This is a genomic window from Halobacillus aidingensis (assembly GCF_900104185.1).
Classification (GTDB): domain Bacteria; phylum Bacillota; class Bacilli; order Bacillales; family Halobacillaceae; genus Halobacillus; species Halobacillus aidingensis.
In genome coordinates this window covers 173014-288356 of record NZ_FNIZ01000003.1, presented here as the reverse complement: position 1 = coordinate 288356, position 115343 = coordinate 173014, and the positions used below count along the sequence as shown (strand labels likewise).

Annotated in this window: 107 protein-coding genes, 1 tRNA gene, 1 other RNA gene and 1 pseudogene; 17 read left to right on the top strand and 93 right to left on the bottom strand. The window is 44.3% G+C overall.

All coding sequences use genetic code 11. From position 1 onward, the window contains the following. Positions 1 to 184 precede the first annotated feature (184 nt). Positions 185 to 547: a transfer-messenger RNA gene (gene ssrA, locus BLS23_RS04740) on the bottom strand. A 98-nt stretch (positions 548 to 645) separates the two neighbouring features. Then, complete coding sequence (gene smpB / locus BLS23_RS04735) at positions 646 to 1110, bottom strand: SsrA-binding protein SmpB (RefSeq protein WP_089651385.1); 465 nt, start codon at positions 1108 to 1110, stop codon at positions 646 to 648. Positions 1111 to 1267: 157 nt separating this feature from the next. Here smpB and BLS23_RS04730 point away from each other — a divergent pair, with 157 nt between their 5' ends. Further along, positions 1268 to 2140 (top strand): GNAT family N-acetyltransferase, encoded by an 873-nt coding sequence (locus BLS23_RS04730; RefSeq protein WP_089651384.1) that lies wholly within the window; start codon positions 1268 to 1270, stop codon positions 2138 to 2140. Positions 2141 to 2227: 87 nt separating this feature from the next. After that, positions 2228 to 2647: a Thoeris anti-defense Tad2 family protein gene (locus BLS23_RS04725; RefSeq protein ID WP_089651383.1), complete on the top strand. Its 420-nt coding sequence runs from the start codon at positions 2228 to 2230 to the stop codon at positions 2645 to 2647. A gap of 41 nt (positions 2648 to 2688) precedes the next feature. Here the strand turns inward: BLS23_RS04725 and rnr are convergent, their stop codons facing one another. The 3 genes from rnr to secG form a co-directional block, all read right to left on the bottom strand. Continuing rightward, positions 2689 to 4974 carry a ribonuclease R gene (gene rnr / locus BLS23_RS04720; RefSeq protein ID WP_089651382.1) on the bottom strand — a complete coding sequence of 762 codons (2286 nt, stop codon included), beginning with the start codon at positions 4972 to 4974 and terminating at the stop codon, positions 2689 to 2691. Between the two features lie 40 nt (positions 4975 to 5014). Beyond that, on the bottom strand, positions 5015 to 5758 hold the full coding sequence (locus BLS23_RS04715; protein WP_089651381.1) for an alpha/beta hydrolase: 744 nt from the start codon (positions 5756 to 5758) through the stop codon (positions 5015 to 5017). A gap of 825 nt (positions 5759 to 6583) precedes the next feature. Beyond that, positions 6584 to 6817, bottom strand: coding sequence for a preprotein translocase subunit SecG (secG, locus tag BLS23_RS04710; protein WP_089651380.1), 234 nt, complete (start codon positions 6815 to 6817; stop codon positions 6584 to 6586). 366 nt (positions 6818 to 7183) lie between these two features. Between secG and BLS23_RS04705 the strand changes: the two genes are divergently transcribed. The 6 genes and pseudogenes from BLS23_RS04705 to ytzI all read left to right on the top strand — a co-directional run bounded on the left by BLS23_RS04705 (position 7184) and on the right by ytzI (position 13020). Further along, a complete protein-coding gene (locus BLS23_RS04705; protein WP_089651379.1) occupies positions 7184 to 7933 on the top strand; it encodes a DeoR/GlpR family DNA-binding transcription regulator in 750 nt (249 codons plus the stop codon). Next, positions 7930 to 8844 carry a 1-phosphofructokinase gene (pfkB, locus tag BLS23_RS04700; RefSeq protein ID WP_089651378.1) on the top strand — a complete coding sequence of 305 codons (915 nt, stop codon included), beginning with the start codon at positions 7930 to 7932 and terminating at the stop codon, positions 8842 to 8844. The genes BLS23_RS04705 and pfkB overlap by 4 nt, the downstream gene beginning before the upstream one ends. Before the next feature lie 15 nt (positions 8845 to 8859). Further along, positions 8860 to 10734: a PTS fructose transporter subunit IIABC gene (locus BLS23_RS04695; RefSeq protein WP_089651377.1), complete on the top strand. Its 1875-nt coding sequence runs from the start codon at positions 8860 to 8862 to the stop codon at positions 10732 to 10734. A 56-nt stretch (positions 10735 to 10790) separates the two neighbouring features. Continuing rightward, a complete protein-coding gene (locus tag BLS23_RS04690; protein WP_089651376.1) occupies positions 10791 to 11057 on the top strand; it encodes a phosphocarrier protein HPr in 267 nt (88 codons plus the stop codon). 4 nt (positions 11058 to 11061) lie between these two features. Then, a pseudogene (gene ptsP / locus BLS23_RS04685) lies at positions 11062 to 12780 on the top strand (phosphoenolpyruvate--protein phosphotransferase). Positions 12781 to 12858: 78 nt separating this feature from the next. Then, positions 12859 to 13020: a YtzI protein gene (ytzI, locus tag BLS23_RS04680; protein WP_089651375.1), complete on the top strand. Its 162-nt coding sequence runs from the start codon at positions 12859 to 12861 to the stop codon at positions 13018 to 13020. Between the two features lie 8 nt (positions 13021 to 13028). Here the strand turns inward: ytzI and BLS23_RS04675 are convergent, their stop codons facing one another. The 11 genes from BLS23_RS04675 to BLS23_RS04625 all read right to left on the bottom strand — a co-directional run bounded on the left by BLS23_RS04675 (position 13029) and on the right by BLS23_RS04625 (position 22530). Further along, positions 13029 to 13619: a nitroreductase family protein gene (locus BLS23_RS04675; RefSeq protein WP_089651374.1), complete on the bottom strand. Its 591-nt coding sequence runs from the start codon at positions 13617 to 13619 to the stop codon at positions 13029 to 13031. A gap of 10 nt (positions 13620 to 13629) precedes the next feature. Next, positions 13630 to 14214 carry a YdcF family protein gene (locus tag BLS23_RS04670; RefSeq protein WP_089651373.1) on the bottom strand — a complete coding sequence of 195 codons (585 nt, stop codon included), beginning with the start codon at positions 14212 to 14214 and terminating at the stop codon, positions 13630 to 13632. A gap of 90 nt (positions 14215 to 14304) precedes the next feature. After that, positions 14305 to 15591, bottom strand: coding sequence for a phosphopyruvate hydratase (gene eno / locus BLS23_RS04665; protein WP_089651372.1), 1287 nt, complete (start codon positions 15589 to 15591; stop codon positions 14305 to 14307). A 13-nt stretch (positions 15592 to 15604) separates the two neighbouring features. Next, positions 15605 to 17143, bottom strand: a complete 1539-nt coding sequence (gene gpmI, locus BLS23_RS04660; RefSeq protein WP_089651371.1) for a 2,3-bisphosphoglycerate-independent phosphoglycerate mutase — start codon at positions 17141 to 17143, stop codon at positions 15605 to 15607. Next, entirely contained in the window at positions 17136 to 17897 is a 762-nt protein-coding gene (gene tpiA / locus BLS23_RS04655; RefSeq protein WP_089651370.1) for a triose-phosphate isomerase, read from the bottom strand. Before tpiA ends, gpmI begins: the two co-directional genes overlap by 8 nt. 19 nt (positions 17898 to 17916) lie before the next feature. After that, positions 17917 to 19098 carry a phosphoglycerate kinase gene (locus BLS23_RS04650; RefSeq protein ID WP_089651369.1) on the bottom strand — a complete coding sequence of 394 codons (1182 nt, stop codon included), beginning with the start codon at positions 19096 to 19098 and terminating at the stop codon, positions 17917 to 17919. Between the two features lie 179 nt (positions 19099 to 19277). Continuing rightward, complete coding sequence (gene gap / locus BLS23_RS04645; RefSeq protein WP_089651368.1) at positions 19278 to 20285, bottom strand: type I glyceraldehyde-3-phosphate dehydrogenase; 1008 nt, start codon at positions 20283 to 20285, stop codon at positions 19278 to 19280. A gap of 38 nt (positions 20286 to 20323) precedes the next feature. After that, positions 20324 to 21352, bottom strand: coding sequence for a sugar-binding transcriptional regulator (locus tag BLS23_RS04640; RefSeq protein ID WP_089651367.1), 1029 nt, complete (start codon positions 21350 to 21352; stop codon positions 20324 to 20326). 150 nt (positions 21353 to 21502) lie between these two features. After that, complete coding sequence (locus BLS23_RS04635; protein WP_167356004.1) at positions 21503 to 21724, bottom strand: glutaredoxin family protein; 222 nt, start codon at positions 21722 to 21724, stop codon at positions 21503 to 21505. A gap of 243 nt (positions 21725 to 21967) precedes the next feature. Further along, positions 21968 to 22192, bottom strand: coding sequence for a hypothetical protein (locus BLS23_RS04630; protein WP_089651365.1), 225 nt, complete (start codon positions 22190 to 22192; stop codon positions 21968 to 21970). A gap of 262 nt (positions 22193 to 22454) precedes the next feature. After that, a tRNA-Arg gene (locus BLS23_RS04625) sits at positions 22455 to 22530 on the bottom strand. A gap of 876 nt (positions 22531 to 23406) precedes the next feature. Here BLS23_RS04625 and clpP point away from each other — a divergent pair. Further along, the gene (gene clpP / locus BLS23_RS04620; RefSeq protein WP_089651364.1) at positions 23407 to 23994 is read left to right on the top strand and encodes an ATP-dependent Clp endopeptidase proteolytic subunit ClpP; all 588 of its coding nucleotides are present in this window, start codon (positions 23407 to 23409) and stop codon (positions 23992 to 23994) included. 100 nt (positions 23995 to 24094) lie between these two features. On the opposite strand, the gene BLS23_RS04615 is transcribed toward clpP, so the two are convergent. From BLS23_RS04615 to BLS23_RS04445, 35 genes are all read right to left on the bottom strand, one after another. After that, entirely contained in the window at positions 24095 to 24349 is a 255-nt protein-coding gene (locus BLS23_RS04615; protein WP_089651363.1) for an HPr family phosphocarrier protein, read from the bottom strand. A 130-nt stretch (positions 24350 to 24479) separates the two neighbouring features. Continuing rightward, the gene (gene whiA / locus BLS23_RS04610) at positions 24480 to 25436 is read right to left on the bottom strand and encodes a DNA-binding protein WhiA (protein WP_089651362.1); all 957 of its coding nucleotides are present in this window, start codon (positions 25434 to 25436) and stop codon (positions 24480 to 24482) included. 33 nt (positions 25437 to 25469) lie between these two features. Next, positions 25470 to 26423 (bottom strand): gluconeogenesis factor YvcK family protein, encoded by a 954-nt coding sequence (locus BLS23_RS04605; protein ID WP_089651361.1) that lies wholly within the window; start codon positions 26421 to 26423, stop codon positions 25470 to 25472. Between the two features lie 3 nt (positions 26424 to 26426). Beyond that, entirely contained in the window at positions 26427 to 27311 is an 885-nt protein-coding gene (gene rapZ / locus BLS23_RS04600; protein ID WP_089651360.1) for an RNase adapter RapZ, read from the bottom strand. A 16-nt stretch (positions 27312 to 27327) separates the two neighbouring features. Then, positions 27328 to 27795, bottom strand: coding sequence for an 8-oxo-dGTP diphosphatase (locus tag BLS23_RS04595; RefSeq protein ID WP_089651359.1), 468 nt, complete (start codon positions 27793 to 27795; stop codon positions 27328 to 27330). Between the two features lie 368 nt (positions 27796 to 28163). Further along, the gene (gene trxB, locus BLS23_RS04590) at positions 28164 to 29114 is read right to left on the bottom strand and encodes a thioredoxin-disulfide reductase (protein WP_089651358.1); all 951 of its coding nucleotides are present in this window, start codon (positions 29112 to 29114) and stop codon (positions 28164 to 28166) included. 117 nt (positions 29115 to 29231) lie between these two features. Further along, complete coding sequence (locus tag BLS23_RS04585) at positions 29232 to 30248, bottom strand: tetratricopeptide repeat protein (protein ID WP_089651357.1); 1017 nt, start codon at positions 30246 to 30248, stop codon at positions 29232 to 29234. 88 nt (positions 30249 to 30336) lie between these two features. After that, positions 30337 to 30960, bottom strand: a complete 624-nt coding sequence (gene hisIE, locus BLS23_RS04580) for a bifunctional phosphoribosyl-AMP cyclohydrolase/phosphoribosyl-ATP diphosphatase HisIE (RefSeq protein ID WP_089651356.1) — start codon at positions 30958 to 30960, stop codon at positions 30337 to 30339. Further along, the gene (gene hisF, locus BLS23_RS04575) at positions 30957 to 31715 is read right to left on the bottom strand and encodes an imidazole glycerol phosphate synthase subunit HisF (RefSeq protein WP_089651355.1); all 759 of its coding nucleotides are present in this window, start codon (positions 31713 to 31715) and stop codon (positions 30957 to 30959) included. Before hisF ends, hisIE begins: the two co-directional genes overlap by 4 nt. Beyond that, positions 31716 to 32447 carry a 1-(5-phosphoribosyl)-5-[(5-phosphoribosylamino)methylideneamino]imidazole-4-carboxamide isomerase gene (gene hisA, locus BLS23_RS04570; protein ID WP_089651354.1) on the bottom strand — a complete coding sequence of 244 codons (732 nt, stop codon included), beginning with the start codon at positions 32445 to 32447 and terminating at the stop codon, positions 31716 to 31718. Positions 32448 to 32459: 12 nt separating this feature from the next. Beyond that, complete coding sequence (gene hisH, locus BLS23_RS04565; protein ID WP_089651353.1) at positions 32460 to 33089, bottom strand: imidazole glycerol phosphate synthase subunit HisH; 630 nt, start codon at positions 33087 to 33089, stop codon at positions 32460 to 32462. After that, the gene (hisB, locus tag BLS23_RS04560) at positions 33089 to 33682 is read right to left on the bottom strand and encodes an imidazoleglycerol-phosphate dehydratase HisB (protein ID WP_089651352.1); all 594 of its coding nucleotides are present in this window, start codon (positions 33680 to 33682) and stop codon (positions 33089 to 33091) included. Before hisB ends, hisH begins: the two co-directional genes overlap by 1 nt. Next, positions 33679 to 34953 carry a histidinol dehydrogenase gene (gene hisD, locus BLS23_RS04555; RefSeq protein WP_089651351.1) on the bottom strand — a complete coding sequence of 425 codons (1275 nt, stop codon included), beginning with the start codon at positions 34951 to 34953 and terminating at the stop codon, positions 33679 to 33681. Before hisD ends, hisB begins: the two co-directional genes overlap by 4 nt. Beyond that, the gene (gene hisG, locus BLS23_RS04550) at positions 34953 to 35588 is read right to left on the bottom strand and encodes an ATP phosphoribosyltransferase (RefSeq protein WP_089651350.1); all 636 of its coding nucleotides are present in this window, start codon (positions 35586 to 35588) and stop codon (positions 34953 to 34955) included. The genes hisD and hisG overlap by 1 nt, the downstream gene beginning before the upstream one ends. Continuing rightward, entirely contained in the window at positions 35581 to 36765 is a 1185-nt protein-coding gene (locus tag BLS23_RS04545) for an ATP phosphoribosyltransferase regulatory subunit (RefSeq protein ID WP_089651349.1), read from the bottom strand. The genes hisG and BLS23_RS04545 overlap by 8 nt, the downstream gene beginning before the upstream one ends. A gap of 325 nt (positions 36766 to 37090) precedes the next feature. Further along, positions 37091 to 38752 carry an acyl-CoA dehydrogenase family protein gene (locus BLS23_RS04540; RefSeq protein ID WP_089651348.1) on the bottom strand — a complete coding sequence of 554 codons (1662 nt, stop codon included), beginning with the start codon at positions 38750 to 38752 and terminating at the stop codon, positions 37091 to 37093. A 12-nt stretch (positions 38753 to 38764) separates the two neighbouring features. Beyond that, a complete protein-coding gene (locus BLS23_RS04535) occupies positions 38765 to 40282 on the bottom strand; it encodes a class I adenylate-forming enzyme family protein (RefSeq protein ID WP_089651347.1) in 1518 nt (505 codons plus the stop codon). Continuing rightward, positions 40279 to 40671 (bottom strand): MerR family transcriptional regulator, encoded by a 393-nt coding sequence (locus BLS23_RS04530; protein WP_089651346.1) that lies wholly within the window; start codon positions 40669 to 40671, stop codon positions 40279 to 40281. The genes BLS23_RS04535 and BLS23_RS04530 overlap by 4 nt, the downstream gene beginning before the upstream one ends. 704 nt (positions 40672 to 41375) lie before the next feature. Next, positions 41376 to 42194: a hypothetical protein gene (locus BLS23_RS04525; RefSeq protein ID WP_089651345.1), complete on the bottom strand. Its 819-nt coding sequence runs from the start codon at positions 42192 to 42194 to the stop codon at positions 41376 to 41378. Positions 42195 to 42305: 111 nt separating this feature from the next. Next, positions 42306 to 43973 (bottom strand): glycerol-3-phosphate dehydrogenase/oxidase, encoded by a 1668-nt coding sequence (locus BLS23_RS04520; protein WP_089651344.1) that lies wholly within the window; start codon positions 43971 to 43973, stop codon positions 42306 to 42308. 232 nt (positions 43974 to 44205) lie between these two features. Then, positions 44206 to 45705, bottom strand: a complete 1500-nt coding sequence (gene glpK / locus BLS23_RS04515; protein WP_374189718.1) for a glycerol kinase GlpK — start codon at positions 45703 to 45705, stop codon at positions 44206 to 44208. Continuing rightward, positions 45702 to 46520, bottom strand: coding sequence for an MIP/aquaporin family protein (locus BLS23_RS04510; protein ID WP_089651342.1), 819 nt, complete (start codon positions 46518 to 46520; stop codon positions 45702 to 45704). The genes glpK and BLS23_RS04510 overlap by 4 nt, the downstream gene beginning before the upstream one ends. A gap of 109 nt (positions 46521 to 46629) precedes the next feature. Beyond that, positions 46630 to 47190, bottom strand: a complete 561-nt coding sequence (locus BLS23_RS04505) for a glycerol-3-phosphate responsive antiterminator (protein WP_089651341.1) — start codon at positions 47188 to 47190, stop codon at positions 46630 to 46632. Then, positions 47187 to 47708: an acyltransferase gene (locus tag BLS23_RS04500; RefSeq protein WP_089651340.1), complete on the bottom strand. Its 522-nt coding sequence runs from the start codon at positions 47706 to 47708 to the stop codon at positions 47187 to 47189. The genes BLS23_RS04505 and BLS23_RS04500 overlap by 4 nt, the downstream gene beginning before the upstream one ends. Before the next feature lie 4 nt (positions 47709 to 47712). Continuing rightward, positions 47713 to 48351, bottom strand: coding sequence for a pyrophosphatase PpaX (gene ppaX / locus BLS23_RS04495; protein WP_089651339.1), 639 nt, complete (start codon positions 48349 to 48351; stop codon positions 47713 to 47715). Further along, positions 48326 to 49282, bottom strand: a complete 957-nt coding sequence (locus BLS23_RS04490) for a nucleoside recognition domain-containing protein (protein ID WP_089651338.1) — start codon at positions 49280 to 49282, stop codon at positions 48326 to 48328. Before BLS23_RS04490 ends, ppaX begins: the two co-directional genes overlap by 26 nt. Before the next feature lie 13 nt (positions 49283 to 49295). After that, a complete protein-coding gene (gene lgt, locus BLS23_RS04485; protein ID WP_089651337.1) occupies positions 49296 to 50129 on the bottom strand; it encodes a prolipoprotein diacylglyceryl transferase in 834 nt (277 codons plus the stop codon). 15 nt (positions 50130 to 50144) lie between these two features. Then, complete coding sequence (gene hprK / locus BLS23_RS04480; RefSeq protein ID WP_089651425.1) at positions 50145 to 51077, bottom strand: HPr(Ser) kinase/phosphatase; 933 nt, start codon at positions 51075 to 51077, stop codon at positions 50145 to 50147. Between the two features lie 671 nt (positions 51078 to 51748). Next, complete coding sequence (locus BLS23_RS04475; protein ID WP_181898657.1) at positions 51749 to 52102, bottom strand: phage holin family protein; 354 nt, start codon at positions 52100 to 52102, stop codon at positions 51749 to 51751. 34 nt (positions 52103 to 52136) lie between these two features. Beyond that, positions 52137 to 53168 (bottom strand): DUF4097 family beta strand repeat-containing protein, encoded by a 1032-nt coding sequence (locus BLS23_RS04470; protein WP_089651335.1) that lies wholly within the window; start codon positions 53166 to 53168, stop codon positions 52137 to 52139. Positions 53169 to 53269: 101 nt separating this feature from the next. After that, positions 53270 to 53926 carry a bacillithiol biosynthesis deacetylase BshB2 gene (gene bshB2, locus BLS23_RS04465; RefSeq protein WP_089651334.1) on the bottom strand — a complete coding sequence of 219 codons (657 nt, stop codon included), beginning with the start codon at positions 53924 to 53926 and terminating at the stop codon, positions 53270 to 53272. After that, positions 53919 to 54290 carry a YojF family protein gene (locus BLS23_RS04460; protein ID WP_089651333.1) on the bottom strand — a complete coding sequence of 124 codons (372 nt, stop codon included), beginning with the start codon at positions 54288 to 54290 and terminating at the stop codon, positions 53919 to 53921. Before BLS23_RS04460 ends, bshB2 begins: the two co-directional genes overlap by 8 nt. Positions 54291 to 54356: 66 nt before the next feature. Next, complete coding sequence (gene uvrA / locus BLS23_RS04455) at positions 54357 to 57233, bottom strand: excinuclease ABC subunit UvrA (RefSeq protein ID WP_089651332.1); 2877 nt, start codon at positions 57231 to 57233, stop codon at positions 54357 to 54359. A gap of 7 nt (positions 57234 to 57240) precedes the next feature. Beyond that, positions 57241 to 59220, bottom strand: coding sequence for an excinuclease ABC subunit UvrB (gene uvrB, locus BLS23_RS04450; protein WP_089651331.1), 1980 nt, complete (start codon positions 59218 to 59220; stop codon positions 57241 to 57243). A 215-nt stretch (positions 59221 to 59435) separates the two neighbouring features. Next, complete coding sequence (locus BLS23_RS04445) at positions 59436 to 61025, bottom strand: peptide chain release factor 3 (RefSeq protein WP_089651330.1); 1590 nt, start codon at positions 61023 to 61025, stop codon at positions 59436 to 59438. Between the two features lie 317 nt (positions 61026 to 61342). On the opposite strand from BLS23_RS04445, the gene BLS23_RS04440 reads away from it, so the two are divergent. After that, positions 61343 to 64546, top strand: a complete 3204-nt coding sequence (locus BLS23_RS04440; protein WP_089651329.1) for a DEAD/DEAH box helicase — start codon at positions 61343 to 61345, stop codon at positions 64544 to 64546. A 149-nt stretch (positions 64547 to 64695) separates the two neighbouring features. Here BLS23_RS04440 and BLS23_RS04435 read toward each other — a convergent pair whose 3' ends face one another. Together BLS23_RS04435 and BLS23_RS04430 are read right to left on the bottom strand one after the other, a co-directional pair. Beyond that, positions 64696 to 65583: a COX15/CtaA family protein gene (locus tag BLS23_RS04435; protein ID WP_089651328.1), complete on the bottom strand. Its 888-nt coding sequence runs from the start codon at positions 65581 to 65583 to the stop codon at positions 64696 to 64698. Between the two features lie 103 nt (positions 65584 to 65686). Continuing rightward, positions 65687 to 66247, bottom strand: a complete 561-nt coding sequence (locus BLS23_RS04430) for a metal-dependent hydrolase (protein WP_089651327.1) — start codon at positions 66245 to 66247, stop codon at positions 65687 to 65689. Positions 66248 to 66322: 75 nt separating this feature from the next. Between BLS23_RS04430 and BLS23_RS04425 the strand changes: the two genes are divergently transcribed. Further along, positions 66323 to 66973 (top strand): haloacid dehalogenase type II, encoded by a 651-nt coding sequence (locus BLS23_RS04425; protein ID WP_089651326.1) that lies wholly within the window; start codon positions 66323 to 66325, stop codon positions 66971 to 66973. A 33-nt stretch (positions 66974 to 67006) separates the two neighbouring features. On the opposite strand, the gene BLS23_RS04420 is transcribed toward BLS23_RS04425, so the two are convergent. The 33 genes from BLS23_RS04420 to BLS23_RS04260 all read right to left on the bottom strand — a co-directional run bounded on the left by BLS23_RS04420 (position 67007) and on the right by BLS23_RS04260 (position 98024). Then, complete coding sequence (locus BLS23_RS04420; RefSeq protein ID WP_089651325.1) at positions 67007 to 69079, bottom strand: sensor domain-containing diguanylate cyclase; 2073 nt, start codon at positions 69077 to 69079, stop codon at positions 67007 to 67009. Between the two features lie 153 nt (positions 69080 to 69232). After that, positions 69233 to 70072, bottom strand: coding sequence for an ABC transporter ATP-binding protein (locus BLS23_RS04415; protein ID WP_089651324.1), 840 nt, complete (start codon positions 70070 to 70072; stop codon positions 69233 to 69235). 257 nt (positions 70073 to 70329) lie between these two features. Then, entirely contained in the window at positions 70330 to 70986 is a 657-nt protein-coding gene (locus BLS23_RS04410; protein ID WP_089651323.1) for a hypothetical protein, read from the bottom strand. Between the two features lie 80 nt (positions 70987 to 71066). Continuing rightward, on the bottom strand, positions 71067 to 72254 hold the full coding sequence (locus BLS23_RS04405) for a PDZ domain-containing protein (RefSeq protein WP_089651322.1): 1188 nt from the start codon (positions 72252 to 72254) through the stop codon (positions 71067 to 71069). A gap of 110 nt (positions 72255 to 72364) precedes the next feature. Then, positions 72365 to 73864 (bottom strand): S41 family peptidase, encoded by a 1500-nt coding sequence (locus BLS23_RS04400; protein ID WP_089651321.1) that lies wholly within the window; start codon positions 73862 to 73864, stop codon positions 72365 to 72367. Positions 73865 to 74333: 469 nt separating this feature from the next. Next, entirely contained in the window at positions 74334 to 75020 is a 687-nt protein-coding gene (ftsE, locus tag BLS23_RS04395; protein ID WP_089651320.1) for a cell division ATP-binding protein FtsE, read from the bottom strand. 249 nt (positions 75021 to 75269) lie between these two features. Beyond that, positions 75270 to 75680: a c-type cytochrome gene (locus BLS23_RS04390; RefSeq protein WP_089651319.1), complete on the bottom strand. Its 411-nt coding sequence runs from the start codon at positions 75678 to 75680 to the stop codon at positions 75270 to 75272. A 51-nt stretch (positions 75681 to 75731) separates the two neighbouring features. Further along, complete coding sequence (locus BLS23_RS04385; RefSeq protein WP_374189721.1) at positions 75732 to 76571, bottom strand: YitT family protein; 840 nt, start codon at positions 76569 to 76571, stop codon at positions 75732 to 75734. A 226-nt stretch (positions 76572 to 76797) separates the two neighbouring features. Further along, the gene (galU, locus tag BLS23_RS04380; RefSeq protein WP_089651317.1) at positions 76798 to 77679 is read right to left on the bottom strand and encodes a UTP--glucose-1-phosphate uridylyltransferase GalU; all 882 of its coding nucleotides are present in this window, start codon (positions 77677 to 77679) and stop codon (positions 76798 to 76800) included. Between the two features lie 100 nt (positions 77680 to 77779). Then, positions 77780 to 78884, bottom strand: a protein-coding gene (gene prfB / locus BLS23_RS04375) for a peptide chain release factor 2 (RefSeq protein WP_143015219.1) whose coding sequence is annotated in 2 segments (ribosomal slippage) — positions 77780 to 78811 and positions 78813 to 78884 — 1104 coding nt in all. Because the reading frame shifts where the segments join, the coding sequence is not laid out codon by codon here. A gap of 68 nt (positions 78885 to 78952) precedes the next feature. Further along, positions 78953 to 81466 carry a preprotein translocase subunit SecA gene (gene secA, locus BLS23_RS04370; protein WP_089651316.1) on the bottom strand — a complete coding sequence of 838 codons (2514 nt, stop codon included), beginning with the start codon at positions 81464 to 81466 and terminating at the stop codon, positions 78953 to 78955. Between the two features lie 121 nt (positions 81467 to 81587). Further along, entirely contained in the window at positions 81588 to 81770 is a 183-nt protein-coding gene (locus BLS23_RS04365) for a hypothetical protein (protein WP_089651315.1), read from the bottom strand. 195 nt (positions 81771 to 81965) lie between these two features. Next, complete coding sequence (gene hpf / locus BLS23_RS04360) at positions 81966 to 82523, bottom strand: ribosome hibernation-promoting factor, HPF/YfiA family (protein WP_089651314.1); 558 nt, start codon at positions 82521 to 82523, stop codon at positions 81966 to 81968. Between the two features lie 207 nt (positions 82524 to 82730). After that, on the bottom strand, positions 82731 to 83114 hold the full coding sequence (locus tag BLS23_RS04355; protein ID WP_089651313.1) for a DUF8042 domain-containing protein: 384 nt from the start codon (positions 83112 to 83114) through the stop codon (positions 82731 to 82733). A 13-nt stretch (positions 83115 to 83127) separates the two neighbouring features. Beyond that, positions 83128 to 83478: a flagellar protein FliT gene (gene fliT / locus BLS23_RS04350; protein WP_089651312.1), complete on the bottom strand. Its 351-nt coding sequence runs from the start codon at positions 83476 to 83478 to the stop codon at positions 83128 to 83130. Then, positions 83478 to 83867, bottom strand: a complete 390-nt coding sequence (gene fliS / locus BLS23_RS04345; RefSeq protein ID WP_089651311.1) for a flagellar export chaperone FliS — start codon at positions 83865 to 83867, stop codon at positions 83478 to 83480. Before fliS ends, fliT begins: the two co-directional genes overlap by 1 nt. Before the next feature lie 22 nt (positions 83868 to 83889). Continuing rightward, entirely contained in the window at positions 83890 to 85431 is a 1542-nt protein-coding gene (locus BLS23_RS04340; protein ID WP_089651310.1) for a flagellar hook-associated protein 2, read from the bottom strand. Between the two features lie 12 nt (positions 85432 to 85443). Further along, positions 85444 to 85812: a flagellar protein FlaG gene (gene flaG / locus BLS23_RS04335; RefSeq protein ID WP_244157084.1), complete on the bottom strand. Its 369-nt coding sequence runs from the start codon at positions 85810 to 85812 to the stop codon at positions 85444 to 85446. 223 nt (positions 85813 to 86035) lie between these two features. Continuing rightward, complete coding sequence (locus BLS23_RS04330) at positions 86036 to 86149, bottom strand: flagellin (protein ID WP_482183496.1); 114 nt, start codon at positions 86147 to 86149, stop codon at positions 86036 to 86038. A gap of 328 nt (positions 86150 to 86477) precedes the next feature. After that, on the bottom strand, positions 86478 to 87551 hold the full coding sequence (locus tag BLS23_RS22105; RefSeq protein WP_089651308.1) for a flagellin N-terminal helical domain-containing protein: 1074 nt from the start codon (positions 87549 to 87551) through the stop codon (positions 86478 to 86480). Positions 87552 to 87676: 125 nt separating this feature from the next. Continuing rightward, a complete protein-coding gene (gene csrA / locus BLS23_RS04320; protein ID WP_089651307.1) occupies positions 87677 to 87904 on the bottom strand; it encodes a carbon storage regulator CsrA in 228 nt (75 codons plus the stop codon). Beyond that, positions 87891 to 88337 (bottom strand): flagellar assembly protein FliW, encoded by a 447-nt coding sequence (gene fliW / locus BLS23_RS04315; protein ID WP_089651306.1) that lies wholly within the window; start codon positions 88335 to 88337, stop codon positions 87891 to 87893. The genes csrA and fliW overlap by 14 nt, the downstream gene beginning before the upstream one ends. Before the next feature lie 2 nt (positions 88338 to 88339). Then, positions 88340 to 88891: a DUF6470 family protein gene (locus BLS23_RS04310; protein WP_089651305.1), complete on the bottom strand. Its 552-nt coding sequence runs from the start codon at positions 88889 to 88891 to the stop codon at positions 88340 to 88342. Positions 88892 to 88967: 76 nt separating this feature from the next. Continuing rightward, entirely contained in the window at positions 88968 to 89849 is an 882-nt protein-coding gene (flgL, locus tag BLS23_RS04305) for a flagellar hook-associated protein FlgL (RefSeq protein ID WP_089651304.1), read from the bottom strand. 11 nt (positions 89850 to 89860) lie between these two features. Next, positions 89861 to 91402, bottom strand: a complete 1542-nt coding sequence (gene flgK, locus BLS23_RS04300; RefSeq protein ID WP_089651303.1) for a flagellar hook-associated protein FlgK — start codon at positions 91400 to 91402, stop codon at positions 89861 to 89863. 18 nt (positions 91403 to 91420) lie between these two features. Then, complete coding sequence (locus BLS23_RS04295) at positions 91421 to 91912, bottom strand: flagellar protein FlgN (RefSeq protein WP_089651302.1); 492 nt, start codon at positions 91910 to 91912, stop codon at positions 91421 to 91423. A gap of 18 nt (positions 91913 to 91930) precedes the next feature. After that, the gene (gene flgM / locus BLS23_RS04290) at positions 91931 to 92200 is read right to left on the bottom strand and encodes a flagellar biosynthesis anti-sigma factor FlgM (protein ID WP_244157082.1); all 270 of its coding nucleotides are present in this window, start codon (positions 92198 to 92200) and stop codon (positions 91931 to 91933) included. Positions 92201 to 92277: 77 nt separating this feature from the next. Continuing rightward, a complete protein-coding gene (locus BLS23_RS04285; RefSeq protein ID WP_089651301.1) occupies positions 92278 to 92691 on the bottom strand; it encodes a TIGR03826 family flagellar region protein in 414 nt (137 codons plus the stop codon). Between the two features lie 76 nt (positions 92692 to 92767). Beyond that, positions 92768 to 93328, bottom strand: coding sequence for a ComF family protein (locus BLS23_RS04280; RefSeq protein ID WP_244157080.1), 561 nt, complete (start codon positions 93326 to 93328; stop codon positions 92768 to 92770). Between the two features lie 101 nt (positions 93329 to 93429). After that, positions 93430 to 94845: an ATP-dependent helicase ComFA gene (locus BLS23_RS04275; RefSeq protein ID WP_089651299.1), complete on the bottom strand. Its 1416-nt coding sequence runs from the start codon at positions 94843 to 94845 to the stop codon at positions 93430 to 93432. Between the two features lie 61 nt (positions 94846 to 94906). Continuing rightward, entirely contained in the window at positions 94907 to 95752 is an 846-nt protein-coding gene (locus tag BLS23_RS04270; RefSeq protein WP_089651298.1) for a DegV family protein, read from the bottom strand. 287 nt (positions 95753 to 96039) lie between these two features. Beyond that, entirely contained in the window at positions 96040 to 96717 is a 678-nt protein-coding gene (locus BLS23_RS04265; protein WP_089651297.1) for a response regulator, read from the bottom strand. A gap of 167 nt (positions 96718 to 96884) precedes the next feature. After that, positions 96885 to 98024, bottom strand: a complete 1140-nt coding sequence (locus BLS23_RS04260; RefSeq protein WP_089651296.1) for a sensor histidine kinase — start codon at positions 98022 to 98024, stop codon at positions 96885 to 96887. 160 nt (positions 98025 to 98184) lie between these two features. Here BLS23_RS04260 and BLS23_RS04255 point away from each other — a divergent pair, with 160 nt between their 5' ends. Both BLS23_RS04255 and BLS23_RS04250 read left to right on the top strand, forming a co-directional pair. After that, on the top strand, positions 98185 to 98826 hold the full coding sequence (locus tag BLS23_RS04255; RefSeq protein ID WP_089651295.1) for a YigZ family protein: 642 nt from the start codon (positions 98185 to 98187) through the stop codon (positions 98824 to 98826). Between the two features lie 16 nt (positions 98827 to 98842). Continuing rightward, entirely contained in the window at positions 98843 to 99856 is a 1014-nt protein-coding gene (locus BLS23_RS04250) for an LCP family protein (protein WP_089651422.1), read from the top strand. 36 nt (positions 99857 to 99892) lie between these two features. On the opposite strand, the gene BLS23_RS04245 is transcribed toward BLS23_RS04250, so the two are convergent. After that, on the bottom strand, positions 99893 to 100936 hold the full coding sequence (locus BLS23_RS04245) for a glycosyltransferase family 4 protein (protein ID WP_089651294.1): 1044 nt from the start codon (positions 100934 to 100936) through the stop codon (positions 99893 to 99895). A gap of 375 nt (positions 100937 to 101311) precedes the next feature. On the opposite strand from BLS23_RS04245, the gene BLS23_RS04240 reads away from it, so the two are divergent. After that, positions 101312 to 102766: an APC family permease gene (locus tag BLS23_RS04240; RefSeq protein ID WP_089651293.1), complete on the top strand. Its 1455-nt coding sequence runs from the start codon at positions 101312 to 101314 to the stop codon at positions 102764 to 102766. Positions 102767 to 102801: 35 nt separating this feature from the next. Here the strand turns inward: BLS23_RS04240 and BLS23_RS04235 are convergent, their stop codons facing one another. Next, complete coding sequence (locus BLS23_RS04235) at positions 102802 to 105969, bottom strand: chitobiase/beta-hexosaminidase C-terminal domain-containing protein (protein ID WP_244157078.1); 3168 nt, start codon at positions 105967 to 105969, stop codon at positions 102802 to 102804. A gap of 229 nt (positions 105970 to 106198) precedes the next feature. Between BLS23_RS04235 and BLS23_RS04230 the strand changes: the two genes are divergently transcribed. Further along, entirely contained in the window at positions 106199 to 107230 is a 1032-nt protein-coding gene (locus tag BLS23_RS04230; protein ID WP_244157076.1) for an LCP family protein, read from the top strand. A gap of 38 nt (positions 107231 to 107268) precedes the next feature. Here the strand turns inward: BLS23_RS04230 and BLS23_RS04225 are convergent, their stop codons facing one another. Further along, on the bottom strand, positions 107269 to 107529 hold the full coding sequence (locus BLS23_RS04225; RefSeq protein ID WP_089651291.1) for a hypothetical protein: 261 nt from the start codon (positions 107527 to 107529) through the stop codon (positions 107269 to 107271). A gap of 176 nt (positions 107530 to 107705) precedes the next feature. Continuing rightward, complete coding sequence (locus BLS23_RS04220) at positions 107706 to 107915, bottom strand: YkvS family protein (protein ID WP_089651290.1); 210 nt, start codon at positions 107913 to 107915, stop codon at positions 107706 to 107708. A gap of 192 nt (positions 107916 to 108107) precedes the next feature. On the opposite strand from BLS23_RS04220, the gene BLS23_RS04215 reads away from it, so the two are divergent. Both BLS23_RS04215 and BLS23_RS04210 read left to right on the top strand, forming a co-directional pair. After that, the gene (locus BLS23_RS04215) at positions 108108 to 108701 is read left to right on the top strand and encodes a YdcF family protein (RefSeq protein ID WP_089651289.1); all 594 of its coding nucleotides are present in this window, start codon (positions 108108 to 108110) and stop codon (positions 108699 to 108701) included. Between the two features lie 114 nt (positions 108702 to 108815). Next, positions 108816 to 111575 carry an alpha-amylase family glycosyl hydrolase gene (locus BLS23_RS04210; protein ID WP_089651288.1) on the top strand — a complete coding sequence of 920 codons (2760 nt, stop codon included), beginning with the start codon at positions 108816 to 108818 and terminating at the stop codon, positions 111573 to 111575. Positions 111576 to 111613: 38 nt separating this feature from the next. On the opposite strand, the gene BLS23_RS04205 is transcribed toward BLS23_RS04210, so the two are convergent. The 3 genes from BLS23_RS04205 to BLS23_RS04195 form a co-directional block, all read right to left on the bottom strand. Next, positions 111614 to 112075: a hypothetical protein gene (locus tag BLS23_RS04205; RefSeq protein ID WP_089651287.1), complete on the bottom strand. Its 462-nt coding sequence runs from the start codon at positions 112073 to 112075 to the stop codon at positions 111614 to 111616. Between the two features lie 82 nt (positions 112076 to 112157). Then, positions 112158 to 113828 carry a catalase gene (locus tag BLS23_RS04200; protein ID WP_089651286.1) on the bottom strand — a complete coding sequence of 557 codons (1671 nt, stop codon included), beginning with the start codon at positions 113826 to 113828 and terminating at the stop codon, positions 112158 to 112160. A 319-nt stretch (positions 113829 to 114147) separates the two neighbouring features. Then, a complete protein-coding gene (locus BLS23_RS04195; RefSeq protein ID WP_089651285.1) occupies positions 114148 to 115170 on the bottom strand; it encodes a YecA family protein in 1023 nt (340 codons plus the stop codon). Positions 115171 to 115343 lie beyond the last annotated feature (173 nt).

The following is a 115343-nucleotide window of genomic DNA, read 5'->3' as shown; positions in this document are numbered from 1 at the left end:
CCTTAAGAATATTTTACCAAATTTATTCTGTTATAAATACAAAAATTTCATCTTAGTTATGAATGGAAATCATTTTTAGCAATGAGTATGAAGGAAGGAGAAGGTTTTATTAAGGGGGCATCATGAAGGAGTTACATTCCCTTGAAAGAAAATTAAAGCATAAAAAAACCACCAATGTATGTATTGGTGGAGACGGTGGGAGTCGAACCCACGTCCGGAGATATCGGCACTCGGGCTTCTACGAGTGTAGTTGATATATTATAGTTCACTGCCTCTTCAGCCTACCAACAGGCTTCCGAGGAGCTAGCCTGATTGTTCTCTTCGTTTTTCCTCAGGCGGTGGAAAAACGCGTAGCCCACTTTAGTTTGAGACCCTTCATCTAGCACATGGGCGATGCCAGGAAGGATCAGCTATAGTCTACTTACGCAGCTACAGCTAGGTTTTCGTTAGATTCGCCAGTTATATTTAGGCAAATGACGGTTTTACGAGGCGTCGCTCGACTCGCAACCCGAGCTCGACCTATCCCCGTCGAATCCGTAACGTCCCCGTTAGGATTAAGGGATAACAGTCAAGCTGTTAATCCATGTCGTGTTGACGACAAATACTATTATAGCAGAAATATAATATTTTTCAAGGGGGTATGCATTAGCGAAGGCTGTCCTTGATTGCACGGTCGATCTCACGCTTCTGTTGTTTACGCTTCAGATCTTCTCGCTTATCATATTTCTTCTTGCCTCGACCAACTCCAACAAGCACTTTAGCCACACCATTCTTAATATATACTTTCAATGGAACTAGAGAATAACCTTTCTGCTGGGTTTGACCAATCAGTTGGTTGATTTCCTTTCGGTGCAGCAACAGCTTACGTGCCCGTGTTGGTTCATGGTTGTAAATATTCCCCTGCTCGTATGGAGAAATGTGCATGTTGTGTAAATACACTTCCCCTTTATTGATGCGGGCAAAGCTGTCTTTCAAGTTCAAACGTCCATTACGGATCGATTTGATTTCTGTCCCCTGTAAAACGATTCCTGCTTCAAATGTTTCTTCTATGGCAAAATCGTGACGGGCTTTTTTATTTTGAGCTAACGTTTTTCCATGTCCTCTTGGCATACCTTTTCCTCCTCTGTTGCGTCCCTTCATTGTACCAAAACTCATTGTCATTTCCAATTGATATCAAACGGATGAAATCTGATCTGTCTGAATAGACTTTTTCTGTCAGCGTGTGAGAATATTAAGTTGCACATGCTTGATAAAGGAGATACAACGAATGGAACAAGTCATGAACGTAAAACCATTAACGATAGAAGACTACCCCGCCCTCAAAGAAATGGATACAGGGATAGAAGACGACTATGTGGTACGGATTTTTGATCGTCTCATCACTTCTGACAGTCATGAACTCTTCGGACTCTTTCAAAATGGACGGATGCTTGCTGTTGGCGGCTACAGCTTATTTGGTCAGGATAAATTCGCTATGCTCGGCCGGCTGCGAAGTGATCGCCGCTTTCATATGAAAGGAAACGCCACCGAGTTACTCAAGCCTGTCGTTAATCAATTGAGAAGAGATCCAAGAGTAAGCTGGATCGGCGCAAATACACACCTTGGAAATTTACCTGCAAGACGTGTCCTTGAAAAACTCGGGATCGATCAAGGGCCAATCATACATTACCTGATTTTAAAACGCCCCGATTTGTTGACAGGACATACGCCAGGTCCTGTATGGAATCCTGTCCATGATTTAAAAAGAAAGCGCGGCCTGTTGACCGGTTTGGAAGAAAACTCCTTAGGAACTTTTCCATACGAATGCTACTATCCCTTCCCTTTTGACGAGGCTCTATTCACCGATGATTATTTACAGGTTTGCTCCTTTTTTGAGAATCCCGATCAAAGCCGGTTTGTCATCATAAAAAATGATACAAAAAAATACGATTATTCTCATGTCAAATACTTTTGGGACGATCATTATGCTCAAACCGGCTTGTTTGAAACCATCCTCCATCATTGGAATAACAACCCGGATAATGTCGGTTGCTGGATTGATTTTTCCGACCAGGGATTTAAGAACATTCCTGAACTGACCGCCTATGATGTCCAGGAACCATGGATTCTTTATGGCTCTTGGAAAAAGCCACAATTATGAAAATTCTCCTGCATATATTGACAAGCTCCTTCATAGTATTTAGAATCCTCTAAGGAAAAATTTTAACGCAAGAAAGGATTAAAGACTATGAACTTTATGCAAGCCGTACAGCTGTTAGATGAAGGTCATGCTTTGGAACGTCATACATGGAAGAGTTCCGGATATATCGTAAAAGATGAAAAAGGGAAAATTGTTTTCTTTGATCATAATGAACCTACTTTTTATTCCTTAACGACAGAAGATGCCCTCGCATCTGATTGGGAACAAACAGATAAAGATCAATGGACAATCGTATCTGTCTCTCACGATCGCGAATTGATGCAGGGGAAACTTTTTGTTTCTTATCACATTTGCGCTGAAAACGGAGGCAGCATCATGAATAACCACCTCGTGGAAGCCGATGAATTGTCTCAGTGGTCCCGTTTCGTAAATCTGGACCTTACCAATTCGGCACGCTATTTGAATGAACAAGATGTAGCCACTGTTCAAAATACGATCAGTGCATAAAACTTCACTAAAAAACGCGCGAATGATTTCGCGCGTTTTTCTTATTTTTTCTTTTTGCTTCCTTTTTTAACGCCCTTGTTTCTGTAAAAAGGTTTGTTCCCTTTTTGTTTGTTTTTCTTCTTCTCTTTTTTGCGATCCGGTCCTTTGGACTTGATCTGTTTCGGACGCTCTGGGCGTTTCCGTTCTTTCCTCGGTTTCATGCCATCAATTTCGAAATCAACCACTCGCTCATCAATATTGACATTCGTAACCTTGATGGTTACTTCATCGCCGATACGGTAAACATTCCCTGTGCGTTCACCAATCATGGCATATTGCTTTTCATGGTAATGATAATAATCGTCGGTCAATGTACTAACGTGCACCAGTCCTTCAACGGTGTTCGGAAGTTCGACGAACATTCCAAAGCTGGTCACTGAACTGATAACACCTTCATATTCTTCTCCGATTTTATCCTGCATGAATTCTGCCTTTTTCAAATCATCCGTTTCTCGTTCTGCATCCACTGCCGCTCGTTCCATTTCTGAAGAATGGCGGGCGATTTCAGGCATTTGATCTTTCCAATGTTTCCGTGTCTTGTAATCCAGCTTCTCTTCAACCAAGTAAGTGCGGATCAGACGGTGGACGATCAAGTCCGGATACCGACGGATCGGGGAAGTGAAGTGAGTGTAGAAATCTGTGGCCAATCCGAAGTGACCGAGACCTTGAGGGTCATACTTCGCCTGCTGCATGGAACGCAGCATCAGTTTCGAGATAATCATATCTTCCTGTGTGCCCTTAACTTCTTCCAGCACCTTCTGTAAAGCCTGCGGATGCACATTATCGGCCGTTCCTTTTACTGAATACCCCATATTGGCAACAAACTCAAAAAAGTTCTGGAGCTTATCTTCATCCGGATCCTGGTGAATACGGTGAATGAACGGAACATCCATCCAGTGGAAATGTTCAGCTACAGTTTCGTTCGCAGCCAACATGAATTCTTCAATCAAACGCTCTGCGACAGAACGCTCACGCAAGCGGACATCGACAGCTTTACCTTCTTCATCAACGACCACTCCGGCTTCTTTAAAGTCAAAATCAATGGCTCCGCGACCCATTCTTTTTCCTCTCAAAATACTCGCCAGCTTCTCCATATCTCTGAACATCGGCACAAGCTCTTCATATTTTTTGATCAATTCAGGATCTTCGTCCTGTAAAATGCTGTTCACATCTTTATAGGTCATTCGTTCATTGGTCTTAATGACACTTTGGAAAATTTCGTGGTTCACGACTTCTCCATGGCTGTTGATTTCCATTTCACAAGTCAATGTCAGACGATCCACTTGTGGATTCAAGGAACAGATCCCGTTGGATAAACGGTGCGGGATCATTGGAATAACACGATCCACTAAATACACACTCGTCGCACGTTCCCTCGCTTCCTGATCGATCGGAGAGCCTTCTTCAACATAATAGGTGACATCAGCAATGGAAACGCCGAGTTTATAGTTGCCGTTATCAAGCTTTTTGACCATGACGGCATCATCAAGGTCCTTAGCGTCCGCTCCATCAATCGTAACGATCATTTCATCACGCAGATCGCGGCGGTTTTTGATTTCATCTGGGTGGATTTCATCCGGCGTGTCTGCCGCTTGTTGCAACACTTCCTCAGGAAAGTCCACTTTGATGCCATGCTTATAAATGATGGAGATGATATCAATGCCAGGGTCATTTTTATGGCCGAGAATTTCTACGATTTCCCCTTCAGCACTCATACGATCTTCCGGGAACTTCGTTATATTCACGATCACTTTATGTCCATCGATGGCGCCATTGTTCTGACTCTTCGGAATGAAGATATCATTTGGAATCCGCTTATCATCGGCAATGACAAAACCGAAATTGCGGCTGGATTCATATGTTCCAACGACACGCGTCGTGGCCCTTTCCAAAATACGGATGACCGTACCTTCCGGCCGCGTCCCATCCTCTTTCCGTTTTTCAATACGGACGAGAACTTTATCATTGTTCATGGCTGAATGAAGGTCGGAATGATGAATGTACACATCATCCTTGTCTTCCTCATCAGGGATTAGAAAAGCGAAGCCTTTCGCATGCATTTGAATACGTCCTCGAATCAGGTTCATCTTCTCCGGAAGACCAAAGCGGTTTTTACGCGTCCGCACAAGCTCTCCCTCTTCCTCAAGCTCATTCAGTACCTTCATGAGGTCCTTGAATTCATCAGAACTCCCAAGTTCTAATGTCTCTTCAAGTTCTTGTACAGATAGTGGTTTTGATGCTGTTTCTTTGAAAAAGTCTAAAATTTGCTGTTTTAACTCTATACTCAATTGTCTTACCTCCTTTTAAATGAAGGACAAGACTCCGGCGTCATGACCAGTCCAGAGACTCTAGGAAAGCGAGGACGTCTTCGTGCAGCTGCTCTTTTTCCTTATCCATTGTGATCACGTGACCAGAGTTTTTGTACCATTTAATATCTTTTTGATCAGCTTCTACTTGTTCATAAATATAGTTTGCACTTTCTGTGTTAATCATTTCATCATTTTCTGCTTGTACAACAAAGGTAGGAGTATAAATTTGATCGACTTCGTCATGAACCTCTGTAATAAATCCGCCCAACTGCTTGAACATCTCTTTTGATTCATCCAGAAGCTCCTCTACTTCGCGATCGATAGTTTCTTTATCTTTTCCTTCTAGTTGTTTATACTGCCTTGCTTTGAATTCAAAACCTTGGGTTAATTGTTTCTCATTGTCAAAAAACATCGGGGAACACATCGTAATGATTCCTTTGATTGGTTCCGAATAAGCAAGTTTCAGGCCAAGGACGCCTCCAAGTGACAATCCGGCGACAGCAATTTTCTCATACCCAAGCTCGCGCAAATGGTTCAAGGCGTTTTGAACATCCGCCCACCAATCTTCAGGCCTTGCCTCGATCAATGCCTCAAGCTCTTGTCCATGCCCTGCATAAATAGGTGCATGTGTCGTATAGCCGTGCTTTTGTAAAAACCGGCCAAGCATCCGCACATCGGCAGAGTGACCAGTAAAACCATGTAGTAATAATACCGCACGTTCTCCTTCCTCAAACGTAAATGGCTGAGGTTGTTTAATTTTCATGTCATTCTCTCCTTACTTCATCTATGTCCTGTTTTTAAGATTTCATTCTAAAGTGCAATGTATTCTATTTTACCAAAATTAAGTTGCCCTGGCACATTTTGAACCTCAATAACCTTGTACCCTTATTATTTAACTAAATGGCAGGATTCTTTAAGACTCAGTTTCGAGATGTTTTTTGAATGGATGGGGCTGCGGGGAATGAATCGCTTTCCGCGGGGCCCCACACGAAGTGGGGTCGTTCGATGTTGGCACAGGACGTGCCGAACTTAATCGAACTTCCTCTATTCTCTTGAGCCTCCTCGAGCTTCGCTCTGCGGGGTCTCACCAAGCACTTTTTTCCTGCAGGAGTCTCCCCATTCCCCTCCGCCCCTTTGCAATGTAAGATTCTCGAAACCACTTCTGGAAAAATCAGCTTGTATGATTAAGGTAAGTGGATAATAATCACTCTCCCCAGCCTGAATTCAGAAAATAAAAGCCTGATAAAGAGCGCTTTATCCGTGCTTAGGAGGGAAGAGTGGGAGACACTCCCTCTCGGTTTAGGGGTTCGTTTCTTCCTTACGTGGAATGGGGTGGTTGAGAAGCTGCGAGACTCCCGTGGGAGAAGGAGATAGGCGAGATCCCGCAGGACGCAGTCCGAGGAAGCTCGGCGCTCCCCCATAGGAAAGCGAGTGGCTTCCCAACCACCCCTGACTCCAAATACGGCAAACGAAGCCCGGTTATCTCGAAACTGAGCCTTCCACAATCAGGAGCTTTAGCGCTAGTTGAGATTTGAATTAGGAGAACATAAAAAACTGCGCTTCATTTTATGAAGCGCAGTTTTTTTGATTAACCGAGGATATATGCAGTTAAGAAAGCTAAAACAAAGAAAAGAACGCCTGTTACTACCGTTGCTTTGTGCAACACTGCGTCAATTCCCCGTGCTTTCTGCTTCCCAAATAGTTGTTCCGCTCCGCCAGAAATCGCTCCTGAAAGACCGGCACTCTTTCCGGATTGCAATAGTACAAGGACGATCATTGCAATCGTGTTGATGGTTAGTAAAGTAATTGCAAGTGTTTCCATGATGTGCCCACACCTCCTAAAAACGTACAGATAACTAGTTTAAATGTAGCATAAAAGCCTTTCATCAGCAAGCTTATTCTAAATTCATAAAAGGTTTATACACAGGTAACGGACGAACTGAAAAAAAGAGAATGTCGTATAGGAAATAAAACTTATTTAATGATAGAAAGGACAAATTATTTTTGCAGAAGATTCTTTGGGTACGGACCGCTTCTTATAAGGGTGATATAAAATCTTAATCTTATTCCACCTGCTCATCTTTGAACAGTTATGAATGGTTTTGATTGATTTTGAAAGTTTATGGTTGATTTTTGTAAGGGTTTTCTTTTATTATAAATATAGAAGACATGCAAGGAGTGTAGGAACGTGCTTACACCAGAACGCCAACAACTTATATTAAAAACAGTCAAAAACGATCATACATCCAAAATCAAACGTTTAGTTGAAGTGACAGGTGCATCAGAATCGACCATCCGCCGTGATTTAGATCAGTTGGAAGAACAAGGACTCTTAAGGCGCGTCCATGGGGGAGCGTCATTAAGAAGCTCCGCGAGTGAAGAACCGACAATGAGGGAAAAAGTCACAAAGTTTCACAGCGAAAAACAAGCGATCGCCCAATTCGCCGCTTCCCTGGTGCAGGAGGGAGACTGTATTTTCATTGATGCTGGTTCGACCACTTTTGAAATGATTCCTTTCCTTAAAGAGAAAAATATCATTGTCGTAACGAATGGTTTGAGTCACCTGGATGCCTTGAACACCCATCAGATCAAAACCTACGTCCTTGGCGGTCTTGTTAAACACCAGACAGGCGCGGTCGTCGGAGCCGGTGCGATTCAAAACCTTCAACAATACCGCTTCGACCAATGTTTCATGGGAGCGAACGGAGTCACCCTGCAGGATGGGTACACAACACCCGATCCCGAAGAAGCGGCGATTAAACAGATGACGTTGAACTTATCGAAGAATCGTTACGTCCTTGCCGATCATTCCAAATTTGAGAAGGTCGCTTTCATGAAGTTCTCTAATCTATCAGAAGCAGAAATCATTACAGATTATAATGGTGCATCAATTGAAGACTATCGTAAGAAAACGAATATAAAGGTTGTGACAACATGATTTACACGTGTACATTAAACCCTTCCATCGATTACATCATGAACGTTGAAGCATTTGAAGCAGGGGCTTTGAACCGGGCAAAAGAAACCTTCTATTACCCTGGGGGGAAAGGCATAAACGTTTCTCGTGTCATGAACCGCCTTGGTGTCAAAACCAAAGCGCTCGGGTATATCGGCGGCTTTACAGGTGCTTTTGTCCAACAGTTTTTAAATCAGGAAGCCATTGACCATGCTTTTATCGAAACATCACAAACGACAAGAGTAAACGTGAAGTTGAAAAGTAACAACGAAACAGAAATCAACGGCCCTGGAGCGGAAATATCAGAACCTTTACAGGAAGAACTTTTAGAGCAAGTGAAAAACCTTTCAAATAAAGACACACTTGTACTAGCAGGAAGTCTTCCCTCTTCCCTGCCGTCCGACTTTTATATAACCATGGCTTCAATCTGTGCTGAAAATGGAACAAAAGTCGTTGCCGATACGTCAGGGAAAGCATTGGAACAATTGCTCGGCCACCCGCTCTTCCTATTGAAACCGAACCATCATGAATTGGGTGAGCTTTTCAACGTTGAGATAGATACAAAAGAAAAGGCAGCCCTTTACGGAAGGAAGTTAATCCAACAAGGCGTTGAGCACGTCATTGTATCCATGGGCGGAGAGGGCGCTGTTTATGTGGGGCGAAACCAGGAAATGTTCGCCAATGTACCTCAAGGTCATGTGAAAAACTCTGTCGGAGCGGGAGATTCCGTTGTATCGGGTTTTCTAGCAGGACTGGAAAAAGACGAACCAATTGAACAAGCTTTCCGTTATGGTGTGGCTTCAGGAAGTGCCACAGCTTTTCAGGATGACCTTTGTCAAAAAGAAGATGTAGAACGGTTGCTGACTGAAATCCACGTTTCCAATATAAACTAAGGGGAGTGAATCACCATGAAAATTACAGATTTACTGACGAAAGAAACCATCGTATTGAATATGTCTGCCTCTTCCAAGCCAGAAGCAATCGATGAGCTTGTCGGTCAATTGGACCGTGCCGGTAAGCTGAATGATCGCGATGATTTCAAGCAAGCCATTGAGGCTCGGGAAGAGCAAAGCACCACAGGAATTGGAGAAGGAATTGCCATCCCGCACGCGAAAACTTCTGCCGTAAAGGATCCTGCCATCGCTTTTGGAAGGTCGCAGGATGGATTAGATTATGAATCCTTGGACGGACAGCCGACGAACCTCTTTTTCATGATTGCAGCTTCTGAAGGCGCTAACAACACACACTTAGAAACACTATCACGTCTTTCTTCCTTTTTAATGGATAATAAATTCCGTGAACAACTGGAAGCAGCCAAAACGGAAGCTGATGTCATCGAAGCCATTAACGCAAAAGAAGCAGAAGAAGATGGTGATGAAGATACGGCAGATCAGCCAGCAGGAAAGATACTGGCCGTCACTGCATGTCCAACCGGTATTGCTCACACTTTTATGGCCGCTGATAAATTGAAAGCTACTGCAAAGGAAATGGGTGTGAACATTAAAGTGCAAACCAATGGATCTGGCGGTATAAAGAACCGACTGACCAAGGAAGATATTGCAGAAGCGGACGCCATTATCGTTGCAGCAGATACGAAAGTCGATATGGAACCATTCAATGGCAAGCCCGTTATTGAAGTTCCGGTCGCAAAAGCGATTCACGAACCAAAAGAATTGATTAACAAAGCAGTAAATAAAGATGCTCCTGTTTATCAAGGTGGTGGAAGCAATAAAGATACATCGGATGAAAAAGGTCAGCGCAAAGGTGTCTATAAACACTTGATGAATGGTGTTTCGAACATGCTTCCATTCGTTGTTGGTGGCGGAATTTTAATTGCCATCTCCTTCTTTTTCGGTATTGAGTCTGATAATCGGTTCGCACAAATGCTAAGTACTATTGGCGGAGATGCTGCCTTCTTCTTGCTCGTCCCTGTCTTGGCCGGTTTTATTGCGATGAGCATCGCTGATCGTCCTGGTTTTGCTCCTGGTATGATTGGTGGTTTTATTGCTATAACACAGACGGTCGAAGGTGCGGGTAATGGATCTGGCTTCTTAGGCGGTCTCATTGCCGGTTTCTTAGCTGGTTATCTGACATTGCTTATTAAGAAATGGTTAGAAGGTTTACCAGCAATTCTTGATGGTATGAAAACGGTCCTTTTCTATCCGGTCCTTGCGATTTTCGGAACAGGAATGATCATGTTACTAATTAACCCTGCGTTGACTAGTGTCTACACGGCTCTATTCGGTTTCTTAGAAAGTATGAGCGGATCCAACTTAGCTCTGCTTGGATTAATTGTCGGTGGCATGATGGCTGTTGATATGGGAGGTCCAGTAAACAAGGCTGCCTACACATTCGGAATTGCGGCACTTGATGCAGGGAACTATACATTTATAGCAGCTGCGATGGCTGGTGGCATGGTTCCACCACTTGCGATGGGCTTAGCAACGACCCTTTTCAAAAATAAATTCACGAAACAAGAGCGTGAAACAGGGAAAGCCGCTTACCCACTTGGAGCATTCTTCATCACAGAAGGAGCAATCCCATTCGCCGCAGCGGATCCCGCTCGTGTCATCCCATCCATGGTCGCAGGTAGTGCTTTGACTGGTATGCTGACCATGTTATTCGGAATCGGGCTGCGCGCCCCGCACGGCGGTATTATTGTTGCTCCGCTCGTAGAAGGTGGGTTCATGCAAATCGTCCTTTATCTAGTGGCAATCATTGCCGGTGCAATTCTTTCAGCAATTGTTGTAGGATTCTTGAAAAAAGACCTCCAAAAGGCTTAAAATAATAAAGTTAGGGTAACTCATAAACAATAGCATGTTTTTAAGGAGGAATTATAATGGTAGAGAAAACATTTAAAATTACATCGTCCGACGGTGTTCACGCTCGTCCAGCAACAGTACTTGTACAAAATGCAGGAAAGTACGAGTCTGATATCAACCTACATTACAAAGAAAAATCCGTAAATCTCAAATCCATCATGGGAATCATGAGTCTTGGGATCCCTGCAGACGCTGAAGTCAAAATCACAGCGGAAGGCAGTGACGAACAAGAAGCGGTCGACCATTTGGAAACAACAATGAAGAACGAAGGCTTGGGGGAATAACAGCATGACACAGCTTCAAGGTATTGCAGCTTCCAGCGGAATTGCCATTGCAAAAGTGTACCGCTTGGAAGCTCCGGACCTTTCTTTCGATAAGAAAGATATTGATCAGCCGGAACAAGAAGTCAAACGCCTGCATGAGGCTCTGGATACATCAAAATCAGAGCTGGAAAAAATTAAAGAACATACAAGAAAATCTTTAGGTGATGAACACGCGGAAATCTTTTCTGCTCACCTATTGGTCTTGAGCGATCCAGAATTGATTCAACCGATTGAAGATAAGATCAAGAGCGAAAATGTTAACGCAGAAGCGGCTCTTTCTGAGACGGCAAACATGTTCATTGACATGTTCAAAGGCATGGATAATGAATACATGCGCGAACGTGCGGCAGACATCCAGGACGTAACAAAACGTGTAATGGCCCACCTTCTTGGTGTGACATTCCCGGATCCTGCGCTCATCAATGAAGAAGTTGTCATCGTCGCAGACGATTTGACACCTTCCGATACCGCTCAATTGAACAAACAATACGTAAAAGGCTTCACAACTGATATCGGAGGCCGGACGTCTCACTCGGCCATCATGGCTCGTTCTCTTGAGATCCCTGCAGTCGTTGGAACGAAAAATATCACTTCCCAGGCTGGAAAGGATACCATGATCATCGTCGACGGAATCAATGGTGATGTCATCATTGACCCTAGCGAAGATCAAATTGCAGAATACAAGCAAAAACAGGACGATTTCGAGAAGCAGAAACAAGAATGGGCGAAGCTTAAAGATGAAGCGACCGTCACTTCTGAAGGCGATCACGTAGAACTTGTAGCCAACATTGGAACTCCTGACGACGTTGAAGGCGTTCTGAACAACGGAGGCGAAGGTGTCGGCCTTTACCGTACAGAATTCCTTTATATGGGCAAAAGCCAGCTTCCGACAGAGGAAGAGCAGTTCGATGCTTACTCTTCTGTGTTGAAGCAAATGGGAGACAAGCCAGTCGTCGTACGTACACTGGATATCGGTGGAGACAAGGAGCTTGACTACTTGGATCTTCCTGAGGAAATGAACCCATTCCTTGGTTACCGTGCGATCCGCCTTTGCCTGGAGCGCGACGATATTTTCCGCGTTCAGCTTCGTGCATTGCTACGTGCCAGCGTCCACGGAAACTTGAAAATCATGTTCCCTATGATTGCTACGCTGGAAGAATTCCGTCAAGCTAAAGCGATCCTTGACGAAGAGCGCGCGAACCTTAAGGAAGAAGGTCATGATGTTTCAGATGAAATCGAAGTCGGAATGATGGTTGAAATTCCTGCAACAGCAGTGATTGCCCGTCAGTTCGCTAAATAAGTCGATTTCTTCAGTATTGGTACCAATGACTTGATTCAATATACAATGGCAGCAGACCGTATGAACGAACGCGTGTCTTACTTGTATCAGCCTTACAACCCGGCGATTCTCAACCTCGTCAACAATGTGATCGAAGCAGCACATGCGGAAGGCAAATGGGCTGGCATGTGCGGGGAAATGGCTGGAGATGAAATTGCCATTCCGCTTCTACTTGGACTTGGTTTGGATGAATTCAGCATGAGTGCAACATCCATCCTGCCTGCCCGTACGCAGATCAGAGATCTATCCAGGAAGGAATGGACTTCTTATAAAGAAGAAATCCTTTCTATGGGTACAGCAGAAGAAGTTGTGGCTTTTGTTAAAGAAAAAACACAAACGAAGTAGTATTTGTAGTATGAGTGTGGGACAATAGGTGTGTGCCGACTTCCTTTCGGCTAGTTCATGAGAAAGAGATGTGTTTCCATGACATTTACTGTGATCTTGATTGTATGTATCGCCATTGTTTTAGGGATTGCCGCCATGTTCGGTATGGCTGTCTCTAAAGGCTACGATTACAAGCACACCGTTGACCCGTTACCAGACGACAAACATCATAAAGATGAGCATAAAAAAGCTGACGCTTAACCATAGCGTCAGCTTTTTTCTTTTCCATCATACAGGGAAAGTTTTTTCTGTATCGGTGTGCGTATCTTCGGCTTCGGAATTCTTTTAGGGTAGCCCATCTGTAACACAGAAACCAATTTAAAACGCTGGCTGTCCAGCCCAATATCTTGATAAAATTGATTATCATGCAAATATGGACTCGTCGTCCAAAGAACGCCTACGCCTGCTTCCCATGCCAAAAGCTGAACATTTTGTATATAGGCACAAACAGCGGCATAATCTTCTTCATACTTTCGAATATCCTCATCTCTTTCCATATAAATCAAAGCGTGATGAGGAATATTTAATAAGAAGTCCTGAATTCCGTCCTGCAGTCTTTGGGTTTTGTTTAAGTCATAGCCATCAAAGAACCCTTGCCTTTGATAACTTTTCATTACGGCCTGGGCATACGCTTCTTTCCCTTTATCCTGGTATAATCGTATATGCCACGGCTCTTTCATCCGATGGTTAGGCGCCCATGCAGCTTCACCAAAAATACGTGACAGTACTTCATGATCCACTTTTTCCTCTTTATATTCATGAATCGAGCGGCGGGTCCGAATCGCTTCCATCAATTCCATCACGTACACCTCACAACATGATCAACTTTGTCACAGGTTGTCCCATCCAATAGCCCCATTCACGCAAGAAGAATGGCACTTTCGTTTCCATACTTTTATATGCTGAATACTCAGTCGGGACACCTTCGACCTCCATATCCAGTTTCTCAGCCATAGCCACAGCTCTTTTCAAATGAAATTGGTCGCTGACAATTAAAAAAGAACGGATTCCTTTTTCATGACTGACTTCTTTCGCATTACTCAAGTTATCTTCGGTGATTAGTGATCGATCCTCAAACAGAATATCCTCTTCTTTTACTCCATGATCCATCGCATAGTCTTTTCCTACTTCTGCTTCAGAAGAGGCTGCTTGTTCACTTTTACCACCTGTGAGAATCAAGTATTCAACTTGTTCTTCTTTATACAACTCAATCCCCTGCTTCAAACGCCCCTCAAAAACAGGACTTGGCTTTCCATTCCATTGGGCGGCACCGAGGACAATGGCTGCATCGGCTTCTGATGATGCTTTTTCATCTCCATAGGTCCACACGGAATACCCCGTATATAATGCATAGCCTAGCATCAAGAATAAAATGATCTGAATGAATCTTTTCATATCTTCTGGTTCTCCTACTCCCTGAATATATGTTCCATCATATCATAGAAAAAAGCCTCTCTGAATCATCAGAGAGGCTCATTTTAAAACTTATTTATTCAAGTTGTAGAATGCTTTCTCGCCAGCGTATGTCGCTGTTCCAAGCAGCTGGTCTTCAATACGAAGAAGCTGGTTGTACTTCGCCACACGGTCCGTACGGGAAGGAGCACCTGTTTTGATTTGTCCTGCATTTGTCGCAACAGCGATGTCCGCGATGGTTGCATCTTCTGTTTCACCAGAACGGTGAGAGATGACAGCAGTGTAACCTGCGCGCTTCGCCATTTCGATCGCTTCAAATGTTTCTGTAAGTGTACCGATTTGGTTCACTTTGATTAGAATGGAGTTGCCAACGCCTTCTTCAATCGCACGGCCCAGCTTCTCTGTGTTAGTTACGAACAGGTCGTCACCGACAAGCTGTACGCGGTCTCCGATACGGTCTGTAAGAAGTTTCGTTCCTTCCCAGTCGTTTTCGTCAAGACCATCTTCGATTGAAACGATTGGATACTTGTTCACAAGCTCTTCATACCAATCAACCATTTCTTCAGACGTACGTACAACACCTTCACCTTTCAGGTTGTACTTGCCATCTTCATAAATCTCAGAAGAGGCAACGTCCATCGCAAGCTTCACTTCAGCATCAGGCTTGTAGCCAGCAGCTTCGATCGCTTCGATGATTGTAGATAGAGCTTCTTCGTTGGAACCTAAGTCTGGAGCGAAGCCACCTTCATCACCTACGCCAGTGTTATATCCTTTGCTTCCAAGAACTTTTTTAAGTGAGTGGAAAATTTCTGCACCCATGCGTAGAGCTTCTTTGAAAGTTGGCGCACCAACTGGCATGATCATGAATTCCTGAATATCTACGTTGTTGTCTGCGTGCTCTCCACCGTTCAGAATGTTCATCATTGGTGTTGGAAGGGTAGCCGCTGTGAATCCTCCAAGATACTTGTAAAGTGGAAGACCTACAACGTCTGCAGCCGCGTGTGCAACCGCCATGGATACACCAAGGATCGCGTTTGCGCCAAGGTTACCTTTGTTTTCTGTACCATCAAGTTCTCTCATCATTTGGTCGATGATCACTTGTTGAGTCACGTCCATACCAAGAAGGTTTGGAGCAATTTTTTCGTTTACGTTATCCACAGCGTTTTGTACACCTTTGCCAAGGTAACGTTCTTTGTCACCATCACGAAGCTCTACTGCTTCGTATTCACCAGTAGAAGCACCACTTGGAACAAGTGCTGTACCGAAAGCTCCTGATTCTGTATAAACTTCTACTTCAACAGTCGGGTTACCACGAGAGTCAAGGACTTCACGTGCATATACGTCAGTAATGTAAGGCATGAATATCTCTCCCTTATTTTTTAATTAGTGATTTTCCTGTCATTTCTTCAGGTTGTTCAACGTTCAATAGTTCTAGCAATGTTGGTGAAAGATCACCAAGAATTCCTCCATCACGGAGTTCCGCCCCATCTTTCGTTACAATGACGGGTACAGGGTTTGTCGTATGAGCTGTCATAGCGTCTCCATCCAAGGTCGTCACCTCATCAGAGTTCCCATGGTCAGCTGTAATGATCGCATGTCCACCTTTTTCATGGATCTTATCTACGATCTTACCTAAGCATTCATCTACGGCTTCAATCGCTTTAATGGTCGGCTCAAGCATCCCTGAGTGTCCAACCATATCAGGATTGGCAAAGTTTAAAATAATCGCGTTGTGTTTCTCTGCATCCAGTGCATCAAGAAGTGCATCTGTAACTTCATAAGCACTCATTTCCGGCTGCAGGTCATACGTCGCAACTTTCGGAGAATCGATGAGGATGCGCTCTTCCCCTTCGAATTCTTTTTCACGACCACCACTCATGAAGAACGTCACGTGTGGATACTTCTCTGTCTCCGCAATACGCAACTGTTTCATATCATTGTCAGCGAGAACTTCCCCGACGGTGTTTTTCAAGTCATTCGGTGGGAAAGCAATCTTACTTTTGACCTGGTCGCTGTATTGAGTCATCCCCACAAAGTGAAGATTCTTCGGTGCTTTGTCACCACGCTCATAACCATCAAAGTCGTCGTTTGCGAATGTACGAGAAAGTTGGATGGCGCGATCCGGTCTGAAATTGAAGAAAATAACACTGTCTTCATCTTCCACCGTGCCGATCGGGTTGTTGTCCTCATCTGTTAAGACAACAGGTTCAACAAACTCATCGTACACTTCCTGCTCATAAGAATCATCAATTGCCTTGATTGGATCCTTGTACGTTGGACCCTCACCGTAGGCGATGGCATCATAAGCTTTTTTCACACGTTCCCAGCGATTGTCACGATCCATCGCATAGTAACGTCCGGAAAGGGTAGCGATTTGCCCTACGCCTACTTCTTCAATCGCTTCTAGCGCCTGTTTGATATAAGTCTTAGCCGATTGCTGACCTACATCACGGCCATCAAGAAAAGCGTGAATATAGACTTTTTCAAGACCTTCTTCTTTAGCCAGTTTCAAGGTAGCAATCATATGGTCGATATGGCTGTGAATCCCGCCATCAGATAAAAGACCGAAAATATGAAGAGCTTTACTTTTCGCCTTTGCTTCACGAACCGCGTTCAGCAACACTTCATTTTCAAAGAAGTCCCCTTCACGGATGGAAAGGTTAATTCTTGTCAGACTTTGATAAACGACACGACCTGCGCCGATGTTCAAGTGTCCGACTTCAGAGTTACCCATTTGACCTTCTGGCAGTCCGACAGCTTCCCCGCATGCCGTTAATTGAGAATGCGGGAATTGGTTCCAGTAACGATCAAAGTTTGGTGTGTTCGCTTGTTTGACAGCATTGCCTTTCTCTTCATCACGAAGAGCGTAGCCGTCAAGGATGATTAAGGCAGCAAGGTTCTGCTTACTCATTCTTACCTGCCTCCACTAGTTTTAGGAAAGAATCAGCTTCAAGGCTGGCTCCTCCTACTAGAGCACCATCGATGTCGGACTGAGATAGTAGTTCATCAACGTTTGCAGGCTTCACGCTGCCACCATATTGAATGCGAACAGCTTCCGCTGCATCCGCACTTACATAATCACTGACGACTTTACGAATGTGAGTGCAAACTTCATTCGCTTGTTCAGATGTCGCTGTACGACCTGTGCCAATCGCCCAGATCGGCTCATAAGCAATGATTGTCTCTGCACATTGGTCATTTGTCAGGCCGTCCAATGCTTTTTTCACTTGTGTCTCAACAACGTTCATCGTTTCATTTGCTTCACGTTGTTCTAGAGATTCCCCTACACAAATGATTGGTGTCAAGCCGTGGTTAAATGCAGCATGAACTTTTTTGTTTACCTCTTCATCAGTTTCCTTGAAGATTTCGCGACGCTCGGAGTGGCCAAGTACGACGTAAGAAACGCCAAGTTCTTTCAGCATGACCGGGCTTACTTCACCAGTAAACGCACCGCTTTCTTCAAAGTGCATGTTCTGGGCACCGATTTTAAGACTTGTACCTTCAGTTTCTTCTACCAGTTTTTGTAGAAAAGGAAATGGAGCACAAACAACCGATTCTACCTGCTCAGAGGAAGGAACTTCGTTTTTAGCTGTTTGAATAAAATCTTCCGCTTCACGGTGGTTTTTATTCATTTTCCAGTTACCAGCAATTACTTTTTTACGCATATGGTTTCACCTCTCCTTTTTATTTATCGTTCAACAAGGATACACCAGGAAGATCTTTACCTTCCATGAATTCCAAGGAAGCCCCGCCACCTGTGGAGACGTGGTCCATGTCATTTGCATATCCGAATTTCTCTACGGCTGCTGCAGAGTCGCCTCCACCGATGACCGTGTAGCCATCTGTTTCAGAAAGAGCGTTCGCTACAGCTTTTGTACCGTTAGCAAAAGATTCGATTTCAAAGACGCCCATTGGTCCGTTCCAGATGACCAATTTAGAATCTTTAATGACTTCTGCATATTTTTCTCTCGTTTTCGGACCGATATCCAGTGCTTCCCAGTCGGCTGGGATGCTGTCGATTCCGACTTCTTTCTTGTTTGCAGAATCAGAGAAATCATCAGCAACGACGACATCTTCAGGCATAAGGAAATTGACGCCTTTTTCTTCTGCTTTCTTCATATATTCTTTAGCTAGATCTATTTTATCTTCTTCCAGTAGGGACTTACCGATTTCGTGACCCAGGGCTTTTACGAATGTGTAGGCAAGACCTCCACCGATGATCAAGTTATCGACTTTATCAATCAAGTTGTCAATGACGCCGATCTTATCTTTCACTTTCGCACCACCAATGATGGCTGTGAATGGACGCTCAGGATTAGACAGCGCCTTACCTAGAACGTTGATTTCTTTCTCCATCAGGAAACCAGCAACGGCAGGAATATGCTCAGCAACACCTGCTGTAGAAGCATGCGCACGGTGGGCAGCACCGAAAGCATCGTTTACATAGAGGTCAGCCATGTCTGCAAAGGCTTTTGCTAATTCCGCATCATTCTTCTCTTCGCCAGGGTTGAAGCGTACGTTTTCGATCAGAAGAACATCTCCGTTTTCCATTTCAGAAATGGCTTTGTTCACTTCACCGCCGTATACTTCATCCGTTTTTGTAACGGTTTGTCCCAGAACATCGCTCAGACGCTTGGCTACAGGATCAAGACGAAGGTCTTCGACAACTTCCCCTTTTGGACGTCCAAGGTGACTGGCAAGAATGACTTTCGCACCGTTTCCAGTCAGGTGCTTGATTGTAGGGAGGGCAGCTTTAATTCGAGTGTCGTCTGTGACCTCTCCCTCGCTCATCGGTACATTGAAGTCAACACGGCAAAAAACGGTTTTACCGTTCACTTCAACGTCGCGGATTGTTTTCTTATTCATAGAATGACAACCTCCTTGGTTTGTGGTCAGGTTCATCGCCTGCCCTTATGTACGTTTCCACAGTTTCATTGTGCAGAAACGCCGATAAGCAGGATGCGAAAAAACATGGATAAAGGAGGAGGACCTGAGACCTCCTCCTTTCCAGCTTTTTCATAGTATTTTCTAAAACGGCTCAGATATTACAAGCCTTGGTTTTTAAGGTATACAGCCAAGTCTACACAACGGTTGGAGTAACCAGTTTCGTTGTCATACCAAGAAACAATTTTAACCATATTGTTTTCAAGGATTAGTGTAGAAAGACCATCAATGATAGAAGAGTGAGTGTTGCCATTGTAGTCCGTAGAAACAAGTGGCTCGTCACTGTAGCCAAGGATTCCTTTAAGGTTTCCTTCAGCTTCTGCGCGAAGAGCTTCGTTCACTTCTTCAGCTGTTACATCTTTATCAAGCTCAGCAACCAAGTCTACGATTGAAACGTTGGATGTTGGTACACGCATAGCCATACCGCTAAGCTTGCCATCAAGGTGTGGAAGAACTTTTGCAACGGCTTGTGCAGCACCAGTTGTCGTTGGGATGATGTTCTCAGCAGCTGCACGAGCACGACGGTAATCTTTGTGTGGAAGATCAAGGATCTGTTGGTCGTTCGTGTAAGAGTGAACAGTTGTCATCATACCGCGCTTAAGACCGAACTTCTCGTCAAGAACTTTTGCGTATGGAGCCAAGCAGTTCGTTGTGCAAGAAGCGTTAGAGATAACGTGGTGAGAATCTTTGTCGTACTGGTCTTCGTTTACACCCATAACGACTGTAAGGTCTTCTTGCTTCGCTGGAGCAGAGATAACGACTTTCTTAGCGCCTGCATCCAAGTGTTTCTTCGCATCGTCACGCTGAGTGAAGCGACCTGTAGATTCGATAACGATATCTACGCCAAGATCTCCCCAACCAAGTTGAGCTGGATCTTTTTCAGAAAGTACTTTAACTTCTTTTCCGCCGACAATCAGGTTGTCACCGTTTGTTGTCACTTCTTGCTCAAGCTTACCGTGTACAGTATCGTATTGAAGCAAGTGTGCAAGCATATTTGCATCTGTCAAGTCGTTAACCGCTACTACCTCTACTTCATTGTTGTTCAAAGCAGCACGGAAAACATTACGTCCAATACGTCCAAATCCGTTAATACCAATTCTTACTGTCATGCAAAATTCCTCCTTAGGATGATTGAAATCATATTTATTTAAAGGGATAAACCCCTTATTAACTCTTGGGCTGCACCTTCATCAGTGATCAGGACATTACTCTGGCCCGGTTGGAAATAAGATGAGATGGCTTGTGCTTTTGAACGACCTCCAGCAACAGCAATGACATGTTTCGCACGCTTCAGGTCTTCTAATTGCAGACCGACCGTACGAACTTTGTGAACGATCTCACCCTCCACATTGAAATAGTAACCAAAAGCTTCGCCTACCGCGTTGTACGTTTTGATCAATTCCAATTGTTCAGGGGAAGTCTTTCTCCGTTCTGCCATCGTAAGCGCATCGCCGACTCCGTGAATGACGATTTCCGCGTTTCGGATGATGTCCAACACTTCTTTGATCGAAGGTTCTTCTTTTATCGTCTGATAGGATTCCTCACTGAGAGGATCGGGTACATATAAAAGACGATAGTCACCCCTAGCCTTTTTCGCCATTTCCGCGCAAATCGTGTTGGCCTGGTTTTCAACTCTTTCACCTAATCCTCCACGCGCAGGAACGTATAAGCACTGATCAGCTCCAGACAGCGGCGTCATCACTTGTGCGACGGATGCCATCGTTGTTCCGCCTGTAATGGCAATCACCTGATCCGGCGACATATGTTCTTTCAAATATTGGACACATGCTTTTCCCATCTCTTGTTTTACCCAATTAAGCTCATCGCTATCACCTGGAACAACAACGACATGGTCTAAATTTAATTTATCCTTTAATTGTTGTTCTAAAACCTTAATCCCAGAGACCTCTTTAATAAACTCGGCCAGCTGATCAAGAATGTTCTGCCCTTCATAACTTAAGTGCATACCTCTTGAGGTGATCTCTACAGCTCCTTGTTTGTTCAAAAAGTCCACTTCGCTTCGAACCGTACGTTCAGCAAGCTCAACACTTTCAGCTAACGCTCTTCGGCCCACAGGCTGCATGATCTGGATGTAATACAACAGCTGATAACGGCGCTGTATAACGTCCAGGACATCCGGGAATAATTTTTTTTGTAAGTCGATGAACGCTCTCATGGAAAAGCCCCTTCTTTGAAATGGTACCAACCGGGATGTATTACGTCCCAGCTAGTCATATTATGTCCCGCTCGGAGCAAAAAAATATCTTATTTCAATTTTATATTAACAGTGGGGTAGTCCACGTGCAAGCGAAAACCTAGACGTTTTTCATTGTAAACGCTTCATTAGTTCGAAGTAATCAATTTCACGATAATCCAACTCTTCCTCACCGATTTTCAAAACCGGTATCTCGAGCATATACTTCTCAAGGAATGCAGGATCGCTTTCAATATCAACCAATATGACTTTGACATCAAACAAAGACAACAAGTCCTTAACTTCATCGCATAACCCACAGTTTTCTTTTACATATAAGATAACTTCAGACATATAGAGTCCTCCCTGAACTTCCATTTTCATCATATCAAAGGAAGCTTGCCTCATCCATCCCGGAAACTCAGGCTCAAGATACTTAGGGACCCGATATGTTTGATAGCATTTGGAGATTCCCGGGAATCTCCCTTGACTCTTAATATAATGTAACGAACCCTAGAATCTCGAAATTAAATCATACATTATTCAGCCATTTACTTTACTTGCTGACTAAAATTAAGAAACAAAAAAAGACATGCTTCAGGAAGCATGTCCTTTTTTATCATAAAAACCATTATCGATTTTCAATTTTCGTTTATTCAAGAAATGAGCTAACTCTTCGCCTACATAGTTTTCAGGTGTTCGTTTCAATGACTCATAGTTGAAGGATAACTTTTGCTGCTCCTGCATGTCGAACACATGAATCCGCCTGTCTTCAGAAACTTCTTCAGTCGACAACATTTTGTAACGGATTAGTTTTGTCATATATACCCCTCTTCTAAATAAAGCGAAAAGTCTAACTTTATTTATTCAATAATAACATAGAAAAAAGCCGAAATAAACTACATTACGATACTATAAACCAAATAAGTGTTCGTATAATTCTTGTGATATTTCTGTCTAATCCATATTTAAATAACACTGATGTAACCGCAAAGGATTCTACAAGGGTTAATATATTAATATAATGATATTCCTGTAAAAAATAGGACCTCCCTTACATATAAGGAAGGTCCTTCTAGTTTAGCGCGCCCGAGAGGATTCGAACCCCCGACTGACGTAGAACCGGAATCTACCGCTCTATCCAACTGAGCTACGGGCGCAAAAGCGACATGCATTTAATATTATAAGGAGAATCACCAAAAAACGCAACCCATTTTTTATAGTTTTCCACAAAAGCTCCCGATTGTGGAAGACTCAGTTTTGAGACGTTTATGTGAGCGGTTCGGGGCGTCCGGGGTTGACTCGCTTTCCGCGGGAGTGCAAGGAGCATCTCCCGAGTAGACCTTAAGAAAGACTTGTCTGGTTGAAATAATGAATGATAAATCCCTTGCCATGGATACGGGGTCAGGGAAACGACTATTTGCGGTTTTTTGAATCCGTTTGTACAAAAACACACACGTTTGTTTCTCCATTCGCTTTACATGCGGACGTTTCCCAGACCCTGTCCCCTTACCTTATTCGTGCAGGATCTATGGTTAAAAAGACTCTATAACGGCGAGGGTGAGCAGGTCATTCTTACAGAGCTCGGCAGGTTAATGTTAGAGGGATTTCGAGAACCTGATATGGCAAAGGGGCGGAGGGAAACAGTGAGACTCCTGTGGGAAGTGCGTGGTAGATGAGACCCCGAAGAGCGTTAGCTCGAGGAGGCTCATCACTCGCCCACGGAAAGCGAACCGTTTCCCGGAGCCACTAGAACCCACAAAAGTCTCGAAATCGAGTCTTCCACAGTCCTGCCATATAGCTTAATTATAGGTTCGGACGTTTATATAGGTAAATTTAGGGTATGATGGTAGAAGGAATTGGAACACATGACATAGAACGAATAAGAATAGCCGTTTTTCATACTTAAAAGGCGTAACCACCCTTGCTGAAATAAAGGATAAAAGGTCGATTGTTTTTGTTTGACCTTTATTGACCTTATAGGTATGATGAATGTATTCCATCATTATTAATTTGATGTTAAGGAGGAATTTCAAATGAATTTAGTCCCTACAGTTATTGAACAAACAAACCGCGGAGAACGTGCCTATGATATTTATTCCCGCTTACTTAAAGACCGCATCATCATGCTAGGAAGCCCGATTGATGATAACATCTCAAACTCTGTTGTTGCGCAGTTGCTTTTCCTTGCGGCTGACGATCCAGAAAAAGATATTTCCCTATACATCAACTCTCCTGGTGGATCGATCACAGCAGGTATGGCGATTTATGATACGATGCAGTTCATCAAACCGAACGTATCCACGATCTGCACAGGTATGGCTGCATCTATGGGTGCCTTCTTGCTTAACGCTGGTGAACCTGGTAAACGTTATGCACTACCTAACAGTGAAGTCATGATTCACCAACCGCTTGGAGGAACACAAGGCCAGGCTTCAGATATCGAAATTCACGCAAAGCGTATTATTAAAATGCGTGAGAAGCTGAATAAGATTCTTGCTGAGCGTACTGGACAGCCGATGGAAGTCATCGAACGCGACACGGATCGTGATAACTTCATGTCAGCCCATGAAGCTGTTGACTACGGCTTGATCGATAAAGTCATGGAGAAAAACGAACAATAAGAAAAACACAAAATCCGCTGTGATGACACAGCGGATTTTTTTGTGCTGTATGAAACCGTTCCCTCATTGGAGAACGTTCATTTTTTCACATAAACAATGATTACTCATTCTTCACGAAGTCAGTAAGCACCTGAACAGCTTCTTCCTCATCAGAACCGTCTGCAATTAACTTAATGTCTTCATCGGTTCCGACAGCAAGGCTCATTAACCCCATAATACTTTTGGCATTCACACGTTTCTCACCTTTTTCGATAAAAACATCAGCGGTGAACTTGTTCGCTTCTTGTACGAATTGTGCTGCTGGTCTTGCCTGTAAACCTGTCTCAAGCTCAATCGTTATCGTCCTCTCAATCACCTGTCATTCTCCTCTCATTCTATATTTCAACTTCTTTGTAAGCGGATTCAATACTGAGAAAAAAGAACGCTCTCTTGTAGAAAGCGTTTATAATTGTATTTCATTATAGCATGAATTTGTTAAGGAAACATTAATTTCTTGTGTTTTCTATGACTTCACCTTTTCTAACTTTTTCGGCGAACTCGTCGATTTTACGCAGGCGGTGATTGATGCCTGATTTACTAATCGACCCACCAGAAACATACTCCCCAAGCTCTTTCAAGGAAACTTCCTGGTGCTGCAGCCTTAACGATGCAATCTCCTGCAATTTATCTGGGAGGGCTTCTAAGCCAACTGTCCGTTTAATGAATTTTATGTTCTCCACTTGGCGGAAAGCTGCACCGATCGTCTTATTTAAATTCGCTGTCTCACAATTGACGAGACGATTGACCGAGTTTCTCATATCCCGGACGATCCTCACATCCTCAAACTTGAAAAGGGCTTGGTGGGCTCCGATATTGCTGATGAGCTCCGTGATTTTATCCGCTTCTTTCAAGTACGTGATGTATCCTTTTTTACGACTGAGCGTCCTTGCATGTAACCCAAAACTATTCATAAGCTTACACAACGCCTCGTTGTGTTCCTCATCTGAAGAATAAATTTCAAGATGATAGGAAGAGGTCTCTGGGTTGTTGACGGAACCGCCCGCAAGAAATGCTCCCCGTAAATAAGCCCTTTTACAACATTTATCGTTCAAATACTTTTGAGGGATATCTGGATTAATGGATAGAGGACCTTTCAAGATTTCAAGATCTTCAAGAACGACATTCGCTTTCTCCTTCATCCTTACAATATAAACATTGTTCTTTTTCAACCTCATTTTTTTCCGAACAAGGAGTTCTACCGGGTAGGGATAAAGCTTTTTGATTAACGTGTAGATCCTTCTGGCAATCGCTGCATTCTCTGTTTGTACGTCCAGAATATATTCACGATTGGAAAGGGAAAATGTGCCGTTCATACGGACAAGGGCAGCCAGTTCCGATTCCATACAGCAAGTATCAGCTTCTACATTCGTTAATTCTTTTTTGATCTCTGATGCAAATGACATGATGTACACCCCCTTCTACCTACCACGCAACACCTATAGCATGGAGTGCAATAACTTTGCTAATTTTTCTGTGTCATGACGTAACATAGGCTTACTGTGGTCGATGATATCTTCTTCTATGACTTTCAATCCCATGGATTTAATTCTTTCAATATCGTAAACGACGGGCTCCGCATTTTCTTCAGCATAAGCAGCCCTCAACCCTTGATCAATCGGTTGATTATGCACAATCACTGACTGTAACACATCTTCTCCAATATGATCAAATAAGGCCTGGATATGATCAGCTGCCGTGTAACCAGAAGTTTCCCCCTCCTGTGTCATCACGTTGCATATATAAGTGACCATCGCTTTCGTTTCTTTCAATGCCTGCCCGATTTCCGGAATGATGATGTTCGGTAATATACTTGTGTAAAGACTTCCCGGAGAGATGACAATCAAATCCGCGGATTTGATTGCCTCTACAGCTTCTGGCAAAGGCTGAATCGGCGTAGGGCTTACGTACACCCTTTTGATTTTCTTGTTCTGTTTCGGAATACTTGACTCACCGGTAACAACCGTTCCATCCTCCATCTCCGCATGGAGGTTCATGGAATGATTGGCAATCGGATAAATATGACCGCGCACATTCAGGACTCTGGAGATTTCTTTTATCCCTTTATAAAAGTCTCCCGTCATGGATGCCATCGCAGCTAGCAAAAGGTTTCCCATGGAGTGACCAGACAAGCCGTTACCCGCTGCAAAACGGTGCTGAAAAAGCTCAAGGAGCATAGGCTCAGCATCGGAAAGGGCAGCCACGACATTCCTGATATCCCCCGGGGCAGGAATCGCCATCTCGTTACGTAAGCGGCCGGAGCTTCCACCGTCATCAGCAACCGTAACAATCGCTGACAGGTCAATCGGTAAATTTTTCAACCCGCGCAAGAGCACAGGCATCCCGGTCCCGCCACCTACAACGACGACACGCGGCTTGGTCTTATGATCCATCCGTTACAAACCCTTTCTTTTATCAATGTCTCTGTGAGTGACATGGGTCACGAAGTCAGAAGAGAAGTATTCCGATAAATGTTCAGCAAGCGCTACAGAGCGGTGTTGACCGCCTGTACAGCCGACAGCAACGACAAGCTGACTTTTCCCTTCACGTTTGTATTGAGGAAGCATGAATTGAAGCAAGTCCTTCAGCTTTTCAAGGAACTTCTGAGTATCGCTCCACTTAAAAACATAGGAAGATACTTCTGTGTTCAACCCTGTCAACGGACGCATATGTTCCACATAGTGCGGGTTCGGCAGGAAACGCACATCAAACATCAAGTCTGCATCAATGGGAACGCCGTATTTAAAACCGAAGGATACCATTTGAATAGAAAACACCTGTTGTTCCTTCTGACGATATTTTTCAATGATGCGCTCCCGCAGTTCTTTTGGTTTCAATGATGTCGTATCAATGATCGTTTGAGAACGGCCTCTCAGCTCATCCAGCATTTTTCTCTCTCTACGAATACCTTCAAGCGGCAGCCCTTCTTTAGCAAGGGGATGAGACCTTCGTGTTTCTTTATAGCGGGAAACAAGCGCCTGATCTTCTGAATCAAGGAAAAGAATATGTTCTTGCAGCCAGTCCTCTTTTCCCAGACGGTCAAGAGAATCAAAGAGCGCATCGAAAAATTCTCGTCCACGTAAATCCATCACTAGAGCCACATTTTGGATATTGTTGCTGGAATCTTTCATCAGTTCGAGAAATTTCGGAAGCAGGGCCGGTGGTAAGTTATCGACACAAAAAAAACCGAGATCTTCAAAGCTTTGAACAGCTACGGTTTTCCCTGCCCCTGACATCCCTGTGATGATTACTAACTGAGTATCGTTGGCATTTACTTCCATCTTTCATCGCTCCCCATTAGTCAGGTCGTGACGGATCCAAATCTTGATCGATCAAGCGGAAGTCCGTCGTATATACAAATGTTCCATACACTTGCTCTTCACTACTTAGGATATGCTTGAAAATTCTCCGATCTCCCTCTGCCATCGGCTTTTGAAGAACTTCTTTAACCGGAACCCACTCCAGTTCACCTTCTTCACTTTCATCAAGCAAATCCCCCGAATAGCTCGTACTGTAAAAAGTAAACATCATCCATTCATGAGCGGTTTTCTCTTCTTCCCGCATGACGAATGTAAAGGAACCACGAAGCTCTGGGTTTTCGATTGAAAGCCCCGTTTCTTCTTTAAACTCCCGGACGACGGAATCTTTGATATTCTCTCCGGCTTCCATCTTTCCGCCAGGGGCTACATACCAGCCTCTGCGTGGTTTTTTTAACATCAATACGGAATCATCAACTTTCAAAATACAATTCGCTACACGCTGCATCGTTATGGTCACCTCATTTTATTTCTAGAGGGCATCTCCACCCATTATACAATGAATACACAGGTTGCTACAATATTATGTTCCACAGCCGTTATTGAAAACTATCTCCTTTAAACTTATTTGGAAAAAGGTTTCGTTGATTATGTTGTGATTGAATGGAACGAAACCTTAGCTGAAAATTAAAGGAATATCTACTAATAAAAGTTCTGCATTTCAAAAAGTCCATTTATAAAACAAAAAAAGACACAGATGACGAGCACCTGTGCCTCATAGAGATTAATCTATTAAAAGGGGGTCAATTAATCATTTCCATCGTAACAGGAAAATATTTCATAGGTGTTACATCCGAGTTAAAATGGTGTTTCTTTTTAATTGACGACCTTCAATTCCTCTAAAAGATTTTCAATATAGTGCTGGGCAGATTGTGCGGCGATACTTCCATCACCAGTGGCTGTCACAATTTGACGCAATTCTTTTTCGCGGATGTCTCCGGCAGCGAATACGCCCGGTACTTTCGTTTCCATATTCTCATCTGTTTCGATATATCCTTGTTCATTCGTGATGCCTAGACTTTCGAATGGTGTGGACAATGGAATCATTCCGATATAGATGAACGTACCATTGGTATCGAATTCGTATTCTTCATCTGTTTTTTTATTTTGAAGCGTGACGCTTCCCACTTTTCCATCTTTTTCATTGATGGATTTGACAACGGTATCCCAGATGAAGTCGATCTTGTCGTTATCAAAAGCGCGATCCTGAAGAATCTTCTGTGCGCGTAATTCATCACGACGGTGAACGATTGTTACTTTGCTTGCAAAGCGCGTAAGGTAGACACCTTCTTCTACTGCAGAATCTCCTCCGCCTACAACGACTAGTTCTTTATCACGGAAGAATGCACCGTCACAAACCGCGCAATATGAAACGCCGCGGCCGCCAAGTTCTTTTTCACCTTGCACACCAAGTTCTTTATATTGAGCACCTGTCGTTACGATGACGGCACGTGCTTTGTATTCTTTGTTACCGGCTTTGACCGTTTTGTATTCCTTACCATCTACGACTTCTTTGATGTCGCCATACGCATATTCTGCACCGAATTTTTTTGCGTGATCGAACATTTTGTTAGATAAGTCTGGGCCAAGAATACTTTCAAAGCCTGGGTAGTTTTCAACGTCCTCCGTGTTCGCCATTTGACCACCTGGAATGCCACGCTCGATCATAAGCGTATCCAGGTTGGCACGAGAGGTGTAAACAGCTGCTGTCATGCCAGCAGGACCTGCCCCGGCAATAATGACATCATAAATGCGATCTTCACTCATCAATCTTCACTCCTTATGAATCCAAATAATCTCAGTTGCAATTCCTGTACATATCATAGTAAATCATACGAAAACCGTCCATTAATGTGCTTACTGGTGAAAGAAATGCATGTTCACCTATTCCTGCTCCCAGGGTCCGCCTTCGTTCCCCATCTTCGGGAACTGCTTGCATCCCTTTTCCCATAGTTGCAACGCTTTAGATGGATTACCTGTATGATAAACAGAGATGCTGTACCATTTGTAGTAAACTCTGCGGCGAGTAACCTGCTTATCACGAAGCGACCTGAACCGTTCGACCGCTTCTTGGTAATAGCCTGCTCTTGCAAGAGTCTCAGCTACGGCTAGTTTTTGCTGTTCATGCATAGGAAATACATTGCGGAGCCGTTCAATATGAAATGCCGCTTCTTCCGTCATCCCCTGCTTCAGATAAAAAGCAGCCAAATTCACGTCACAGTGAATGTTCGCCGGTTCTTTTTCCAAAGTCTCTTTTTCAAGCTGAATCGCTTTTTCACGCTCTCCGTTCATGAACAATGCGTAGGCGTATCGATGTTTGGCGATTTTGAATTCCGGGAAAAGCTGCATCATTTCATCAAGGACACTTAACGCTTCATCCCATTCCTCTTGCTCTAAATGATAAAAAGCTGTTTCCTGATAGATAATCAGCTCATCCTCATCCTCAAACGCCCAATCATCGTCTTCATCTTCTTCCTCTAAAGAATCCAGCATATCTCTCAATTGCTTAGCTGCTTCTTCAAATTCGCCGTCCCCAGGTTGTTCTAAATAGGTGTCGACATATTTTTTTGCATCATTAAGAAGACCGAGGTGCGCGTAATTATTCGCCATCAGATAGTAACAATCGACATATTCTTTGCCGTGTTCAGCCAATACCTCGGTCAGTACCTGATTTGCGGCATGATAAGAGCCAACTTCCGTATAAACGACAGAAAGTTGGCATGGATATAATGGTTCCTCGGGAGAAGCTTCAATCGCCTTTTTCAGCCACTTGACAGCAGCACTGAAACGACGCTTTTGAAAAGCTTGAATCCCATGAGAAAAATAAAATGAACCTGTAGGTACAAATGGGATAATGTTCGTATCCTGTTGTGCTGTAGTTCCTTTAAGTGTTGTCGTCATGACTGTCCCCCTATTTCCGTTTCAAATCTCACTAATTATGCAGTATAACATAAATGCTCACAGAGAAATAGGAGAAAAATGTAATCCATTAGGAATGACGTTTTTCCAAAACATCCAGAACATCATCCAATGGGACTTGACGATCAGTCAGGATGAGTAAGAGGTGGAATAATAGATCCGCAGATTCCAAAGCAAGTTCTTCTGGATCATCATTTTTTGCAGCAATGATGACCTCCCCTGCTTCCTCACCGATCTTCTTCGCAATCCGGTCGACCCCTTCCTGGAAAAGTGTGGATGTGTAAGACCCTTCAGGAAGAGTTGCTTTTCGGTCAGCCAATACGGTTTGAAGTTCATCCAGAATTTGATAGCGATTTTCTTTTGGCTTAGTTTCAGAATCTGTCAGTTCTTCAGAAAAACAACTATAATCCCCTCTGTGGCACGCTGGACCCGATGGCACCACTTGAACAAGCAAGGCATCCTGGTCACAATCGTAATGGATGCTTCTCACTTCCTGTGTATTTCCGGAAGTCTCCCCTTTGTGCCACAACTCTTGACGGGAGCGGCTGTAGAATACTGTTTCACCGATCTCCAACGTTTTTTTCAAAGATTCTTCGTTCATATAGGCTAAGGTCAGGACAGCTTTTGACTTGGCATCTTGCACAATCGCTGGAACGAGACCTTGTGCATCGAATTGAATGTTATCTATATTCATCGGACAGGCACTCCTTTTTCCTTCAAATACGCTTTCACGTTTTGCACAGACGTTTCTTTATAGTGAAAAATCGATGCGGCTAGTGCAGCATCTGCTTCAGCTTCAGTAAATACGTCATAAAAATGTTCACTGGACCCCGCCCCGCCGGAAGCGATGACAGGTACATTCACAACTTCCAGTACGGCTTTTAATAAAGGCAGATCAAAACCGGATTTTTCTCCATCTTTATTCATGGACGTGAGCAGAATTTCTCCCGCTCCAAGCTTGACCGCTTCTTTCGCCCAGTCCGTCACGAGCCAATCGGTTGGTGTCCGCCCACCATGCGTATAAACACGCCAGTTCGCTGCCTCTTCATCATACTTCGCATCAATCGCGACAACGATGCACTGACTTCCGAAGTAATCCGCTCCTTCTGTGATCAAGGCTGGCCTTTTTACAGCGGAAGAGTTCAGGGATACTTTATCTGCTCCATTACGGAGGGTTTCTTTGATGTCCTCAAGCGTGCGGATGCCACCGCCGACGGTAAAAGGAATGGCAAGTTCAGAAGCAACAGAACGGACGACATCAATCATCGTTTTCTTACCTTCATGACTGGCGGAGATATCAAGAAAAACGAGCTCATCTGCGCCTTGTTCGTCGTACACTTTTGCAAGTTCAACAGGGTCGCCGGCATCACGGATATCAACGAACTGTATGCCTTTAACAACACGACCTTCCTTTACATCCAGGCAAGGAATAATTCGCTTTGACAGCATTCAGTTCACCTCCACGTCGAGCGCTTCTTTTAAAGTGAATTGGTTCGTGTACAAGGCTTTTCCGACTATCGAACCAATGACATTACGATCCTTATATTCTTTCAGCTCGACAAGGTCATCCAGGCCTTTGATACCCCCAGATGCAATCACATCCACACCTGTTTCTTCAGCCAAACGGACGATTTCCTTCGTATTCGGACCTGAAAGCATACCGTCTTTTGCGATATCTGTATAAATGAACGTCTTCGCGCCCGCGGAAGCTAGGTCTTTTCCTAAATCAACCGCCTTCACTTCCGATTGTTCCAGCCAACCTGCTGTCGAAACAAAACCGTCACGTGCATCCAGACCAATCGCAATTTGCTCCCCATACTTTGAAAGAAGCTGTTTGGTTGTTTCCACATCGCGGACAGCAAGTGAACCGATGATGACACGATCAACGCCCGCATCCAAGTAAAAGCGGACATCTTCTTCTGAGCGGATACCGCCGCCAATCTGCACGCGACAGTCCAATTCTTTCGCCACTCTCAACACATGCTCCGCGTTTTGCTTGGAACCTTGTTTCGCTCCATCAAGGTCGACCATATGGATCCATGAAGCCCCTGCTTCTACAAATTCCTTTGCCACTTCAAAAGGGTTTTCCCCATAGACGGTTTCTTTATCAAAATCGCCTTGTTCAAGTCGCACACATTTTCCGTCACGCATATCAATCGCTGGATAGATCGTAAAGCTCATCATTAAAACTCCTCACTGTTTGCACATTACTTTACAAAAGTTCTCTAATAACTGCATGCCGGCTGTCCCGCTTTTTTCCGGGTGGAACTGGCTGGCTACAAGATTTTCTCTTCCGATAATTGCAGGCACTTCCATATGATAATCAGATGTCGCATATAAAATAGAAGGATCATCTGTCTTCACAACGAAAGAGTGAACGAAGTAAACATGGTCTTCCTTTACATCTGTCATCAGAGGTTTGTCCGGCTGATGGATCTCAAGCTGGTTCCAGCCCATATGCGGAACTTTGTAAGAACGTCCTTGATCATCCATCCCCGGAAAACGAGAAATGGTGCCAGGGAACAATCCTAAACCTTCCGTAAGTCCGCCTTCTTCACTGCTCTCGAATAACAGCTGCATCCCTAGACATATGCCGTAGACCGGTACACCTTCGGCCACTTTATCTTTTATAAAATCAATGAATCCATGCTCTTGAAGTGCTTTCATCGCATCCGGAAATGCTCCCACCCCAGGAAGGATGTAACCATCACAGGCTCCCAACGCCTGTGGCCGGTCCCCGATTTTATAGTCCACTCCAAGTCGTTCAAGCGCTTTTGAAACACTAAATAAATTTCCCATTCCATAATCGATGATGCCTATCATTATAAACTTCCTTTCGTACTCGGAACTCCTTTGACACGTGGATCGATTTGAGTCGCTTCATCCAAAGCACGTGCGAAGGCTTTGAACATCGCCTCAATAATATGATGGGTGTTATGCCCATGGTGTAAGACGATATGTAAATTCATCCGAGCTTCTACAGCAAGCTTCCAGAAAAATTCGTGAACATTTTCCGTATCAAAGGTACCGACACGATCTTTCGGTAGCTCTGCGCGCCACTCGAGGTGCGGACGGTCACTCAAATCAACCGCTACCGTGACAAGCGTCTCGTCCATCGGAAGAGTCATGGATCCGTAACGCTTCATGCCGTATTTATCGCCGACCGCTTCTCGCAGCGCCTGTCCAAGACAAATCCCGATATCTTCCGTTAAGTGGTGATCATCCACTTCCACATCGCCTCTTCCGACAACGGATAAATCAAAGAGGCCGTGTTTTGTGAACAATTCCAGCATGTGAGAAAGAAAAGGAACCTGGACATCCAAGTCCGCTTTCCCCCCTCCATCGATGCCAAGTTCAAGCTGAATATCTGTTTCTCTCGTTTTGCGTTCAATTCTTGCCGCTCTCGTTTCCGTCATTTCCATCGCTCCTTACGTGTCTCTACTGCGCGTGCATGGGCTTCTAACCCTTCCAATCGGGCGAACCTGGCAATTTTGTCAACGTTCGTTTCGAGGGCCTGTCTGCTGTATGAAATGACGCTCGATTTTTTCACAAAGTCATCCACGTTGAGAGGACTTGAGAAACGCGCCGTTCCATTCGTTGGCAGCACATGGTTCGGTCCTGCAAAATAGTCTCCGACAGGCTCACTGCTGTAAGGTCCAAGGAAAATCGCGCCCGCATGCTTGATCTTACCTAATTCCTGAAAAGGATCTTCGCTCACAATTTCCAAGTGTTCGGGTGCGATTTCATTGATGGTGTCTACCGCTTCTGCCCATGTTTCACAAAGGGCAATCATTCCATAGTCTTCCACGCTCTTTCTTGCGATATCAGCACGAGGCAGGGAATCCAGCTGTGATTGCACTTCTTTTTCCACAGCCTTTGCAAGCCTCTCACTCGTTGTCACAAGTACGCTTGACGAACGGGCATCGTGTTCCGCTTGAGAAAGAAGGTCAGCAGCAATTTCTTCCGCACGAGCGGTTTCATCAGCAAGGATCGCGATCTCACTGGGTCCAGCGATCATATCAATATCAACATCCCCAAACACTTCTCTTTTCGCTAGCGCAACAAAGACATTGCCCGGGCCTGTAATTTTATCAACCGAAGGGATCGTTTCTGTTCCATAAGCAAGAGCAGCAATCGCCTGTGCGCCCCCTACTTTGAACACATCTTCAACGCCAAGGATCTGCGCAGCAAGAAGGACACCATCCGGTACTTTCCCATCCTTACCGGGAGGAGTCACCATGACGACCCGCTCCACGCCTGCTACTTGTGCCGGAATCACATTCATAAAGACAGAGGAAGGATAAGCGGCTGTTCCCCCAGGCACGTAAACCCCTGCGGCATCAATCGGTGTGATTTTTTGTCCTAAGAGGGTACCGTCTTCCGAGCTGTCAAACCAGGAAGTGGTCTTTTGCTTTTCATGAAAAGCTCGGATGTTGTCCGCGGCCTCCTGTAAGATTTGGACGAACGCCCCATCGAGAGAGGCATACGCTTGTTCAAACTCTTCTTTAGAAACTTTGAAGGTTTCTAAAGAAGCTTGGTCAAAACGCTCCGTATATTCTTTGACCGCCTCGTCTCCACGGGTCTTCACCTGTGCAATGATGTCCTGGACGGATTTCCGCTGTTCTTCCGTACCTTGATCGACGGAACGCCTCAATGACTTTAAATCGGACTTATTAATGATCTTCATCAGCGCTCCCCTTCCATCACTTCACTTAGTTTGCTTACCATTTCCTCAATCTCGGTACTCTTCAAACGGTAACTGACCGGGTTCACAATCAAACGCGACGTAATATCTGTAATCTTCTCGTACTCTACCAGTCCATTTTCTTTCAACGTACGACCTGTAGATACGATATCGACAATGCGATCCGCCAATCCAATCAGGGGCGCAAGCTCAATGGAACCATTCAAAGGAATGATTTCAATCTGTTCGCCCTGCTCGCGGAAATAGTCAGATGCGACTTTCGGATATTTCGTAGCAATTTTCGGCGCAATCCGGCTCAGCGGTTGATCAGGCAATCCAGCTACGGCTACATAGCAAGGGCTGATTTTCAAATCGAGCACTTCGTATACATCCCGGTCCTGTTCAAGCAGGACGTCTTTGCCAGCAATCCCGATATCTGCTGCTCCATACTCCACATAAGTAACGACATCCATCGGTTTGGCCATCATGACGCGGATGTTCTGTTCAGGAAATTCCAAGATCAACTTTCTTGACTCATCCATGTCCGCTTCAAGCTCATAGCCCGCTCTTTTCATTAGCTCCGCCGCTTCTTCATAAATACGGCCCTTCGGCATGGCAATGGTCAACGGCTTACTCATCACGCTCACCTCCGCCTTTTGTCAAATCGATCGTTTCTGATAATTCCGCTTTGAATGCTTGCAAGTCCGGAATTTGGTCCACATGTTGTAAAAGAACCGCCTGACCATCCTCACGATAGCGTTTCGCTTCCTGCAATCCTTGTCCGTAACTATCATCGTCCACAATGACACCGATGCGCCCGTCATCTGACTCCTGCTCGTTTAATGCTTCTACCAAACGTTCCAGGTGAACGGCAAAACCAGTAGCCGAGGCACTGAGCTGGAAAGAAGGCAGTAACGTATCATAGCGGCCTCCGTTACAAAGAAGGGCCCCTAGGTTTGGCGCATAGCCTTCGAACAAAATCCCCGTGTAATAATCCATGTGGCTGATCAAGTTCAGATCAAAATGAATATACTTTTCAACCTCATACTGTTGCAGCAGACGATACAATTGCTTCAATTCATTCACCGCCTGCATGCAAGCTTGATTCCGCGCAAGCGAGCGGCTGCTATCAAAAATTTCATCGCCGCCTTTCAGTGTGAGCAGCTGAAGGAGAGCATCTTTTTTATCCTTTGGAACAGATAGCTCCTTTACCGCTTCCCTGTAACCGACGTAATTTTTGCGATATAAGTAGTTTAAAAGGTATTCAATCGTATCTTCATCATCACCAAGCAAATCTGTGAAGAAGGCTTTCACATAACCAATGTGACCGACCGTGATGACAAAATCGTCAAGTCCTGTCTGTTTCAATGATTCGACGAGGAGAGCGATGACTTCTGCATCTCCATAAGAGGAATGGTCGCCAATCAATTCCGTTCCGACCTGTTCAAATTGAGCCGGCTTCCCTCCCTCTGTCTGCTGGGCACGGAACACCGGGCCTTCATAAGCGAGACGAAGCGGAAACTCAGCGTCCTTCAGCTGAGAAGCAGCGACTCTTGCAATTGGTGCAGTCATGTCCGGTCTCAATACGAGTGTGTGTCCCTGCTGATCCAAAAGCTTGAACAATTGCTGATCAAGCGTCGCACTCACTTTTCCTACCGTTTCGTGATATTCCATGATCGGCGTATCCATAAACGAATATCCGAACGAAAGAATCGCATTCGATAATTGTTGGCGCGCTTTTGATTTTTGGTTATAAAAAAAGGGAAGCGTATCTCGCATTCCCAGTGGTTTTTCAAACATCAGGCGTTTAACCAATGGAATTCATCCTTTCCTCAAATCCTTTAGCTTGCTAATATGCTAACATGATAAAGATAGAGCGTCAATGAAGAAACTCATTAGCTTTGTTCCCCTTCTTATCATAGCAGAAACCGCTTCATAAATACGGACTCATAGGGAGAGGGTGAGCTTTTTTCAGCTCGAGGACAATGAATCGGCGATGGAGGATGTTAAACATCCGATAGAGGACATCGGAGGGGGATCGAGGACGTTAACAATCGTTAGCGGACATTGACAGCGAGTTAAAGGACATTAGATCTCGCCTAACGCAAAAAAAGACGCACAAAAGTGTGCGCCCGTTTGGTCAGGTTAAAGCCTTATTCAAATGGAGAATCTCATCAGCGTAACGAAGAGCGAGTGGTTCGGCATTCGGTTCCTCTTTTTGCATCTGCTGGTGAATGAACAGTCGCCCAACCTTTTCAAATCGCGCTCCCTTTTCCATCATCTCCAAAGCAACGACGGCTTCATAAAGCAAAGCCATTTTTTCAGCCAGGGATTTACTGTAATAGGTTTGCACTTCAGCGGGCTGTTTTAATACTTCATCTGCATATGGGATGAAGTTCAGGACACCCTCTTTCACGAGTGTGTACTCTTTCCCTTTATTCGTAACCTTTTCCAAGCGTTCTTGAACATGTTGGACGAACAGCTCATGACCTTGATATTTATTGAAAAGTTTCAAGACTTCAAGGCCGAGGATGTTCGCGGTTCCTTCCCAAACCGTCAACACTTGAGCATCACGCAAAAGTCTTGGTGTAACAAAATCTTCAATGTATCCATTCCCTCCGTGCATCTCAATCGCTTCGTGTGTAAAATGCACGGCCTGTTCGGCTGTTTCTTTTTTCATTATGGCAATCCGAACCCGATTTAGGATTTGTTCTTCAATTCTCGCTTCTTCCGGTTTACGAGCCACTTTTTCAAAGGCTTGAATCAAATCGAAAACAGCCCTCGTCTCCACTTCCTGCTTCACCGTCATAGAAACAAGCGTATCCTTCACCATCGGATATTGTATCAACGCCTGACCGAACGCATTTCTTTTAGTGGCATAATCCTGGGCTTCCGTTAAAGAACGCCGCATAATTCCAATAGAAGCAACCGCATTACAAACACGGGAAAGGTTCAAGGCTTCCATCATATAATAGAACCCACGTTCCGCTTCTCCTACCATAAACGCTTTTGCCCCGGTAAATTCAACCTCAGCGGATGGAACAGCACGGACGCCTAATTTATCTTTCAGTCTGCGTATTTGAATGCCATTCAAGTCACCTTCATCATTCCTCCAGGGAACGAGAAACAAACTGAGACCTTTCGTTCCTGTTGGAGCGCCTTCTACTCGAGCAAGAACCATGGCTACGCCACAAGCACCCGCATTACTGGCAAAATACTTTTCACCATGGATTCTATAATGATCCCCTTCTTTAATGGCTTTCACTTCATTGGCGCCCACATCAGAACCGCCCTGGCGTTCCGTAAGAAAAGTCGCGCCTTCATACAACTCCACATCTCCCGTTGATAACACATGCGGTAAATATTTGGCTTTCAACTCTTCGTCCGCATAATGATCGATTAAATAGGCAGTGGCCATCGTTAACGTCACCGGGCAGTAAAAACCAGGCTCTGCCTGGGAGAGAAGATAACCTTGAGCATACGAATACATGTAGTCGCCTTTTTGTTCAAGCTCAGGGATGTCCTTATGCAGATAACCGACGATCCCTTCGCCATACGTTTCTTCTATTGTTTTTTTATACCCTTCGTTCAACCACACTTCTGAAATGTCGTTGCCCATCTTGTCATACTTGATCAACTTTGGCTGCCCTTCACGATCGGTGTGAACCGCCCGTTCATCGATCTCCTTTGCACACTTCCCACCGAAAAACCGGAGTCGATCATCTGCCCACTGGTAAAAAGACTCGTCCCACACTTCCTTCAAGAGATCTTGAAGATTCACATCTCTTTCGTAAAAGTTCATTCCACCACCCCCTTAGGCTTGACGCGCCTGTTCACGCAAACGATGCTTCAACAATTTCCCTGTGGCGTTCCTCGGCAGCTCGTCCATTTCCTCATAGAGTTTCGGAATCTTATAATCCGCCAGGTGTTCTTGCAAAAAGAGACGGCATTCATTTTCCATATCTGTCATTTGCCCGGTTTGAACGATGTGCGCTTTGACGGTCTCGCCCCAATCTGGATGTGGAACGCCTACGACAGCCACATCTTCAATGTGTGGATGCTGCAACAAAAGCTCTTCTACTTCGCGTGGATAAATGTTGACACCACCCGAGATAATCATATCCTTTTTCCGGTCAATGACCCACAAGTATCCGTCCTCATCCTTTTCGCCCATATCCCCTGTAAGCAGCCAGCCATCACGGAAGGTGGCGGCCGTTTTTTCTTCATCTTTATAATAGCCTTTCATAATTCCTTCACCTTTTAGTGCGATTTCGCCCACTTGGCCGTTTCCTACTTCTCGCCCATTTTCATCAACAACGCGCATTTCACAATGAAGCGCCGCACGTTTCCCTACACTGCCAGCTTTTTCATCATGCTCCTGTGGAAGCAGCAACGTCCCGCTTGGTCCCGCTTCCGTCAGACCATATAAACAGCAGAGGCTGTCCGTTTCAAACTGCTCTCTCACAAACTGGACTTCTTTTTTAGACAGAGGCGCGCCTCCATATGTCCAATATTTCACCCAGCTCAAATCCGTTTCCTTCACTTGTGGATGCTTGGCCGTCATTAAATAAGCGACAGGTGCTCCGAAAAAGTGTGACGCCCGTTCGCTCGAAGCAAGCTCAAGCAATAAGTCTGGAGTAAAAGTAGGAGCGATGATGTGCGTAGCACCGACGAACGTGCCCCCTGCTAAAAAGAGATGCAGAGGCGCGGAATGACTGAATGGCATCATATGAAGCATACGACTGGTTGGCTTCATTTCCAGTTCCACAGCCATCATCGAAGAGACCGTCAAAATATTTTTGTGGGTAAAGACAACCCCCTTCGGCTGCCCCGTTGTCCCTGATGTATATAAAATCGAAGCTTCTTCATCTTCATGCGCTTCGTTCACCATTTCCAGCGGTTCTTCTTTTGCAAGGATTTCAGAAAATGATTGCCATGCCCCGTCCGCCTTCCCTGTTTTTATGAATGTGCCCTCTCTTTCATCTGCAAGTCCTCTCACTTGATCAATAAGCAAATCATGTGTGAGCAAAGCGACGGCATCACTGTGGTCGTAAATATACGTAATTTCATTCAATACTAATCGAGCATTAATCGGGACGACGATCGCTCCAAGCCGGTGGATGGCAAAGTAACTGATGACAAACTCCTTCGTATTCGGCATATGGATGATCACCTTATCTCCAGCCTGAATCCCTGACCTCATCAAACCTCTGGCAAACTGGTTCACCTGACTGTTCCACTCTTGATAGGTCATACGTTCTTCAGGTGTAACAATCCCTTCTTTTTCCGGGTATTTACGAGACTGGTAAGCTAATAATTCAGAAAGATTCATACAGGATCTCCTCTCCGTTCCTTCAATTCTTCTTCGAATTTGTCGAGCCACTGACCCATTTCTGCTTTTAACTGTTCCAACTCCCGAATCCGGTCGTCCACCTCCTGCATTTTTCCTCTGCCATAGGTAAGCGTCCGTTCAAGCTGACGGACACCTGAGGGGTCCTGGTCGAAAAGATGGATCATTTCTTTGATTTCATCAAGCTGGAAGCCATACTTTTTCCCACGAAAAACAAGCCCGAGGCGTGTCAGATCCTTCGGAGAAAAAGAACGATGCCCGCCCGAGCTGCGGGAAGGTCTGACCAGCCCAAGTTCTTCATAGTACCGGATGGTCCGCTGAGTCACATCAAATTTTTCGGCCACTTGTTGTATAGATAAACGTCCTGTCATTCGATCCCCTCTCATTGAATGAAAATTCTAACAATTTTAATATACCATTAACGTTAACGTAAAGTTCAACTATAAAAAAATGGAAATTACCAATTAAAAAAGCACCTTACTAAAAAAGTGCTTTCATAAAGTATAGCTCCCTATTCTTGAAGACTCAGTTTCGAGACTTTTGTTGAGTTGATGGGGGCTGCGGGGAATAGCTCGCTTTCCGCGGGAGCGCGGTGAGCCTCCTCGGACTTCGTCCTGTGGGGTCTCACCATGCACTTTTTTCCCGCAGGAGTCTCGCCATTCCCCTCCGCCCTTTACCATATATGTATCTCGAAACCACTTCCGGAACAAGCTGCTTTTATGTACATAGTTATTGGAGGGGAATGAACTCCTAAGGGCGCTACTCTTCCTGTGAAAGGCTTGTTATAGAGCGCTTTATGCTTATAACACTAGGAAAGTTGAGGGCACCCTCCCGCAGTAAAGGTGTTCGTTTTTCACCTTTATCGAATGGGGTGGTTGGGAAGCTGCGAGACTCCCGTGGGAGAAGGAGATAGACGAGATCCCGCAGGACGTAGTCCGAGGAAGCTCGGCGCTCCCCCACAGGAAAGCGAGTAGCTTCCCAGCCACCCCTAACGCTCATCCGAAGCAACGAACACCGAAACATTTCGAAATCGCGTCTTCCACAATCCTGCCATATTCTTTAATAAAGCAGGTAGTTATCTTTCTTTGGAGTGGAGGAGGAATAGGAAAGCTAGAAGGGAGGCTGGGACGTTGTCGCGGATGTTCCATTCGACCAAATATCCAGGCATTTCTTCAAATCGCTCCGCAGCTTCGCGGGGAATAGCCCCTCTTTTAATAACTGCCCATAAATTCCCTTCATGGTCTCTAATCTTAAAATGCCCGATGAAGTCGTCACCTTCTGCGCTCCAGCGGCATTGATCTCCTTCTATATAGCGGGTGATGCGCTGGCCGGTCGTTTTATTTTTGGTTTGCTTTGTGTAAGCCACATAGGCTCCTTCTTTGTGCTGGATATATCCTCTCCACTTAAAACCGCCTTTTTTCTCAATCTGATAAAGCTGTTCGCCGATTTGGTTTTTGAAAGTGAATATGGCCGGTCTAAAGTGGTCATAGGAAAATACGGCTGTAAACATCGTTAAAGCTTTATGTTTCCACTGGATGTTTTCCTGAATTTCACCATAGCTCTTCCCATCCATATCAAACAAGCCAGCCTGAAAGGATTTAAGCTTATTCTGCCCCATATACATTCTTGCAGGTACTCGTTCTAAGGAATCTTGCGTAGGGTCCCGTTCAAAATCCGAAACGGTTTTAGATTTTTGAAGATCGGCATAGCCACCTTTTAGAAGTCCAGCTCCTGTGATGGCAAAAATCGCTGCGTAAACGACAGAAATAATAAAACTGCTGGGATTGAATGTGACCATACCTAGAATAAAAACGATAGATATGAATGAGAGAAGTGTTCCGCTCCATAACTGTCTTCTTGCATCTTGATAAATCATGTTCTGAACAAGCGACATCTTATATCCTCCTAAAAAAAGAAGCTTTACTATAAGTACGAATGAAAGCGAAATAAGTTTCAAAATTATGTAAGAAAAAGACTCCTCCGATGAAGGAGAAGTCTCTGTGTTTTACACGTATTCGATTGGTGTAACAGCTTCTTCTAAAAGTTGATCAAGCTGTTCCGTATATTCCTGCTTTTGCTGCTCACTGTAATTCAGGGCTTTCGCCATATAATCGATAACGGATGTTTTATGATCACGTACCCACTGAATATTAAAGAATAGTGCGGCCGTTCGTCTGACAAAGAAGTCGACAGGCTTGTACGTCATTTCTTCTTCCAGAGCATATACAAGCTGGGCAAAGACCACTGGGTCCACCCCTTCTTGGGATGCTTCTTCTTTACGATCCTTGAAGTTGTTGAAGACTTTGTCGACATTTGAACCGTATAGCTGGATCAATTTATCGGCATCTTCTTGACTCAGTCCTAGAGATTCACCGATCTGAACCCGCTCTTCTTTAAATTTCTTGAAGCCTTTGGAACCTCCAACATCGCCACCAGAGATCGGCATGTTTTTTGTTTCGGAATCAGAATAACGAATGCCGTACTCTTCCATCAGTTGATCACGAACAAGATCTACAGCGGTTTGTGCCATTTTGCGATACCCGGTAAGTTTTCCACCGGCCATGGAAATGAGGCCAGAATCGGAAACGAAAATTTCATCTTTACGAGAAATCTCGGACGGATCTTTTCCTTCTTCATGGATCAGTGGACGCAGGCCTGCCCAGCTTGATTCTACGTCGTCAGCCGTGACATCAACGGTTGGGAACATCATCTTCATTGCGTTCAGAATATAATCGCGGTCCTCTTCCGTCATCGTAGGATGAGCGATTTCCTGATCGTAGGTTGTGTCCGTTGTTCCGATATAGGTCTTACCGTCACGCGGAATGGCGAAAATCATGCGGCCGTCCGGGCTGTCGAAATAAATTGCCTGCCTCAATGGGAAGACAGACTGATCAAAGACTAGGTGAACCCCTTTTGTCAGCTGCAGAGTTTTGCCTTTTTTCGAACCATCAATTTCACGAAGCTCATCGACCCACGGCCCGCCTGCATTGATGATTTTTTTCGCTTTGACATGATACTGTTCTCCTGATACCGTATCTTCGACTTTTGCACCAACGATACTTCCATTGTCATCATAAATGAAGTCCACGACTTTTGCATAGTTGGTCGAACATGCACCATGCTCTACGGCTTTCTTCATGACTTCGAGCGTAAGGCGGGCATCATCTGTCTTGTACTCCACATAGTACCCTGCGCCTTTCAAACCATCCCTTTTCACAAGAGGTTCCCGTTCAACAGCTTCATCTGCACTCATCATCGTTCGACGTTCCGCTTTTTTTACTCCTGCAAGGTAGTCATACACACGAAGACCGACATTTGTGGAGAACGGCCCGAAGTTTCCGCCTTCATGAAATGGAAGCATCATCCATTCTGGTGTCGTCACATGAGGGCCATTTTCATAAACGATCTCCCGCTCTTTCCCTACCTCAGCGACCATTTTCACTTCGAACTGTTTCAAATATCTCAAACCGCCGTGCACCAGTTTCGTGGAACGACTGGACGTACCTGCGGCATAATCCTGCATTTCAACAACTGCCGTTTTCATGCCACGGCTCGCTGCATCGAGAGCGATTCCAGACCCTGTGATTCCACCGCCTATGACGAGAACATCCCACTCTTCCTGGGTTAAACGGTTGAACTGATTTTGTCTTTCGTAACTAGAAAATGATTGCATGCTATCTCTCCTTCTTCCGTTGTCTTCAAATTTATGGTCTGATACGGGTATTCCCTTTTTCAGCAAAGAATATGTGTCGGATTGCTCATCGAGTGCTCATTCATGTCATAAAAAAAGAGACCACGAAAACTCTTATGCGGATTGCATAAAGCTTCGTGGTCTCTCCGTATCTCCGACCGTTTTCATTAACTTGTAACTCAATTATATCAGAGAGGGAGATGTTTTCAAGGATTTATTCTTCTTGTTTGAACACCCTTGTCGCTTCCACAGCTTTTTGCCAGCCTTTGTATAGTTTCTTACTTTTCTCTTCATTCATACTAGGCTCGAACTCTCTTTCCACTTTCCATTGATTCGCGATTTCCTGTCGATTTTCCCAGAAACCTACTGCAAGCCCCGCAAGGTAAGCTGCACCAAGAGCTGTTGTTTCATTAACCTCCGGACGCTCAACCGTCACATCAAGCAAATCACTCTGGAACTGCATCAAGAGGTTGTTTTTGACGGCACCTCCATCGACACGAAGTTTTTTCACTTCAATGCCTGAATCTTCGACCATCGCATCCACGACATCTTTCGTCTGATACGCAAGAGATTCAAGCGTAGCTCGTACAAAGTGAGCTTTGGTCGTACCACGCGTAAGACCGAAAACAGCCCCACGAGCTTCGCTGTCCCAATATGGCGTGCCAAGACCGACAAAGGCAGGAACAACGTAGACGCCGTCCGTAGATTTCACCTGACCGGCGATTTCTTCACTCTGTGGAGAAGATTCAACCATGTTCAACCCGTCACGAAGCCATTGGATGGCAGAACCTGACACAAAGATGCTTCCTTCCAAGGCATATTCGACTTTTCCATCAATGCCCCAGGCAAGCGTCGTCAACAGTCCATGCTCGGATTTGACTGCTTCTTCTCCGGTGTTCAACAACATGAATCCACCAGTACCGTAGGTGTTCTTACCCATCCCTTTTTCAAAACAAGCTTGTCCGAAAAGAGCCGCCTGCTGATCACCGGCAATTCCTGCAATCGGGACTTCTTTTCCGTAGAAGTGATAATCCACAGTATTCGCGTACACCTCAGATGAAGGCTTGACTTCCGGCAACATGCTCTTCGGTACATCCAGGATATCGAGCAGTTCGTCATCCCACTTCAAGTCATGAATATTGTACATCAATGTACGGGATGCATTGGAATAGTCTGTCACATGTGTTTTTTGTCCAGAAAGTTTGTAGACAAGCCATGTATCAATCGTTCCGAACATGAGGTCTCCGTTTTCCGCTTTTTCTTTCGCTCCGTCAACATTGTCTAAAATCCATTTCACCTTAGTTCCTGCAAAGTATGGATCGAGTAAGAGACCTGTTTTATCTCTGAATGTATCTTCCAACCCTTGTTTTTTCAATTCATTACAGATGCTCTGCGTTTGACGGGACTGCCAGACGATTGCTTTATAAATCGGTTTGCCCGTGTTTTTGTCCCAAACGACTGTAGTTTCACGTTGGTTTGTAATTCCAATGCCTGCGACCTGACTCGCTTCTACATCTGATTTTCTTAATACATCCGCAATACACGCAAGAACAGAAGTCCAAATTTCGTTCGCATCGTGTTCTACCCAACCTGGTTTTGGAAAATGCTGCTCGAATTCTTTTTGAGCGGTTTCTACAATCTGTCCTTCATGGTTGAACAAAATCGCTCTTGAACTTGTTGTACCCTGATCGATCGATAAAATGTACTGTTTCATGATTCCACTCCTTTTTCAGATTTCTGCACTTTTTTCAGCTCCACACGCATGGAGGAAAGTAAAATAAGTAAAATGATGATGGTGCCAATCCAGAACCAGCCATTCGCATTCGTTTCGAAAATGGCTTGATAAAATAACCCGCCATAGACGCCGCCGATTACCGGGCCGAAAACTGGGATCCATGAGTACCCCCAATCCGAGTCCCCTTTTCCTGGAATCGGTAACAGAGCATGAGCTAGTCGTGGTCCTAAATCACGGGCTGGATTGATTGCATAACCCGTTGTCGCACCAAGGGACATCCCGATCGCTACAATCAATAAACCGACAATGAGAGGGTTTAATCCCTGTGTAAAATCATTCGCGCCGATAAACAAGATTCCCATGACTAATACAAATGTTCCGATGATTTCACTGACAAGATTTGAAATCGGACTGCGGATGGCTGGGTCTGTACAGAAAATCGACTTGATCGCCAACTGATCTTCTGTATCCTTCCAGTGAGGAAGATAGTGAAAGAAAACGATGACAGCTCCTAAGAATGCACCCGCCATCTGCGCGGTAATATACATCGGAACTTTGCTCCAAGGAAAATCACCGACCGTTGCAAGTCCGAGTGTAACGGCAGGGTTGATATGAGCACCTGTCACTCTCCCTACAGCGTAGACACCCATCGCTACGGCAAGTCCCCAGGCAATGGTAATCAGCACCCAGTTCCCTTCTGCTTTTGTTGCTTTTAAATTGGCACCTGCGATGACTCCGCCCCCGAAAATAATGAGGATCATGGTGCCAATCAGCTCACCCATGAATTCAGTCATGATGCGATCTCCTTTCTGTGTACCACGATTGACGTACAAAAAACCACACAACATTAGTTTGATCTAATCATTGTGTGGATAATCGGGTCAGCCTCTTCACGAAAGGTGATTATGTATTCTCGCTGTTAAAATGCCATAATTCAGAACGTGAAGTAGAGACTGCAGAAGCACCCGAGGCAAGCGCTTGATCAACTTCTTGCTTTGAACGAATCAAGCCTCCAGCAATGACAGGAATGCCGATATGCTCCTTGATCTCTTTTATCATTCCCGGTAATACGCCCGGTAAAACTTCAACGAAGTCCGGCTCAGTTTTTTTAATGATCTTCACATTATGTTCAATCGCCTGGCTGTCGATTAAAAACAATCGCTGGACAGAAACAAGATGATACTTTTTTGCTTGTTGAATAACATGAGCTCTCGTTGAAATGACACCATCAGGCTTCACTTCCTGCCCTATGTATTCCATGCCATAATCATCCGCTTTCAAACCTTGAATCAAGTCTACGTGGACAAATACTTTCTTACCAGCCTTTTGTCCGATCTTGACGAGTTTTCTTAAGAGACCTAACCGGCTCTCCAAAAGAATAATATAATCCGTTTCACTTTCTAACAAGGCTTCAAATTCTTTGATTTTTTTTACTGCAGGCAGAACCGACTGTGTCAAAGTCATTCTTCTCCCCCGTTCTTTCTCCGTTCTTCCATCTGTTCTTTCGTATAGATGAGCTGCATCGGGTTTCCTCCGACGAATGCACCTGCAGGCACATCTTTATGTACCAAGGTACCAGCAGAGACAACGGCACGGTCACCGATTGTGACACCAGGAAGAATCGTCGTATTCGCTCCAATCAAAACCTCATCCCCAATCACAACATTTCCGAGACGGTACTCTTCGATCAAATATTCATGAGCGAGAATCGTTGTATTGTAACCAATGACCGAATTCCGCCCTACCTTGATTTTTTCGGGAAACATAATATCCACCATGACCATCAAGGCAAAAGCCGTTTGATCGCCCACCTTCATATGGAGAAAAGTCCGGTACAACCAATTCTTCATAGAAAGAAACGGGGTGTACCGGGCCATTTGAATAAAAAAGAAGTTTTTGACCACTTTGAAAAACGGGACCGTCTTATATATGTGCCAAAGTGAATTGGCTCCTTTGACCGGGTGGCGTTCCGTTTTCCTCATACAGTCATCCTCCTGTAATTTTTAATAGATCACGCATATTATCAAGCATGTAATCAGGGTTCAAGTCGTCGAGTACTTTTCTTCCTTTAACCGTCCAGGCAACCCCGGCTGTTTTCGTTCCCGCATTCTGCCCTGCTTCGATGTCGTGCGTGTTGTCTCCGACCATCATCGCCTCAGAAGCTTGCGAATCCAAGTGGTTCAAAGCCTTCACAATCGGTTCAGGGTGTGGCTTCGCATTTGTAACATCATCAAGCGTGACGACCGTTTCAAATAGTCCATCCAGATTTGTCAGTTCAAGACCCATATGAACGGTATTCCTCATTTTCGTCGTCACAATACCTAATTTGTATCCTTGTTCTTTCAGTGTTTCAATCGTTTCCACCACGCCCTCATAGGCTTTCACGTAACGGTTGTGGTTTTCAATGTTATGTTTACGGTACGTCTCGACCATTTCCTCCACTTTGTCAGGGTTCACTTTTTGCAGGCTCTCCCTTAAAGGAGGACCAATAAAGTCGAGAATTTCTTCACGCTCATAAAAGCGATCAGAATATTGTTCAATCGTATGAGTAAAGGAAGCGATGATCAATTCATTCGTATCGATCAACGTCCCATCTAAATCAAAGAGAATGGTACGTATGCTCATTGGAAGGATCCTTTCTTTTCTGTTGTAGTCTGTTCCAAACGAAGCCGACGGCAGCCGTTAACACAATCGCCGTCAATAGACGGATCAAAAGCAATGGCCAAACCGGAATACCGAGCGGAATAAAGATCAGCGTATCCTCAACGACCGCGTGACAGGAGACAAGGAAGAGAATGGCTAAATACATATCTTTCCTTGAAACGCCGTCCTCTTCCACTGCCTGAATCATCAAGCCTGCACCGTATGCGAGCCCAATAGTCAGTCCTGCGACAAGGGTCATCGATGTGTTGCGTTCCATTCCGAGAAACCTAGTTGCAGGAGCTACCCAGCCTGAAAAACGGTCAAGCCATCCTTTTTCACGTAGATACTGCATGAAAATCATCAAAGGGATGACAATCAATGCAAGCTGCACGATCCCCATGAAGGCGGTTTGCACGCCCTGAAAAATGATCTCTGTCCATCCATTCGGATCGGCTGTCTTCTCAGGCGCAAAGCCATATTTCGCTGTTTCGCCTCCGCCTTTCCAAAAAACGTTGATGAGGGCAGCCGAGACCAATGCGAGACTCAACCGGACGCCGGCTACAAACCACCAGCTCACACCTACCCTTTTAGCAACCGTCGATTCGATCAGTAAGTTATGGGAAAAGGAAAGCATTACGGCAAGAATGAACACTTCTTTTACCGTGAATTCGAAAGATATGATCGCCGCAATGCCTGCATAAAGGTTTAAAAAGTTACCTAAAACAAGAGGAACAGCAGCTTCACCGGATAGTCCGATCCATCCCATCAAAGGTTCCAGTTTCTCCATCACCCATGGGAGGACCGGCGTGTATTGAAGAATCGTGACAATTAACGTTACGGGAAAAATGACTTTTCCGAGCGTCCACGTCAATTCCAATCCCTTTTTACTTCCGCGTTTTAAAATCCCCTTCATGCTACCTGCTCCCTTATTTTACTTTCTTTCCGTTATAATATTTATTCGCCATACCATTCTTTCTCCGGTAAAGGATCGCAATGACCGCTCCAACGACAAGCACGATGGAGATAAATTGTGCCGTACGAATCTCACCAAAGAGATAAAGGCTGTCTGTCCTCATACCTTCTACAAAGAAACGACCAACAGAATACCAAATCACATAGCTTAAGAACACTTCTCCGCGGCGAGGATTAAATTTATGACGCAAAACTAACAGCAATATAAATCCGATGATATTCCACACAGATTCATATAAAAAGGTCGGGTGATAGACCGTACCATCAATGCACATTTGCTGATTGATAAACCCGGGTAAATACTGCATAAAGTTATTATAAAAAGATTCGGATACCGGACCGCCGTGGGCCTCCTGGTTCATAAAGTTTCCCCAGCGACCAATCGCCTGCCCCAGAATAATACTTGGTGCAGCAATGTCCGCCATCATCCAGAAGGATAATCCTTTAATTTTCGTATAAATATAAGCAGTCAACACTGAGCCAATCAGTGCACCGTGAATGGCGATCCCGCCTTCCCACACGGCAAAAACTTTCCACCATGGTCCACCAGCATAACGATCCCATTCAAAAATGACATAATAAAGCCTGGCACACACGATGGCTGCCGGAATCGCAAATACGACGATATCGACCATGTAGTCTTTTTTCAAACCGAGACGTTCGGTCTCTCGCGTTGCAATCCATAGTCCAAGAAAAGCTCCTGTGGCAATAATTAAGCCATACCAGTATATCGAAATTGGACCGAACTGGAGGAAGACCGGATTCAACGGTTCAGGTGTACACATCATTAGTGGTTTCCTCCTTTACTCCTGCGTTTGATCTTGGTCGATAACTTTCGTCAAACGCTCTGAAAACTCTTCAGCAGCATTGACGCCCATACGCTTCAAACGGAAGTTCATAGCAGCAACTTCTATAATGACAGCAAGGTTCCGACCAGGACGAACAGGAATCGTTGCTTTCGGAACTTGAACATCCATGATCTTCATCGTTTCTTCTTCTAAACCAAGACGGTCGTATTGTTTGTTCTTTTCCCATAATTCAAGGTTGATAACGAGCGTGATCCGTTTGTAACTTCGAACAGCTCCCGCACCGAATAATGTCATCACATTAATAATGCCTAGTCCACGAATTTCCAAAAGGTGTTCAATAAGCGGAGGGCTGTTTCCGATTAACGTGTCATAATCCTCCTGTCGAATTTCAACACTATCATCAGCCACAAGACGATGCCCTCGCTTAACCAGCTCTAGGGCCGTCTCACTTTTACCGACACCACTTTGGCCCGTAATCAAAACACCGATACCATAAATGTCGACAAGCACACCATGGATAGCCGTAAACGGAGCAAACTTGGATTCCAGATAATTCGTCAGGCGGCTAATCACTCTTGTCGTTTTATATGGCGACAACATCAGCGGAACGCCCGCGTCATTGGCAGCTTCATAAAGCTCATCAGGAATATCCATTCCCCGGGTAATAACGATTCCAGGCGTTACATCTGTACAAAGTTTTTCCGCTCTCTCTCTCCTCTGATCTTTCGTCAGTTCATTAAAGTAAGAGAGTTCTGTCTTGCCGAGCAGCTGTAGACGATCTTTCGGATAAAATTTGAAATACCCTGTCATTTCTACTCCAGGACGAGAAATATCACTCATATGTATTTCACGGTGGACGCCGTCAGCACCGGCAACGAGTTCAAGCGCGAATTGTTCTAACAAATCTTGTGTACGGACCTTGCTCATTTGTCCATCAACCTCCTCTTTCATCAATCACTGTCCCCTATTGTAGCATGTTTTCAATAAATCTTGGATAGGGAGGTTTTTTACTAGTATTTCCATCTAGAAAATCCTCTTTACCGGAGCTAACTTATTCAACTATCTGGCAGGATTGTGTAAGACTAATTCGAGATGCTTGTGTGCGTTTAGGGGCTACGGGAAAAGGTTCGCTTTCCGTGGGCGAGTGATGAGCCTCCTCGAGCTAACGCTCTGCGGGGTCTCATCTACCACGCACTTCCCACAGGAGTCTCACCGTTTCCCTCCGGCCCTTTACCATATGAGGCTCTCGAAATCGCTCTTGAAGTACCCTGCCTAGTTCTGTAGTAAAATCCACCTTAACCCCGTCGATATAGGATTCTCAACCATAAAAGCTTCTCTTACTGGAAGGTAGTTTCGAGAATCTCTTCCGGCAAGTGGGCGGAGGGGAATGGCGAGACTCCTGCGGGAAAAAAGTGCTTGGTGAGACCCCGCAGAGCTAAGCTCGAGGAGGCTCATCGCGCTCCCGCGGAAAGCGAGCCATTCCCCGCAGCCTCCATCCACTCAACAAAAGTCTCGAAACTGAGTCTTCAAGAATCGGGAACTTTAGTGGAAGAAAGAGAACAAAAAAACCGTATGAGTGGGCTCATACGGTACGGGGGTTATTTTTTCATATCCTTGAATAAGCTGTTCAATACAAGGTTGATCAGGGATATGATGATGGCGGCAATGATGGTCATGCCGAAGCCATCAATCTCAAAAGTACTTCCTAGGAATGCATCCGTCAGCCATAAGGTAATGGCGTTGATGATGAATAGGAATAGACCGAGCGATAGGATCGTAATCGGTAAAGTGAGGATCACTAAGACCGGCCTTACGATCGCATTGAGGATCGATAAAATCAGTGCCGCGAGCAATGCGCCTCCAACACCGTCAATCATTACGGAATCAAAGAGTGCTCCCACCGCAATAATGGCGATGGCGTTGACGACGATGTGGATTAACCAATTCTTCATAATTTCAGCCTGCCTTTCATGAATCGTTCTCTTCTCAGAGCTGGACAGGAGGTTGTACGGTAACAGAACCCGTCTTCGTCTCTGCTTCTATATGATATGCATTTTCAAATTGTTCGTACGCTTCGAATTCCAACATCTTGTTGGTAACATCTTTTCGGTCTTTTAAGATCTTGTAATTCTCCAATTCACATTGAATTTGACCGAATTTCGTTCTCAAGACCCCATCGACTTTCTTTTCTGTAGGAAGAGATACTTGTATTTTGCCAGTCGTCGTCTTATAAAAACCTGTGTGCGCTTTTGATCCGCTATAATCAACCGTTATACCGCTACTGACCGTAGAAGCATCCGCTTTTCCAATATCTCCGGAAAGTGTAATGGCTCCATTGATTGTGTCTGTTTCACACTCTTCGAAAGTACCCTCTTGCAATTGAATAGCGCCGTTTCCGGTTTGTATTTTACATGTCTCCCCAGAAAGCTGCTTCGCTTTAACAGCTCCATTTGATGTTTTCATCTGGAAATGATCACTCTTGATATTCTCAAGGTCAAGATTTCCATTCGTTAATTGTGATTTGATAAATTCGTATTTTTTATTCGGAATGAATAAATCTACATTCATTTTCATCTTTTTAGATGGGCTTGCGATGCGAAGGAGACCATTTTTAATCTCCATTTGTGTTTCATCATGAAACCTTGCTCGCGCTTCTTCTTCTGTTTCCACCTGATAGACTTTAACCTGATAGGAAGCTTTTACCTCCTCCTGGTCCCAAGTATGGAGTTTTAAAGAACCGTTGGATATAGAAAGGTCGGCATCATGAAATTCCTCTTTCGGAAGAACCGTATCATCGGTGAATTCGACGTATTCCCCAAAAGACAAATCGAAATCTGCATTTTTAATTTTTTCCATGGCGTCATCCAGGAAATTTCTCAGACCGTATTTAGACTTATCGCGTTGCTCTGAATCTTTAGGAGAAGGTTCTTCTACAGCTTCCAATAGTTTCGCGCCTTCTTCTGCAGAGATGGTGCCTTTTTCGATCATTTGTAGAATTTTCATACGTTCTTCATTCATAAGATCAGCTCCTTTTCATCTCTTACGTTTTTCCCTATTGAAAGGGTTCAAAAACTAAAAAACACCTGAGAAAACTAAGTTCGTTTCTCAGGTGTAAGGTGTCATTGAAAGTTGTACGTGTAAAAGCGTTCCGTTTTCAGCCGCTCTAATTGTTCGGATGCCTGATCATGATCTTCAATCAAGCTCATCATCCCGTCAGCCTGGGAGAGGTGGGCTTTGATGGCCGCCAATTTTCTTTCCCAGTAAGGTCGTACATCCGTAATGATCTCAGGCTTCCCTAAATCTTGTTCCGAGTGATTGGAAATGGCATGCATCCACACTTGAGGACGGTTCTCCTCTGCCATGTTTTCCACAGCCTCGATCACGGCTGCACCAAGCGCGTCATGATCCGGATGAACAGCATATCCAGGATAGTGCGTAATGATAATGGTAGCTCCTAATGATTCAATACGTTTCTTCAGGTGCTCAGCCACTTGCTGTCGGGGTTCAAACTCTAATGTTTTATCCCTGTAGCCAAGCATTTCAACATCTATATCCAACTGTTTCGCTGCTTCAGCCAACTCCTTTTTTCGAAAAGAAGAGAGCGTTTCGCGATTAGCGAATACAGGGTTGCCCATGTTTCGGCCCATCTCCCCGAGCGTACCGCATAGATAGGTAACCGGTACGCCTTCATCACGGAATTTAGAAATCGTACCAGACGCTCCGAACGATTCATCATCGGGATGAGGGAAAATGACAACCACTCTTTCTTTACTCATCAGGATCCGCCTCATGTGAAAAAGGTGTTTCGCTGATTTCAAGAGCGACCATCAAACGGCCTTCACGGTCATGGCCTGCCATGAGCAGCCGGTTCTTCTCATCAATTTCGTAATCCGTCAATCCTTCGGCATATACCCAGCCTAAGTCCAGTTTCAGACCTACACGGTATGATCCTCCGGTACTGACAATTTTCCCGTGTTGGTAAGAGACTTGCGCGTTTCGGATGAAAGCCCCGACGTTGTAGGCATTTTCATCGAAATGGCTCGCATAAGCCCCGTTCGTCGTTTCTAAGTGTACATAAACTTCTTTATTCGCTAGTTGATCAATCTTTTCTTGAACAACTTTTTGTTGAATGGCATCCACTCGTATTCCTCCCGTCAAACGATTCTTGTTTAACGATACTCAATTTAGAGGCAAGCGTCAAAACATCTACTTGTTCCCTACTTTTTCACGGGCATTCATTTTCTTATCCATCCGTGCCCTGTCCCTTTCCAGGACCGGTTTTAAATAACGGCCCGTATATGAAATCTCCTGCTCTGATACATGTTCAGGAGTGCCGCTTGCAATAATTCTTCCCCCGTTTTCTCCACCTTCTGGTCCGAGGTCAATGATATGGTCGGCTTCTTTGATGACATCAAGGTTATGCTCAATGATCAATACGGAATCACCGTTATCAACAAGTCTTTGCAACACTTTCAGTAATCTTGAAATGTCATCGACATGCAGACCGGTTGTCGGCTCATCCAGGATATAAAAGGACTTTCCATTCGATCGGCGGTGGAGTTCACTTGCGAGCTTCACCCGCTGAGCTTCTCCTCCCGACAGTGTAGTGGCGGGCTGACCGAGTTTAATATATTCCAGTCCTACGTCGGCAACCGTTTGAAGCTTACGCTTAATCTTAGGAATGTTCGCAAAGAAGTCAAGCGCTTCTTCAATCGTCATGCCTAATACATCAGCGATGCTCTTTCCTTTATACTTCACTTCCAATGTTTCACGGTTATACCTTTTCCCATCACAAACTTCACAAGGGACATAAACGTCTGGCAGGAAGTGCATTTCAATTTTAATGATTCCATCCCCGCGGCAGGCCTCACAGCGTCCACCTTTCACATTGAAACTGAATCGTCCTTTTTTATACCCTCTGATTTTCGCTTCATTCGTTTGTGCGAAAACATCACGAATATCATCAAACACACCCGTGTAAGTAGCCGGGTTGGAACGTGGCGTACGGCCAATCGGGGATTGATCGATGTCAATCACTTTATCCAGATGTTCCATCCCTTCGATCGTTTTATGCTTTCCTGGTTTTTGTTTCCCATTGTGAAGTTTCATTGAAAGGGACTTATACAAAATTTCGTTAATGAGTGTACTTTTACCGGAACCGGAAACTCCTGTTACCGCTGTGAACACTCCGAGCGGAATTTCTGTATCCACTTTTTTAAGGTTATTTTCTTCTGCTCCTTTTATTTTCAAGAAGCGGTCATCCGCCTTCCGACGTTCGGCTGGCAGAGGAATGAACTTTTTGCCTGAAAGATATTGACCCGTCAAGGATTTACGGCTTTTCATCACCTGTTTTGGTGTTCCTTGAGTGACGATATCTCCTCCGTGAGCGCCTGCTCCTGGTCCGATGTCGATCAAGTAGTCCGCGGCCAGCATCGTATCTTCATCATGCTCAACGACAATCAACGTATTATCAAGATCACGCATTCGTTTCAGGGTATTGATCAAACGGTCATTATCACGCTGGTGAAGGCCGATCGATGGCTCATCGAGCACATATAAAACACCAGTAAGGGCAGAACCGATTTGGGTCGCAAGACGTATACGCTGGGCTTCACCACCGGATAGCGTCCCTGCCGAACGCGAGAGGGTTAAATAATCCAGACCCACATTCGCTAGGAAACTGAGACGTTCGCAAATTTCTTTAAGAATCATTCGGGCGATCGTTTCTTCCTTTTCCGTCAACTCAAGGGCCTCGAAGAACTCCTTCGCTTCAGTCACGGAATAATCGGTTGTGATGCCGATATGCTTTCCATCGATCAAGACCGCCAGCGCTTCTTCATTCAATCGATTTCCTTTACATTTCGGACACGGTTTTTGAGCCATGTACTTTTCCATCTGTTCACGAATGTAATCCGAGCTCGTTTCACGGTAACGGCGAGAAATGTTTGGAATGACGCCCTCGAAGAAAATATCGTTTTCCCTTACTTTTCCAAAGTCATTTTCGTAGCGGAAGTAGATTTTGTCCTCACCACTTCCATAAAGCACTTTCTCTTTATGTTCTTCCGGCAGGTCACGGAACGGTTTATTCATATCGATTCCGTAATGGTCGGAAACACTTTTCAGAAGCTGAGGATAGTATTGAGAACTCTGCGGTTCCCAGGCAGCAATCGCATGTTCATTCAAGGAGCGACTCCAATCCGGGATGACAAGGTCGATGTCAACTTCAAGCTGTGTGCCTAACCCGTCACATCGGTTACAAGCTCCATAAGGGCTGTTGAATGAGAACATTCTCGGCTCTAATTCACTGACGGAAAAACCACAGATTGGACATGCATGGTGCTCACTGAACATCAGCTCTTCTTCACCGATAACGTCCACAATCGTGTGCCCGCCACCAAGTTTAAGAGCTGTCTCAATAGAGTCAGAAAGTCTGCCTTCCACACCTTCTTTTACGACGATTCGATCGATGACGACCTCAATCGAGTGCTTTTTATTTTTTTCGAGATTTATTTCCTCGGAAATTTCGCGCATTTCCCCATCGACTCGAAGGCGGATATACCCTTCCTTCTGGAGCTGTTCAAAGACTTTCGCGTGTTCTCCTTTTCTACCAGATACAACCGGTGCAAGGATTTGGAGTTTCGTCCTTTCCGGATATTCCATCACACGGTCGACCATCTGCTGAACCGTTTGTGAACTGATTTCCACTCCGTGCTTCGGACAAGTCGGACGACCGATGCGGGCGAACAACAGACGCAGGTAGTCATAAATTTCCGTTACTGTACCTACGGTTGATCGTGGGTTACGGCTGGTTGTTTTCTGGTCGATAGAGATTGCCGGGGACAGGCCTTCTATGGAATCCACATCGGGTTTGTCCATCTGACCTAAAAATTGTCGTGCATAGGCACTTAGTGATTCAACGTAGCGTCTTTGTCCTTCCGCATAAATCGTATCGAAGGCCAAAGAAGACTTCCCTGAACCGGACAAACCGGTCATGACGACCAGTTTGTTTTTCGGGATGTCGATATCGATATTTTTTAAATTGTGAGCGCGTGCTCCTCTAATACTGATATGTTTACTGGCCATACTCTTTTCATCCCTCCGCTTTTAATTCCAACAGCACATCACGCAGTTCGGCTGCCCGTTCGAAATCGAGGTCGCGTGCGGCTTGTTTCATTTCGGTTTCCAAATTGTCGATCATTTCCTGACGTTCTTTCTTCGTCATTTCTGAAGGCTTCTTACCTGTATCATAACCAGCTTCGTCTTCGGCTACGTTCGTCGCTTTAATCACGTCACGTACTTCCTTCTTGATCGTTTTCGGTGTGACCCCATGCTTTTCGTTATAAGCGATTTGTTTTTCACGACGTCTGTACGTTTCATCAATCGCAAACTGCATGGACTTCGTCATCTTATCCGCATACATAATCACTCGGCCGTTTTCATTACGTGCCGCTCGACCAATCGTTTGGATGAGGGAGCGGTCGGAGCGCAAGAAACCTTCCTTGTCCGCATCCAAAATAGTGACGAGGGAGACTTCGGGAATGTCCAGTCCTTCACGAAGCAAGTTGATTCCGACAATAACATCGTATTTACCGACCCTTAAATCACGGATGATCTCAATACGTTCCAGTGTCTTAATTTCCGAGTGTAAATAAGCAACCTTGACTCCAAGGTCTTTAAGGTAATCGGTCAGATCCTCAGACATCTTCTTCGTTAATGTCGTCACGAGGACGCGTTCATTCTTATCTTTCCGTTTATTGATTTCCCCTACAAGGTCATCAATTTGACCATGGATCGGGCGGACGTCTATTTCAGGATCCAGCAGCCCTGTCGGTCGAATGATCTGTTCAATCATTTTCGGTGTATGTTCAATTTCATAAGGACCCGGGGTCGCGGAAACATAAGCAATCTGATTGATATGTTCTTCAAATTCAGGAAACATGAGCGGCCTGTTATCCATTGCTGAAGGCAGTCGGAAACCATGGTCCACCAATACTTGTTTTCGCGCTCGGTCCCCGTTATACATTCCCCTCACTTGAGGAAGCGTAACGTGAGACTCATCCACCATCATAAGGAAATCGTCTGGAAAATAATCAAGCAGGGTATAAGGTGTTGCGCCTTCTTCTCTGAAAGTCAGGTGTCTCGAATAGTTTTCGATTCCAGAACAAAAGCCCATTTCGTTCATCATTTCCAGATCATAATTTGTCCGTTGTTCAAGACGCTGGGCTTCCAGCAATTTATCTTGGTCACGCAATTCCTTCAGACGGACTTCCAACTCTTTTTCTATATTTTTAATCGCTTTTTTCAGCTTTTCTTCACGCGTGACGAAGTGTGAAGCAGGGAAAATCGCTACGTGGTCTCGATCTCCCACAACTTCACCCGTCAGTACATCGACTTCACGAATGCGGTCGATTTCATCTCCGAAAAATTCCACCCGCATCGCATGTTCCTCTCTTGAAGCGGGGATGATTTCAACGGAATCGCCACGTACTCGGAACGTCCCGCGCTGAAAGTCGATATCATTTCTTGCATACTGGATATCTACAAGATTTCTTAATAACTCATCACGGTCTTTTTCCATTCCCGTTCGAATAGAAAGCACCTGGCTGCGGTATTCGTCGGGAGAACCGAGACCATAGATACAAGAAACACTAGCAACGATGATGACATCGTTCCGCTCAAATAGGGCAGAGGTCGCTGAGTGACGCAATTTATCAATCTCATCATTGATGCTCGCATCTTTTTCGATAAACGTATCTGAAGAAGGCACATAAGCTTCCGGTTGATAATAGTCATAATAACTGACGAAATACTCGACAGCATTGTTCGGGAAAAACTCTTTGAACTCACTATATAACTGTCCAGCAAGCGTTTTGTTATGGGCGATGATCAGTGTCGGTTTATTCACTCGCTCAATGACATTGGACATCGTAAATGTCTTTCCTGTACCTGTGGCCCCGAGCAATGTCTGATGCTTATCTCCTCGTTCAATCCCCTGAACAAGTTCCTCAATCGCTCGCGGTTGATCTCCTTGAGGTGAATACTGTGAAACTAATTCAAACTTCTCCTCCACGACGAAAACCTCCGTTCATTGTCTATACTCGTACTTTTTAGTTTACCACAACAGTTTACCATTCTAACATCAAACGAACAAACATTCGCATCTGAGTGTGCACTGTCAATTACTGGATGACCTGGTGTGGAATAAAATTCCACACCAGGTCATCCAGTTTATCCCATTTTCAACGATAAAAAAAGCACTTTGCAGGATGCAAAGTGCTTCGCTTATTAAGAATTCAGCGTTTGGTTGTATTCGTTGACTTCGAACAGATCGGTCAGCTCGATGTCTGGATTTTTATCTTTGAACCAACGTAGAGAGAAGTCGTTTTTAAAGAGGACAAGCGGATTGCCTTCTCGATCTTCTGCGAGCATGTTTCGTTCATCAAACAACGATTCATCCACCTGGTCTTCGTTCAACCAACGAGGGATGCGTTCCCCTAGAGGTGTTAATTCAATGTCCACGTTGTACTCGTTCTTCATGCGATATTCAAAGACTTCGTATTGAAGCTCACCAACCGCTCCGATGATATAATCTTCGAATCGATAGCGTTTGAACAACTGAATGGCGCCTTCCTGCACAAGCTGTTCCAACCCTTTTCGGAACTGCTTGGATTTCATGACGTTCTTCGCTGTTACTTTCTTAAATAATTCAGGAGGGAATTGTGGAAGCTCATCATACTCGAAATTGGACTTTCCGGTCACGATGGTATCCCCAATTCGGTAGACGTTCGGATCATAGATTCCGATAATATCCCCGGCATACCCCTCCTCTACGGTTCCTCGGGAAGAAGCCACAAATTGCTGGGATTGTGCCAGTTTAAATGTTTTTCCTGTACGGGAAAGCGTAACGTTCATCCCACGCTCAAATTTCCCGGAGCAGATTCTGACAAAAGCGATCCGGTCACGGTGCTGTGGATTCATGTTCGCCTGGATTTTAAAGATGAAACCAGAGAATTCTTCGTGATCTGGCGAAACGATACCCTCTGTCGATTTTCTCGGCGCCGGCTCAGGGGCCATATCAATGAATGAATTGAAGAAAGTTTCCACTCCGAACGGGGCGAGAGCACTACCGAAGAAGACAGGCGTCTGATCTCCGCGCATCACTTTTTCCATATCAAACGTATCCCCAGCTTCAGCAACCATTTCCATTTCTTCTTCCGATTCCTGGAACGTGGCATTCTCCGTCAACTCAGGGTGCTGATCAAGTTCGCTGTAAGGAATATATTCTTCTGCCTCGTTCCCTGTGTAATGAACAAATTGTTCATTTTCACGGTCGAAAACGCCTAAGAAGCGCTTGCCCATCCCTGCCGGCCATGTCATTGGATAGGTTTCAATATTCAACGTTTCTTCGATTTCTTCCATCAATTCCAACGGCTCACGGCCTTCACGATCCATTTTGTTGATAAAAGTGAAAATCGGGATGCCGCGCATTTTACAAACTTTAAACAGCTTGAGCGTCTGCGCCTCAATTCCTTTTGTTCCATCGATGACCATGACAACACTGTCAACAGCCGTCAATGTACGGTACGTGTCTTCACTGAAGTCTTCGTGTCCGGGTGTATCCAAAATATTTACTTGATAATCTTTGTAAGGGAAGTTCATCACACTGGACGTGACAGAAATTCCACGCTGCTTCTCAATTTCCATCCAGTCAGATGTTGCAAACTTACCAGACTTTTTCCCTTTGACCGTACCTGCAGATCGGATCAAGTTTCCGAATAATAGCATTTTCTCCGTCATTGTTGTTTTACCGGCGTCCGGGTGGGAGATAATAGCAAACGTACGGCGCTTTTTCATTTCGTTTTGTATTTGACTCATCGTGATATCCTCCGTTTATTAAGAATTTCAATGCATTAGGATGGGTAGGATATACGTTTTACATTGGCAGATTCACTCCATAAAAAAAGCGCTCACACACTCAAGCGCCTTCGTCGAATTTTTTGATTATACTTTGAAAGTTAGCATAACCCACATGTAAAATCAATCACAAAAACGAACACCTTCCAAATATTAGTGTACCAGGTCATCCAGAATCTGGATGACCTGGTCATACATTTATTCCTAAACCCCTCTCATTCTCTTTAGGTGTTCAAACCTGTTATAATGGGATAAAAACGATAGTAAGGATGCCAGTTATGCAGAGTTACTTATTACAACCGAACGATATAAAGAAAATTACTGGTCAAGCTTTTTACACACGTGGAAAGCAATATTTCGACCGGGGGAAAGTGTACGGTCTTTCTCATAATAGTGCGATTCGCTCATGGCGGGCAGTCGTTGCAGGTACGCACGACTATGAAGTCCGTGTTTTCTTTTTTGAGGACGAAGATGTGGAGGCGACGTGTGAGTGTCCAGCTTATGCCACCTACTACAAGTGTAAGCATATTGCGGCTGTCCTGATCGCCATCCGTGAAAGAACGTTAGAAGAGCTGGCGCCGAAACTAGCAGAAAAAGGCCGCAAATCCCAGTCCGGTTTGACGAACCAGGACCGTATGTTTGCGGTCAGCTTGTTCGAAGCTTTCAGACAGCGTCAGGAAAACCGAGGGGCACAGGACTTGAAGAAACCTCTTCAAATCCAATATTTCCTTCACCTACAATCGATTCTTGGCTCAAAAAGCCTCGGCTTGGAAATGAAGCTCGGAGAAAACTATCCCTATGTGATTAAAAACATCCGTGACCTGCTTGATCATATCCGAAAAGATCAGGCATACCGGATTACAAAAAAGTTCACGTACGATCCGGCAGAACACTCCTTTTCAGCTGATGATAAGGAAATTCTAAGACTATTACAGCTCGCTTACGAACAAGAGCAATTTTATGAGCAACAGTGGAATTCAGCCGAACCGAAAGTATTAAAAGTTTCTCCAACGCTTGCTACTCAACTGCTTCCGCTTTTAGAAAAGCAGCAAGCAGAGGTGATAGAGCGAGGGGAAAACGTGGGACTCGTCCGGTTCGAAGAGGAGTTCCCGAACCTTTCTTTTTACGTTTCGGAAGAACGAGGTCACTTTCATATGCACATGAATCATTTGAAAGATTACGATTACCTGTCGGATTACCACCTTCTCTATAAACAAGGCAGCTTTTATCCTGTCGATGCTCAGCAGGAAGAGGTCCTTCAAACGCTTTACACCATCCTTCCTTACAATTCGAATGGAAACCATACGGTAAGCCACAATGATATGGAAGGAATTGTATCGTATGTTCTTCCTGAGCTTGAGACCATTGCAGATGTACAGCTTGATCGCTCCGCTCAAGAAAAAATTGTGCAAGAGTCACTCGTTGCTAAAACCTACTTGGATTTTCAACAGTGGACACTCACGATTGATGTTAAGTTTCAATATGGTGACTTGTCGATCGATCCGTTCAATGAGCAGCCATTGAGCAATCAAACGATTGTAAGACGCGATCGACAGACAGAGCAGGAAATCATGCTGATCATTGAACTTGGCGAATTCAAGTTTGATGGAGAGATGGTCTATATTGAAGACGAGGACAAGCTGGATCAATTCCTTTATCACTACTTGCCAAAGCTAAAAGAGCACAGTGATGTTTACCTTTCCTCTTCCGTCCGTTCCCTTGTGGAAGATCGACCACTCGAACTGCAGACGTCGGTTGAACTGGAGAGCGACGGCAATTGGCTCGATATCAATTTTACCATCGATGGCATAAGTGATAACGATGTGACAGAAGCTCTTAAGGCCGTCATTGAACGGAAGAAGTATTACCGTTTATCCGACGGAGCACTCATGGCTTTGACGAGCGAATCCTTTGATCGTTTTCAAAAGCTCGTTGATGATCTGGACTTGAGCACAAAAGATTTAGAAGACAACCATTTCCAAGTCTCCACAGCCCGAAGCTTGCAAGTAGAGGATGCTTTGAATCCGAATGAAGCAGAAAGAAATCAACTTTTCCAAGAGCTTGTCGATCGTCTGAAATCACCTCAATCCTTTGAAATTGATCCTCCGGAAGGTCTGCAGGCGGACTTACGACCATACCAATTAACCGGTTTTCGTTGGATGAAAATGCTCAGTCATTACGGTTTAGGCGGTGTGCTCGCTGATGACATGGGATTAGGGAAAACCATACAAACGATTACCTTTTTGTTAGATGAAAAAATGAAAGGGAACATGACAGACCCGGCCATCATCATCGCTCCAGCTTCTCTTGTATACAATTGGAAAAAAGAACTTGAAAAATTCGCACCACAATTGTCGGTACAGATTTTGACAGGGGATCCAACGGCAAGACAGGAAGCGCTGAACGAAGCAGCAGAAAAAGATATTTGGATTACATCTTATCCATTGCTCAGACAGGACATCACTTCCTATGAAGAGCAAAAGTTTCACGCGATGGTCCTCGATGAATCACAAGCGATCAAAAATGAAACGACGAAAACGGCTGTGGCCGTTCGATCGATCAAATCGAGATATCGTTTTGCCTTAAGCGGCACACCGATTGAGAATTCCCTGCAAGAACTCTGGTCGCTGTTCCGGACCATCATGCCAGGATTTTTCACGAGCAAGAAAAAGTTTTTGCAATTAAAGCCGGAAAAAATCTCTTTGATGACGCGTCCATTCATTTTACGACGGATGAAAACAGAAGTGCTGGATGAGTTGCCAGATAAGATTGATACGGTCCAGTATTCAGAACTTACGCGGGAACAGAAAGAAGTGTACCTCGCCTACTTGGAGCGGATTCAAAACGATATCCAAGAAACAATTGCAACCAAAGGCATACAGCGAGGCAAACTCGAAATTCTCGCCGGACTTACGAGACTAAGGCAAATTTGCTGTCACCCCGGGTTATTCCTTGAAAACTACGAAGGACAGTCTGGAAAGCTTGAACAGTTGAAAGAACTAACGCGGGAGCTGAAAGAAGGCGGGCACCGACTGCTGATCTTTTCTCAGTTTTCAAGCATGCTGACCAAGATGCACGATGAACTTGCCAAAGAAGGGTTACAGGCCTTCTATTTAGATGGCAGCACGAAATCGGAAAAACGAATGGAAATGGTCGAAGCTTTCAACGAAGGAGAAAAAGATGCATTTTTCATCTCCTTGAAAGCGGGAGGTACCGGTCTGAACCTCACAGGTGCGGACACCGTTATCCTTTACGACCTCTGGTGGAACCCGGCCATCGAAGAACAGGCGGCTGGCCGTGCGCACCGCATCGGTCAAGAAAAAGTCGTACAAGTCATCCGGATGATATCAGAAGGCACGATCGAAGAGCGCATCTATCAGCTCCAACAGAAGAAACGCGATCTCGTCGATCAAATCATTCAACCGGGAGAATCGATGCTTACTTCCCTAAGCGAAGAAGAAATCAAGCAACTCTTCCAATAAAGAGCCGTTCCCAAACGGCTCTTTTTCTTTTGCTCGTAGTTCATTGGTATTTTCTGTATGACCTGGTCTGGAACAAAGTTCCAGACCAGGTCATACAGAAAATACCATAAAACCTAAAAAAGAAAGCTGCCGAGTTGGCAGCTTTCTTCTTATACTTTCATTGTTTTCTTTTGCAGTTTGAACCAGTACCCTCCGAGGATGCAAGCGCCGATGACCATCGTCACCGTAGAAATGAGCATATGCATCGATGAAGCGAGCACGACGTTTCCTGTAACGACGATAATAAATCCTACCACTGCATTCAGCAGAAGGGAGATCAAATAAGCCCAGGACAACGCGATATGGTATTTGAACCTTGAAGCGTAGATGACGAACCAAATCGCTGCGACAATGACAACAAAGGTCGCTACCCAGTGTAAAGAATACACGGCATTCGCAACGGACTCACTTGTTATCAAGTATTCCATCGCTGGAATGTCCATCATGACATTGCTCGCGCGGCTGTGTTTAAAGAATGCACCGAGAATCACCTGTCCAATATAGGCGATATAACCCAGCAGAAAAGCACGATAACTCATAGATACCGATGCCCAGCTGGTCCGGTTCAGCTCGATTTTCTTTTCATGAAGACTGTAACTCAACAACACGAGAACGATTAACAATAGTTGACTGAACGTAACGTCGAATGTCGTGAACCCTGGTGGTGTCCCTAGGAGAACGTTCAACCCTCCAACCATAGACTGAAATACAAGCAGCGCCAAACTTAGAATAGCTAAAATAAATACAGATTTGTTTTTACGGTATTTATAGATCGCACCTACAGCATTGATGGCAGTGAGCATGATAAGTAATGGGACCATCAAACGGTGTGAATACTCTATAATGACGTGATAGTCTGTAATATCAGGAAAAATCTTTCCGTTACAAACCGGCCACGTCGTCCCACACGCGTCCCCTGAATCCGTCGCAACGACAAGGTTTCCGAGGATCAATGCGAGAAACGTAACGAATGTAGTTAGAATTGAAAATTTCTTCATCGTCTTACCCTTTCTCTATCTATGATCATGATGTCATGAATATTGTTTGTTTCCTAAGTAAATCATATCACGAATTTTGGATGATAGAGAAAGGAAAGCGCCATCATGAGTCATGAACTTTTTGTGAACGACGTTTATCCCTGATTTTTCTAACGAGTAAATAGAGGAGAGAAACCGCAATTAGCAAGGTATTGACCATCGAGAAAACGTTCGCATAATGATCATCATCCCAGTAGGAAACGGGGCTTTTAAACGTATAGCTGCTGATTGGATAGAACATAGGAACCGCATCATCATGATGGGTAAGAATATCAAGGATTACATGCCCAAGCCACCCATAGGAAAAAGCGGTCCACATCGAGAGCCTTCTTCCTTTCCAGATCAAAAAAATGACAAAAAAGATCCCCCATACAAGCAGGGAATGACCCGCATGCCGCAAAACAAAAACGACAGGATGATCAAACAGATCATGGACTAAACCAAACAACGATCGCATTGGATCGGCATCGTCCACCACCTGCCACGCCTGTCTTCTTACACTTAAATAGATGAACATGACATAATACACGATATCTGGTGAAAGGCTCCCGAAAATAAACCAGCCGGTGTACCTTTGTTTTCTAGTTGCAAAAAATGTCCAGTAGCCATGGTGCAGTGTATTCATTTTTCACCCTCCCCTAACTTCTTGTTTACCCCTAATCCCCAAGGGGAATCTAATCAATGGAAAGGAGTCTGAACTATGACCTATAAAGCTTATGTTTTCGATGCGTATGGAACGTTATTTGACGTCCATAGCGTCATGAAGAAGATTCATCAATTTTTCCCTGACCAAGGTCCTAAGGTAAGTGAAGAGTGGCGCAGCCGGCAGGTTCACTATTTCCTCGTCCGACAGTTGATCCAAGGATACAAGCCATTCACCGACATTACCAGATGGGCGCTTTTAGATGCCCTCGCTTACAGTAATGTGGATGTGAAACCGGATGTTGTGGACGACCTGATGCACGAATATGAACAACTTCAGCCTTACGATGAGGTCCCTTCGTTAAAACAAAACCATCAAGACAAAACGTTTACCATTTTTTCAAACGGGACCCGTTCGATGTTAGAGCCTCTCTTGGAAAATAATCAGCTGAAAGAAGACTTTAATCTACTCAGCGCTGACGATGTTGAGGTTTACAAGCCTCACCCCAATGCCTACAGCTACGCTCATGAACAATTAGGGTTTGAAAAAGAAGAGATCCTTTTCTTTTCGAGTAATCCCTGGGACATTACGGGAGCAGCTTCCTACGGGTTCCATACGGCCTGGGTGAACCGAAAACAGCAAAAATGGCCGGAACTTGGAATCAACCCGACACACATCATAAGCAATCTTAATGAAATCCCTGACTAAAAAAGACGGAGTCCCATGGGGGGGCTCCGTCTTTTAAGGATGATGCTCGTATAGACGCACCTGATTTTTTCCGTCTCGCTTTCCTCTGTAAAGAGCCTGGTCGGCTGACCGGAACAGGTCATCCAATGTCCGTCCATCTTCCGGATAACAGGCGACACCGATAGAAAAAGAGGAACGGATTTCCTCTCCTTTGACGATATAAGGCTCTCTCAATTTCTCGAGCGCGCGCATGGATACTTCATAGATTTGATCACGATCCGCAATATCTTCCAATAGAATCGCAAATTCGTCCCCACCGATTCGTCCGACAGAATCCCCCGACCGGATACATTCTTTCATCCGCTTCCCGACACTGCACAAAAATTCATCTCCAATTTCATGACCATATTCATCGTTGATGCACTTGAACCCGTCCCCATCTAAGTAAAGGAGGGCGAATGATTCACCGGACCGTTCAGCCTTCGCGATGGCCTGTTCCACCCGGTCTTCAAACAGCCTCCGGTTCGGCAAATCCGTCAAATAATCGTAAAAAGCAAAACGCTCAAGCTTTTCTTCATAATTTTTCTGCTCGGAAATATCCCGGGCCACGATGACAAAATGGCTGACCTGATTCTGCTCGCTTACAACCGGCGTCCCTCTGCATTCAAACCAGACAGGCTCTCCATTCTGGCTTTTCAATGTTAAGGAAACCGTAAACGCTTCTTTACTCCCTTCGCTCCACTTAAAAGCATTGGAAAGGTTATTTAAATCATCGGGCTCAAGCTGCTTCATGAGCTCTTCTGAGGACATCTCATGCGGAGCGCGGCCTAAGAATTTCTTTTGTGATGGAGAGGCGTAAACCAGCTCTCCCATTGGTGAGAAAACAGAGATCAAATCATTGGAATGATCTGCAATCAAACGGAATTTTTCCTCACTCTGCCTTAAAGCTTCATGGGCCCTCACTTGTTCCGTCCGGTCCTCAAGGATCGCATAAATCCCTTCTTTCTGCCCCTCATTAATAATCGGAACGAGAGAAACTCGTAGAATACGCTCTTCTCCATCCATCCAAAAACTCGTTTCAAACCGGGTACCTTTTTGGAAAAAGGATTCTAACAGCTGCTTCCTCAACCAGCTTCTCTGCTCTTTTGGCACCCAATCGACGATAGACGTTTGCACCAGGGCATCTTCCTCAGTTTTCAAGAGACGCAATGTCGCTGTGTTCGCTTTCTTAATCAGCCCCTGGAAAGTAAGCGTCAAGATTGGCTGCGGGTTATGTTTGAACAACGACCGATAGCGGGATCTGCTCGCTTCCAACTTCCTCTGAGCGGCCTTATCTTTCGAAATATCTCTTACTATCGAACTGATGCCGATTGTTTCCCCAATTTCGTTCTGAATCGGAGATACGCTGATCGAAACATCCACAAGCGTTCCGTCTTTTCTTTGACGGACCGTTTCAAAACCGGCAATCGCTCTTTCCTTCCCTTTACGAACAAGCTCGTGCGCTTCTTCTCTTCTGTTCGAAGGGACAAACGGGAACGAAGAGGCATGCATTTCTTCTTTCGTATAGCCGTACAGCTCTTCTAATGCACGATTCGCTTCTAAAATGTTGCCGGCTGTATCGACAATCAAAATCGCGTCTGTCGTATCCTTCATCAAGGAACGATACATGGCATTGATCCGGCTGAGGTCGCGTTCTTTTTCGATCACTTCGGTAATGTTCCTCGTAATCGCGACAATGTGGGTCACTTCTCCCGATTCGTCCATCATAGGAGTCAGCACGGAATGTCCTCTGAAAAGTGTTTCATTTATGATAATTTCATCTTCATAAGTGAGGGCTTCTTTTTTCTTAACAACTGTTTGATAGGCTTCAATTAAAGCCTCTGCTTGTTCCTCACTTAAAAGATCTTCTATGTATTTGCCTTCCCATCCCGCTCCTTTGATCGGGGAATGGTTTTTGGCAGATTCATTCATATATACATATTTAAATCGCCTCTCTCCGACGACTTCCATAAAAAAGATATAGTCGGATATTCCATCCATAAGCATATGTAACAAGTGTTCATGAGGAATGCGGTCAGCAATCCCTGCTATGATTCCTTGATCCATCCATTCTTTCACTCGTTCCATGGATTATCCCCTCAATCATATAATCGTATTTACACATGTATACCATGTTATCATGTTTCATTCCTGCTTCTCTATGTATCTTTCTACCAAAAAGTCAGAAATCCTTTCCAGATATATAAAAAAGCAATGTGCAGCGCACATTGCTTTTGAGAGTTATACCGTTTGTTTTTGTTGAGCCTGAGCTTCCGCCTGCGCTTCTTTGATCAAACAACGCCCTTTTCCATGCGGAATGCACATCGGTGTACCGAAAAGAGGATCCTCTCTGACATCACAAAGCATTTCGAATACATGCTGCATCATGTCACAAGTCACGACATCCTCCGGCTTCCCTTGTGCGAAGACCGTTTTATCTTTCACTGCGATAATATGATCTGCATAACGACAGGCCAGGTTAATATCATGAAGCACCATGACAACCGTACGTCCATTGTCCTGATTCAAATCAAAGAGCAGATCCAGAATGTCAATCTGGTGCGTCATATCTAAATAAGTCGTCGGTTCATCCAATAGGAGAATATCTGTATTCTGAGCAAGAGTCATCGCAATCCACGCACGTTGACGCTGCCCACCGGACAGAGAATCGACCGTTCTGTCTTTCAACTCCATCAAGTTCGTATCTTCAAGCGCACGCGTCACAGCCTTTTCATCTTCATCCGACCAGCGTTTAGCGAACCCTTGGTAAGGATAACGGCCTTGCTTTACAAGCTGATAGACGCTGAGACCTTCAGGAGTTGTCGGGCTTTGTGGAAGAATCGCCATCTTCTTCGCCACATCTTTCGTACGCATTTTGGAAATATCCGCACTATCCAGCACAACTTCCCCTGATTTTGGACGCAGTAGACGAGCCATCGAACGAAGCAAAGTGGACTTGCCGCAACCGTTTCCACCGATGAGTACAGTGACTTTGCCTTTCGGGATCGTAATATCCAATGAATCTATGATGATGGAATCTCCATAGCCTAGAGTTAAATTATTCGCCAACAGGGTATCCATAATCTGACCTCTCCTTTATGTCTCACGAAATCTATCGCTGTTGGAGCTACACGAAAAATCACGAATTCTATATATTTTCTCTAACTCCTAGTTTATGGGCTTGAACACGCTCTGTCAATGAATTTGAGAATCATTTTCATCACTGGACTGTGAAAAGTGTATGCATGGCGGGAATAAATGAGAACCTACAGCCTCATTAACGGAGTGGTTATGGACAACACCGCTAAATACACATCGATTGGAGTTACTTTTTCTAATTATTGATTAGAAGCTCGTACACTCCTGATCAATTGTAAATATTGAACATCCCCTAACCCATACGCTCGGAACGTACCAATCATCAACACTACCAGCTTCTCTTCCGATAAATCAGGGTGATCCTTGATGAATCTCACAAGTTCATTATCTGCATCCTTGTAATGTAAATACAACTCCATCCCCTTTTTGAGCGGAGGGAGAGAAACTTCGGATGGAACTGCCCGGTTTATAAGAACCTGTTTATACATGGAATGGTATCCAGCTACATGAAGCGTACACGAGGCGAGACGTTCGAACTGTTGAGTAGTTAAACAAAGCTCAACTTCCCCTTCGTAACCGATTAGATCGAGCCATGCCAGTAAGGTGAGAAGATTGATCTGACAGAACATATCCTCATCAAACCATAACTTGAGATGATTTCGTCCTTCATGGAAGACAGCCTCAAGTTTTTCTACGGTAATCCGTCTGTAGTCACTTTCAGAAACTCCATGAGTCAAAGCCCTTGTTTTTATAAATTCTTCCGAGAAGATCGTTTCACAGGTCTCACCAGCACACATCGCTTCATTGAAAGGAATCACCGGCTCTCCCTCCACACGTCCATTAAGCTGAAAAGCCTTTTTCATTTCTTCACCATTCAAAATATGTAGCATCTGCATGTATTCTCCCCTTTTTAAAAATAGAACGGTTATCTTCCAGGACCTTAAAGGAGAAGATAACCGTTCCGATTCCAATCATTTTAGAAAAAACCGACCGACTCTTCATGGGTCGCAGGTTCAACGAAAACGAGTCCAAGTTCATAGTGTTCGCCTTCATACATCGCCCGCTGCACATAGCGATTTTCTCCCCATTCATCACGTACTTCCATTTTTGTAAACGCCCCTGAATTTTGCAATGCTTCATAAAATTGATTTTCCGTTCGTACAGGAATCGCATTCACACGTTCAATGACCTCACCTGGCGCGAGTCCCATTTGATCGGCAGGACCCTTGGGGATGACACCCAGAATACGAATGCCTTTTTTCGCAGAAGAAAAGAACGGGGTTTTCTCTTCACGCATCCGGTGCAGAACGAAGATGAATTCACGACCGATCAAACCAATCATCACTGCTACAAGTGACAGCACACCTATAAAAAAGCTCCCCACAGCAAACCCCAGGACGATGATTGACAACAGAAAAACTTGCCGCCCCATCGTCTTTGCTGCGACGACAGGAGACTGCCCGCGAGCTTTCCATTCCCATCCCATAACAAAAGGAATAAGAATAACCCCGTATGGATCTCCACCAAGCGAAATCATCGGCCACCACGAGGCAAACGGTTCAATCATGCCTCCTGGAAACAATGCGAGAAACGGAACGATCGTCATTCTTCTTGACCGATGCTGACCGATCCACATTCCCCGCGTCCCTTTCAACCGTTCGGGATACGTATGAGATGAGGTTGTGCGCAGCATCAGGATCGATTCCGTTAATAAAAGAACGGCCATCACCACTGCAAGTGTGTGGAGAGGCGTTTCCTGGAGTACTCCTACCCATTCGTAACCACGCACAGATTCAGGCAGATATGGGATGACGAGTAAGACCAGGTAACTCAACCCTAGCGTATAAGCAGATGAGTACCAGCTCAAGCGCCCCGTTACACTGACGATCAGTAAAACACCGGCAATGAGGAGTAGCAATGGATAACTGAATACCATTCCTCCACCAACCGCCATCGCGGATAAAATGAGACCACTTATGAGGGCCGTTCCCCACGTTCCTTTCCATTCGGTGAAGCGGTCAAAGATTCGTGTCCCAAACGCCGCTCGTTCCTGTTTCACCCGTTTTCCAGACACGATCAAGATCATCGCTAAAGCTATGTATAAAAATGGGAGGGTGAACATCAACCCGATCCCTTTCGCAAATTCCATCAGCCAAACGTCCAACGTAATTCTCCTTTCAAGTCGTGTCGCTCTCTGTTGTCTATACCCAATAACGAAAAAATCCGCAGTCACAGACTACGGATATATTTCGTCATCCAGCGGCATATTCCTGCCTATTGAAACAAGACCTCGACCGCTTTTTGCATTTGTTTGTCGTTTTTCTCGTCTCTTACTTCTTTTATGATCGCTTCTTCAAGCTTTCCTCCGGTCTTCTCATCAACAACGCCGGTCGCTTCAAGACCCGCTTCTTCCTGGAACGCCTGGACGGCAGCTTCTGTTTCTTTGCTGTAGTATCCATCCGTGCGGCCAGGATCATGGCCGAGACCTTTTAGCATGATTTGAATGTTTTTCACTTTTTCATCATTATCATTGTATTGAAGCGGTTCTTCCACTTCCACCGGATTCGTGTAAAAGTATTCCGGTTGTTTCACTTTCACCGTCGGTTCGATCCCTTTTTCATGAATCCAGTTGCCGTCCGGCGTCAACCACTTGAACAATGTCAGCTTGATTGTACTGCCATCGCCCATCGGTAACGCCTGTTGAACGGTTCCTTTACCGAAACTCTTCGTTCCAACAAGATCATAGCCGCCCGCTTCCTGCATCGTCGCAGCTAAAATTTCAGAAGCGGATGCACTTCCTTCGTCCATCAAAACAGTGATCGGATACGGCTTTTTCTCCTCATTTTCAGAGAAATAACGCGTTTTCTCACCTTTACGGTCTTCCACTTGGACGATCGGTTTATCTTTCGGAATGAACTCTTTCAAAATCTCCTGAACGTCCGTAAACAACCCGCCTGGATTTCCACGCACATCAATGACGAGCCCGTCCATTCCATCCTTTTCAAGCTTCTCTAAAGCTTCATGAAATTCGTCTGATGTTTTTTCAGAAAAAGAGGTGATTTCGATAATGCCAGCTTTTTTGCCGTTAACTTCTTTCGTATCGCTGTACACCGTTTCTAATGGAATATCATCACGGGTGATATCGATGTTGAGTGGTTCAGTGACCCCAGGGCGGTCGATTTGCAGCGTCACTTCCGTCCCTTTTTCCCCACGGATCTTCAAAACGGCTTCATAAAGGTCCAGACCTTCGACACTGTCGCCATCCACTTTTAAAATTTGATCGTTCGGCTTCAAGCCTGCTTCTTCCGCAGGTGAACCTTTGATTGGTGCGACAATCGTCACCTTATCATTGACCATACTCACTTCCGCACCGATCCCCTGGAAAGAGGATTCGATCGTCTGGTTGAACTGCTCCATCGTTTCAGGATCCATATACACACTGTATGGATCCTCAAGCGTATCGAGCATCCCTTGAATCGCCCCTTCAACAAGGGTGTTTTTATCTACTTCTTCAACATAATTTTCTTTGATCGTACTGAATGCCTGTTCCACCTTTTTCAAATCGGTGTTCCCTGACATACTTTGTATGAATGCCTTCTGCTCCTCTTCTGACAGACTCCCAAAGTTCTCCGCATCTTTATCTGCATACTGTTCGGATTGTGCCTGTTCGTTCGTGCCGTCAGCGAAGTATTCTATTCCTATGTACGAGCCTGCCGCTCCAAATAGGACCGCTAGCGCCATCAACAGCGCAACGTAGCGCGGTTTTATATTCATCGCATTCACCCTTCTATTTTGGATTTCATGTTGCCTCTATACTAGCAAAAAAGCGCCTTCAACGTAAATCAATGATTATTCCCTGAGTTAACATATGCCAAAACTAACGATAGCATGTCCATTTCATTATAGGACATCCCCACCTATCTATCTACCTGTAATTGGATCAGATGTGAGAATCGCAGAAATTCATGTTTGGTTCCAGGTACAGCAAGCCGGCTGATGGGTTCCCGGTACACAAATAAAATGTGGCGTACCTGGTACCGGTGAATCATCATTCGGTGCCAGGTATGGAATGAGCTTTGAATGGTGCCTTTGTATGGTGCCTGGCACCGGTCCACTTCTTTTTGGTGCCTGGCACCACATTTATCATTTTAGTGCCTGGCACCCAAAAGAGGTAAGCAGGTGCCAAACTTCATCAAAGCCAAAAGAAAAAGACCGTCTCCAAACTGAGACAGTCTTCATACATTTACATTTCGTAGCCATATTCTCCATTACTTTGGTCACGGACAACCATGCCGTCTTCAATCGCGATGACACGCTTACGGATCGTGTTCACAATTTCCTGGCTGTGGGTCGCCATTAATACGGTTGTCCCTGCTGTATTGATTTCTTCAAGAATGTGCATGATTTCCCATGATGTCTCTGGATCCAGGTTACCGGTCGGCTCATCAGCGATCAACACTTTCGGATGGTTCACAATCGCACGGGCGATGGATACACGCTGCTGTTCTCCTCCAGAAAGTTCATCCGGAAGGAAACGTGCTTTGTTTTTTAAACGAACTTGATCAAGTACGTCCATGACACGGCGGCGGATATTTTGTGGATTTTCTTCAATAACTTCAAGGGCAAAAGCTACGTTCTCATAAACGGTAAGCGTCGGCAGCAGACGGAAGTCCTGATAAACGACACCAATTTGACGGCGCAGCATCGGAATGCGGCGCTGTTTCATTGTAGATGTATCCATGTCGTTCACAAGAACCGTTCCAGTGGTCGGCTTTTCTTCTCTGTAGATCAGCTTCGTGAATGTTGATTTACCAGCACCACTCGGCCCTACGACATAAACGAACTCTCCTTGGTCGATACGGATATCCACCCCGTTCAAAGCCGTGACACCATTCGGATATGTTTTATATACTCCTTGCATGTTAATCATGTAAAATCACCTGTATCTCTCATAATGTTAAGTCAGTTGTCTTCTCTCTTGTCTACAAACACATTTATTATAACATTAATTTTCGATTTATTTAGACATGAAATTATTACATTTGTTTTTCATATGGCGGTTATTCCACTATGTAGCTGAATTTCGGAAGACACCAAAAGAGGTTCTTAACCGTAAAAGAGTTAGTTGAAAAGAGTACAAAAAAAGCCTGGTGCGGCACCAGACTTTTTCACTAGAAACTTATTTCATTGTCGCAAGCCAGCTTGCTACAAGCTGCGCATCGTCATCAGATACTTGACCTTGAGCAGGCATGCCGCCTTTACCGTTTTTAATGATGCCAACGATATCTTCTGCTGAATACTTAGAACCTACTTCTGTCAAAGCTGGTCCCATTCCTCCGCCAAGTTCACCACCGTGGCAGCTGGCACAGTTGTTTTGGTACACTTCTTCTGCTGCCGCTGTGTCGACAGTCTCACCGTCACCACTGTCAGAAGTTCCTTCATCTGTACCTTCACCAGAATCTTCACCGGTCTGTTCTTCTGTCGTTTCATCGTTCGTGCTGTCATCAGTCGTTCCTTCGTCTCCGCCGCCCCCACAGGCACTTAAGACGAGGATCAGCCCTAAAAATAGAGCAGATAATAGTTTTTTCATTCCTGTATCCCCTCTCGTATTTTGATGAGATATAGAGATATTATAACCGAGTCAGGTCGTTTTGAAACCCTCTCCAAGAACTTCGGTGGCATTCATCGCGACGACAAACGCCCCCGGGTCAACCGTCTTTACGGTTTGTGTCAATTTGATGAATTCGTTCTGCTGAACAACACACATGACGACCCGGCGTTCCCGGTCCGTGTAACCACCAGCTCCACTCAAGACGGTTACACCACGATCTATTTGTTCAAAAATGGCGGAACGCACTTCATCGACATCCTCAGTAATGATCATCACGTTTTTCGAGGTGTTCAGTCCCACTTGCACGAAGTCGATCGTGCGGCTGGTTGCAAATAACCCTATGAGCGCATAAAGACCTTCTTCGAGTGAGAAAACAATCGCCGACGTGAGGACAATCATTCCATCCAATAAAGCGACACTGATTCCCAGCGGTAAATGTGTGAATTTGTGTAAGACTTGAGCGGCCAAATCGATACCGCCTGTCGAAGCCCGTCCTCTAAAAACAATGCCAAGGCCGAGACCGACCCCCATTCCACCGAAAATCGCGCCAAGTAACGGATTCGGTGTCGCCGGTGCCATTTCACTCGTCATCAAAACGAACAACGGCAGGGTAACAGTCCCAACGAACGACTTGAGACCAAAGTTTTTCCCTAATATGACAACGCCCATAATGAATAAAGGAATGTTCAATACCCACTGGACGACACCCGGTTCCCAGCCGAACACGCCCTTTGTGATCGTACTAACACCCGCAACCCCTCCAGAGGCGATGTTATTCGGTAATAAAAATAAATTGAATGCTAAGGCTACAAAAAATGATCCAAGAATGACCAAGCCATAATCCAGTGTCTGCCTAAGTGCCGGCGGCATCGGCTCCCGACGATATTTTTTTGCCATCATCATCATGCTGTTCGACTCTCCCTATGTATCGTTCTCCATAAACCGTAAGGAGTATAACACTAGGGAATTCTCCTGTAAATGAGAGTAGAATAACGTGTTAACACGGTAAAGGAGCAAGATGTCGTATTCCTGTTAGTTTTTGTTTCCTCGGTACTTCTATACAAAAAGCGGCGAGTCTTAAGACCCGCCGCTTCTTTTAGGAATTCATCGATTCTTGTTTTTCCATAATCTCTGCTAGTAAAGCAAGTACATCGTCCCGCATGTTTTCCCGTTCCATCGCAATGGCGAGGGTCGTTTTAATAAAGCCGAGCTGGTCACCGACATCATACCGCTCCCCTTTAAACTCATACCCGTACACAGGCTGGTCAAGGTTCAAACGCTCAATGGCGTCTGTCAACTGGATTTCTCCGCCTCTTCCCTCTTCTTGAGTGGCAAGCAGGTCCATGATTTCCGGTGCGAACACATAACGACCGATAATCGCCAAGTTCGACGGCGCTTCTCCGACGGCAGGCTTTTCAACAAAATGCTTCACTTGATAACGTCTGCCCTCTTGTTTTTCAGGCGCAATGATTCCGTAGCGATCGGTTTCATCTTCCGGGACTTGTTTTACGCCGATGACCGAGGACTGTGTTTCTTCATATTGGTCAATCAACTGCTTCAGGCAAGGTTCATCCGAACGAACGATGTCATCTCCAAGTAAGACTGCAAAAGGTTCGTCCCCGATAAACTTGCGTGCACACCAGACGGCATGTCCAAGTCCTTTCGGTTCTTTTTGGCGAATATAATGAATGTCAACTTCAGCGGATTGCTGAACTTCCTCAAGGAGATCAAGCTTTCCTTTTTTATAAAGATTATCTTCAAGTTCAAACGCATGATCAAAGTGGTCCTCAATCGCACGCTTCCCTTTTCCTGTTACGATGATAATATCCTCGATACCAGATTGGATCGCTTCTTCTACAATATATTGGATCGTCGGCTTATCGACAACCGGAAGCATTTCTTTCGGCATCGCCTTCGTTGCGGGTAAAAAACGTGTGCCTAGTCCAGCTGCAGGAATAATCGCTTTTTTCACCTTCATTCTCTATTCGCCCCTTTGTATGTAATGTAACTTCATAGTAGCAAAAATAGTGAATACTGAACAGAAAAAAAGACCCCCACCTTAGTGAGAGTCTTTCCAATTATGCATCCATTTTCGAACGGAGATAAGAGTTGATGAATTTATCAAGGTCACCGTCCATCACGCCTTGTGTGTTTCCGACCTCTTCATTCGTACGATGGTCTTTGACCATAGAATAAGGGTGGAACACGTAAGAACGGATCTGGCTTCCCCAGCCGATTTCTTTTTGTTCACCGCGGATATCATCAAGCTGTTGCTGTTGACGCTCGATCTCCAGCTGATAAAGTTTCGCTTTCAACATTTTCATCGCTTGTTCGCGGTTCTTAATCTGAGAACGTTCAGACTGACACGTCACGACCGTATTCGTCGGCAAGTGTGTGATACGAACGGCAGAGTCTGTCGTGTTGACGTGCTGTCCACCGGCACCACTGGAACGGTACGTATCGATCTTCAAATCTTCTGTGCGAACATCAATTTCAATTTCATCGTTGAACTCTGGCATTACTTCACACGATACGAAGGAAGTGTGACGACGGCCGGAGGAATCGAAAGGAGAAATTCGGACAAGACGGTGCACGCCTTTTTCTGCTTTCAAATAGCCGTACGCATTGTGCCCTTTAATCAGAAGGGTCACACTCTTCACACCTGCTTCATCCCCCGGGAGATAGTCCATCGTCGAAACAGAAAAACCTTTCTTCTCCGCCCAACGTGTGTACATGCGTAGAAGCATGCTCGCCCAGTCCTGGGACTCGGTACCACCAGCGCCAGGGTGCAGCTCAAGAATCGCGTTGTTCTTATCATAGGGCTCGCTCAAAAGAATGTTCAGTTCGAATTGGTCAAGGTCCTTTTTCAGCTGCTGCACTTCCTGTTCAAGATCTTCACGCAATTCTTCATCATCTTCTTCTTTGACAAGCTCATAAGAAACTTCCAGATTCTCATGCGTTTCTTCATGTTCTTCAAGCGTGTGGACCAATCCTTTCAGTCCATTCACTTCGTCAATGACTTTCTGTGCCGTGTTCTGGTCGTCCCAGAAACCTGGCTCTGTCATTTGTTCTTCTAGTTCTGCAATACGGGTTTTTCTTTGATCGACGTCAAAGAGACCCCCTGAAGTCCGCTAATCGCTTAGCTGTATTATCCAATGCATGGCGGATTTCTGCCATATCCATATCAATCACTCCTATATGATTCTTCACACAAGGGAAGACACTCTCTAAAAAGAGAGTGCCTCAACCCCTTATTTTCCGTGACAATTTTTATATTTCTTCCCGCTTCCGCAAGGACATGGATCATTACGACGGACATTGTCCTTTTTCACGATCGGGGTTTTCTTCTTCAGCTCTTTGTTTTCACTGCCGCCGGAGACGGCCTGTGCTCCCTGAGCCACTTCCTGACGCTGCAGGTTGTTGCGGATCTGTGCCTTCATGACATAGCGGGAGACCTCTTCATCAATATTGGCAACCATCTGTTCAAACATACGGAAACCTTCGAAGTTATATTCACGAAGCGGATCATTTTGACCGTAGGCACGCAGGTGGATTCCCTGACGCAGCTGGTCCATCTGATCGATGTGATCCATCCACTTCTGGTCAACCGTACGAAGCAGAATGACTTTTTCAAACTCACGCATTTGTTCAGGCGTCAATTCTTCTTCTTTCTCGTCATAACGCTGTTTCACTTTTTCAAGGATAAGCTCCTCCATCTCCTGAGGATCTTTTCCTTTCAAGTCATCCACCGTTACATCGCCTTCATACAGCAAGTTCGCACGCAGGTATTCGACAAGGCTTTCAAGCTCCCAGTTTTCTTCTTCCTCATCACTCGTATGCGTGCCTACCGTTTTAGAAACCGTACGCTCGATCATCTGCTCAATGATTTCACGTAAATTCTCAGATGTAAGCACATCATAACGCTGCTTGTAAATGACTTCCCGCTGCTGACGCAGAACATCGTCATAAGAAAGAATCGTCTTACGCGCATCGAAGTTGTTTCCTTCCACACGTTTTTGTGCAGATTCAACAGCACGAGAGATCATCTTACTTTCAATCGGTTGGGAATCGTCCATTCCAAGACGGTCCATCATGCTGCGAATATTATCAGAAGCGAAACGTCGCATCAATTCGTCATCTGTCGCCAGGTAGAACTGGGACATTCCTGGGTCTCCTTGACGACCGGAACGACCACGAAGCTGGTTATCAATACGGCGGGATTCGTGACGTTCCGTACCAATGACCGCTAGACCTCCGGCTTCTCTAACACCTTCTCCGAGCTTGATGTCCGTACCACGACCGGCCATGTTCGTCGCGATCGTTACCGCGCCCTTCTGACCGGCGTTCTCGATGATTTCCGCTTCACGGAAGTGGTTTTTCGCGTTCAAGACGTTATGCGGAACTCCCGCTTTCGTCAAGTAGCGGGAAATGATTTCGGACGTTTCAACCGCTACGGTACCGACAAGCACCGGCTGTCCATTTTCATGACGTTCCTTAATATCCTCAACAACCGCTTTGAACTTCCCGTCCATCGTCTTGTAAACAAGATCTGCCTTGTCATCACGGATAATATCACGGTTCGTCGGAATGACGATAACGCGCATATTATAAATGTTCAGAAATTCTTCTTCTTCCGTCTTCGCTGTACCGGTCATACCGGAAAGCTTTTCATACATACGGAAAAGGTTCTGGAACGTGATCGAAGCAAGCGTCTGGCTCTCATTTTGAATTTCGAGCCCTTCTTTGGCTTCAATTGCCTGGTGCAATCCGTCACTATAGCGGCGCCCTTTCATAAGACGACCGGTGAACTGGTCAACGATGACCACTTCGCCGTCCTCCACAACATAGTCGGTATCCTTCTGCATCGACGTATGCGCCTTGAGCCCCTGGTTGATGTGGTGAATCAAGGATACGTTAGAAAGATCAAACAAGTTCTCGATTTTGAAAAAGCGCTCGGCTTTGTTGATTCCTTCTTCTGTAAGCTGTACGTTCTTCGTTTTCTCGTCGTACGTGTAATCTTCTTCATTCGCGAGTAAACGAACAAAAGAGTTTGCTCCCTGATAGAGATCGGCAGATTTTGAAGCCGAACCACTGATGATCAACGGTGTACGCGCTTCGTCAATCAAGATCGAGTCGACCTCATCAATGATCGCGAAATGAAGCGGACGTTGGACCATCTGCTCCTTGTAAAGCACCATGTTGTCACGCAGATAGTCGAACCCGAACTCGTTGTTCGTTCCATACGTAATATCCGCTAGGTACGCCTCACGCTTTTCATCCTTCGACATGCCGTTCGAGTTCAACCCGACGGTCAGTCCAAGGAATTGGAAAAGTTCGCCCATCTCTGTCGCGTCACGGCTCGCCAAATAATCGTTGACCGTGATGATGTGCACGCCTTTACCAGTAATTGCGTTCAAGTACGCCGGCATCGTAGACGCCAGTGTTTTACCTTCACCGGTTTTCATCTCCGCGATGTTTCCCTCATGAAGGGCGATCGCGCCTAAGAGCTGTACGCGGAACGGGCGCATTTCAAGCACACGTTTAGAAGCTTCACGTACAACCGCAAAAGCTTCAACCAGCATATCATCTAAATCTTCGCCATTTTGATAGCGTTCTTTGAATTCTTCTGTCTTATTTTTTAATTCATCATCAGACATTTTTTCGATTTGCGATTCCATCGCTTCGATGTCATCCGCGATTTTCTCCAATCGCTTCAATTGACGTGTATTTCCATCGCCAAAGATCTTCTTTAAAGTCCCAAGCATTGCAACCGCTCCTCTGTTGATTTCCGAACTTCGGTTGAATAGTTTAATCCTCTATTATCATAACACTAAGAGAAGCGGCCTGACAATCAATGACATAGGACCAGGGACACCGGTTGAGGATTTATGTAGAGGGAGTAAAAGAAAGGGGCCGTTCGCGGATGATTTGGTGTTCAACCCCGAGCTGTCGGCGGTCCAAATCCGTAATACGACGATTCGTCGCCCCGATGATTTCCACAAGCTGAGCGATCGTTTCTTCCTGCTGATTCAAGCGTTTATAGATGTACTCACATTCCTTGCCATTCATGCCATCACCTCCTGTAGTATCCTTTATACTACTAATTTCGAAAATGAGCGAAAGCACAAAATTCTATTTATTGTGCCTTATAATAATGAAAGATTGATTTTCTTCTAGCAAAAATTCGTTTTTCCTATTCCATTTCTTTAGCAAAAAACAAAAAAACGCCTCTGCCGAAGCAGAGGCGCATACTCTAGTAAACTATCAAGTTTCGATCAAACCATAACGGCCGTCACGACGTTTATAAACAATGTTCGTTTCATCTGTATCCGCGTTTGTAAAGACGAAGAAGTTGTGACCAAGCATATCCATCTGCAGTGCCGCTTCTTCACTATCCATCGGCTTCAAATCAAAACGCTTCGTTTTCACGATATCAACATCAAACTCATCATCAAGTGTTTGCGTTTGCTGCTGAGCTTCACGTTCAAGCTCGGCAAAGACGTATTTCGGAGCACCCTCTTGGCGGAACTTACGATTCACCTTCGTTTTATGCTTGCGAATTTGTCGTTCCAATTTATCTACCACAAGGTCGATGGCAGCGTATAAATCTGTGTTGTGTTCCTCAGCACGAAGAAGTAGATTCTTCATCGGAATTGTGACCTCGATTGTCTGCTCATCATTATAGACACTTAAATTAACGTGTACCTCGGAAGACGGCGGAGTATCAAAGTAGCGTTCAAGCTTGCTCACCTTTTTCTCCACATATTCTTTAATAGAATCCGTCACTTCCAAGTTTTCACCACGAATGTTGTATTGTAGCATTAGAAGTGTCCTCCTTTCATCCTTATGTGATATATATTCTATCATACCCACGCCCATTCCTGCATAAACTTTCGAAATATTTTGTCTAATTTGTGTCGGTAATTGTTGGGATAAGTAGAAAATAAGTATCCCACTGGGAAATGAAGGACAGAAATTGATAGATTTCGGCATAACAAAAGCGCCTACAAAGGGGTAGACGCTTTTCATTCAATGAGAAATATAAGGTTTTACAAAGCCCTGCACCCGTGTGCGCCATTCTTCATACGCAGGCACAACTTTTTCTACAAGCAATCCTCGTTTTTCTTCATTCGTTTCAAGTGTGAACCAGCCCTGAAGCATCTGGACGACCTCATGGAAGTCGATGATGAGCGGTTGAATTTCTTCACGTTCCTCAAATAGGACGGCCATCTGGTCATGGGTTCTGCTCACCTGTTCTAAGCCAAGCAGGACGTCCTGGAATACTTGCTGAGTTTGCGGAGGAGCCTCTGCGGTAATATTGTTCTCTAAATAATCCAAACCTTCACTGATGGTATCTAACAGCTGATCATACTGTTCCAGCATATGGTGCTGTTCTACTGTAAGTTCTGACAAAAAATCACCTATTCTACTTTTTATGATCCAAATACATGCCGTCATAGCCGGAGACGCTTTGGTATGGGTTGACGTAGCGTTGTTTGCTGGCCTTTTGTTTTTTTGCATTGCGCATATCCCGCTTCAATCCCTCAAAAAGGAACTCGAGCTTTTGATTGATTTTCAAATCGCGTTTCTGCACTTCTTGAACCAACGGCTTCTCTTCCTGAGAAGGGTCTGATAATTGTTCGAGTATAACTGCCCGTTTATCCAAAAGAGTCTCTATTTCCTCTATAACAGCTGTGCGGTTCTTTTCATTAACTGGTTGATGGACGACCTCATCCAGCTCCTCTGTGATGGAGGCAAACTCAGTCCATACACCCATCAGGCATTTCCACCTTGACCGAATTGTATTTTTCTTGACTCTAAAATGACCTGCTTCCAAGTATCACGAAACTCTACCACAAGTCCCTCGACTTCGTCCAAAATTTCGATATCATTTTTTGTGTTCGCTTCCACCAAGCGACGGCTCATATAATCATACAATGGCATGATTTCCTGTGTCACTGCATATTGTTGGTCCATCGTAACCATAAGCTCTTGAATGATTTTTTGCGCTTTTTGGATGTTTGTATTTTTCTTCTCAATTTCATTATTCTCCATTGATTTTCGAGCGATTCTGATGAACTTAATACATCCATTATAAAGCATTAAAGTGAGTTCCCCTGGGGAAGCTGTTTCTACTGAGTTATTTTGATAGGCTTGAATAGACATCTAGCCAGCACTCCTTTTATTGTTACATTCCACCGCTGAAGTTTTGCATTATAAAAGCGGATTGCGAATTCATTTTTTGTATCGCTTTCTCCATGGCACCAAATTCACGCCAATAGCGATCTTCAATAGCATTTAAACGATCTTGAAACGAATCCATATCATCATTAATACTTTCAATCTGACGTCCTAACATGAAGTTGTTATCCAAACTGGTCGGTTTACCGGCTTTTCGCTCAATGGATTTAGTGGCTTCTTCTATCGAGGTCTCCAGCCGCCTAGCAATTCCTGGGTTGGTGTCTGTTCCTGAGAAAAGCTTGGCAACAGAATCAGGATTGTCTCTCAATGCTTGACGCAATTGATCCTCATCGACTTCCAACTTCCCGCCCTCACGATAATTGGACGTCGTCGTAATACCGATCTGTGAGGCCATGCTATATTCACCATCCGTCTCTACTGGGGCATACCAATTTTGACGCATGCTGCTCAGAACACCACTGACTACTGAATCCCCTTTGAGCATTCCGCTTTTAGATTTTTCTTCCCAGAGCTCAATTTCTTCCTCTTCCATATCCTTTTTCTGTTCGGCAGTCAAAGGTTGGAAATCACGGTAGCGTTTTTCTTCCGTTTTGCCATTCAAATCTTCGATGACTTTATTGTATTTTTCAACAAAACTCATTACTTTTTCAAAGGAATCATCAACATTATTGGAAACACTGAGAGTAGAGGTTCCGACTTCATTGAACGTGAAATTCATTCCATTCAGTGAATAATCATTGCTGTGGGAAGTCATCTCGAATGAATTGTTATAAGTGAAACGGGCATCACTTCCGCCTTTTTCATTCAGTTCCCATCCTGTTCCATCATTCTTACCATTTTTAATATCGAGTGTATCAGCTAAGAAAGAGGCTGACGTGCCGTTGAAGCCAATCTCAGCACCTAAGAATTTACTCTCATCTGTATTGAAATCCCCGGTTTCCGTCCGCTCAAGCATCACCTTATCTGCGCCTTTATCATAGAAAGCACGGACACCTAAATCAGAGTCATTAATTTCACCAAGAATATCATTAAGAGATTTATCACCAGTTACATCGAAAGAGACGGTCGTTTCTTCTCCTCCCTCACCATACGTCGTAATGGAAAAAGTATCATCAAGAGTAATTCCATTAATAAGATTAGCTTGCTGATTCTCTAATGTATCATCCGGATCGAACTCACCGTTACTTATGCCATTTTCACTGTAATTGTAAGCAGCCTCTGCGAGTTCTAAAACTTCCATCTTGTAACTGCCTTCATCGGCACTAGACAACGCCGTCGCAGAAACAGCTGAACTTGAAGAGCTGACATCTTTTGAGTTATAAGAACGCTCCAGTTTCATGTCGAAAGCCAGCGTATCCAACTCTGAAAGCTGTTTATTTACATCACGATAAGCGTCTCTCTTGTATGTAAGCCATTCACGATCCTGCTCCATTTTATTAAGTGGCTGCCTCTCAGCTTTCATCAGATCTTTAATAATCTGATCTGTATTCATACCTGAAGCAAGACCACCAATGCGCATATCACTCATTCTATCACCCGCTTATATTTTTTCATCAACAATAAATCCAAGTCGTTCCGCAATTGATGCATACATATCCAGCATCTTCTTCGGAGGAATCTCCTTAACTATTTCCTCTGTATCGCTATCTACGATGGTTACATAGTATTCTTCTAATTTATCATGGAACTGAAATCGCAACGAGGTATTTACTGCTTTGAAAAATTCATTCATATCCTCTGAAGCCTGTTTCAGTTTTTCTTTTTCATTACCTGACGAATATTCTTTATTGTCTTCATTCATTTTCTCAAGCTTTACTGATTCATTCTTCTGAACAGGTGAACGGACACCAAGTTGTAAGTTATTTCTCTGCAGAAGTTGTGATTGGGTCATATGATTTCTTACATCCACCTTCAACAACTCCCTAACGCTATGTAGTTTCTTTTTATATCGGTTTGAGGTGATAATAATTAAACGTATTAAGGGATTTAATTACTAAGTAGAGATCCCATAATAATAATGGCTAAGAAACACCACATACAGAACATATGATCTTTTTATATGCATAGTTTATTAATGAAACCATCTATGACATAGAAAAAGACCCTCAAGAATGAGGGCCTTTTTATCTTTATTAACGTAGAAGTTGAAGAACTCCTTGTGGTTGTTGATTCGCTTTAGCAAGCATCGCTTGAGAAGCTTGCGCAAGAATTGAATTCTTGGTTTGATTCATCATTTCTGACGCCATCGTGTGTCCATTTACTTTCATAAATGACTAGACTATATCTTCACCCTCTAGCATATAGTAGGGGTCGGGCGCTTTAGATCCACAATGCTGATGACCATTGTTTCACCTACGGATTTCATCACCTTAAACGGTGGTGTATCCTAGTCGTTGAACCTTCTCCACTTTTTCAAGACAGGAGCTTGGCTGCTGATTGCCCAATCTCTTCTTTTTTTCACCTTCACGTTTGTCGTTTCCAACTACGTTGTGGTAAGAAAAGTTCTAAGGGGTTTCCAGCAATTCACCCGATTATAATCACTAGCCGTTACCAGCCAGGACGACTGTGTTTAGCTTATGAAGCTAAAGCATAATCTACGTCACGGATACGAGATTCCGCAGCAGTTAGGTTTTCAGAAGATGTACCTAAGTTATTGATTGTGTGATCGAGACGGTTTTGGAATGCACCAAGTTCAGATCGTTGTGTAGAAACTTGGTTTATAGCTTTTTCAATTACATCAATGGATTCGCGTGCATTTGCTGCGTCAGAAACATCTACATCATCAACAGACCATGAGTTGTTTGCAGATGAACCACCAACACCAAGGGCTGTAGCCTTCATATCATCAATTGTAACATTTAACTTTTGCTCAGCCTTATTGTTAGCACCAATTTGGAAGTCGACACCAGAAGCGTTAACAGTAATTGTTTCCGTCGCTCCAGCTGAAGCTGCAATATTAGTCTCTCCTGCTGTGTTAATAGCATCATTAAGTTCTAAAGAAATTCCAAAAGCATCAAATTTCACTGTAGAAGAATCTCCGGCTGCAGGTGTAGCAATATCATCAATAACTTGAGTCTCACCATTACCATTGCTTATAGTAATTTTAGTTCCTGAAACAGTAGCATCTTCAACAGCAACTGTATATGAAGCAGCAGGTGCACCATCTGTAGTTATATTGTTGATACCATTTGCTACAGTCAGGCTACTTCCTAAAGAAACGTCACTTCCCATTGTTCCATCAAGAAGGTTTTTCCCATTGAATTCAGTTGATTTACCAATACGAGTTACTTCTGTTTTCAAGGAATCTAATTCTTCTTGAATAGCCTCTCTATCCACAGTGTCATTTGTATCATTTGCACCTTGCACAGAAAGCTCACGCATTCTTTGGAGAATACTGTGTGTTTCGCTTAATGCACCCTCAGCAGTCTGAATTAGAGAAATTCCATCTTGTGCATTCCGAGAAGCTTGGTCTAAGCCTCTTATTTGACCACGCATTTTTTCAGATATTGATAAACCTGCTGCATCGTCACCAGCACGGTTAATTCTAAGACCTGATGAAAGCTTTTCCATTGAATTTTGTTGTGCATTGTTTGCTTGACCCAGTTGTCGGTGCGTATTAAGCGCAGCAATATTATGATTAATTCTCATCCTGAAAATTCCTCCTTGAAATAAGTAACCACACATCCTTGTGTGATCCTCTAGTTACAAAACAAAAAGTCGGCCGACTTATGTAATGTTTTACATTACTTATATCGACCGACTCCCCAAACTTTTTAATCTTTTTTCGCATTTTTTAATAGATTCAGCAAATCTCCAGACACATTTGCAGCCTCCGCATTCTCTTTCTCAATCGCCACATACACTTCCTGACGATGAATCCCAACACTTTTAGGTGCTTCAACCCCCAATTTCACCTGTCCACCTTCGACACTGACAACGGTAATGGTGATATCATCACCTACTCTGACAGACTCACCTTCTTTGCGGTTAAGTACGAGCATGAGATTCACCGCCTTTCCCTGACGGAATCAACGGATGTTTCGTTTTGTATTCTGGTCGATTTAAAATCAACTGCTTTGCTTTTCCTTCAGCCGTGTTCATCACAATAGGAGCCTGCAGATTCAACGTTGACTTCTCAAATGGGGCATGCAATGTAACGACATTATAAACAGCGATATCTTCTGTACGCTCTATACCCAACTCTTCTTCGTTAATGTCAAACTCATAATCTTTATAAAAATAATAAGGGTTTGTGACGATGAGCGAAAGACCTGCTTCTTCCAAAGACTGTAACGCAAAGTATGTACCTAATTCATCAACAGGTAAAAGAACAAAAGAATGATAACTTTCAAACCCTGGCAGTCCGGCAGGGAATTCAATACATTCTTTCTTATCAACCTCTATCGCACCAAAATATTTTGTTTCGATTTTCATATTTACACCTTCCAATCAATCTTCAAGTCTGGCATTTGTTCCATGCTCACATCAACATTCCCGGGACGGTAGTGATGTTCAGGCTCTCGCTTCTTATTATCAATGATCGGGTCACGTCGCTGGATATCAATCTGCGCATCACCCGGCTGAAAAATCGTTTGAACAAGTTCATATGCCGGACGGCCACCGGGTTGAAAAGTAAAATCAAACCCTGCATTCCGCTTCGCCTGGGCTGCAATAGGATTCCCACCATTTTCAATGCGCATAAGCTCATCCCCTTCACGAGAGACACGAGCAAGACCTTCCATCCATATATTCTTCGCAATCCCAACAAGTTCTTCTGTTCGTACCAATACATTTTTTAAATCAAGGTTATGCCACGCATTTGTCTGATCGATCGTCAGTTTGCCGGGCTTCTGCTCAATCTTCATGTCCGCTTTCGGCTGTTGAATCGACTGGTCAGCTTTATGCTGCTCTATCGTTTGTTTCGGCTCATGAACCGTCAGTCCGACCCTTCCTTGAGTGGACTGCACCTGAAGCTTAGGAATATCCATCCGCGTCCCTCCTTATGAAGTCCCTTGTAATCAAAAGCTTATTCAAAAAACAAGACTGTCTCAAATCGAGACAGCCTTATCTTAGAAAATCCATCAACGATGGCTGGATGATTCGGGCTCCAACGCCCATCGCCGCTCTATGGACACTTTCCTGTGTTTTTAAATCCGTGATCACTTTTTCAATATCCGCATCTTCGTTATCAGACATCATTCTTGTTGCACTTACTTTTTGTGATTCCAAACGATCCTCAATCAAATCCACACGGTTCATCCGTGCCCCCAAATCGGCGCGTTCGTTAACGATATTTCCGATATGACCGTCGAATGATTCAATAAAATCCCCAAGTTCTCCCTGGGTTGTATCACCTTCAAGTGCAGATGCGAAATTCTCGAGGTCTTCAAAAAGTTTCTGATTAAACACATTCCCAGGGGTAATATTCGTCTGAAGCTTAACGCCAGATGAAACTTCGATATTGATCGGATCATTCCCAGGCGATACAGAACCTTCTAAATCTTCCATATCAAAAGGAGCTTCCGTTGTATTCGAACCATTGAAAATATATTTATGATTCACTTTTGTATTAGCAATGGAACCAATATGTTCCTTTAATTGGCGAATTTCTTTGCCCACCGCACTAAGTTGGTCAGAATTATAGGTCTCATTACTCGCCTGAACCGTCAGCTCTCGAACCCGCTGCATCGCCTGCGTCGCTTTATCAAGAGCTGCATCACTATTATCCATCCAGTTGTGGACTTCGCCGATATTACGCTGGAATTGCTCCACTTCTGTTACTTGCTGGCGGTAATTAATGCCTTTCATAGCTACCACAGGATCTTGGGAAGGTCGCGAAATTTTCTTACCTGTGGATAATTGCTCCTGATACTTCCCCATGTTTCTATAACTATCACTCAAGTTTCGTAGCATATTATTCGAAAGCATACTTTGAGTTACACGCATCAGTCATTCACCTACCTTCCTACTCGTCCCATTTGATTGATGACCCGATCAAGCATTTCATCGACGACAGTAATGTTCCTCGCTGCTGCATTATACGCGTGTTGGAACTTGATCATGTTCGACATTTCTTCATCCAATGACACAGAACTGACGGACTGCCTTTGTTCATCTACAGAGCTTTTAAGTGTGCCCGCGTTTCTTGACATCCGTTCTGCTTCCTGTGTTTCGACAGCCATTGTACCGATCATCGATTCATAAAAGCTGTCCATAGAAGTTTCTTCACCAAAAACTGCATTCGGTTCGTTTTGCACGTCAGCTAGATTTGAAGCATTTTCTCCATCCCCAGCTTGATCCGAGACAGCTGCAGCAATATGATCCCCATCTGCTAAGATTTCATCGGTCAAACCAATGGTACCTGCTACACCTTCGATGACTCCTTCTGCTTCCATATCAATATTGAAAAAGTTAGGAACTTCATCGCCGTTTTCGATACTATTTAAAGATTCCCCCTGAGTATGGACATTGTTGAACTCGCGCGCAAAACCTGTGGCCATTCTATCCAAATCGGAAAGCATTTGCGAATAGCTCCCTTTTTTCTCGTTGCCTTGCTTGTAGCCTCCGGAATAAAGCAGTCCTTTCAATTTACCTTGTGATGAGAAGTCTTCTATAGAATAGGAAGCACTGCCTCCGACTTGGATACTGCTAGCGTGAACTTCTCCTTTGTCATAATTGACTTTTAGGGTGTTCACTTCATTCGCCGCACCATCCACAAGTGTGGCCGGTGGTTCCAGAGGTTGCCCGTTGTTACCTACAATCGAAATGCTCGCTTTCCCCATAGCCAGTGGATCAGCAGAGGAAGGTGTATCTTCGTATTTCACTTCGATATTCATATGTTGTGATAGTTGATCGACCAACCGATCACGTTCATCATACAAATCGTTCGGAACCATACCATGTGGTTCCACTTCAGCAATTTGCTGATTGATATTATTGATTTGGTTCGCCAATGAATTGATTTCTTTTTCCGTGACACCAACCTCTGTTTTAACGTCTTTCTGCATTGATTGGATGGTGTTGGAAAGGTAGTTGAACGTTTCTGCTACGGCTTGACCACGTTGACGTACAACAGAGCGCGCACCAGAGTCCTCTGGATTAACGGACAAGTCCTGCAACGATTGCCAAAAACGGTCCATCGTCTTCGCAAGACCATCTTCAGAAGGTTCATTCATCACATTTTCCAACCTTCCTAACGCATCAGAGCGAGTATCATAATAGCCGGACTTGCTACTTTCACCACGATACTGTTGATCAAGGAAGCCGACTCTTACACGTTCAATCGATCCTGCTTCCACACCACTCCCGACCTGACCAGGAATCTCCGGACGGTTTCTTGACGCCGGTGGATAAGGCCCCGTCTGCTCAAAATTCACACGCTGCCTTGTGTATCCTTCTGTATTCGCATTAGCAATATTGTGCCCTGTCGTATATAAAGCGGATTGTTGAGTGAAAAGCCCGCGCTTCGCTACTTCCAACCCGTGAAACGTTGATCCCATGATGGTTACTCCTCTGCTTTATGCTTTTGAATCGAAAATGGAACGTTTAGCCGTTCCACTGTTGTTTCCCTCTTTCCCTCCATAATTCACAGACTGAATCGATGGTTGGAGAAGGTCGAGTGACATGTTGATGAACTGCAGCGATTGCTGTGTCAGTTCTGTGTTCAACGTTTCCTGTCGCTTCAAGTCAGCTAATACGAGGATGAGAGCTTCATACGCGTTCTGAAGCCTCTCTTTTTCCTCTCCATCGAGAATTTCAATAAGTTCGGATACGGTCCGCCCATGTGTAGGAAGACCCTTTTCCGATGCCCACTGAGCTACTGACCGTTCTCTTTGTTTTTCGATTTTTTCAATCGCCTGAACATGCTTCTTTTCCTGAATCAACAGTTGTTGAATTCCAGTTACATCGTTCGTTTTTAATGCCTCTGTTTTCTTTTGAGACAAAGACAAAAGACTCTCATGCAACTGTTGAAGCTGTTTCATATAAGTGATGACCGGATCGATCGTCATGATGATTCTCCTCTATAATTACTTCGACCAAAAATCAAGCATCTTTTTAGCGGTCGCCTTGGCATCCACCTGATAATTTCCCTGCTGTACATCTGATTTCACTTGGTCGACCAGCTTTTTCCGTACAGAATCGCTCTTCCCAGATTCCTGCATCTGTTTCGCGGTCTCAGAAATCTCGATTTTATCGGTCACTTGCTTCTTCGGTCCGGTTTCTGCCTGTTTGTTCATCTGCTTTTGATATGGATTTAAGTTCGTTTGATTCGGGCCGTTGATTTTCAATTCTGTCACCTCATTTCCTTCCGACTATCTATTACCCATTATATCGACAAGGCTCATGAAGATATAAATCATGCTTAAGATTCATTTCACCATGAATAATAAGTCCTGTTTGCCCTTTCCCGTTCCTTCTCTTCTTTTCTTTTCTCCAATGACTCATTACGCTCTTGGACATTGAGGCCCTTTTGAATCGAACCTTTACATGAATCGCATAAACGGTCTTCTCTGATGGACGCTCCACACTTCTCACATGCATAGCTCACATTCGGAAAGTGAGCAGGGTGAAGCCGCTTCTCTTTGACAAACTTACGGATCTGCCGTTCAGAAACTCCTGTCCCTGCCTCAATTTCATCTACAGTCGCTGTCCGGTTTTGTTTTCTTCTTAAAAAGGCGTAGACGGTTTGAAAGTCTTTTTCTTCCTGCTTCCTACACTCTGGACAAACGGTACTTGATCCTTTCAAGAAAAGTCCATTACAACGTGAGCAATTTGCTAATTCCCCCATCTTCATCGTCCTCCATGTTCTCTATTTATCTATTATATCGGCACAGAAGAAGAGATTCAAAAGTCCTATAGCCCATTCAGCGAAAAATAGTAAAAGAAGAAATGGAAGGGCAACCTTGCTTTTTCAGCAACGAAGCCATATGGCGGACCGTTCTCCCTGTCGTGTAAATATCATCAACAATGACTACGGGGGCTGTAACTGGATGCAGGAGACGGAATGGGTTCTCGGATTGCATGCGGTCTTTCCGTCCTCTTTTCGACTGTTTCTCACTATGCGACCGTTCAAATATAGAGATGTGCTCTTCCTCCAAGGCCACGATAATAGCTTCTGATTGATTGAATCCACGCTCATGGAGACGCTTGCTACTAAGAGGAACACTCAAAATCTGCTTCCCTTTAAAACCTGAAGCTAACCACACGTTTTGTAGGTGTGCCTTGTAAGCTTCCAACAACGCATAGTCCCCTCTATATTTCCAGCGAGCCACAAGTTCCTTATTGAACTCATTGTATGGAAAAACAGCAACATTTCTTTCTAATAGGTCAGCGTTTGTTTTCTCCCATTTTTGACAGTCTTGACACACCCCTTCATGCCCTGGACGATGACACGCAGGGCAAAAAGGAGTTGTGATTTTATCCATTTGTTCCTCACACTCCTGACATATCTTTTTCTGAACAGGAGGCTTCCAAAACGTTCCCCACGTGACAGCAGGAATGGTTTCAACATGGCAGATCAGACACCTCATAGCTTCCGTCCCAGTTTATTCATGTAACGGATCGACTCCACAGCATCCAGCATTTCATCGGTTTTTCCTATATGATAAAAGATTACATCTCCCGTAGGATCGTCTGGACTTCTTCCGGCTCTTCCTGCGATCTGCACGAGCGCCGCCTCATCGAATACCACGTGCCCTGCATCAATGACATAAACATCGACAGAAGGAAATGTCACTCCCCGCTCCAAAATCGTAGTTGTGATGAGCACACGATATTCTTTGTTTCTGAACGCCTGGATCTTCTCTGCTCGCTGACTGTCTTCGGCATGAACCGATTGGACCTTATAGTTCCGTTCTTTCAAGTATGCGGCCATTTGTTCGGCCATTTTTATAGAAGGGAGAAAAAGCAGCAGTTGTCTTGGTGTCTGTTGTTGATAAACGATTTGTTGAAGAACCTTTGGTGGGAGTTCTCCTTTTTTGAGAAATCGGTGAAGTGTAGGAGTAAGTTTGAGTTGCGGCACAGGGAGAGGATGGCCGTGGAATCGTTGAGGAATGAAAACGACGGGAAGGTGTTTGGCACGAATCCTTCGCTTCTGCTTCTTTCTTGGTGTGGCCGTCAAATAGATGATGGAAGCTTTCGGTTTGGCCGCTCGTTCACTTGCATAATGGAGGGATACGTCATTGTGAAACGGGAAAGCATCCACTTCATCAATGATCATGACATCAAAGGCATGCGCAAAACGTAGGAGCTGATGGGTTGTAGCTATAATAAACGGAGCATCACCAACTTTATCTGGACTATCTCCATAGAGAGCCTGAATGTTCACCCCAGGAAATGACTTCTGTAAGCGAGGGAGCAGTTCTCTTACAACATCCGTTCTAGGCGTGGCCAGACAAATACGCTTTCCCTTTTTCAGCGCTTCCGTCAGGGCAGGAAAAAGAATCTCTGTCTTCCCAGCTCCACATACCGCCCACACTAATTTTTCACCACTTCCTGTTCGGACGAGTGCCACAAGTTCATCCGCTGCTTTTTGTTGATGGATTGTCAATTCCCCGTCCCATTGGCAGGGATGTTCATGGAGTGGCCACTCAAAACCCGAACTTCCGTAGTATAACGGTTCACATTCAATCACTCTGCCCATTTGAATACAGGAGCGGCAATACAAACAGGTTTGACCACATGTCGCATTTGGCATTTTCGCGAAAAGGTAGGATTTAGTGTTTCCACAACGCCTGCAGCGTTGCCCCCAGGGATAGGATTCAATACTCGTTACTTTTATCAAAATTGATTGCGCTATTAGCTGATCTACTTTTTCATCTTCATAAGGGATTTCATGACGGAGAAGGAGTTTTCCGGTAAGATAAGAGTAGTTGTGAGTGGGGTTCTCAGGAGGAATCCAGGAGAAGTCTTTTCGAAGGTATTTCTTAACCGTTTTGAACATACAAACACCATCCTATAGAAAAGTAGAGCCTGTTCGAGTCTCACAAACAGGCTCTTTGCTATTAGGATTGACGGTACCATCCAAGGCCCATGGCCCCTTCACCAAGGTGCGTGCCGATAACGGGGCCGAAGTAACTAAGGACAACCTCGACATTATCATGTTTTTCTTCCAATTCTTTTTTCAACTCTGCCGCTTCTTCCGGACGGTTGGCGTGAATCAGACATGCTTTATAAGTCCCGCCTACTTCCACCTTCTCTTCAAAAAGAGAAACAATCTTCTTTATCGCTTTTTTCCTTGTCCGGATCTTTTCGAACGGAACGATTTTTGTCTCGACAAAATGAAGAACAGGCTTCACTTGTAGAAGGCTGCCGACAAAGGCCTGTGCTCCATTCAAACGACCACCTCTTTGAAGGTGGCTGAGATCATCGACCATGAAGTACGCGCTCATCGATTTCTTCATTTCATTCAAACGGCTGATGATTTGATCAGGCGTTGCCCCGTTGTTCGCTAATTCAGCAGCTTCAAGTGCATAAAAACCCTGCATGTGACAGCTGATTTCTGAATCAAATACATGAACATCGATCTCTTCGACCATTTCGCCTGCGGTAACCATCGCCTGATACGTACCACTGATCCCGCTGGATAAGTGAATAGAAACGACCGAATCATAGTCTTGAGAGAGCTCCTCCAGCTTCTGTGTCATGATTCCGATCGAAGGCTGCGAAGTTTTTGGAAGTTCTCCTCCTTCTTTCACCATATCGTAAAAGTCATCTGTGTTGATATCTACTTCTTCCTGATAGGATTCATGACCAAAAATCACGTTCAACGGAACCATATGTATGTTGTTGGCTTTGCGTACATCTCTCGGAAGGTAAGCTGTGCTGTCTGTGATTACCGCTGTTTTCATCCGATCCAACTCCTTGTTTTCTTTATCGTTTTTCTATGAATATATGTAAAATAATTTCCGATATTCTCTCTATCTATTTTACATGAACCCCACTCACAATGCACCAACTAATACGAAAACAGTTGTCCGTATGTCTATATTTGGTGTACCAGGTCATCCAGAATCTGGATGACCTGGTACACCAAATAATTCCAATTAAACTCCAAATCCACACACTAAAAAGGGCTGTTTTTTCAGGTATACATTTCTGCACCTTAAAAACAGCCCTAACTTCAATTTATTTTATTTTAGATGACTTCAACCCAGCCGTTTTTGATTGCTGTGACTACAGCCTGGGTACGGTCGTTAACGTTCATTTTCTGTAGGATGTTACTAACGTGGTTTTTTACGGTCTTTTCACTGATATAGAGTGATTCCGCTACGCCGCGGTTGCTGTTTCCGTCCGCCAACAGTTGCAGCACCTCACATTCACGGCGTGTAAGCAGGTGCAATGGCTTTCGATATTCAATCGTACGATAAGCACTGCTACCTTTGCTATCCGCCAGACGACGATATTCAGCCACTAAGTTGTGTGTGACTTTCGGGTGCAGGTAAGAACCACCAGCGCCTACAACTTTAATCGCATCAATCAAGGCATCAGAATCCATTTCTTTAAGAAGATACCCTTGTGCTCCTGTCTTCAGTGCGTGTGTCACATAATTCTCGTCATCGTGGATCGACAGAATGATCACTTTCATTTCTGGATAGCGTTTTGTAATTTCAGCTGTCGCTTCAACCCCGTTCATGCTCGGCATGTTGATATCCATTAGGACAACATCAGGCATGTGCTCTTCAATAAGGTTAACCGCTGTATCCCCGTCGTCACCTTCAGCTACAACTTCGAAGCTTGATTCAAAGTCTAAAATTCTTTTTACGCCTTCACGAAATAATTTATGATCATCAATTAGGACTATTCTGGTCGTCATGGTCATTTCCTCCTGTTTCTCATACATAGAATGGGTTTTTGTTCCCCTAACCTATTCTCTATCTCTCTATCTTTGTTTTTCTCTATTTTTAGAAATGTGAATCTACCCTAATCCTATTCCCTATTATAAACGATTCACGTCCATTTACATAGTTTTTCATTGTAATATCAATTTATTGGTAAATGAATCGTGACAATCGTCCCTTCTCCTAAGCTTGAATCGATGTTGAGTTCGCCATCTAACATATCGACGCGCTCCCTCATTCCGACTAGACCGAAGGATTTTTCTTTTTTTTGGGTCGTGTCGAAGCCTTTTCCGTCATCTTTGACGACGATCATGACTCCGTTCGACTTCAGCTCTACTTTCACTTTAATTTCCTTCGGCTCCGCATGTTTGACCGCATTTTGTACGGCTTCCTGTACCAGGCGGAAAAGAGCGACTTCATATTTTGTGTCTAACCGCCGCTCTTTTCCAAACGAAGCAAAAGAAATGTGAATGCTATTATTGTAATCTTCGATGGTCGCTAAGTACTTCTTCAACGTAGGAATCAGTCCAAGGTCATCAAGAGCCATCGGACGTAGATCGTAAATGATCCTTCTCACTTCGTATAAAGCTGATCGTACGAGCGCTCTTACGCTTTTCACTTCCTGCATGGCCTCTTCCACACCCCGCTCACGGTAGGTGCGGTCAACGAGATCAGAACGCAGCATGACGTTTGCGAGCATTTGTGCAGGACCATCATGGATCTCCCTTGATAGCCGCCGTCGCTCTTCTTCTTGAGCTTCGATGATTTGTAAGCCGAACTCCTGCTTTTCCTTCGCATCTTCCAAAGCATCGCTGACATGTTTGAAATCCTCTGTGAGGTAGTTCAATACGATAGAAATTTTACCACCCAGTGCTTCTGCACGGCCGATGGTTTCTTCTAAATTCCTTAGTCGTCTTTCCAAGTCATCTCTTCGCTCACGCAGCTGTTTTTCCTTTTCACGCTTCATGGATAATTCCATCTGAAGTCCATGCGTTTGTTCATACACTTTACGGATTTCTTCTTCTGAATACGTCTGGAACTGTTTGCTGACTTCTGATAAGCGCACCCTTGAAAACCGGACTTTCTGTTCAAGCTTGTCCCCTTCATCAATGAGGGAGATGACCTGCTTTTTAGTGTCAGCTAGTTCACTGTTCAACTTTTCAAACTCATTGCGGGATTCTTCACCAATCTGAAAAATTTCATCCTTACTATTGGTGACCGTATCGACCATTTCATCAATGATATGATCAAGGGCGATATCCCCAGTTTTTTGTACACTCATCATAAGTCCCTCCATCAATATTCACATACTCATTCGTAAGTCCCATGTCCATTTATGGGGGTGTTTTTCAGTAAAAATGTAAAATAATGAACAACAATCCAACCGTTTGCCGATTGTTTTACCCATCGATATAATAAAACCTTAGGAGGTTTTAAAGACCATGTTAGAAAGCTATTATACCGTAAAACCAGAGGGATCAGAAGAAGTGACGATCCAGAAGTCCCGCTTCATCGGCTATGTCAAACGCTGTGAAACCGAAGAGGAAGCCCAGGACTTTATTGCACAAATCAAAAAGAAGCACCATGATGCTACACACAACTGCTCCGCCTACATGATTGGGGAGAATGACCTTATACAAAAAGCGAATGATGATGGAGAACCGAGCGGAACAGCTGGGGTGCCGATGCTTGAAGTTTTGAAAAAGAGAGGTCTTAAGGACATGGCTGTCGTAGTCACCCGTTACTTCGGCGGGATCAAGCTGGGTGCGGGCGGACTGATTCGTGCCTATGGATCAACGACATCAGCAGCTATTGATACAACGGGTGTTGTAAAGCGCCAATTAATGCAGGAAATGAAAGTGAAGATTGATTACCACCTGCTCGGCAAAGTAGAAAACGCCGTAAGGAATTCAACCTACACATTGGAGACGATTAATTACTTGGAGAATGTGGAATTAATAGTATATGTAGAAAGCGGCCTTGAAGAAGACTTCGAACATTGGATGACTGACTTGACTAGTGGTCAAGTCACGATTGAAAGAGGAGACGCTTCCTACGTGGAATTTGATGTCACACCTGAGTAAAGGAGCTCACATCAACATGAAACACAGCAAGCTTGCCATTTTCATGTGGTCCGTGGCTTTCATCGTGTTAATCGGCGTTGGCGCTGCCACCGGCTATGCCGTCTACCTTACCGATCAGGTGAAAGAAACAGCTACAGAATCCCACCAGGAACTCGACAGAGGTGACAAATCAGAAAAGCGGGTGGAGGTTGTAAACCCAGCCAAAGATCACACATCTGTTCTTTTTGTAGGAATTGATGACAGTGAAGCAAGGTCTGAAGATACGTCCCGTTCGGACGCCCTCGTTCTAGCGACTTTCAACGATGATGATAAATCCATCAAAATGCTTAACATCCCCCGCGATTCTTTGACGTACATCCCGGAAGTAGAATATGAAGACAAAATTGCTCATGCCCACGCTTTTGGAGGAATTGATGCCACGGTTCAAACAGTGGAGCGTATGCTTGACGTGCCTGTCGATTATTATGTCCGTATGAACTTCCAATCTTTTGTAGAAATTGTTGACTCTATCGGCGGCATCACCTATGATGTTCCTTTTGCGATTACGGAGCAGAACAGTTCTGACCTTGCAGGGGCCATTGAGCTCGAAGAAGGACAACAAACGTTGAACGGAGAAGAGGCGCTGGCTTTAGCGAGAACTCGTAAATACGATAGTGACTTGGCGCGCGGAGAGAGACAGATGGAAATCATTCAACAAATCTTCCGTGAAACAGCTTCAACCCGTGGCTTAAATCATTTCGATGACATATTGGCCTCCGTCAGTGAAAACATGAGTACAAATTTAACTTTTGAAGAAATCATCACCTTTAAAGATTACTTCCTCCAAGAAGAAGGCTTCACTTTCGAAAAAATGCAGCTTGATGGAGAAGGTGGCTTTACAGACAAAGGTTGGTATTATCAATTAGCAAAAGAAGATATTGAATCCACCAGTGAAGAATTAAAAGAACACCTTGGATTACGAAATCCGCTTGCATCAGAAGATCCATCCTCAACCAACAGCGAACCGGACGATGATGAAGAATCAATGTAACGTAAAAAACGGCCTCCTAAAAGGAAGCCGTTTTTCTTATTTTTCTTTTGGACCCTTGATCATATTCAAGATCGGTTTATAGTCTTTGCCAATTAAACCTGTCATTTCTACAATCATCTCGATCATCAACACCAACATGGCAAGTACAATGACCGCGCCATACATCGTGGCTTGTGAAAAAATGACGGCTGCCAGGCTGAACAAGGCACTAACGGCATAAATCATCAAGACAGACTCCGGATGGCTGTAACCTAAATTCAATAAGCAGTGATGCAAGTGTGATTTATCAGGTGCAGACAACGGTTTCCTGTGAATGACTCTTCTCACAATCGCAAACAAGGTATCAGAAATAGGTACACCTAAGATAATGACCGGGATGATGAAGGAAAACAATGTGACGTTTTTAAAGCCCAGAAGTGCGAGCACACTAATCATGAACCCTAAGAATAACGCGCCTGTATCACCCATGAAAATCTTCGCCGGGTAAAAGTTATAAACAAGGAACCCAATTGTACTTCCAAGCATCATTAAACCAGCGAAGACGACAAATACATTCCCCATGGTAATGGCCATACCAGAAATCGTCAGCAAAGCAATAGCTGATACTCCTGCAGCTAACCCATCAAGGCCATCAATTAAATTAATGGCATTCGTGATCCCAACAATCCACAAAATCGTAATAGGAATGCTCAAATACCCAAATTCGATTTGGCCGCCAAAAGGCAGGTTGATGAAATCAATTTGAACGCCACCCAAAACAACAACCAAGGTAGCCAATAATTGTCCGCCTAGTTTTACTTTGGCAGATAACTCTTTAAGGTCATCAAGAACACCAGTAATAATAATGATCGTTGCTCCTATTAATACCGGCCACGTATAATCGCTCTCTGGAAAGAAAAATAAAATTCCTAAAGCAAAGCTCAGATAGATCGCCAAGCCACCTAAGCGTGGCATCACATTTTTATGAACTTTACGGTGATTCGGTTGATCGGTGGCACCAATTTTCACTGCTATTTTCTTGACCAGGGGTGTAATTAAAATCGAAGCGATCAAGCAAAATAGCAAGGCCTTGTACTCCATAAAGATCCTCCTCAGGTTTATTATGTCCTCTCCCAGAGGTCATAAGCTGATATATAATTTCCATATTTGTCTGTATAGTTACATCGGTTTTGTTACATATTAACCGTGAAAAATTATATCACAAGAAACCGGTTTTGATTGTAACGATTTAATTACTTTTCTTTAGCCAAACCCCTGCTTTTTGAAACATTTCTATGTAAAAAAAAACGCTAAATTCCTCCAAAATCCAACCCCTATAAGACCGAAGAATTGACAATAGACCTTAAAAACATGCAAAATTCATCAAGTGCTTACAGCTTATCTCATCATAACAGATTGGATTGGAAAATTTTACACATATATGAAAATTTACAATCTTTTTTCAAAAGGGAGGTCATGGATTTGAGAGAAAGACGAAAATTAGAGCGATCACTAAAGCCCCACTGGGTATGGGCGATCGCATTCGGATCAGCGATTGGCTGGGGTGCTTTTGTACTGCCGACCGACTGGATCAGTCAGGCCGGACCTCTAGGCGTTGTGATCGGCCTTTTACTAGGGGCCATACTTATGATGATAATTGGGGTCAGTTACGGATTTCTTATTGAAAAGTTCCCGGTCACGGGTGGTGAATTCGCTTATGCCTATATTGGATTTGGAAGACAATTTGCATTTGTTGCAGGATGGTTTTTGACGCTTGGCTACATCTGCATTGTCGCTTTAAATGCATCGGCATTGGCATTACTTACGAAATTTTTATTTCCTGACTTGGTTCGGACAGGAAATTTATACACGGTAGCTGGGTATGAGGTGTCCATCATTCAAATCGCGATTGCAAGCCTTGCTCTAATTGCTTTTGCCGTTTTGAATATTCGGGGAGCCAGCTTTTCAGGACAAACTCAATTTATCTTCAGCTTAATTTTAATCGCAGGTATTGTGCTATTAGCGATCGGAGCCGTCATCGCAGAAGGGCCGCAATTAGCAAACATCACACCTGCATTCCATCCGGATCAATCTACGCTCGCTTCTATTCTCACGATTTTAGCGATTGCTCCTTTTGCTTATGTGGGTTTCGATAACATTCCACAAGCCGCTGAGGAGTTTAAATTCGAGGCGAAAAAAGCATTCGGACTAATCATATGGTCTCTCCTAGCGGCAGGGGTCGCCTATAGTGCGATGATTCTTATTACAGCAAGCACGATGCCGTGGCAGGAGCTGCTATTAAACATATCGGAGAACCAGTCGGTTTGGGGCACAGGAGACGCCATTGAAAGTTACCTTGGAAGAGCAGGCGTGTGGATTATTGCTGTAGCCGTTTGTATGGGGATTTTCACAGGGCTTAATGGATTTTACATATCCGCAAGCCGCCTGACTTTTGCGATGGGAAGAGCAAGGATTTTACCAGACGTATTCAGAAGGTTGCATCCGAAATACAACACCCCTTACGTTGGAATCCTTTTCACAATGCTCATTTGTCTAATTGCTCCGTGGTTTGGAAGAGAAGCATTGTTATGGGTGGTAGATATGTCTTCCACAGGTGTAGCCATCGCCTATTTCTTTTGTACGGCAACAGCTTACAAGTTCTTCTCTTGGAAAGAAACAGGACCGGATTCGTCACGGACGGCTTCTCCGTTGAAAAAATTGTTCTCTCTGGTCGGGATGATTAGCGCTTTAGGGTTCTTAGCCTTACTTTTACTTCCATTCTCCCCCGCATCTCTCGGAAAAGAATCTTATATCGCTCTATTGATCTGGGTCGCGTTGGGAATTGTTTTTTATGCTTTCAACGCCCGACGTTACAACAGTATTGAACGAAAAGAAATGAACTATCTTATTTTAGAAAAAGAAGAGATATAAAAATTCCCCGCTATTTTTATAGCGGGGAAATTTCTTTATTGACCTTTATTTTTCAAATGTCCTTTCACCCATGCAGGTGGCCCCTGCTTAGATTTTTTCGAATGTTCTTTTACCCACGCCGGTGGACCTTGCTTCGACTTTTTCAAATGGATCTGTGCAAGGACAGGGTCATGATCACTCGCTCGACCATCCGCTTCAGAAAAGTCGGCATTAATATTGACGGTCTCCACTTTCGTACGCTTGGCCAGATGATTACTGACAAGGATATGATCCAGCACTTGAGAGTTCCCTTGATAAATGTATGTGTATCGTTCTTCTTCAGGAAGCTCCTCCATCATATTTGTGAGGTCATTCCCCTTGAGGGTCTCAACAGGTGCGGAAAATTCAAAGTCGTTCAAGTCACCTAGAACCACAACATTTGAATGATCCATACGTTCTTCTACTTTTTCTACAAAATCATTAATCACTTCTGCTTGCTTCAAACGCTGCACTTCACTTCCAAGCACGACCGGTTGGTTGGCACCAAACAATCCATCATCGCCGCCTTTTGAATTGAAGTGGTTCGCAACGACGACAACTTTTTCACCATTGAACTCGAATTCAGCAGCTAATGATTTTCTTGAATCGTCAAAAGCTTCGTTCGTCGGATCAATACGTCCAGGGTTCAACGTCAATCCATTTTCATTAACATCTACAGCCGTTGAAGCATCTCCACTCGGCTTGTCTGTCAACGTGACACGATCAGGATTATAAATAAAACCGACGCGGATGTTTCCTCCTGGTTGACCACCATCAGTTTTATCAAGTGGTGCAATGTCTGTGAATTCATATTCCGGACCACCAGCTTCTACAATCGCATCAATCAATGTTTGGTAACTTTCGTTCGCTTCCACCGTTCCATCATCTGTTGGACCCGTATTATCTTGAACCTCTACAAGCCCGACTACGTCTGGAGTGTTCAAGTTTTCAACCATTGATTCGGCAATGCGTTGGACCTTTTCAGGGTCTGTGCCCGCATGGAAGTTTTCCATGTTATAAGTAGCCACAGTCATTTTAGGCTTCAAGCCTTTAAGCTCTGCGGACTGCCTGTCTGTGCCGCCATCTTGAAGTTCAGGAAGCTCACCAGCAACACGGATTTTGTAATTGCTATAGTCGTAACTGACAACACCCGTTATCGACTGTTCGAAGTAATCTCCTGTTTTAGCCTGTACATCGAATCCATCTACGTCAATAAGCATTCTTTCAGGGTTGTAGTCTTCCGGAGAAATCAACAACCCTCCAGCTCTTGTGAAATCCTGATCCTCATTCGTTTCTACATATACAGGTAGCTCATCATATTTAACAGGACCAGTGACCTTTGGCTCTGGAAGCTCAATAAGCATCCCTTCAAGACTTTCATAAAAATCAAGACCATCCTCTGCAGGATCGAAGGATTCCAGTCCATCATCTTCTATCACTTTTGTCGGTTGTTCCCGGTCAACACCAATGACAATAGGATCAGGTAAAGCCTGCCCAGAGGAGGTAACCGTAACCTCATTAGCGGTAATTTGTGTCGTTAAAAGATCTGCTGCATCAGAGTAACCATCTTCACGCCATTCGGTTACTTTTCCATTCACAGATACGACATCACCAATCTCTACTCCAGAGGAACGTTTATACACATAGATTCCTTCTGATGTGGCAATATCGTCATCAGGATTCAAAGACTGCATATAGAACCCGTTGTTTCCATCGAGCTTCGTTACCACACCTTCAACACCTTCAACTGATTGCCTTTCATATGGAGATGTGTGAGCGGCTCCCTGAAGATCATGGATCTCAACATCGTCCAATGCTTTTAATGCTTCGTATTCAAAAACGGCCACTTCACTCGTTTCACCGTTGGCACGTACAACAACTGCTTGAACGACCGTATCTTCCGTAATCACAATCGGGGATTCATATGGCGTACTTTCTGCCGTCGGCTCTGAACCATCCAACGTATAATGAATAGAGGCGTCTGGCTCTGCCGTATTCAATGTAACTTCTGTTCCCTGCACGACTGATCCACCAGCAGGACTTGCGGTTACAGCGAATACTTTCTCAATCAAATCAGATGATGAGCGAGGAAGAAGTTTATACTCACTGTAGTTGTAATCCACCACGCCTTTTACTTGTTCAAACGTATCCCCTACGCTTAACCAGTCCTCGTTTTGAGGTTGTACCACAAAAGTTCCTTGTTCATCTTGAACAGTAAAATCACCATGTTGATTTTTATCGATGACTTCTACATTGTTCACCTGTACAAACTCACCCTCGAAGGCTTCTCCATTGGAGGCGGAGAAGGCAGAGGCATCGACTTCTTGAGCATCAGGTACACCCACAGAACTCTCTACCACTTCTACATTCGCGGAAGAAGCAAGAAGTTGAGCCATTCCAAAATATTCGCTATTTTCTCCTTGAGCTTCTACACGGTCACCCACCTGAACATTAAGTCCAGGGGCACGGACGATGATGCCAGCGGTTTCATCTTGTATGTAAAGGTTCGTCTGTCCGCCCGCTTCGAAAGCTGCTGTAGCGATCCCTTCCACGCGTACAGTTGTCCCGCTCTCCATAGCACGAGTTTCTGCAATAGTTTGTAATTCGGCTTCCTCTTCTTCAGGTACTTCGTAGCTTCCAAGATAATCGAATGTGTCTTTTGCGTACGTATCCCATTCTTCACTAACCTGAAACTCATCGGTAGGGTCCTGGTCGCCATTCAAAACTTCTGGCTGCCTTACGAGTGTGACATCTTTACCAAATTCATCATTGCTGCCAACCTGCCCAATGCTGTCAATGACTCCATTCTCATTTTTTAATACTAAGACATCATCCCCATTAAAACCTGTCACTCCACTAGTCAGATCCGTGATAGACTGAATTTCTTCACCAGCCTGACTATCAGACACAACATAAACTTCTCCTGAAGCCAGTGTTCCAGTTAGAGATTCCGATCGAGATGGTTCCACACTACCATTGGAATATAGTTCCAATGTGTACGCGGATAGGTCAACATCTTCACCTGTACCATTGTAAATCTCCAATGCTTTGTTAAAACTCGACCCTTCCACATATTCAGAAATAATCAGATCGTCCAAACCTTCAGCTTCAGCTGAAGAAGTAGGTATAACAGCATAGCTGAAAACTAATGATACGATTAACAACAGATGAAATATTTTTTTCACAATGCATCCCCTTTACCTAAAATATAAGTTAGGTCTAGTATATAAGATTCAGAATAGATTTTATATTTATATTCCGTAAAAAAATGTAAATGTTCCCAATGACACGTGAAAAAACGACTATTTATAACAGCACTTTTACAAATTATCCGACAAAAGATCCGTATCTATCGGATGTTTCCAACTGTGGTAAAATAGATAAGCGAGAGGTTAGAAATTGAGGTGTTCTATTTTGACAAAAAGAATTATACGAGTGCGCAGACGTAAAAAGAAGAAAAAGATACGTCTGATTGCGGCTCTATTATTTTTAATAACCTTAATGGCTGGCGGAGGCTTTTACTATGTGACCCAAGTGTACACAGCTGCCTTTGAAGGTCTGGATCGAGGAGATAAATCAGATCTGCGAGAAGAAGCGGTCGATGCCCAGGAAGATCCAATTTCCATCCTTCTGATGGGCGTAGAGGATTATTCAACAGACGGACAAGCCGGACGCGCAGATACCCAAATTGTATTAACACTTGATCCTGACACAAATAAAATGACGATGACAAGTATCCCTAGGGACACACTCGTTGATATACCTGCTTCAAAAGTACGTCAAAAGTATGCAGGTTCTCACAAAATCAACGCGGCTTACACGTTAGGTGAAGTGACAGGATACGGTGCAGAAAAATTGACCGTAGAAACCGTAGAAGATTTGTTAGAGATTCCTATTGATAAATATGCGACCGTCAACTTTGATGGTTTTATTGAAATCGTCGACCTTCTCGGTGGAGTGACGGTTGATGTAAAAGAAGGTTTCTGGGAACGAAGCAGCATAGATTACTATAAAAAGATTGAATTTGAAGAAGGTCCAATGAAAATGGATGGGGAAGAAGCCCTTGCTTTTGTAAGGATGAGAAAGCGTGATGTAGCTGTATCTTATCCGAGAGATGAAAGGCAAAGACAGTTTATCAAGGCCGGTATTGATGAAGCTCTGTCTCCAGGGTCTCTATTCAAAATAGGCGAAATGAAGGATGTTATAGGGAAGAACGTAAGCACAAACCTCACCCCTGGTGAGATGCTCAGTTTAAGAAAAGCCTTTTCTTCAGACCGTACTTCTGTGAACACTTTGGAAATAGACGGTGAAAATAAACGTCTCAATGACGGATTATATTATTTTGTCCCCGACGAAGAGAGTCTTGAAGAAACGAAACGCACATTAAAGAAATCCTTAGATTTACCTGTCCCCGAAAACAAAATCTATGAAGACTCCATCAATTGAGTCAAAAAAAAGGACTTCCATAAAAGGAAGTCCTTTTTTCATGCCATTGGTTTAAAGATGAGGATGCCATTCATTCTGCAGAATCGAAATGGCCCTTCATATTTTTCTATAGCTGCGCTATCTGCATTTTCAATGGCAATCTTATGTACACTTTTCTTCTGATTCAGTACATTTTTAAACGTATCTTCTGTCAACTGTCTTAAAGGTTCAATCACAATGGTTCGATCGATTCGCACACTGTAACGTGCACTTAATGTCAATTCTTTATGCTCTAATAACAGTTTGGTTAATTGCGGCAAAAGACTACACCCTCTCATCAATCGTACGCAATTTCTTTACCTTCTACTAATATAACTATCATTCCGTTTGTCCGAAACAGCACATGGGACTAGTAATTATTGATTATGAAGGAATATTTAACCAAAAAAATCACCCAAAATAATACCCTTTCCATTTATAGGAAAGGGTATTTGTGCTATTCTTCTATAATACGATAATTGGTATGAGCCACAACCGTTCTGTCGTATTCAAAATCGATTTCATCTAAGTTGTCCATAATCGTCAAATCTACGATCACGGATTGTTGACATTGACTCGGAATGACTTTGCCTTTGAAAATGATGTCATTTCTCTCAAAAGTTACGATTTGCCCTGGAGTGGCAATGCGATCATCAGGTTGTATCATATCTCTCTACCCTTTCTCTTCCTCGTATTTTGAATAAACTTTACAATAAATTAACAAACAATTCAAACAAAACTTTTACAATATATGTTACTAAATTAGACAACATTATACAAGTAAAACGATAGTAGGTTTAATAATTTTCTCTGGAGATATATACAAGATTATAAAGTTATCCAAAATTCGGGGGTTTTTATGGCATCTCATATAAAGAAAACAAAAAAAATCATTCTTTTGTCCTTCTTACTATTCATTCTATTCTTATCAGCAGCGGTGATGACACCTCTTCTTCTAGGTCCAGAGTTCTTGATAGCTGAAGATTCCTTGGAATCCTCCAAAGAATATGATGCAATCATCGTTTTGAGCGGAAATGAGGAACGTCTCGAACATGCGACTGAGCTCTTCAACGAAGGATGGGCGAGTCATATAATTTTAACGAATTCGACGGAAAGTGGAACAACACCTGAGAAAGCCATGAGTATGGGAGTGCCTCAAGATGCGATTTTTGAAGAACCTTCTGCTACCAGTACATACGAAAATGCCACTCTATCTAAAAATATTATAGAAGAGGAAGGTTTTAGTTCTGCCCTCGTTGTCACAAGCGATTACCATTCCCGGCGTACAAAGATGACGTTTGATGACATATACGATAACGAAATAAAGCTGGACTACTCCTTTGCCTCTTCTTTCTTTGATCCTTCTGATGGAATGACCGAACATGAGAAAAGAATGACGTTCGGCGAATATGTGAAAATAGGTGTCTATTGGTTCCGTTTACTCTTGGAGTGAACGGAACTTTTCTTTCTTTTCTGACATTTAATCATATAGCCCTATGGACAATCTTTTTCGACTCCTTTAATATGAAAGCGATTTCACTTATAACTTTGAAAGGATGGGATTCGTTTGGTTCAAAAACGTTGGATTTGGCTGATCGGTATCGCGCTATTATTTTTGTCATTTGCGCAACCGGTTGCATCTACATATGCAGATGCTAAAACATACGGTGAAGTTGTATTGCGCGGGAACGCTGAAACCTTAGATTGGAGTTCGGATAACAATCCTCTGACTTACAATGCAGAAGAAGGAGTATGGCTCAGTGGTCCAATACCATTGGAAGGTGGAAAAGTGACAGAGTTCAAGTTTGTTTATGATGGAAATTGGATGTCTGGAGCAAACTTGACGTTCACAGCTCCTCAAGATGCCGAGTACATTTTCGCTTTTCACCCTGAAAACGAACGCAAAGTCGACATCCGCCTCGCTGATACTTACGAAGCAAGTGTGGAGCTTGAGCTCACCGTCCCTGAGGGAACGCCGGAATGGGTGACACCTACGGTCGCTTCAAGCAAAAATGACTTCCATTACACAGCCGCACCTATGACGAAAACCTCTAAAAATACGTACACAACTAAAATTGTAGGACAAGCAGGCGAAGAAGTTTCTTATTTTTATAGTCTTGCCGGGGAATCTTATAAGGAAAATCTCGACGAACCCCGTACAGTGACATTATCCACCTCTGGCGATACTGAAGAGGATACGGTCACCCAGTGGAAGAAAGTTCCTGTCGCCCAATCGGTGACTCACGATTATAACCATTCCCCTTACGTTCCAAACCACCGTGATGATGTAACCGTTAAAGTTGAAGTGCAGCACTTTGGACCGATCGACAAAGGAGCCATCTATTATACGACGGACGGCACCACTCCAGATGGAAAACGAGGAGAAGCTGCCAATGGACAAACCGTTCCTTTAAAAGTGACGGATACATCTGAAAATGCCGATGGATTGAAAACATCGATCATGGAAGGTGTTATTCCCTCTCAGAAAAAAGAAACACGCGTAAAATATAAACTCGATGTTTGGAACTCAAACAGTGACGGCTCTCAATTTGCCGATAACAATGTGTTGAGTTCTGAGGATGCCACTGAGTTCGCTTATTATGTAGACACATATGAATCTCCAGAGTGGGCGAAAGAAGCGGTCATTTATCAGGTTTTTGTTGACCGTTTCCGAGATGGAAGTACGGAGAACAATACGTCTGTAAACCCTGAACAGCCATACGATGAACAGCTGAAGGGCTGGATGGGCGGAGACATTCAAGGTGTCCTTGAAAAAATAGATTATATCGAGAATCTTGGTGTGAATACACTTTGGATTTCACCAATTTACGAGGGCCCGTATTCCCACGGATATCATCCAACAGACTTCATGAACATCGACCCTCGTTTTGGCAGCAATCAACTCATGAAAGAACTTGTGGATGAAGCACACAAACGCGATATGAAAGTCGTTTATGATCTCGTACCGAACCATACATCCGATCAGCACGATTTTTTCCAGGATGCCTTAGAAAAAGGACCAGACAGTCCTTACTATGATTGGTACACATTTACGAATTACCCGAATGAATATGATACGTTTTATGGCATTCAAGAGCTTCCTGAGTTGAACAACGACAATCCAGAAACGCGTGAGTACATGCTGGATGAAGTCGTCCCGTTTTGGATGAATGAAATCGGTGTCGACGGCTTCCGCCTGGATTATGCCAAAGGCCCGAGCCAAAGCTTCTGGGTTGATTTCCGTCATAAAGTAAAATCACTCGATGACGATGCTTTCATTTTCGGAGAAGTGTGGGACAACCTTGATACCATCTCTTCTTATAAAGGAAAGTTAGATGGGGCGATTGATTTTGAGACACATTCAGCGATTACAAATGCCTTCATTCAGGATGGTTCAGTAAACACACTAGCGTCATCTCTTGAGGAGACTTTCGGAACTTATGGGGATGAATTCGTTGCGGCAACCTTTTTAGATAGTCACGACATGCCGCGCTTTTTATTTGAAGCTGATGGAAACGAAGAAACACTGAAAAATGCAGCAGCGCTACAGTTTACGTTACCTGGCGCACCAATCATCTACTATGGAGATGAGGTCGGCTTGTCCCAGAGCGGTGACCATAACCTTGTGGATGAGTGGAAAGACCGTTACTACCGCGAAATGATGATTTGGGAGGAAGAAAAACAGAACGGGGATATTCTCTCCCATTACAAAGCGTTGATTGATGCAAGAAATGACCAGCCAGCCTTAACACAAGGTGACTTCAACATCATCTACTCTGATGATGACGTCCTCGTCTTTGAACGTTCCGTGCCACAGGACAAAGTGCTTGTCGTCATGAACCTGGGCGAAGAGGACCGGAAGCTCGATATCATCGACCTTTACAACCAGCAGACCCCGAACAAAGTACAGCTCACTTCGCTTCTTGAAAAGGAAAAGCTGAAGAGTCATAAAGGCACCCTAGAAATGACAAGCGAAGCAGGGTCTGTTGCGATTTATGATGTTAAAGGGAAGCTGCGCTATGAGGCTCCATCGGAAGAAAAGAAATACAACAAAGTCGTATTACGTGGATCTGCACCGTTCGACTGGTCCAGTGATGCGAACATGTTGACCTTCGATGAAAAGGAAGCCCTTTGGAAAAGTGAACCGATTGAATTGACCGCAGGAGAAACGGTGGAATATAAATTTGTCCGTGACGGTGAATGGCTCGAAGGCGATAACCTTCGCTTCACACCCGAAGCAGATGGGAAATATATCTTTATTTTTGACCCTCAAAACGAATACCAAGTGACGGTGGAACAGGTTCAAGCCATGAATGAAGCCGCCTGACACAAGAGCTTCCTACTTTTTTAGTAGGAAGCTTTTTGTTATTTATGATAATCCCATAAGATTCTCCATTCTCCTTTTTCTTCTGCCACATAAACATCTTGATGCAGGCGGAAAAGCCCGTATTTTCCTTTATATGTTTGAATCACAGTCGCTTGATACACAGGACTTAAAGGTTTCGAGCCTTTTTCCATGGTCCATTGATCCAGTTTCTTCAGATCTCCGAGGACAAACTCAAAACTCTCCACACCGAAATGATTCATGAACACGTGCGCACGGTCTTGTATGTAATGTCCTTTTGTGAATTTCTCTTTCATTTGAGAATGAAAAAGCTCCCACGAATCCGAAAACTTCCCTTGTTGTTCATGCAAATAAAATTGTTCGATGGTACTTTCTGCACGCTGGCCAGGTCGAGTCATGAAGAAAATGGTGAGGACAATGGCAAGGATAACAATCAGGCCTAAAACAAAGATGAAAATCATGGGTGAACGGCTCCGCTTCATGTGATCCCCTCCCCTACTTACCTTATGCACGAGAGTAGAAAAAAAGAAAAGCCTGACTCTGATTTGAGTCAGGCTTACACGATCAATAAGGGTCCGCTTCGTGTCCTTTTTCCTGAGCTTTTTCAACGGCATCCGCCGCTCCAGCACTTCCGATCGGAGAGCCTCCCTGTTTCGGCAGCTTCCCTTTGGTCGGAGTGATTTCACTCGCCATTTCTTCGTTCATGTTTCCTGCGTTCATGCCGAGCCCTTCCGCTACCCGTTTTCCATAATCCTCATCACATTGGGAGAAAAGAGAAATCATTTTCTTCTGGATGTGAGACTGGCATGGCTTCAAGGAAGTGACGAGGTTCATAATTAGATCATCTCGCTCCCAGTCTTTTAAAAGTCGGTAGCGCTCGCCGGCTTGCTTGAAGTTATTTTCCCGATCAATGGGCTCTTTCTTCAACTTGCCTTCCGCATAAGGCTGATGCGGCTTTGTTTTCGGTGTTGCTTCTTCCAAGCCATTTAGAGTCGAAGGTTCATAATTCACATGTGGATTCGCATCTTTTGGACGATCCGTGAAGTAGGACATGTTGCCACCTTCGTAGTTGGTCGCCACATGTTTTTTTGGAGCATTCACCGGCAGCTGCTGATAGTTCGCACCCACACGATAGCGCTGTGTATCGGAATAAGAGAAGGTACGCCCTTGCAGCATTTTATCATCCGAAAAGTCGAGTCCGTCCACAAGTACCCCTGTACCGAAAGCTGCCTGCTCGATTTCATTGAAGTGGTTGTCCGGATTTTTATTGAGCACCATTTTTCCTACCTTTAAAAATGGAAACTGATCCTCCGGCCAAATTTTCGTATCGTCGAGAGGGTCAAAATCAAGTTCTGGATGTTCATGATCATCCATGATTTGAACACAAAGCTCCCACTCGGGATAGTCGCCACTTTCGATCGCTTCATACAAATCTTGAGTGGCATGGTTGAAGTTTTCGCCCTGGATTTCATTCGCCTCTTCTTGGGTCAAGTTTTTGATCCCTTGCTTTAAAGGCTCCCAGTGATATTTAACGAGGACAGCTTTTCCTTCCTCGTTCACCCAGCGATACGTGTTTACACCTGACCCTTGCATCTGCCGGTAGTTCGCCGGAATCCCCCATGGGGAGAAAAGGAACGTCACCATATGCATCGCCTCAGGCGTTTGACTGATGAAATCGAAAATCCGCTCACTGTCCTGGATGTTCGTGACAGGATCTGGCTTGAAAGCGTGAATCAGATCGGGAAATTTCATCGCATCACGGATGAAGAAAACTTTCAAGTTGTTTCCAACCAAGTCCCAGTTCCCGTCTTCTGTATAAAATTTCACCGCAAACCCGCGCGGGTCACGCAGCGTCTCGGGAGACCCCGCCGAATGTGTAACCGTTGAAAAACGGACGAGCACAGGGGTTTGTTTTCCTGCACCAGAAAACACCTTTGCCCTTGTGTATTTTTCCACAGGTTCGTCCCCTACTTTTCCATATGTTTCAAAGTACCCATGCGCGCCAGTTCCTCGCGCGTGCACCACACGTTCAGGAACCCGCTCCCTGTCGAAGTGGGAAATTTTTTCAATGTAATCATAGTTCTCAAGCGTCGCCGGGCCACGATTACCGACCGTACGCAGATTTTGATTGGTGCGGACAGGATGCCCCTGTCTTGTCGTTAATGTCTTTTCATTTTCCTCTTCAGAGAAGCGCTGATCCTCCGCTCCTCCTGGACCTTGTTCATGTTTATCCATACTCTTCCCTCCTCAGTTGTATAGGAAGAGTTTTTGCTGAGGTCAGGTTTTTTATTCCATAAGAGGAAATAAGATTATGTTAGCGAGTTTAGGGATTTTATTAGCAGCTTCGGGGGTTTTATTAGCGGTTTTGGTACTTTATTAGCGACTTCCGGAGTTTTATTGGCGACTTTAAGGATTTATCGGTGACTTCTGGACTTTTATCAATGGGTTTTTACATTTTATCAGTAGCTTTCAAGAATTTATCGGTGGCTTTTAGACTTTTATCAATATCATCTTAAAAAAAGCTTAGAGCACCGAGCTCTAAGCCTTTAAAAGGTCAACCTTCGATATAATCCTTCAGCTGAGTGATCCGCTTACTCATGCTGCTCGGACTAACATCATATTTCGTCGCTACTGCTTTTTTCGTCACCTTCTCAGGTTCAGTGCGAAACTCTTCAGATGTACGATAAATGTGTTCAAGCGCAGCAGAAACCACTTCCGGTTTACGGAACGTCGGATCTTCTGCCTGTTTATAAGAGAGCCAAGCTTCACGCAACCTCTCAAAGGTTGGTTCTGTTTTCAGCTCATCATCGACAAGATCGAGCACATCATCTTCCTCGGTTCCTTGCGTATCTTGTTCTTGCAATTCTTGTTTTTCTGAGGATTCTTCAGAAACGTTCATATACATCCAGTTTCTCAACTGTTCAATAAGTGTATCCTGCATGTAGGCATGAATCGATTCATATCCAGCCTGCTGGCATTTTTCCTCTATCGTCTGTTTGAAAGTTTGGTAGGACTCCTCATAGTTTGGAATCGCAAGCGGTACGAAGTTGAAGATCGGTCCCCATTTCAGAGCGAATCCAATCACATACGGCATGTGCGGGTAATTTTCTTCCTTCAATGGAATGCCGTCACGCTTCACTTCGTAGGTTAGGCCGCTCCACACATCTTTAACTGTTACCGTTTGCTCAGACTGAATTTCCTGGATGTGGAAAACACTAGCGAGTGGTGATTTCCACGCTTCCATCGAGGCTAGAGTCGCTGGACGGACGATTTTGTCCTGCTTCTTTTCAAAGAATTCGTCATAGAGCGTTGTTCCATCTTCTTGCTGTTCCATGAATACACCTTGTACCATACGGAAAGCCGCTTCTACTTCTTCCTCCTGCGTTTCACGCTCGTCGTTAGGCGTAATATTCGGATAGTTACGGTTCACATAGGCCATAAAGTGACTGTAGTGACCTTTCAACTCCTCATGAAGGCTTGTGGATCCCACGCCTTCGTCTGTCTTATTCATGCAACATTTCTTATATTTCTTCCCACTTCCACATGGACATGGGTCATTTCTTTTTACCTTACTCATTAATATCCCTCTCTTAACTCATAAACGTTCAACTCTACTAGAGTACCGAAGATTGAGCCAACATGCAAAAAATCAAGGAAAAAAGAAGGAGGAAATAATATACAGACCAGGTCATCCAATATATGGATGACCTGGTCTGTCATTAATTGGATGAAGTATGTGACTCTCAGTCA

Bases quoted from the DNA above. Each gene is read 5' to 3' on its own strand.
- smpB (WP_089651385.1), bottom strand. From the start codon at position 1,110: ATGCCAAGAGGACATGGAAAAACGTTAGCTCAAAATAAAAAAGCCCGT.
- BLS23_RS04730 (WP_089651384.1), top strand. From the start codon at position 1,268: ATGGAACAAGTCATGAACGTAAAACCATTAACGATAGAAGACTACCCC.
- BLS23_RS04725 (WP_089651383.1), top strand. From the start codon at position 2,228: ATGAACTTTATGCAAGCCGTACAGCTGTTAGATGAAGGTCATGCTTTG.
- BLS23_RS04715 (WP_089651381.1), bottom strand. From the start codon at position 5,758: ATGAAAATTAAACAACCTCAGCCATTTACGTTTGAGGAAGGAGAACGT.
- secG (WP_089651380.1), bottom strand. From the start codon at position 6,817: ATGGAAACACTTGCAATTACTTTACTAACCATCAACACGATTGCAATG.
- pfkB (WP_089651378.1), top strand. From the start codon at position 7,930: ATGATTTACACGTGTACATTAAACCCTTCCATCGATTACATCATGAAC.
- BLS23_RS04695 (WP_089651377.1), top strand. From the start codon at position 8,860: ATGAAAATTACAGATTTACTGACGAAAGAAACCATCGTATTGAATATG.
- BLS23_RS04690 (WP_089651376.1), top strand. From the start codon at position 10,791: ATGGTAGAGAAAACATTTAAAATTACATCGTCCGACGGTGTTCACGCT.
- ytzI (WP_089651375.1), top strand. From the start codon at position 12,859: ATGACATTTACTGTGATCTTGATTGTATGTATCGCCATTGTTTTAGGG.
- BLS23_RS04675 (WP_089651374.1), bottom strand. From the start codon at position 13,619: ATGGAATTGATGGAAGCGATTCGGACCCGCCGCTCGATTCATGAATAT.
- BLS23_RS04670 (WP_089651373.1), bottom strand. From the start codon at position 14,214: ATGAAAAGATTCATTCAGATCATTTTATTCTTGATGCTAGGCTATGCA.
- eno (WP_089651372.1), bottom strand. From the start codon at position 15,591: ATGCCTTACATTACTGACGTATATGCACGTGAAGTCCTTGACTCTCGT.
- gpmI (WP_089651371.1), bottom strand. From the start codon at position 17,143: ATGAGTAAGCAGAACCTTGCTGCCTTAATCATCCTTGACGGCTACGCT.
- tpiA (WP_089651370.1), bottom strand. From the start codon at position 17,897: ATGCGTAAAAAAGTAATTGCTGGTAACTGGAAAATGAATAAAAACCAC.
- BLS23_RS04650 (WP_089651369.1), bottom strand. From the start codon at position 19,098: ATGAATAAGAAAACAATCCGCGACGTTGAAGTGAACGGTAAAACCGTT.
- gap (WP_089651368.1), bottom strand. From the start codon at position 20,285: ATGACAGTAAGAATTGGTATTAACGGATTTGGACGTATTGGACGTAAT.
- BLS23_RS04640 (WP_089651367.1), bottom strand. From the start codon at position 21,352: ATGAGAGCGTTCATCGACTTACAAAAAAAATTATTCCCGGATGTCCTG.
- BLS23_RS04635 (WP_167356004.1), bottom strand. From the start codon at position 21,724: ATGTCTGAAGTTATCTTATATGTAAAAGAAAACTGTGGGTTATGCGAT.
- BLS23_RS04630 (WP_089651365.1), bottom strand. From the start codon at position 22,192: ATGACAAAACTAATCCGTTACAAAATGTTGTCGACTGAAGAAGTTTCT.
- clpP (WP_089651364.1), top strand. From the start codon at position 23,407: ATGAATTTAGTCCCTACAGTTATTGAACAAACAAACCGCGGAGAACGT.
- whiA (WP_089651362.1), bottom strand. From the start codon at position 25,436: ATGTCATTTGCATCAGAGATCAAAAAAGAATTAACGAATGTAGAAGCT.
- BLS23_RS04605 (WP_089651361.1), bottom strand. From the start codon at position 26,423: ATGGATCATAAGACCAAGCCGCGTGTCGTCGTTGTAGGTGGCGGGACC.
- rapZ (WP_089651360.1), bottom strand. From the start codon at position 27,311: ATGGAAGTAAATGCCAACGATACTCAGTTAGTAATCATCACAGGGATG.
- BLS23_RS04595 (WP_089651359.1), bottom strand. From the start codon at position 27,795: ATGCAGCGTGTAGCGAATTGTATTTTGAAAGTTGATGATTCCGTATTG.
- trxB (WP_089651358.1), bottom strand. From the start codon at position 29,114: ATGAGTGAAGATCGCATTTATGATGTCATTATTGCCGGGGCAGGTCCT.
- BLS23_RS04585 (WP_089651357.1), bottom strand. From the start codon at position 30,248: ATGACGACAACACTTAAAGGAACTACAGCACAACAGGATACGAACATT.
- hisIE (WP_089651356.1), bottom strand. From the start codon at position 30,960: ATGAATATAGATAACATTCAATTCGATGCACAAGGTCTCGTTCCAGCG.
- hisF (WP_089651355.1), bottom strand. From the start codon at position 31,715: ATGCTGTCAAAGCGAATTATTCCTTGCCTGGATGTAAAGGAAGGTCGT.
- hisA (WP_089651354.1), bottom strand. From the start codon at position 32,447: ATGAGCTTTACGATCTATCCAGCGATTGATATGCGTGACGGAAAATGT.
- hisH (WP_089651353.1), bottom strand. From the start codon at position 33,089: ATGATAGGCATCATCGATTATGGAATGGGAAATTTATTTAGTGTTTCA.
- hisB (WP_089651352.1), bottom strand. From the start codon at position 33,682: ATGACGGAAACGAGAGCGGCAAGAATTGAACGCAAAACGAGAGAAACA.
- hisD (WP_089651351.1), bottom strand. From the start codon at position 34,953: ATGAAGATCATTAATAAGTCCGATTTAAAGTCATTGAGGCGTTCCGTC.
- hisG (WP_089651350.1), bottom strand. From the start codon at position 35,588: ATGAGTAAGCCGTTGACCATTGCCATGCCGAAGGGCCGTATTTATGAA.
- BLS23_RS04540 (WP_089651348.1), bottom strand. From the start codon at position 38,752: ATGAACTTTTACGAAAGAGATGTGAATCTTCAAGATCTCTTGAAGGAA.
- BLS23_RS04535 (WP_089651347.1), bottom strand. From the start codon at position 40,282: ATGAATCTTTCTGAATTATTAGCTTACCAGTCTCGTAAATACCCGGAA.
- BLS23_RS04530 (WP_089651346.1), bottom strand. From the start codon at position 40,671: ATGACAGGACGTTTATCTATACAACAAGTGGCCGAAAAATTTGATGTG.
- BLS23_RS04525 (WP_089651345.1), bottom strand. From the start codon at position 42,194: ATGTCGCTTGTTCAGAACATGATTTATCAAGATGCAAGAAGACAGTTA.
- BLS23_RS04520 (WP_089651344.1), bottom strand. From the start codon at position 43,973: ATGCAATCATTTTCTAGTTACGAAAGACAAAATCAGTTCAACCGTTTA.
- glpK (WP_374189718.1), bottom strand. From the start codon at position 45,705: ATGAAACAGTACATTTTATCGATCGATCAGGGTACAACAAGTTCAAGA.
- BLS23_RS04510 (WP_089651342.1), bottom strand. From the start codon at position 46,520: ATGACTGAATTCATGGGTGAGCTGATTGGCACCATGATCCTCATTATT.
- BLS23_RS04505 (WP_089651341.1), bottom strand. From the start codon at position 47,190: ATGACTTTGACACAGTCGGTTCTGCCTGCAGTAAAAAAAATCAAAGAA.
- BLS23_RS04500 (WP_089651340.1), bottom strand. From the start codon at position 47,708: ATGAGGAAAACGGAACGCCACCCGGTCAAAGGAGCCAATTCACTTTGG.
- ppaX (WP_089651339.1), bottom strand. From the start codon at position 48,351: ATGAGCATACGTACCATTCTCTTTGATTTAGATGGGACGTTGATCGAT.
- BLS23_RS04490 (WP_089651338.1), bottom strand. From the start codon at position 49,282: ATGAAGGGGATTTTAAAACGCGGAAGTAAAAAGGGATTGGAATTGACG.
- lgt (WP_089651337.1), bottom strand. From the start codon at position 50,129: ATGATGTGTACACCTGAACCGTTGAATCCGGTCTTCCTCCAGTTCGGT.
- hprK (WP_089651425.1), bottom strand. From the start codon at position 51,077: ATGAGCAAGGTCCGTACACAAGATTTGTTAGAACAATTCGCGCTTGAA.
- BLS23_RS04475 (WP_181898657.1), bottom strand. From the start codon at position 52,102: ATGAAGAATTGGTTAATCCACATCGTCGTCAACGCCATCGCCATTATT.
- BLS23_RS04470 (WP_089651335.1), bottom strand. From the start codon at position 53,168: ATGAATGAAGAACGTATGAAAATTCTACAAATGATCGAAAAAGGCACC.
- bshB2 (WP_089651334.1), bottom strand. From the start codon at position 53,926: ATGAGTAAAGAAAGAGTGGTTGTCATTTTCCCTCATCCCGATGATGAA.
- uvrA (WP_089651332.1), bottom strand. From the start codon at position 57,233: ATGGCCAGTAAACATATCAGTATTAGAGGAGCACGCGCTCACAATTTA.
- BLS23_RS04445 (WP_089651330.1), bottom strand. From the start codon at position 61,025: ATGAGTCAAATACAAAACGAAATGAAAAAGCGCCGTACGTTTGCTATT.
- BLS23_RS04440 (WP_089651329.1), top strand. From the start codon at position 61,343: ATGCAGAGTTACTTATTACAACCGAACGATATAAAGAAAATTACTGGT.
- BLS23_RS04435 (WP_089651328.1), bottom strand. From the start codon at position 65,583: ATGAAGAAATTTTCAATTCTAACTACATTCGTTACGTTTCTCGCATTG.
- BLS23_RS04430 (WP_089651327.1), bottom strand. From the start codon at position 66,247: ATGAATACACTGCACCATGGCTACTGGACATTTTTTGCAACTAGAAAA.
- BLS23_RS04425 (WP_089651326.1), top strand. From the start codon at position 66,323: ATGACCTATAAAGCTTATGTTTTCGATGCGTATGGAACGTTATTTGAC.
- BLS23_RS04420 (WP_089651325.1), bottom strand. From the start codon at position 69,079: ATGGAACGAGTGAAAGAATGGATGGATCAAGGAATCATAGCAGGGATT.
- BLS23_RS04415 (WP_089651324.1), bottom strand. From the start codon at position 70,072: ATGGATACCCTGTTGGCGAATAATTTAACTCTAGGCTATGGAGATTCC.
- BLS23_RS04410 (WP_089651323.1), bottom strand. From the start codon at position 70,986: ATGCAGATGCTACATATTTTGAATGGTGAAGAAATGAAAAAGGCTTTT.
- BLS23_RS04400 (WP_089651321.1), bottom strand. From the start codon at position 73,864: ATGAATATAAAACCGCGCTACGTTGCGCTGTTGATGGCGCTAGCGGTC.
- ftsE (WP_089651320.1), bottom strand. From the start codon at position 75,020: ATGATTAACATGCAAGGAGTATATAAAACATATCCGAATGGTGTCACG.
- BLS23_RS04390 (WP_089651319.1), bottom strand. From the start codon at position 75,680: ATGAAAAAACTATTATCTGCTCTATTTTTAGGGCTGATCCTCGTCTTA.
- BLS23_RS04385 (WP_374189721.1), bottom strand. From the start codon at position 76,571: ATGCCGCCGGCACTTAGGCAGACACTGGATTATGGCTTGGTCATTCTT.
- galU (WP_089651317.1), bottom strand. From the start codon at position 77,679: ATGAAGGTGAAAAAAGCGATTATTCCTGCAGCTGGACTAGGCACACGT.
- secA (WP_089651316.1), bottom strand. From the start codon at position 81,466: ATGCTTGGGACTTTAAAGAAGATCTTTGGCGATGGAAATACACGTCAA.
- BLS23_RS04365 (WP_089651315.1), bottom strand. From the start codon at position 81,770: ATGAATGGCAAGGAATGTGAGTACATCTATAAACGCTTGAATCAGCAG.
- hpf (WP_089651314.1), bottom strand. From the start codon at position 82,523: ATGCTACAATACAACATTCGTGGTGAAAACTTGGAAGTGACGGATTCT.
- fliT (WP_089651312.1), bottom strand. From the start codon at position 83,478: ATGGGTGTATGGACTGAGTTTGCCTCCATCACAGAGGAGCTGGATGAG.
- fliS (WP_089651311.1), bottom strand. From the start codon at position 83,867: ATGTCTATTCAAGCCTATCAAAATAACTCAGTAGAAACAGCTTCCCCA.
- BLS23_RS04340 (WP_089651310.1), bottom strand. From the start codon at position 85,431: ATGAGTGATATGCGCATTGGTGGTCTTGCTTCAGGTATGAATACAGAT.
- BLS23_RS04330 (WP_482183496.1), bottom strand. From the start codon at position 86,149: ATGGCGTCAGAAATGATGAATCAAACCAAGAATTCAATTCTTGCGCAA.
- BLS23_RS22105 (WP_089651308.1), bottom strand. From the start codon at position 87,551: ATGAGAATTAATCATAATATTGCTGCGCTTAATACGCACCGACAACTG.
- csrA (WP_089651307.1), bottom strand. From the start codon at position 87,904: ATGCTCGTACTTAACCGCAAAGAAGGTGAGTCTGTCAGAGTAGGTGAT.
- fliW (WP_089651306.1), bottom strand. From the start codon at position 88,337: ATGAAAATCGAAACAAAATATTTTGGTGCGATAGAGGTTGATAAGAAA.
- BLS23_RS04310 (WP_089651305.1), bottom strand. From the start codon at position 88,891: ATGGATATTCCTAAGCTTCAGGTGCAGTCCACTCAAGGAAGGGTCGGA.
- flgL (WP_089651304.1), bottom strand. From the start codon at position 89,849: ATGCGTGTAACTCAAAGTATGCTTTCGAATAATATGCTACGAAACTTG.
- flgK (WP_089651303.1), bottom strand. From the start codon at position 91,402: ATGGGATCAACGTTTCACGGGTTGGAAGTAGCGAAGCGCGGGCTTTTC.
- BLS23_RS04295 (WP_089651302.1), bottom strand. From the start codon at position 91,912: ATGACGATCGATCCGGTCATCACTTATATGAAACAGCTTCAACAGTTG.
- BLS23_RS04285 (WP_089651301.1), bottom strand. From the start codon at position 92,691: ATGGGGGAATTAGCAAATTGCTCACGTTGTAATGGACTTTTCTTGAAA.
- BLS23_RS04280 (WP_244157080.1), bottom strand. From the start codon at position 93,328: ATGGATAAAATCACAACTCCTTTTTGCCCTGCGTGTCATCGTCCAGGG.
- BLS23_RS04275 (WP_089651299.1), bottom strand. From the start codon at position 94,845: ATGTTCAAAACGGTTAAGAAATACCTTCGAAAAGACTTCTCCTGGATT.
- BLS23_RS04270 (WP_089651298.1), bottom strand. From the start codon at position 95,752: ATGAAAACAGCGGTAATCACAGACAGCACAGCTTACCTTCCGAGAGAT.
- BLS23_RS04265 (WP_089651297.1), bottom strand. From the start codon at position 96,717: ATGACGACCAGAATAGTCCTAATTGATGATCATAAATTATTTCGTGAA.
- BLS23_RS04260 (WP_089651296.1), bottom strand. From the start codon at position 98,024: ATGAGTGTACAAAAAACTGGGGATATCGCCCTTGATCATATCATTGAT.
- BLS23_RS04255 (WP_089651295.1), top strand. From the start codon at position 98,185: ATGTTAGAAAGCTATTATACCGTAAAACCAGAGGGATCAGAAGAAGTG.
- BLS23_RS04250 (WP_089651422.1), top strand. From the start codon at position 98,843: ATGAAACACAGCAAGCTTGCCATTTTCATGTGGTCCGTGGCTTTCATC.
- BLS23_RS04245 (WP_089651294.1), bottom strand. From the start codon at position 100,936: ATGGAGTACAAGGCCTTGCTATTTTGCTTGATCGCTTCGATTTTAATT.
- BLS23_RS04240 (WP_089651293.1), top strand. From the start codon at position 101,312: ATGGATTTGAGAGAAAGACGAAAATTAGAGCGATCACTAAAGCCCCAC.
- BLS23_RS04220 (WP_089651290.1), bottom strand. From the start codon at position 107,915: ATGATACAACCTGATGATCGCATTGCCACTCCAGGGCAAATCGTAACT.
- BLS23_RS04215 (WP_089651289.1), top strand. From the start codon at position 108,108: ATGGCATCTCATATAAAGAAAACAAAAAAAATCATTCTTTTGTCCTTC.
- BLS23_RS04205 (WP_089651287.1), bottom strand. From the start codon at position 112,075: ATGAAGCGGAGCCGTTCACCCATGATTTTCATCTTTGTTTTAGGCCTG.
- BLS23_RS04200 (WP_089651286.1), bottom strand. From the start codon at position 113,828: ATGGATAAACATGAACAAGGTCCAGGAGGAGCGGAGGATCAGCGCTTC.
- BLS23_RS04195 (WP_089651285.1), bottom strand. From the start codon at position 115,170: ATGAGTAAGGTAAAAAGAAATGACCCATGTCCATGTGGAAGTGGGAAG.